Origin of the sequence: Microbacterium foliorum, from assembly GCF_003367705.1 — a bacterium.
Lineage (GTDB): Bacteria > Actinomycetota > Actinomycetes > Actinomycetales > Microbacteriaceae > Microbacterium > Microbacterium foliorum.
In genome coordinates this window covers 2,662,086-2,774,460 of the sequence record NZ_CP031425.1, presented here as the reverse complement: position 1 = coordinate 2,774,460, position 112,375 = coordinate 2,662,086, and the positions used below count along the sequence as shown (strand labels likewise).

The 112,375-nt window shown below is 69.0% G+C and carries 111 protein-coding genes, 3 tRNA genes, 1 other RNA gene and 1 pseudogene (2 of these 116 only partly in view); 91 read left to right on the top strand and 25 right to left on the bottom strand.

What is annotated here, in order from left to right:
* The 24 genes from rpsC to rplQ all read left to right on the top strand — a co-directional run.
* Positions 1-113, top strand: the end of a protein-coding gene (gene rpsC, locus DXT68_RS13200; RefSeq protein ID WP_017201587.1) for a 30S ribosomal protein S3. The gene continues 643 nt to the left of window position 1, outside the view; only the last 113 of its 756 coding nucleotides appear in the window; its start codon lies off the left edge, out of view; it ends in the stop codon at positions 111-113.
* Positions 113-532, top strand: coding sequence for a 50S ribosomal protein L16 (gene rplP / locus DXT68_RS13195; protein ID WP_045253840.1), 420 nt, complete (start codon positions 113-115; stop codon positions 530-532). Before rpsC ends, rplP begins: the two co-directional genes overlap by 1 nt.
* The gene (gene rpmC / locus DXT68_RS17330) at positions 532-876 is read left to right on the top strand and encodes a 50S ribosomal protein L29 (RefSeq protein WP_045253839.1); all 345 of its coding nucleotides are present in this window, start codon (positions 532-534) and stop codon (positions 874-876) included. The genes rplP and rpmC overlap by 1 nt, the downstream gene beginning before the upstream one ends.
* Positions 876-1,208 (top strand): 30S ribosomal protein S17, encoded by a 333-nt coding sequence (gene rpsQ / locus DXT68_RS13185; protein WP_052677685.1) that lies wholly within the window; start codon positions 876-878, stop codon positions 1,206-1,208. The genes rpmC and rpsQ overlap by 1 nt, the downstream gene beginning before the upstream one ends.
* Positions 1,205-1,573: a 50S ribosomal protein L14 gene (gene rplN / locus DXT68_RS13180; protein WP_045253838.1), complete on the top strand. Its 369-nt coding sequence runs from the start codon at positions 1,205-1,207 to the stop codon at positions 1,571-1,573. Before rpsQ ends, rplN begins: the two co-directional genes overlap by 4 nt.
* A gap of 3 nt (positions 1,574-1,576) precedes the next feature.
* Positions 1,577-1,936, top strand: a complete 360-nt coding sequence (gene rplX / locus DXT68_RS13175; protein ID WP_045253837.1) for a 50S ribosomal protein L24 — start codon at positions 1,577-1,579, stop codon at positions 1,934-1,936.
* Positions 1,936-2,526, top strand: a complete 591-nt coding sequence (rplE, locus tag DXT68_RS13170) for a 50S ribosomal protein L5 (RefSeq protein ID WP_045253836.1) — start codon at positions 1,936-1,938, stop codon at positions 2,524-2,526. Before rplX ends, rplE begins: the two co-directional genes overlap by 1 nt.
* Before the next feature lie 121 nt (positions 2,527-2,647).
* Positions 2,648-3,046 (top strand): 30S ribosomal protein S8, encoded by a 399-nt coding sequence (gene rpsH / locus DXT68_RS13165; protein ID WP_045253835.1) that lies wholly within the window; start codon positions 2,648-2,650, stop codon positions 3,044-3,046.
* 6 nt (positions 3,047-3,052) lie between these two features.
* The gene (rplF, locus tag DXT68_RS13160) at positions 3,053-3,589 is read left to right on the top strand and encodes a 50S ribosomal protein L6 (RefSeq protein ID WP_045253834.1); all 537 of its coding nucleotides are present in this window, start codon (positions 3,053-3,055) and stop codon (positions 3,587-3,589) included.
* Positions 3,590-3,591: 2 nt separating this feature from the next.
* Positions 3,592-3,951, top strand: coding sequence for a 50S ribosomal protein L18 (gene rplR, locus DXT68_RS13155; RefSeq protein WP_029260926.1), 360 nt, complete (start codon positions 3,592-3,594; stop codon positions 3,949-3,951).
* 20 nt (positions 3,952-3,971) lie between these two features.
* A complete protein-coding gene (gene rpsE, locus DXT68_RS13150; RefSeq protein WP_279625477.1) occupies positions 3,972-4,664 on the top strand; it encodes a 30S ribosomal protein S5 in 693 nt (230 codons plus the stop codon).
* A complete protein-coding gene (rpmD, locus tag DXT68_RS13145; RefSeq protein WP_042538783.1) occupies positions 4,664-4,849 on the top strand; it encodes a 50S ribosomal protein L30 in 186 nt (61 codons plus the stop codon). The genes rpsE and rpmD overlap by 1 nt, the downstream gene beginning before the upstream one ends.
* Entirely contained in the window at positions 4,849-5,475 is a 627-nt protein-coding gene (gene rplO, locus DXT68_RS13140) for a 50S ribosomal protein L15 (protein WP_082068897.1), read from the top strand. Before rpmD ends, rplO begins: the two co-directional genes overlap by 1 nt.
* 102 nt (positions 5,476-5,577) lie before the next feature.
* Positions 5,578-6,900: a preprotein translocase subunit SecY gene (secY, locus tag DXT68_RS13135; protein WP_045253832.1), complete on the top strand. Its 1,323-nt coding sequence runs from the start codon at positions 5,578-5,580 to the stop codon at positions 6,898-6,900.
* Positions 6,897-7,493: an adenylate kinase gene (locus tag DXT68_RS13130; protein WP_045253831.1), complete on the top strand. Its 597-nt coding sequence runs from the start codon at positions 6,897-6,899 to the stop codon at positions 7,491-7,493. Before secY ends, DXT68_RS13130 begins: the two co-directional genes overlap by 4 nt.
* Before the next feature lie 9 nt (positions 7,494-7,502).
* The gene (gene map, locus DXT68_RS13125) at positions 7,503-8,351 is read left to right on the top strand and encodes a type I methionyl aminopeptidase (protein WP_045253830.1); all 849 of its coding nucleotides are present in this window, start codon (positions 7,503-7,505) and stop codon (positions 8,349-8,351) included.
* Between the two features lie 157 nt (positions 8,352-8,508).
* Entirely contained in the window at positions 8,509-9,186 is a 678-nt protein-coding gene (locus tag DXT68_RS13120) for a DsbA family protein (protein ID WP_045253829.1), read from the top strand.
* Between the two features lie 160 nt (positions 9,187-9,346).
* Complete coding sequence (locus DXT68_RS13115; RefSeq protein WP_156149276.1) at positions 9,347-9,628, top strand: hypothetical protein; 282 nt, start codon at positions 9,347-9,349, stop codon at positions 9,626-9,628.
* 183 nt (positions 9,629-9,811) lie between these two features.
* Positions 9,812-10,033, top strand: coding sequence for a translation initiation factor IF-1 (infA, locus tag DXT68_RS13110; protein ID WP_017201569.1), 222 nt, complete (start codon positions 9,812-9,814; stop codon positions 10,031-10,033).
* A gap of 64 nt (positions 10,034-10,097) precedes the next feature.
* On the top strand, positions 10,098-10,214 hold the full coding sequence (gene rpmJ / locus DXT68_RS13105; protein WP_005050492.1) for a 50S ribosomal protein L36: 117 nt from the start codon (positions 10,098-10,100) through the stop codon (positions 10,212-10,214).
* A gap of 168 nt (positions 10,215-10,382) precedes the next feature.
* The gene (gene rpsM, locus DXT68_RS13100) at positions 10,383-10,757 is read left to right on the top strand and encodes a 30S ribosomal protein S13 (protein ID WP_045253827.1); all 375 of its coding nucleotides are present in this window, start codon (positions 10,383-10,385) and stop codon (positions 10,755-10,757) included.
* Between the two features lie 31 nt (positions 10,758-10,788).
* Positions 10,789-11,187, top strand: coding sequence for a 30S ribosomal protein S11 (gene rpsK, locus DXT68_RS13095; RefSeq protein ID WP_045253826.1), 399 nt, complete (start codon positions 10,789-10,791; stop codon positions 11,185-11,187).
* 134 nt (positions 11,188-11,321) lie between these two features.
* Complete coding sequence (locus tag DXT68_RS13090; RefSeq protein ID WP_017829188.1) at positions 11,322-12,311, top strand: DNA-directed RNA polymerase subunit alpha; 990 nt, start codon at positions 11,322-11,324, stop codon at positions 12,309-12,311.
* Positions 12,312-12,344: 33 nt separating this feature from the next.
* Entirely contained in the window at positions 12,345-12,917 is a 573-nt protein-coding gene (rplQ, locus tag DXT68_RS13085) for a 50S ribosomal protein L17 (protein WP_045253825.1), read from the top strand.
* A 67-nt stretch (positions 12,918-12,984) separates the two neighbouring features.
* Here the strand turns inward: rplQ and DXT68_RS13080 are convergent, their stop codons facing one another.
* A complete protein-coding gene (locus DXT68_RS13080) occupies positions 12,985-14,559 on the bottom strand; it encodes an AMP-binding protein (protein WP_045253824.1) in 1,575 nt (524 codons plus the stop codon).
* 129 nt (positions 14,560-14,688) lie between these two features.
* Here DXT68_RS13080 and DXT68_RS13075 point away from each other — a divergent pair, with 129 nt between their 5' ends.
* The 5 genes from DXT68_RS13075 to DXT68_RS13055 all read left to right on the top strand — a co-directional run bounded on the left by DXT68_RS13075 (position 14,689) and on the right by DXT68_RS13055 (position 17,991).
* The gene (locus DXT68_RS13075; protein ID WP_045253823.1) at positions 14,689-15,489 is read left to right on the top strand and encodes a sulfite exporter TauE/SafE family protein; all 801 of its coding nucleotides are present in this window, start codon (positions 14,689-14,691) and stop codon (positions 15,487-15,489) included.
* Positions 15,490-15,526: 37 nt separating this feature from the next.
* Positions 15,527-15,982, top strand: coding sequence for an FAS1-like dehydratase domain-containing protein (locus tag DXT68_RS13070; RefSeq protein ID WP_045253822.1), 456 nt, complete (start codon positions 15,527-15,529; stop codon positions 15,980-15,982).
* On the top strand, positions 15,982-16,380 hold the full coding sequence (locus DXT68_RS13065) for a MaoC/PaaZ C-terminal domain-containing protein (RefSeq protein ID WP_045253821.1): 399 nt from the start codon (positions 15,982-15,984) through the stop codon (positions 16,378-16,380). The genes DXT68_RS13070 and DXT68_RS13065 overlap by 1 nt, the downstream gene beginning before the upstream one ends.
* 14 nt (positions 16,381-16,394) lie before the next feature.
* A complete protein-coding gene (locus DXT68_RS13060) occupies positions 16,395-17,525 on the top strand; it encodes a UDP-N-acetylmuramate dehydrogenase (protein ID WP_045253918.1) in 1,131 nt (376 codons plus the stop codon).
* 64 nt (positions 17,526-17,589) lie between these two features.
* Entirely contained in the window at positions 17,590-17,991 is a 402-nt protein-coding gene (locus DXT68_RS13055) for a VOC family protein (RefSeq protein ID WP_045253820.1), read from the top strand.
* Positions 17,992-18,016: 25 nt separating this feature from the next.
* Here DXT68_RS13055 and DXT68_RS13050 read toward each other — a convergent pair whose 3' ends face one another.
* Both DXT68_RS13050 and ald read right to left on the bottom strand, forming a co-directional pair.
* On the bottom strand, positions 18,017-19,216 hold the full coding sequence (locus DXT68_RS13050; RefSeq protein WP_045253819.1) for a pyridoxal phosphate-dependent aminotransferase: 1,200 nt from the start codon (positions 19,214-19,216) through the stop codon (positions 18,017-18,019).
* A 105-nt stretch (positions 19,217-19,321) separates the two neighbouring features.
* Entirely contained in the window at positions 19,322-20,416 is a 1,095-nt protein-coding gene (ald, locus tag DXT68_RS13045) for an alanine dehydrogenase (protein WP_045253818.1), read from the bottom strand.
* Between the two features lie 110 nt (positions 20,417-20,526).
* Here ald and DXT68_RS13040 point away from each other — a divergent pair, with 110 nt between their 5' ends.
* Positions 20,527-21,036, top strand: a complete 510-nt coding sequence (locus DXT68_RS13040) for an Lrp/AsnC family transcriptional regulator (RefSeq protein WP_045253817.1) — start codon at positions 20,527-20,529, stop codon at positions 21,034-21,036.
* 38 nt (positions 21,037-21,074) lie between these two features.
* Here DXT68_RS13040 and DXT68_RS13035 read toward each other — a convergent pair whose 3' ends face one another.
* The 4 genes from DXT68_RS13035 to aceA form a co-directional block, all read right to left on the bottom strand.
* A complete protein-coding gene (locus tag DXT68_RS13035) occupies positions 21,075-21,509 on the bottom strand; it encodes a hypothetical protein (protein WP_045253816.1) in 435 nt (144 codons plus the stop codon).
* A gap of 35 nt (positions 21,510-21,544) precedes the next feature.
* Positions 21,545-21,922 carry a hypothetical protein gene (locus tag DXT68_RS13030; protein ID WP_156149275.1) on the bottom strand — a complete coding sequence of 126 codons (378 nt, stop codon included), beginning with the start codon at positions 21,920-21,922 and terminating at the stop codon, positions 21,545-21,547.
* A gap of 120 nt (positions 21,923-22,042) precedes the next feature.
* Positions 22,043-23,695, bottom strand: a complete 1,653-nt coding sequence (aceB, locus tag DXT68_RS13025) for a malate synthase A (RefSeq protein ID WP_045253814.1) — start codon at positions 23,693-23,695, stop codon at positions 22,043-22,045.
* A 238-nt stretch (positions 23,696-23,933) separates the two neighbouring features.
* On the bottom strand, positions 23,934-25,259 hold the full coding sequence (aceA, locus tag DXT68_RS13020; RefSeq protein ID WP_045254219.1) for an isocitrate lyase: 1,326 nt from the start codon (positions 25,257-25,259) through the stop codon (positions 23,934-23,936).
* A 136-nt stretch (positions 25,260-25,395) separates the two neighbouring features.
* Here aceA and DXT68_RS13015 point away from each other — a divergent pair, with 136 nt between their 5' ends.
* The 3 genes from DXT68_RS13015 to DXT68_RS13005 all read left to right on the top strand — a co-directional run bounded on the left by DXT68_RS13015 (position 25,396) and on the right by DXT68_RS13005 (position 29,205).
* Entirely contained in the window at positions 25,396-26,847 is a 1,452-nt protein-coding gene (locus DXT68_RS13015) for a helix-turn-helix domain-containing protein (RefSeq protein WP_045254220.1), read from the top strand.
* A gap of 121 nt (positions 26,848-26,968) precedes the next feature.
* Positions 26,969-28,540 carry a glucoamylase family protein gene (locus DXT68_RS13010; RefSeq protein ID WP_045254221.1) on the top strand — a complete coding sequence of 524 codons (1,572 nt, stop codon included), beginning with the start codon at positions 26,969-26,971 and terminating at the stop codon, positions 28,538-28,540.
* 38 nt (positions 28,541-28,578) lie between these two features.
* Entirely contained in the window at positions 28,579-29,205 is a 627-nt protein-coding gene (locus tag DXT68_RS13005) for a TetR/AcrR family transcriptional regulator (RefSeq protein ID WP_045254222.1), read from the top strand.
* A gap of 8 nt (positions 29,206-29,213) precedes the next feature.
* Here the strand turns inward: DXT68_RS13005 and DXT68_RS13000 are convergent, their stop codons facing one another.
* Entirely contained in the window at positions 29,214-30,722 is a 1,509-nt protein-coding gene (locus tag DXT68_RS13000; protein ID WP_045254223.1) for a PucR family transcriptional regulator, read from the bottom strand.
* A gap of 115 nt (positions 30,723-30,837) precedes the next feature.
* Between DXT68_RS13000 and gabT the strand changes: the two genes are divergently transcribed.
* The 7 genes and pseudogenes from gabT (at position 30,838) to poxB (ending at position 40,655) form a co-directional block, all read left to right on the top strand.
* Positions 30,838-32,199 carry a 4-aminobutyrate--2-oxoglutarate transaminase gene (gene gabT, locus DXT68_RS12995; RefSeq protein ID WP_045254224.1) on the top strand — a complete coding sequence of 454 codons (1,362 nt, stop codon included), beginning with the start codon at positions 30,838-30,840 and terminating at the stop codon, positions 32,197-32,199.
* A gap of 1 nt (position 32,200) precedes the next feature.
* On the top strand, positions 32,201-33,679 hold the full coding sequence (locus DXT68_RS12990; RefSeq protein ID WP_045254225.1) for an amino acid permease: 1,479 nt from the start codon (positions 32,201-32,203) through the stop codon (positions 33,677-33,679).
* Between the two features lie 78 nt (positions 33,680-33,757).
* Complete coding sequence (locus tag DXT68_RS12985; protein WP_045254226.1) at positions 33,758-35,140, top strand: flavin monoamine oxidase family protein; 1,383 nt, start codon at positions 33,758-33,760, stop codon at positions 35,138-35,140.
* Between the two features lie 269 nt (positions 35,141-35,409).
* Positions 35,410-35,634, top strand: a pseudogene (locus DXT68_RS12975) (amino acid transporter); the annotation flags it as partial.
* A gap of 33 nt (positions 35,635-35,667) precedes the next feature.
* Positions 35,668-37,134, top strand: coding sequence for an NAD-dependent succinate-semialdehyde dehydrogenase (locus tag DXT68_RS12970; RefSeq protein WP_045254228.1), 1,467 nt, complete (start codon positions 35,668-35,670; stop codon positions 37,132-37,134).
* Positions 37,135-37,161: 27 nt separating this feature from the next.
* Complete coding sequence (locus DXT68_RS12965) at positions 37,162-38,526, top strand: NAD-dependent succinate-semialdehyde dehydrogenase (protein WP_045254229.1); 1,365 nt, start codon at positions 37,162-37,164, stop codon at positions 38,524-38,526.
* Between the two features lie 404 nt (positions 38,527-38,930).
* Positions 38,931-40,655: a ubiquinone-dependent pyruvate dehydrogenase gene (gene poxB, locus DXT68_RS12960; protein WP_045254230.1), complete on the top strand. Its 1,725-nt coding sequence runs from the start codon at positions 38,931-38,933 to the stop codon at positions 40,653-40,655.
* 116 nt (positions 40,656-40,771) lie between these two features.
* On the opposite strand, the gene DXT68_RS12955 is transcribed toward poxB, so the two are convergent.
* Both DXT68_RS12955 and DXT68_RS12950 read right to left on the bottom strand, forming a co-directional pair.
* Entirely contained in the window at positions 40,772-43,570 is a 2,799-nt protein-coding gene (locus DXT68_RS12955; protein WP_045254231.1) for a hypothetical protein, read from the bottom strand.
* Positions 43,571-43,599: 29 nt separating this feature from the next.
* Positions 43,600-45,423 carry an HSP90 family protein gene (locus DXT68_RS12950; RefSeq protein WP_045254232.1) on the bottom strand — a complete coding sequence of 608 codons (1,824 nt, stop codon included), beginning with the start codon at positions 45,421-45,423 and terminating at the stop codon, positions 43,600-43,602.
* Positions 45,424-45,613: 190 nt separating this feature from the next.
* Here DXT68_RS12950 and DXT68_RS12945 point away from each other — a divergent pair.
* The 8 genes from DXT68_RS12945 to DXT68_RS12910 all read left to right on the top strand — a co-directional run bounded on the left by DXT68_RS12945 (position 45,614) and on the right by DXT68_RS12910 (position 51,292).
* A tRNA-Trp gene (locus tag DXT68_RS12945) sits at positions 45,614-45,686 on the top strand.
* A gap of 39 nt (positions 45,687-45,725) precedes the next feature.
* Positions 45,726-45,998: a preprotein translocase subunit SecE gene (secE, locus tag DXT68_RS12940; protein ID WP_045254233.1), complete on the top strand. Its 273-nt coding sequence runs from the start codon at positions 45,726-45,728 to the stop codon at positions 45,996-45,998.
* A gap of 40 nt (positions 45,999-46,038) precedes the next feature.
* Positions 46,039-47,097 carry a transcription termination/antitermination protein NusG gene (nusG, locus tag DXT68_RS12935; RefSeq protein WP_045254234.1) on the top strand — a complete coding sequence of 353 codons (1,059 nt, stop codon included), beginning with the start codon at positions 46,039-46,041 and terminating at the stop codon, positions 47,095-47,097.
* A 551-nt stretch (positions 47,098-47,648) separates the two neighbouring features.
* On the top strand, positions 47,649-48,080 hold the full coding sequence (gene rplK, locus DXT68_RS12930; RefSeq protein ID WP_045254235.1) for a 50S ribosomal protein L11: 432 nt from the start codon (positions 47,649-47,651) through the stop codon (positions 48,078-48,080).
* 11 nt (positions 48,081-48,091) lie between these two features.
* Positions 48,092-48,781 carry a 50S ribosomal protein L1 gene (gene rplA / locus DXT68_RS12925; RefSeq protein ID WP_045254236.1) on the top strand — a complete coding sequence of 230 codons (690 nt, stop codon included), beginning with the start codon at positions 48,092-48,094 and terminating at the stop codon, positions 48,779-48,781.
* Positions 48,782-48,960: 179 nt separating this feature from the next.
* Positions 48,961-49,779 carry an amino acid ABC transporter substrate-binding protein gene (locus DXT68_RS12920; RefSeq protein ID WP_045254237.1) on the top strand — a complete coding sequence of 273 codons (819 nt, stop codon included), beginning with the start codon at positions 48,961-48,963 and terminating at the stop codon, positions 49,777-49,779.
* A gap of 3 nt (positions 49,780-49,782) precedes the next feature.
* On the top strand, positions 49,783-50,448 hold the full coding sequence (locus tag DXT68_RS12915; protein WP_045254238.1) for an amino acid ABC transporter permease: 666 nt from the start codon (positions 49,783-49,785) through the stop codon (positions 50,446-50,448).
* Positions 50,435-51,292 (top strand): amino acid ABC transporter ATP-binding protein, encoded by an 858-nt coding sequence (locus DXT68_RS12910; RefSeq protein ID WP_045254239.1) that lies wholly within the window; start codon positions 50,435-50,437, stop codon positions 51,290-51,292. Before DXT68_RS12915 ends, DXT68_RS12910 begins: the two co-directional genes overlap by 14 nt.
* Before the next feature lie 15 nt (positions 51,293-51,307).
* On the opposite strand, the gene lysE is transcribed toward DXT68_RS12910, so the two are convergent.
* On the bottom strand, positions 51,308-52,015 hold the full coding sequence (lysE, locus tag DXT68_RS12905) for an L-lysine exporter (RefSeq protein WP_045254240.1): 708 nt from the start codon (positions 52,013-52,015) through the stop codon (positions 51,308-51,310).
* A gap of 26 nt (positions 52,016-52,041) precedes the next feature.
* Between lysE and DXT68_RS12900 the strand changes: the two genes are divergently transcribed.
* From DXT68_RS12900 to DXT68_RS12875, 6 genes are all read left to right on the top strand, one after another.
* Complete coding sequence (locus tag DXT68_RS12900) at positions 52,042-52,962, top strand: LysR family transcriptional regulator ArgP (protein ID WP_045254241.1); 921 nt, start codon at positions 52,042-52,044, stop codon at positions 52,960-52,962.
* A 212-nt stretch (positions 52,963-53,174) separates the two neighbouring features.
* Positions 53,175-53,798: a SipW-dependent-type signal peptide-containing protein gene (locus DXT68_RS12895; RefSeq protein ID WP_045254242.1), complete on the top strand. Its 624-nt coding sequence runs from the start codon at positions 53,175-53,177 to the stop codon at positions 53,796-53,798.
* A complete protein-coding gene (locus tag DXT68_RS12890; RefSeq protein ID WP_244268188.1) occupies positions 53,765-54,418 on the top strand; it encodes a SipW-dependent-type signal peptide-containing protein in 654 nt (217 codons plus the stop codon). Before DXT68_RS12895 ends, DXT68_RS12890 begins: the two co-directional genes overlap by 34 nt.
* Before the next feature lie 28 nt (positions 54,419-54,446).
* Positions 54,447-55,073 (top strand): signal peptidase I, encoded by a 627-nt coding sequence (locus tag DXT68_RS12885; protein WP_052677728.1) that lies wholly within the window; start codon positions 54,447-54,449, stop codon positions 55,071-55,073.
* On the top strand, positions 55,070-55,771 hold the full coding sequence (locus DXT68_RS12880) for a hypothetical protein (RefSeq protein WP_156149297.1): 702 nt from the start codon (positions 55,070-55,072) through the stop codon (positions 55,769-55,771). The genes DXT68_RS12885 and DXT68_RS12880 overlap by 4 nt, the downstream gene beginning before the upstream one ends.
* Complete coding sequence (locus DXT68_RS12875; protein ID WP_156149298.1) at positions 55,768-56,280, top strand: hypothetical protein; 513 nt, start codon at positions 55,768-55,770, stop codon at positions 56,278-56,280. The genes DXT68_RS12880 and DXT68_RS12875 overlap by 4 nt, the downstream gene beginning before the upstream one ends.
* A 46-nt stretch (positions 56,281-56,326) precedes the next feature.
* Here the strand turns inward: DXT68_RS12875 and DXT68_RS12870 are convergent, their stop codons facing one another.
* A complete protein-coding gene (locus DXT68_RS12870) occupies positions 56,327-57,019 on the bottom strand; it encodes a YqaJ viral recombinase family protein (protein ID WP_045254245.1) in 693 nt (230 codons plus the stop codon).
* Between the two features lie 68 nt (positions 57,020-57,087).
* Positions 57,088-58,452, bottom strand: a complete 1,365-nt coding sequence (locus DXT68_RS12865) for a glucose-6-phosphate dehydrogenase (RefSeq protein WP_045254246.1) — start codon at positions 58,450-58,452, stop codon at positions 57,088-57,090.
* Between the two features lie 51 nt (positions 58,453-58,503).
* Here DXT68_RS12865 and DXT68_RS12860 point away from each other — a divergent pair, with 51 nt between their 5' ends.
* The 3 genes from DXT68_RS12860 to rplL all read left to right on the top strand — a co-directional run bounded on the left by DXT68_RS12860 (position 58,504) and on the right by rplL (position 61,443).
* Positions 58,504-60,297, top strand: coding sequence for a glycoside hydrolase family 15 protein (locus DXT68_RS12860; protein WP_045254247.1), 1,794 nt, complete (start codon positions 58,504-58,506; stop codon positions 60,295-60,297).
* 231 nt (positions 60,298-60,528) lie between these two features.
* The gene (rplJ, locus tag DXT68_RS12855; RefSeq protein ID WP_045254248.1) at positions 60,529-61,017 is read left to right on the top strand and encodes a 50S ribosomal protein L10; all 489 of its coding nucleotides are present in this window, start codon (positions 60,529-60,531) and stop codon (positions 61,015-61,017) included.
* Between the two features lie 48 nt (positions 61,018-61,065).
* Positions 61,066-61,443 carry a 50S ribosomal protein L7/L12 gene (rplL, locus tag DXT68_RS12850; protein WP_045254249.1) on the top strand — a complete coding sequence of 126 codons (378 nt, stop codon included), beginning with the start codon at positions 61,066-61,068 and terminating at the stop codon, positions 61,441-61,443.
* 99 nt (positions 61,444-61,542) lie between these two features.
* Here the strand turns inward: rplL and DXT68_RS12845 are convergent, their stop codons facing one another.
* Entirely contained in the window at positions 61,543-62,553 is a 1,011-nt protein-coding gene (locus DXT68_RS12845) for a LacI family DNA-binding transcriptional regulator (RefSeq protein WP_045254250.1), read from the bottom strand.
* Between the two features lie 276 nt (positions 62,554-62,829).
* On the opposite strand from DXT68_RS12845, the gene DXT68_RS12840 reads away from it, so the two are divergent.
* The 8 genes from DXT68_RS12840 (at position 62,830) to DXT68_RS12805 (ending at position 72,199) form a co-directional block, all read left to right on the top strand.
* Entirely contained in the window at positions 62,830-64,161 is a 1,332-nt protein-coding gene (locus tag DXT68_RS12840; RefSeq protein WP_045254251.1) for an ABC transporter substrate-binding protein, read from the top strand.
* 126 nt (positions 64,162-64,287) lie between these two features.
* Complete coding sequence (locus DXT68_RS12835) at positions 64,288-65,628, top strand: carbohydrate ABC transporter permease (protein WP_045254252.1); 1,341 nt, start codon at positions 64,288-64,290, stop codon at positions 65,626-65,628.
* Positions 65,628-66,599 (top strand): carbohydrate ABC transporter permease, encoded by a 972-nt coding sequence (locus tag DXT68_RS12830; RefSeq protein WP_045254253.1) that lies wholly within the window; start codon positions 65,628-65,630, stop codon positions 66,597-66,599. Before DXT68_RS12835 ends, DXT68_RS12830 begins: the two co-directional genes overlap by 1 nt.
* 102 nt (positions 66,600-66,701) lie before the next feature.
* On the top strand, positions 66,702-68,078 hold the full coding sequence (locus DXT68_RS12825) for a cystathionine beta-synthase (protein WP_045254346.1): 1,377 nt from the start codon (positions 66,702-66,704) through the stop codon (positions 68,076-68,078).
* Positions 68,079-68,144: 66 nt separating this feature from the next.
* Entirely contained in the window at positions 68,145-69,293 is a 1,149-nt protein-coding gene (locus tag DXT68_RS12820) for a cystathionine gamma-synthase (RefSeq protein ID WP_045254254.1), read from the top strand.
* Positions 69,294-69,501: 208 nt separating this feature from the next.
* Positions 69,502-70,866 (top strand): multidrug effflux MFS transporter, encoded by a 1,365-nt coding sequence (locus DXT68_RS12815; protein WP_373372449.1) that lies wholly within the window; start codon positions 69,502-69,504, stop codon positions 70,864-70,866.
* Positions 70,867-70,930: 64 nt separating this feature from the next.
* On the top strand, positions 70,931-71,572 hold the full coding sequence (locus DXT68_RS12810) for a phosphatase PAP2 family protein (RefSeq protein ID WP_045254255.1): 642 nt from the start codon (positions 70,931-70,933) through the stop codon (positions 71,570-71,572).
* A gap of 30 nt (positions 71,573-71,602) precedes the next feature.
* Positions 71,603-72,199: a GNAT family N-acetyltransferase gene (locus DXT68_RS12805; protein ID WP_045254256.1), complete on the top strand. Its 597-nt coding sequence runs from the start codon at positions 71,603-71,605 to the stop codon at positions 72,197-72,199.
* A gap of 176 nt (positions 72,200-72,375) precedes the next feature.
* Here DXT68_RS12805 and DXT68_RS12800 read toward each other — a convergent pair.
* Positions 72,376-72,463: transfer RNA gene (locus DXT68_RS12800), tRNA-Ser, on the bottom strand.
* A 200-nt stretch (positions 72,464-72,663) separates the two neighbouring features.
* Here DXT68_RS12800 and DXT68_RS12795 point away from each other — a divergent pair.
* Both DXT68_RS12795 and trhO read left to right on the top strand, forming a co-directional pair.
* A complete protein-coding gene (locus tag DXT68_RS12795) occupies positions 72,664-73,524 on the top strand; it encodes an aminoglycoside phosphotransferase family protein (RefSeq protein ID WP_045254257.1) in 861 nt (286 codons plus the stop codon).
* A gap of 9 nt (positions 73,525-73,533) precedes the next feature.
* Positions 73,534-74,424, top strand: a complete 891-nt coding sequence (trhO, locus tag DXT68_RS12790; protein ID WP_045254258.1) for an oxygen-dependent tRNA uridine(34) hydroxylase TrhO — start codon at positions 73,534-73,536, stop codon at positions 74,422-74,424.
* 10 nt (positions 74,425-74,434) lie between these two features.
* Here the strand turns inward: trhO and DXT68_RS12785 are convergent, their stop codons facing one another.
* The 3 genes from DXT68_RS12785 to DXT68_RS12775 are packed head-to-tail and all read right to left on the bottom strand — an operon-like array spanning position 74,435 to position 78,952.
* Positions 74,435-76,693 carry a transglutaminase TgpA family protein gene (locus DXT68_RS12785; protein ID WP_052677729.1) on the bottom strand — a complete coding sequence of 753 codons (2,259 nt, stop codon included), beginning with the start codon at positions 76,691-76,693 and terminating at the stop codon, positions 74,435-74,437.
* A complete protein-coding gene (locus DXT68_RS12780) occupies positions 76,680-77,951 on the bottom strand; it encodes a DUF58 domain-containing protein (RefSeq protein WP_115760503.1) in 1,272 nt (423 codons plus the stop codon). The genes DXT68_RS12785 and DXT68_RS12780 overlap by 14 nt, the downstream gene beginning before the upstream one ends.
* An 11-nt stretch (positions 77,952-77,962) precedes the next feature.
* Positions 77,963-78,952: an AAA family ATPase gene (locus DXT68_RS12775; RefSeq protein ID WP_045254260.1), complete on the bottom strand. Its 990-nt coding sequence runs from the start codon at positions 78,950-78,952 to the stop codon at positions 77,963-77,965.
* Positions 78,953-79,140: 188 nt separating this feature from the next.
* Between DXT68_RS12775 and ffs the strand changes: the two genes are divergently transcribed.
* The 16 genes from ffs to DXT68_RS12695 all read left to right on the top strand — a co-directional run bounded on the left by ffs (position 79,141) and on the right by DXT68_RS12695 (position 98,607).
* Positions 79,141-79,237: signal recognition particle sRNA small type (gene ffs, locus DXT68_RS12770), an RNA gene on the top strand.
* 43 nt (positions 79,238-79,280) lie between these two features.
* Complete coding sequence (locus tag DXT68_RS12765) at positions 79,281-79,916, top strand: rhomboid family intramembrane serine protease (protein WP_244268189.1); 636 nt, start codon at positions 79,281-79,283, stop codon at positions 79,914-79,916.
* Between the two features lie 182 nt (positions 79,917-80,098).
* Complete coding sequence (locus DXT68_RS12760) at positions 80,099-80,665, top strand: hypothetical protein (protein WP_045254262.1); 567 nt, start codon at positions 80,099-80,101, stop codon at positions 80,663-80,665.
* Positions 80,666-80,717: 52 nt separating this feature from the next.
* Positions 80,718-82,841 carry a phosphate acetyltransferase gene (gene pta, locus DXT68_RS12755; RefSeq protein WP_045254263.1) on the top strand — a complete coding sequence of 708 codons (2,124 nt, stop codon included), beginning with the start codon at positions 80,718-80,720 and terminating at the stop codon, positions 82,839-82,841.
* Positions 82,838-84,058 (top strand): acetate/propionate family kinase, encoded by a 1,221-nt coding sequence (locus DXT68_RS12750; protein WP_045254264.1) that lies wholly within the window; start codon positions 82,838-82,840, stop codon positions 84,056-84,058. Before pta ends, DXT68_RS12750 begins: the two co-directional genes overlap by 4 nt.
* Positions 84,059-84,161: 103 nt before the next feature.
* Positions 84,162-84,956, top strand: coding sequence for an HAD-IA family hydrolase (locus tag DXT68_RS12745; RefSeq protein ID WP_045254265.1), 795 nt, complete (start codon positions 84,162-84,164; stop codon positions 84,954-84,956).
* Positions 84,953-87,454, top strand: coding sequence for a glycoside hydrolase family 65 protein (locus DXT68_RS12740; protein ID WP_045254266.1), 2,502 nt, complete (start codon positions 84,953-84,955; stop codon positions 87,452-87,454). The genes DXT68_RS12745 and DXT68_RS12740 overlap by 4 nt, the downstream gene beginning before the upstream one ends.
* A 98-nt stretch (positions 87,455-87,552) precedes the next feature.
* A complete protein-coding gene (locus tag DXT68_RS12735) occupies positions 87,553-89,976 on the top strand; it encodes a DNA polymerase III subunit gamma and tau (RefSeq protein ID WP_174233212.1) in 2,424 nt (807 codons plus the stop codon).
* Positions 89,976-90,569 (top strand): recombination mediator RecR, encoded by a 594-nt coding sequence (gene recR, locus DXT68_RS12730; protein WP_045254268.1) that lies wholly within the window; start codon positions 89,976-89,978, stop codon positions 90,567-90,569. Before DXT68_RS12735 ends, recR begins: the two co-directional genes overlap by 1 nt.
* The gene (locus DXT68_RS12725) at positions 90,566-91,519 is read left to right on the top strand and encodes a DMT family transporter (RefSeq protein ID WP_052677731.1); all 954 of its coding nucleotides are present in this window, start codon (positions 90,566-90,568) and stop codon (positions 91,517-91,519) included. The genes recR and DXT68_RS12725 overlap by 4 nt, the downstream gene beginning before the upstream one ends.
* Positions 91,520-91,625: 106 nt before the next feature.
* Positions 91,626-92,909 carry an aspartate kinase gene (locus tag DXT68_RS12720; RefSeq protein WP_045254350.1) on the top strand — a complete coding sequence of 428 codons (1,284 nt, stop codon included), beginning with the start codon at positions 91,626-91,628 and terminating at the stop codon, positions 92,907-92,909.
* 157 nt (positions 92,910-93,066) lie between these two features.
* Positions 93,067-94,137 carry an aspartate-semialdehyde dehydrogenase gene (locus tag DXT68_RS12715; protein WP_045254269.1) on the top strand — a complete coding sequence of 357 codons (1,071 nt, stop codon included), beginning with the start codon at positions 93,067-93,069 and terminating at the stop codon, positions 94,135-94,137.
* Between the two features lie 83 nt (positions 94,138-94,220).
* Positions 94,221-95,693, top strand: coding sequence for a malate:quinone oxidoreductase (locus DXT68_RS12710; RefSeq protein WP_045254351.1), 1,473 nt, complete (start codon positions 94,221-94,223; stop codon positions 95,691-95,693).
* Positions 95,694-95,700: 7 nt separating this feature from the next.
* Entirely contained in the window at positions 95,701-96,330 is a 630-nt protein-coding gene (locus DXT68_RS12705; protein WP_045254270.1) for a thymidine kinase, read from the top strand.
* Between the two features lie 247 nt (positions 96,331-96,577).
* Positions 96,578-97,336 (top strand): FadR/GntR family transcriptional regulator, encoded by a 759-nt coding sequence (locus DXT68_RS12700; RefSeq protein WP_045254271.1) that lies wholly within the window; start codon positions 96,578-96,580, stop codon positions 97,334-97,336.
* Between the two features lie 11 nt (positions 97,337-97,347).
* Complete coding sequence (locus tag DXT68_RS12695) at positions 97,348-98,607, top strand: alpha-hydroxy acid oxidase (RefSeq protein ID WP_045254272.1); 1,260 nt, start codon at positions 97,348-97,350, stop codon at positions 98,605-98,607.
* 80 nt (positions 98,608-98,687) lie between these two features.
* Here DXT68_RS12695 and DXT68_RS12690 read toward each other — a convergent pair whose 3' ends face one another.
* The 5 genes from DXT68_RS12690 to DXT68_RS12670 form a co-directional block, all read right to left on the bottom strand.
* A complete protein-coding gene (locus DXT68_RS12690; protein ID WP_045254273.1) occupies positions 98,688-99,443 on the bottom strand; it encodes an HAD-IIB family hydrolase in 756 nt (251 codons plus the stop codon).
* Positions 99,444-99,557: 114 nt separating this feature from the next.
* Positions 99,558-99,634 (bottom strand) — tRNA-Pro (locus DXT68_RS12685).
* A gap of 53 nt (positions 99,635-99,687) precedes the next feature.
* Entirely contained in the window at positions 99,688-100,209 is a 522-nt protein-coding gene (locus tag DXT68_RS12680; RefSeq protein ID WP_045254274.1) for a hypothetical protein, read from the bottom strand.
* A 128-nt stretch (positions 100,210-100,337) separates the two neighbouring features.
* Complete coding sequence (locus DXT68_RS12675) at positions 100,338-101,276, bottom strand: metallophosphoesterase (RefSeq protein WP_045254275.1); 939 nt, start codon at positions 101,274-101,276, stop codon at positions 100,338-100,340.
* On the bottom strand, positions 101,273-103,861 hold the full coding sequence (locus tag DXT68_RS12670; RefSeq protein ID WP_045254276.1) for a transglycosylase domain-containing protein: 2,589 nt from the start codon (positions 103,859-103,861) through the stop codon (positions 101,273-101,275). The genes DXT68_RS12675 and DXT68_RS12670 overlap by 4 nt, the downstream gene beginning before the upstream one ends.
* A gap of 78 nt (positions 103,862-103,939) precedes the next feature.
* Here DXT68_RS12670 and sp36 point away from each other — a divergent pair, with 78 nt between their 5' ends.
* Positions 103,940-104,164, top strand: coding sequence for a Sp36 family protein (sp36, locus tag DXT68_RS12665; RefSeq protein ID WP_045254277.1), 225 nt, complete (start codon positions 103,940-103,942; stop codon positions 104,162-104,164).
* On the top strand, positions 104,161-104,619 hold the full coding sequence (locus tag DXT68_RS12660) for a RidA family protein (RefSeq protein WP_045254278.1): 459 nt from the start codon (positions 104,161-104,163) through the stop codon (positions 104,617-104,619). The genes sp36 and DXT68_RS12660 overlap by 4 nt, the downstream gene beginning before the upstream one ends.
* Before the next feature lie 85 nt (positions 104,620-104,704).
* Here the strand turns inward: DXT68_RS12660 and acs are convergent, their stop codons facing one another.
* Positions 104,705-106,672: an acetate--CoA ligase gene (acs, locus tag DXT68_RS12655; RefSeq protein WP_045254279.1), complete on the bottom strand. Its 1,968-nt coding sequence runs from the start codon at positions 106,670-106,672 to the stop codon at positions 104,705-104,707.
* 413 nt (positions 106,673-107,085) lie between these two features.
* Between acs and DXT68_RS12650 the strand changes: the two genes are divergently transcribed.
* The 5 genes from DXT68_RS12650 to DXT68_RS12630 all read left to right on the top strand — a co-directional run bounded on the left by DXT68_RS12650 (position 107,086) and on the right by DXT68_RS12630 (position 109,985).
* The gene (locus DXT68_RS12650; RefSeq protein ID WP_082068936.1) at positions 107,086-108,099 is read left to right on the top strand and encodes a TadA family conjugal transfer-associated ATPase; all 1,014 of its coding nucleotides are present in this window, start codon (positions 107,086-107,088) and stop codon (positions 108,097-108,099) included.
* Between the two features lie 62 nt (positions 108,100-108,161).
* Positions 108,162-109,004, top strand: coding sequence for a type II secretion system F family protein (locus tag DXT68_RS12645; protein WP_244918545.1), 843 nt, complete (start codon positions 108,162-108,164; stop codon positions 109,002-109,004).
* A 51-nt stretch (positions 109,005-109,055) separates the two neighbouring features.
* Positions 109,056-109,253 (top strand): DUF4244 domain-containing protein, encoded by a 198-nt coding sequence (locus DXT68_RS12640; RefSeq protein ID WP_045254280.1) that lies wholly within the window; start codon positions 109,056-109,058, stop codon positions 109,251-109,253.
* A gap of 5 nt (positions 109,254-109,258) precedes the next feature.
* On the top strand, positions 109,259-109,627 hold the full coding sequence (locus tag DXT68_RS12635) for a TadE family type IV pilus minor pilin (RefSeq protein ID WP_045254354.1): 369 nt from the start codon (positions 109,259-109,261) through the stop codon (positions 109,625-109,627).
* Positions 109,617-109,985 (top strand): Rv3654c family TadE-like protein, encoded by a 369-nt coding sequence (locus DXT68_RS12630; RefSeq protein WP_341853357.1) that lies wholly within the window; start codon positions 109,617-109,619, stop codon positions 109,983-109,985. Before DXT68_RS12635 ends, DXT68_RS12630 begins: the two co-directional genes overlap by 11 nt.
* 156 nt (positions 109,986-110,141) lie before the next feature.
* Here DXT68_RS12630 and DXT68_RS16970 read toward each other — a convergent pair whose 3' ends face one another.
* Positions 110,142-110,675, bottom strand: coding sequence for a hypothetical protein (locus tag DXT68_RS16970; RefSeq protein WP_156149299.1), 534 nt, complete (start codon positions 110,673-110,675; stop codon positions 110,142-110,144).
* A gap of 192 nt (positions 110,676-110,867) precedes the next feature.
* On the opposite strand from DXT68_RS16970, the gene topA reads away from it, so the two are divergent.
* Positions 110,868-112,375: the 5' portion of a type I DNA topoisomerase gene (topA, locus tag DXT68_RS12625; protein ID WP_045254282.1), read on the top strand. The gene runs 1,351 nt beyond the window's last position; the window shows 1,508 of its 2,859 coding nt (coding positions 1-1,508); the start codon lies at positions 110,868-110,870; its stop codon lies off the right edge, out of view.

Here is a 112,375-nt window from a genome sequence, read left to right as displayed (position 1 = left end):
AGCTCGCTCGCGAGCAGGCCAACGCTCCCAAGGCTCGTCGTGATGACCGTGGTGGCGACCGTCGTCGTGCACCGCGCAACGAGGCACCCGTCGCAGAAGGAGCGTCTGCCTGATGCTTATTCCCCGCAAGGTCAAGTTCCGTAAGCAGCACCACCCCGGCCGCAGTGGCCAGGCGACCGGTGGCACGAAGGTCTCCTTCGGCGAGTACGGCATCCAGGCGCTCACGCCTGCCTACGTGACGAACCGTCAGATCGAGTCCGCTCGTATCGCGGTCACGCGTCACATCAAGCGTGGCGGCAAGGTGTGGATCAACATCTACCCCGACCGTCCCCTCACGAAGAAGCCTGCCGAGACCCGCATGGGTTCCGGTAAGGGTTCGCCGGAGTGGTGGGTCGCCAACGTCAAGCCGGGTCGCGTCCTCTTCGAGGTCGCCGGTGTGAGCGAGGAACTCGCTCGCGAGGCACTGACCCGTGCAATTCACAAGCTGCCGTTGAAGGCACGCATCATCAAGCGCGAGGAGGGCGACGCGTAATGGCGATCGGCACCAAGGAGCTCGCTCCGGCAGAGCTCGACACGTTCGAAGACCAGCGCCTCGTCGAGGAGCTGCGTAAGGCCAAGGAGGAGCTGTTCAACCTCCGTTTCCAGTCGGCCACCGGCCAGCTGGAGAGCCACGGCCGCATCCGCGCGGTCAAGCGCGACATCGCGCGCCTGTACACCGTGATCCGCGAACGCGAGCTGGGCATCCGTGCGACGCCCGCTCCGGTCGAGGCTCCGGCCAAGAAGGCGACCAAGTCGAAGGCGAAGAAGGCGGACTCCGCGGGCGATAAGGCCGTGGACTCTGCTGAGCCTGTCGAAGCAAAGGAAGAGGCTGAGTGATGGCCACCAAGAAGGAAGCGACTGTGGAGACGCAGGCCGCAGGGCACGAGTCGGCTGCACACGACGTGCGCGACTCCGCGGCTCGCGGTTACCGCAAGACCCGTCGCGGCTACGTCGTCAGCGACAAGATGGACAAGACCATCGTGGTCGAGGTCGAGGACCGCGTGAAGCACCCGCTTTACGGCAAGGTCATCCGCCGCACCTCGAAGGTCAAGGCGCACGATGAGGCGAACTCCGCCGGCATCGGCGACCTCGTCCTGATCAACGAGACCCGCCCGCTGAGCGCCACGAAGCGCTGGCGTCTGGTGGAGATTCTGGAGAAGGCCAAGTGATCCAGCAGGAATCGCGCCTCAAGGTCGCCGACAACACCGGCGCCAAGGAACTGCTCACGATTCGCGTGCTCGGCGGCTCGAAGCGTCGTTACGCCGGTGTCGGCGACACGATCGTCGCGACCGTCAAGGACGCGATCCCGGGCGGAAACGTCAAGAAGGGCGATGTGGTCAAGGCCGTCATCGTCCGCACGGTCAAGTCCACGCGCCGTCCCGACGGTTCATACATCAAGTTCGACGAGAACGCCGCCGTCATCCTGAAGAACGACGGGGAGCCCCGCGGCACCCGTATCTTCGGACCGGTCGGCCGCGAGCTTCGTGACAAGAAGTTCATGAAGATCGTCTCGCTGGCGCCGGAGGTTATTTAAGTCATGGCGAAGATCAAGAAGGGTGACCTGGTTCAGGTCATCACCGGAGCGACGCAGGAGCGTGGCGGAGATCGCGGCAAGCAGGGCAAGGTTCTCGAGATCCTGTCCGACAAGAACCGCGTCATCGTCGAAGGCGTGAACTACGTCACCAAGCACACGCGCGTCGGACAGACGCAGCGTGGCACCAAGACGGGCGGACTCGAGACTGTCGAGGCGTCCATCCACATCTCGAACGTCGCACTCGTCGACCCTTCGACCAAGAAGCCGACCAAGGTCGGCCACCGGGTCGAGGAGCAGACCAAGGACGGCGTCAAGCGCACCGTCCGCGTGCGGTACGCGAAGAAGTCAGGTAAGGACCTCTGATGGCAACCACCGACGCTGCGGTGGCTGGCAAGATCCAGCCCCGCCTGAAGGCGAAGTACAACTCCGAGATCAAGAAGGCCCTGCAGGAGGAGTTCGGCTACGCGAACGTCATGCAGATCCCCGGACTGGTCAAGGTCGTCGTGAACACCGGTGTCGGCGAGGCAGCTCGCGACAGCAAGGTGATCGATGGCGCGGTCGAGGATCTCACGAAGATCACCGGCCAGAAGCCGATCGTGACCAAGGCTCGCAAGTCGATCGCGCAGTTCAAGCTGCGTGAGGGACAGGCGATCGGCGCGCACGTCACCCTCCGCGGTGACCGCGCGTGGGAGTTCATCGACCGTCTCGTCTCGCTCGCTCTGCCCCGCATCCGCGACTTCCGCGGCCTCTCGGGCAAGCAGTTCGACGGAAACGGCAACTACACCTTCGGTCTCCAGGAGCAGAGCGTGTTCCACGAGATCGATCAGGACAAGATCGACCGGGTTCGCGGTTTCGACATCACTGTCGTCACCACCGCGAAGACGGACGACGAAGGTCGCGCGCTTCTGCGTCACCTCGGCTTCCCCTTCCGCACGGAAGACGCCAAGGCGTAAGCAGGTCTCGGGCGGGGCGCACAGCGCCCCGCCCGATCCCGTACAATTGAAGATTGCGTGTCATCGCAGGCCGTCTGTCGTGTAACGGCAGCCGGAACCTCATGAACAAAGGAAAACAACAATGACAATGACAGACCCGGTCGCAGATCTGCTGACCCGTCTGCGCAACGCGAACTCGGCGCACCACGATTCCGTGACCCTGCCGTCGAGCAAGCTCAAGACGCACATCGCCGAGATCCTCCAGCAGGAGGGCTACATCGCCGGATGGGAGACGACTGACGCGCGCGTCGGCTCGAACCTCACCCTCCAGCTGAAGTACGGCCCCAACCGCGAGCGGTCGATCGCGGGCATCAAGCGCGTGTCGAAGCCCGGCCTCCGCGTGTACGCGAAGTCCACCGAGCTGCCCCGTGTCCTCGGCGGCCTCGGCGTGGCCATCCTGTCCACCTCCTCCGGTCTTCTCACCGACCGTCAGGCAGAGCAGAAGGGCGTGGGCGGAGAAGTTCTCGCCTACGTGTGGTAATCGAAAATGTCGCGTATCGGACGACTTCCCATCGACGTTCCCGCGGGCGTGACCATCTCGGTCGACGGCCGCGAGGTCGCGGTGAAGGGCCCCAAGGGTGAGCTCACCCTGACGGTCGCCAAGCCCATCGAGGTCGCGGTCGAGGAGAACCAGGTTCTGGTCTCCCGTCCCGACGACGAGCGCGAGTCGCGGTCGCTTCACGGCCTGACCCGCACGCTCATCAACAACAACATCATCGGCGTGACCCAGGGCTACACCAAGGGTCTCGAGGTCGTCGGAACCGGTTACCGCGTGGCGCAGAAGGGCAGCTCGGTCGAGTTCGCCCTCGGCTTCTCGCACCCGGTCCTGATCGACCCGCCCGCCGGCATCACGCTCACGGTCGAGGGCAACAACAAGCTCACCGTCAGCGGAATCGACAAGCAGGCTGTCGGCGAGGCAGCTGCGAACATCCGCAAGATCCGCAAGCCCGAGCCGTACAAGGGCAAGGGCGTGCGCTACGCCGGCGAGATCGTGCGTCGCAAGGCCGGAAAGAGTGGTAAGTAAGCATGGCTCTCAAGTCAAAGTCTGACGCCCGCGCGCGTCGTCACGCCCGCCTTCGCAAGAAGGTCGTCGGCACCGAGGTGCGTCCGCGCCTCGTCGTCAACCGTTCGGCTCGCCACGTCTTCGTGCAGCTTGTCGACGACAGCAAGGGTCACACCGTCGCGTCGGCTTCGACGCTCGAGACCGACCTGCGCTCGCTCGAGGGTGACAAGACCGCCAAGGCCCGCAAGGTCGGCGAGCTTCTCGCCGAGCGCGCGAAGGCCGCTGGCGTTTCCGAGGCAGTGTTCGACCGTGGTGGCAACCGCTACGCCGGTCGTGTCGCCGCCATCGCCGACGGCGCCCGCGAAGGGGGTCTGGCACTGTGAGTGACAACAAGGAGAACGAAGTGACCGAAACGGCTGCTGCCGCTCCCGAGACGGCTCCCGTCGTCTCTGAGACGGCCGCCGGCACGACCCAGGCCGAGCCTGCCCGTGAGGGCCGCCGCGGTGGCGGTCGCGATCGCAACCAGGGTGGCGGTCGTGACCGCAACTCGCGCGACCGCGGCGACAACCAGTTCCTGGAGCGCGTCGTCACCATCAACCGCGTCTCGAAGGTCGTGAAGGGTGGTCGTCGCTTCAGCTTCACCGCTCTCGTGGTCGTCGGCGACGGCAACGGCCTGGTCGGCGTCGGCTACGGCAAGGCCCGCGAGGTCCCTCTGGCGATCCAGAAGGGCATCGAAGAGGCCAAGCGCAACTTCTTCCGCGTTCCGCGCGTCGGAAGCACCATCCCGCACCCCGTGCAGGGTGAGGCCGCTGCAGGCGTCGTGCTGCTCCGTCCGGCCGCTGCCGGTACCGGTGTCATCGCCGGTGGTCCGGTCCGCGCCGTGCTCGAGTGCGCCGGTATCCACGACGTGCTGTCGAAGTCGCTCGGTTCGTCGAACACGATCAACATCGTGCACGCGACGGTGACCGCCCTGAAGCAGCTCGAGGAGCCCCGTGCGGTCGCCGCACGTCGTGGCCTCGAGTTCGACCAGGTCGCACCTGCGCGTCTCGTCCGTGCGGAGGCTGACGCCATCGCCGCACAGAAGGTAGGTGCCTGATGGCTGCGCGCCTGAAGGTCACGCAGGTCAAGTCCAAGGTGAGCGAGAAGCAGAACCAGCGTGACACGCTGCGCAGCCTCGGTCTGAAGCGCATCGGTGACAGCACCGTTCGCCCCGACGACGCGCAGACGCGCGGTTATGTCAAGACCGTCGCCCACCTCGTCAAGGTTGAGGAGATCGACTAATGGCTGAGAAGAACGAAGCCGTCGAGGCCGAGAAGGCCCCGAAGAAGGCTGCCGCTCCCAAGGCCGCAGCCGAGAAGAAGCCTGCCGCCAAGAAGGCACCGGCCAAGGCGTCCGACGCCAAGGCCGACGCCGTCTCGAAGCCGGCTGCCAAGAAGGCGGCGCCGAAGAAGGATGCTCCGGCATCCCGCCCCGGCGTGCTGAAGGTCCACCACCTGCGTCCGGTCCCCGGATCCAACACCGCGAAGACCCGTGTCGGTCGCGGTGAGGGCTCCAAGGGTAAGACGGCGGGTCGCGGTACCAAGGGCACCAAGGCTCGCAACACCGTTCGCGTCGGCTTCGAGGGTGGGCAGATGCCTCTGCACATGCGCACCCCGAAGCTGCGCGGGTTCAAGAACCCGTTCCGCGTGGAGTACCAGGTCGTGAACCTGGAGAAGCTCGCGGAGCTGTACCCCTCCGGTGGCGATGTCACCGTCAGCGACCTGGTCGCCAAGGGTGCCGTTCGCAAGAACGAGAAGGTCAAGGTTCTCGGAGACGGCGACATCGCCGTCAAGCTCACCGTCGCGGTCGACAAGGTCTCGGGTTCTGCCGAGCAGAAGATCGTGGCAGCAGGCGGATCCGTCAAGTAACCACTTCATGAGAGGGGTCGGAGATTCTCCGGCCCCTCTTATGGGTTAGCCTGTTCTTTCAGCCGTCCCTCGGGGACGGCAACCTTTTCAGGAGGAACGTCCTTGTTTAGCGCCATCGCGCGGATCTTCCGCACGCCCGACCTGCGTCGGAAGATCGGTTTCACCCTCGCCATCGTCGCCATCTACCGACTTGGCTCGAATGTCCCTGCTCCGTTCGTGAACTTCCCGAACGTCGAGGAGTGCCTCGCGCAGAACTCGGGCACTGAAGGACTCCTCGGGCTGGTCAATCTCTTCTCCGGCGGGGCGCTCCTCCAGCTGTCGATCTTCGCGCTCGGCGTCATGCCGTACATCACCGCGACGATCATCACGCAGCTCCTCCGCGTCGTCATCCCTCACTTCGAGGCACTGCACAAAGAAGGCCAGGCCGGTCAGGCCCGCCTGACGCAGTACACGCGGTACCTCACCATCGCGCTCGCGCTGCTGCAGTCCACGACCCTCGTCACGGTCGCCCGCAGCGGTCAGCTGTTCGGCACCACCGACGTCGCCGCCTGCCAGAACCTGCTCACCAACGACGTGTGGTGGGCGCAGCTGCTCATCATCATGGCGATGACGGCCGGTACCGGTCTCATCATGTGGTTCGCGGAGCTCGTCACCGAGCGCGGCATCGGCAACGGCATGTCCCTGCTGATCTTCACGTCGATCGCCGCGACCTTCCCCGGAGCCATGTGGCTCATCTGGGAGAGCAAGGGCTTCGAGGTCTTCCTCCTGGTGCTCCTGGTGGGAATCATCGTGATGGGGCTCGTGGTCTTCGTCGAGCAGTCGCAGCGACGCATCCCCGTGCAGTATGCGAAGCGCATGGTCGGACGCCGGACGTACGGCGGTACCAACACGTACATCCCGATCAAGGTCAACATGGCCGGTGTGATCCCGGTGATCTTCGCCTCGTCGCTGCTGTACATCCCCGCGCTCATCGCCCAGTTCAACACCCCGCAGGACGGCTCGGAGCCGGCCGCGTGGGTCACCTGGGTCAGCACCAACTTCACGACGGGAAACCACCCGGTCTACATGGCCGCGTACTTCCTGCTGATCATCGGATTCACGTACTTCTACGTCGCGATCACCTTCAACCCGGTCGAGGTTGCCGACAACATGAAGAAGTACGGCGGGTTCATCCCCGGTATCCGTGCAGGTCGCCCGACCGCCGAGTACCTCGACTACGTGCTCACGCGCATCACGCTGCCCGGCTCGATCTACCTCGGTCTGATCGCACTGATCCCGCTCATCGCCCTGGCCACCGTCGGCGCCAACCAGAACTTCCCGTTCGGTGGCGCATCGATCCTCATCATCGTGGGTGTCGGTCTCGAGACGGTCAAGCAGATCGATGCGCAGCTGCAGCAGCGTCACTACGAAGGGCTCCTCCGATGACGGCAACCGCTCGTCTCCTCATCGTCGGCCCCCAGGGGTCCGGCAAGGGCACTCAGGGCGTGCGGATCGCCGAGTCCTACGGGATCCCGGTCGTCTCGACCGGAGACATCTTCCGCGCGAACATCAAGGAGGGCACGCCGCTCGGCCAGCAGGTCACGGCGGTCCTCGACAAGGGCGACCTGGTTCCCGACGAGCTCACCAGCGAGATCGTGCGCGATCGTCTCTCTCAGGACGACGCGGCGAACGGCTTCCTGCTCGACGGGTATCCGCGCAACAGCGCGCAGGTCGCGCACCTCGACGCGTTCCTCGCCGCGCGCGGCGAGTCGCTCGACGCGGTGATCCTGCTCGACGTCTCGCGTGACGAGAGCATCCAGCGACTCAAGCTCCGTGCGGCGGAGCAGGGCCGCTCGGACGACACCGACGAGGCGATCGCCCACCGTCTCGACATCTACGAGCACGAGACCGCGCCGATCCTCGAGGTGTACGGCCCCCGCGGCATCGTCGACCGGATCGACGGCATCGGATCTCTCGACGAGATCACCGAGCGCATCTTCGCCGCGCTGACCGCGCGCGGTCTCCGCCTCGCGGCCTGATCGCCTCCGATGTTCCGCAAGTCGATCTACAAGAACGCCGCGCAGCTGCGCGCGATGGTCGAGCCCGGCCTCATCACGGCGGCGGCACTCGATGCCGTGCGTCCGCTGATCCGCCCGGGTGTCACCACGCTCGAGCTCGACGCCGAGGCGAACCGGGTCATCCTCGCCCGCGGTGCGGAGTCGAACTTCCAGCTGGTGCGCGGCTATCGGCACACGACCTGCATCTCGGTGAACGACGAAGTCGTGCACGGCATCCCCGGCGAGCGGGTGCTGCAGGCGGGCGACATCGTCTCGATCGACTGCGGGGCTCAGTACCAGGGCTGGAACGGCGACAGTGCGATCACGGTCGTCGTCCCCGATGACAGCCGTCCCGAGCTCGTCGCTCAGCGTCTCGAGCTGTCCCGGGTGACCGAGGGGTCGATGTGGGCCGGCATCGCCGCCATGGCGTCCGCCTCGCATCTGGGCGACATCGGCGCCGCGATCCAGGGATTCATCGAGGCACAGGGCCCGTCAGCGGTCTCCGGCGAGACCTACGGCATCCTCCGTGAGTACGTCGGGCACGGAATCGGCCGCAAGATGCACGAGGCGCCGAGCGTCTTCAACTACCGCACGCCGGATCCCGGCGCAGAGGTCAAGCCGGGGCTGGTGCTCGCGATCGAGCCGATGGTCACGGCCGGAAGCGACGAGACCTTCGTCGAGGACGACGACTGGACCGTGTCGACCGTCGACGGCACCGATGGCTCGCACTGGGAGCACAGCGTCGCGCTGCATGACGGGGGCATCTGGGTGCTCACCGCCGCAGACGGGGGAGCGGCGGGACTCGCCGCCTTCGGCGTGACGCCCACTCCCATCGCCTGACACCCGGTACTGCGGCCTGAGCGATGAGCGTCGTGCAGAGCATCATCACAACGCGCGCATAGGTTTCTCCGGGCACAATGGGTGTATGGGTGCGCATGCACCCGAGGATTTCAGGCCGAGCCCGCAGCGGGCGGGCCTCGACAGAAACGGAAGATCCATGGCAGCTGCGAAGAGCAACACCAACTGGTTCGTGATCGGCGTCTCGGCGGCAGTGGTGGTCGTGCTGGCCGTCCTCGCCCTCGTCGTGGTGAACCTCAACAACCAGGCGACCGCGCCGGGGCCGACCCCCGAGGGGGCGATCGTGAATGACAAGACGGGCGCGATCAGCTTCGGAGCCGGTGACGACACGATCGACACCTACGTGGACTTCATGTGCCCCGTCTGCGGCCAGTTCGAGGATGCGTACGGCGAACAGTTGCAGACTGCGGCTGCGAACGATGACATCACTTTGAACATCCATCCGATCTCCATCCTGGATCGCGCCTCGCAGGGCACCGAATTCTCCACCAGGGCGGCGAACTCGATGTACTGCGTCGCAACGGAAGCACCGGACAACGCGCTCGACTACTTCAACCTCCTCTTCACCAACCAGCCAGAGGAGAACACGGCGGGGCTCGCTGACGAGCAGCTCGTCGAGCTCGCGAAGCAGGCCGGCGCCGCGGGGGCAGCTGACTGCATCACCGACGGCACGTACTCGCGCTTCGTCGCGGCCCGCACGGACGAGACGCCTGTCGACCCGGCGACGGGGCGTTTCGGAACCCCGACCGTCGCCATCAACGGTGACCGGATCGACAACTCGGCGATCGCGACGGAGTTCGCCAAGATCCTCGGATAGCCCTCCAAGTCCATGTCGCACGGGGTACGGTCTTGTCGAATCACTCGATTCGACAAGACCGGAGGACAGCATGGACATTACAACAATGGAAGTCACTCGCAGCGCGCCGAACACCTTGTGGGCGCGACACGCCAGAGCGTCGGAGCGCACAGCGAAGCGGGTGTCAGTGGCGGGGGTCGTCGCTGCGCTCGTGATGGGGTTGATGATCCCGATCGGGGTGGCGGCGCCCGCCCAAGCCGCTGGCAAGGCCACGTGTTCCTCTTTCGGCTGGAGCTACGGACGGATCATCGGCTCGTGTAGTAACAAGAAGTTCCAGGTCATGTATCAGTGCTGGCCCTCGAAGCAGTGGCACTACAAGTCCCTCGGTGGCCCGACCGGGCTCAGCTTCAACTTCGATGCGTGCGGGGTCTCCTGGGTGACTGACGCCCAGGCGATTATCTAGACGCCCTCTCACTTCACCAAGTAGGGAGTTCCGGTCGCCTTCCAGGTTGCCGGAACTCCCGTTGTCGGATAACATAGATCCTTGGTGCTTTGCGCCTTGATTCGGCGTGTCTGAATCGGCGCGAGAACCGCAATCCAACCACCCACCGCAGATCGACCGGTCTGCAGAAGCGTCAGCGAGGCTATGGCTAAGAAAGACGGTGTCATCGAGATCGAGGGCGTGATCTCCGAGGCTCTTCCCAACGCGATGTTCCGCGTTGAACTGAGCAACGGACACAAGGTCCTGGCAACGATCTCGGGCAAGATGCGGCAGAACTACATCCGTATCATCCCCGAGGACCGCGTGGTCGTGGAGCTCAGCCCCTACGACCTCACCCGCGGCCGTATCGTCTACCGCTACCGCTGATCGGTCGAGAAGTAACGGCCTGCCCCTCTCCGGGGCGGTACGAAGACAGCGAATAGGAAAAAACATGAAGGTCAACCCCAGCGTCAAGCCGATCTGCGATCACTGCAAGGTGATCCGTCGTCACGGCCGCGTCATGGTGATCTGCAAGAGCAACCCGCGCCACAAGCAGCGCCAGGGCTGAGCCCCGTCGGCATCGCCGACAGGGATCTTCGGATCAGACTCACAACTCAACACACACCGGCAGGATCAGATCCTTCGCCAGGCTCAGGAGCCGGCGGAGGGGACACCTCGGGGCAGAGGCCCGAGCACCGATCCTGCTCCACACCTCTAAGAAACCCAGGAGAACCGCATGGCACGTCTTGCCGGCGTTGACATCCCGCGCGACAAGCGCGTGGTGATCGCCCTTACCTACATCTACGGCGTCGGCCGTACCCGCTCGGTCGAGATCCTCAAGGCGACGGACATCGATGAGAGCATCCGCGTGAAGGACCTCAGCGACGACCAGCTGATCGCCCTCCGCGACCACATCGAAGGAACCTACAAGGTGGAGGGTGACCTGCGCCGCGAGGTCGCCGCAGACATCCGCCGCAAGGTCGAGATCGGCTCCTACGAGGGCATCCGCCACCGTCGTGGCCTCCCGGTCCGTGGTCAGCGCACCAAGACCAACGCCCGTACCCGCAAGGGCCCGAAGCGCACCGTCGCAGGCAAGAAGAAGGCCCGCTAAGCGCGGCCCCAGGGACTAGGAGAACACTTTCATGGCTGCACCCAAGGCCGCCGCGCGCAAGCCGCGCCGCAAGGAAAAGAAGAACATCGCACTGGGCCACGCCCACATCAAGTCGACGTTCAACAACACGATCGTCTCGATCACCGACCCGTCCGGAGCTGTCATCAGCTGGGCATCGTCGGGTGGCGTGGGCTTCAAGGGCTCGCGCAAGTCGACCCCCTACGCCGCAGGAATGGCCGCCGAGTCGGCCGCCCGCCAGGCGCAGGAGCACGGCGTCAAGAAGGTCGACGTCTTCGTCAAGGGACCGGGTTCGGGTCGCGAGACCGCGATCCGTTCGCTGACGGCCGCCGGCCTCGAGGTCGGTTCGATCCAGGACGTCACCCCGCAGGCGCACAACGGCTGCCGCCCGCCGAAGCGTCGCCGCGTCTGATCCGGCTCGTCGAGCCGCCCGCGCCTTCGGGCCCGGGCGGCTCGACGCCCGCCCCGCGGGCATCGACTCACACAACTCAAGACCTCACCCCACCACATGTCATATAGCGGTCATGTGATCGAAAGGAACACAGAGTGCTTATTGCACAGCGTCCGACACTCACCGAGGAAAAGATCGTCGAGAACCGGAGCCGGTTCATCATCGAGCCCCTGGAGCCCGGCTTCGGATACACGATCGGCAACGCGCTGCGTCGCAGCCTGCTGTCGTCGATCCCCGGCGCCGCGGTCACCAGCGTTCGCATCGACGGCGTGCTGCACGAGTTCAGCACCATCCCCGGCGTGAAGGAGGATGTCACCGAGATCATCCTCAACATCAAGCAGCTCGTCGTCTCCTCGGAGCGCGACGAGCCCATCACCGCGTACCTGCGCAAGACCGGTTCGGGCGAAGTCACCGCCGCCGACATCTCGGCTCCGGCCGGTGTCGAGATCCAGAACCCCGAGCTCGTCATCGCGACTCTCAACGAGACCGCGAAGTTCGAGCTCGAGCTCACGATCGAGCGTGGCCGTGGCTACGTCTCGGCGACGCAGAACCGCAACGAGTACGCCGAGGCCGGTCAGATCCCGATCGACTCGATCTACTCGCCGGTCCTGAAGGTCAGCTACCGCGTCGACGCCACCCGTGCGGGTGAGCGCACCGACTTCGACAAGCTCGTCCTCGACGTCGAGACCAAGTCCGCCATCAGCCCTCGCGACGCCGTCGCGTCGGCTGCGAAGACGCTCACCGAGCTGTTCGGTCTCGCTCGCGAGCTGAACGTCGAGGCAGAGGGAATCGAGATCGGCCCGGCACCGGTGGAGGCAGTGAACTCCAGCGAGCTGTCGATGCCGATCGAGGACCTGGACCTCTCGGTCCGCTCGTACAACTGCCTGAAGCGTGAAGGCATCAACACTGTTTCCGAGCTCGTCGCCCTCTCGGAGACGCAGCTCATGAACATCCGCAATTTCGGCCAGAAGTCGGTCGACGAGGTGCGCGACAAGCTCATCTCGCTCGGTCTGTCGCTCAAGGATTCGGTGCCCGGTTTCGACGGCGCCCACTTCTACGGCGGCAGCGAAGACGAGTCCTTCTGATACCCGACCCTTCTGACCAGGAGTTAGACGATTATGCCCAAGCCCACTAAGGGTCCCCGCCTCGGAGGCGGCCCCGCACACGAGCGCCTGCTGCTTGCCAACCTCGCGGCTGCTCTGTACACCCACAAGTCGATCAAGACGACCGAGACCAAGGCCAAGCGCCTTCGTCCGCTCGCCGAGCGCCTGATCACCTTCGCCAAGCGCGGAGACCTGCACGCTCGTCGTCGCGTTCTCTCGGTCATCGGCGACAAGAGCGTCGTGCACACTCTCTTCACCGAGATCGCACCGCTCGTCGCAGACCGTGAGGGTGGCTACACCCGCATCACGAAGGTCGGCAACCGCAAGGGCGACAACGCTCCCATGGCCGTGATCGAGCTCGTCCTCGAGCCCGTCACCCCCAAGGCGAAGTCGACCAAGAAGGCCGCCAAGGCCGAGAAGCCCGCCGAGGTCGTCGAGGAGGCTCCCGTCGAGGAGGCTCCCGCTGACGAGACTCCCGCTGACGAGACTCCCGCCGACGAGGCTCCCGCCGACGAGGCCGGCGCCGAGTCGCAGGCCGAGGGCGAGTCCGCCGAGGCCGCTGCCGAGGACGCCAAGAAGTCCGAGTAAGCATCTCGCACGAAGAAGCCCGCCGCCCCGAGAGGGACGGCGGGCTTCTTCGCGTTCGGGGTGGGTGTCAGGCCCTGGCGCGCAGGTCCTTGCGCAGGATCTTGCCGGATGCCGACTTCGGGATCGCGTCGATGAACTCCACCTGCCTGACCTTCTCGTGCGGCGCGACGTGGGCGGCGACATGGGCCATCACGGCATCCGCGTCGAGCTCCGCGCCCTGCTGCACGACGACGAACGCCTTCGGCACCTCCTGACCGTCATCGTCGACGGCACCGATCACAGCGGCGTCGGCGATGGCGGGATGCTCGAGCAGCACCGCCTCGAGCACCGCGGGCGCCACCTGGTACCCCTTGTACTTGATGAGCTCCTTCAGGCGGTCGACGATCCGGAACACGCCGTCGTGGCTGACCGTGGCCACGTCGCCGGTGTGCAGCCACCCGTCGGCATCGAGCATCTCGGCCGTCGCGTCCGGGCGGTTGAGGTAGCCCTTCATCACCTGCGGTCCGCGGATCAGGATCTCGCCGGGGGCGCTCACACCATCTGCGGGGGCGTCGATGTCGCTCCCGTCCTCCGCGAGCAGCCTGGCCTCGGTGTTGGCGAGCAGCATGCCCACCGACGACCGATCGATCTCCGGGCGGTCATACGGGATGGCATGGGTCACGGGACTCGTCTCGGTCATGCCGTACCCCTGGCAGACGACGCAGTCGAGACGCTCGGCCACCGAGGCCGCGAGCGTGCCGTCGAGAGGCGCCGCTCCCGAGAACACGACCCTGATCGCCGAGGTGTCGAACTGGTCGACCAGCGGATGCTTGGCCAGGGCGACGGCGATGGGCGGGGCGATGAACACCCAGTTCGTGCGGTGCTCCTGAACGACACGGAGGAACTCGCCCAGGTCGAACTTCGGCATCGTGACCAGTGCGGCACGCTGGCGCAGGGCGAAGTTCAGCAGCACGGTCATTCCGTAGATGTGGAAGAACGGGAGCACCGCGAGAACCCGATCGCCGTCGCCGACGGAGATCGTGGTGCGGCACTGGCTCACATTCGCGATGAGGTTGCGGTGCGTGAGCATCACACCCTTGGGCCTGCCGGTGGTGCCGGAGGAGTAGGGGAGGATCGCGAGGTGCGTGGCCGGGTCGAAGTCCACATCCGGCGCGGATCTGCCCTCTCCGAGCAGAGCGGGCAGCGAAGGGTGCCCGTCGGCCCCGTCGAGAACGATGACGTGGTCGTCGTCGAAACCCCGTGCAGCAGCGGCGGCCTTCGCGCCCGGCAGCAGGGGCGACATGGTGATCAGCCACGTCGCGCCGGCGTCCGCGAGCTGGTTGGCGATCTCGTCGGACGTGTAGAGCGAGTTGATCGTCGTCGCGGTGGCTCCCGCGCGCAGGATGCCGTGGAAGATCGTCGCGAACGCCGGGATGTTGGGGCACAGCACGCCCACCACGGTGCCCACCCCGACCTCGCGTGCGGCGAGGGCCCCTGCGAACAGGTCGATCTGCGCGATCAGCTGGCGGTAGGTCGTGATGGCTCCGCTGACGCCGTCGATGAGAGCGGTCGCGTCGAGGCGATCCTCCGCCACGTCGCCGAACAGGAACTCGTGGATCGAGACGTCGGGGATCTCGATATCGGGATAGGAACTGCGCACCATGAGATCTCCTTCGATCCGGGGAGGCGACGACGCCGTCTGGTGCGATCCAGTGTCGCACAACTCGGCACCCGGTCCCAGGGTTCGCGAAGAAGAGTCGGAGGAGGATGGTCCCGAGAGTAGGCTGATCCGGTGACTGACGCAGAGACCCGACCCAGAGGGCCTCGCGCCTATACGGCATTCATCGGGATCGGCCTGCTCGCGGGCCTCCTCTCCGGTCTGTTCGGAGTCGGCGGCGGCACCGTCATCGTCCCGCTGCTCGTGCTCTTCCTGCACTTCAACCAGCGGCTCGGCGCCGGGACCTCGCTCGCCGCGATCGTGCCGACGGCGACGGTCGGCGTCATCTCCTACGCGCTCAATGATTCGGTCGCCTGGATCCCCGCGCTGATCCTCGCCGCCGGGGCGGTGGTCGGCGCCCAGATCGGCACGCGGCTGCTGCCGCGGATCTCGCAGACCGTGCTGCGATGGTTCTTCGTCGGCTTCCTCGTGGTCGTGATCGTCAGCCTGTTCCTGGTGATCCCGTCTCGGGACGCGGAGTTCGAGCTGCACCTGCTCACCGGCATCGCCCTGGTCGTGGTCGGCGTGGGCACCGGCATCCTCGCCGGGCTCATCGGCGTCGGCGGCGGCATCGTCGTGGTGCCGATCCTCATGCTCGCGTTCGGCACGAGCGATCTCGTGGCCAAGGGGACCTCGCTGCTGATGATGATCCCGACCGCGATCTCGGGGACGATCGGCAACCTCCGCAACCGCAACGTGGATCTGAGGGCCGCGGCCATCGTCGGCGTCTCGGCCTGCACGACGACGGCGCTCGGAGCCTGGCTCGCGACGCTCATCGACCCCCTCGTCGGCAACATGCTGTTCGCGGCATACCTCGTCTTCATCGCCGTGCAGATGGCGATCAAGGCGATCAAGGGGCACCGGAAGGGCGACTGAGGGCGGCGACGTCGCACGCCCTCGGTAGGATCGGAGGGTGGCAGTGAATCAAGAACTGGTCGGTCGCGAGTTCCCTCCGACACCCCCGTACCTCGTCGGTCGTGAGAAGGTGCGCGAGTTCGCGCGCGCCGTCTTCGCCGACGCCCCGATGCACACCGATGTCGAGGCGGCCCGCGCCGCCGGATTCGCCGATGTCGTGGCCCCGCCGACCTTCGCCATGGTCATCCAGGACCTCACTCTGCAGCAGCTGCTCGGCGAGCCCGATTCCGGCATCGTCCTGGCGCGCACGATCCACGCCGAGCAGAGGTTCGCGTACACGCGACCGATCGTCGCGGGAGACGAGCTCACCGGACGACTGAGCGTCACCGGCATCCGCATGATGGGCGGCAACGCGATGATCACCAGTGCTGCCGAGATCACCGATGCCGAAGGTGGGCACGTGGTCACCGCGACCAGCGTGCTGCTGGTCGGCGCCGAAGAAGGAGCACAGTGATGCCGTTCGCCGTCGGAGACGTCGTCGCAGAGCGCACCGTCCACCTCACCCGCGAGTCCCTCGTCCGGTACGCCGGCGCGTCCGGCGACTTCAACCCGATCCACTACCGCGACGACGTCGCGGCCTCGGTCGGGCTCCCCGGTGTGCTCGCCCACGGCATGCTCACGATGGGCATCGCGTCTTCCGTCGTGGTCGCCGCGCTCGAGCCGGGAACCGAGATCCTCGACTACGGCGTGCGCTTCACCAAGCCTGTCGTCGTCGACCCGGCCGCCGGCGCCGACCTGCACGTGCTCGCCACGGTGGGCGCGGTCGATGACTCCTCGACCCGCATCGACCTCAAGGTCACATTCGACGAGACCACCGTGCTGGTCAAGGCCCAGCTGCGCGTCGCCTCCTGATGGGTGACGGCGTGGTGCACGAACGAGAGCCCCTGGCGCTCGCGACGCTGACGACCCTGCGCACCGGCGGCGCGCCGGAGCGGATGCTGGAGGCGGCGACGACCGACGAGCTCGTCGCGGCGCTGCGCGACGTGTGGGCGCGCGGCGATGAGTGGTTCGTCCTCGGCGGCGGCTCGAATCTCTTCGTCGGCGACGAGCCGTTCGAGGGCACCGTCATCCGCATCCTCACTCAGGGCATCGAGGAGCTCCCGTCGCCGCACGCCGGACGCATCCGGCTGCGCGTGCAGGCCGGGCACGGCTGGGACGCCCTGGTCGCCTACGCGGTCGAGCACGGCTATGCGGGCCTCGAGGCCATGAGCGGCATCCCCGGAACGGTGGGTGCATCGCCGGTGCAGAACATCGGCGCCTACGGGCAGGAGATCCAGGAGACGCTGGTCGAGGTCGAACTGATCGACGAGGCGACGGGCGAGATCTCCGTGGTTCCCGCGTCTGAACTCGGGCTCGGGTTCCGCACCTCCGTGCTCAAGCACCACTACGGAGGAGTCTCGCTGCGTCGCGCCGTCATCCTCTCGGTGACCGTCGATCTCGTGGTCGCCTCGGAGCGCGTCGTGCAGGGAGCGCAGCTGCGCCGGGCACTGGGACTCGATTCCGACGCGCCGGTGCCACTGACGTGGGTGCGAGAGCGCATTCTCGCCACCCGCGCATCCAAGGGGATGCTGCTCGACGACGCCGACCCCGACACGCACGGCGTCGGCTCGTTCTTCCAGAACGCGATCGTGCCCGAGGCGGTGGCGCGCGCGCTGCCCCCCGAGTGCCCTCGGTGGCCGGTGACGCCCGATCTCGACACCGTGACGGTGATCCCCCTCGCGCTCTATGACGGCTACGTTCCGCCCGTCAAGCCCGAAGCCCCCGACGTCAAGGTGAGTGCGGCGTGGCTGATCGAGCAGGCGGGCATCCGCAAGGGCTTCGCGCTGCCGAGGTCGCGGGCCTCCGTGTCGACCAAACATGCGCTCGCCCTCACCAACAGGGGTGGCGCGACCGCCGCCGAGGTGTCGGAGCTCGCGCGGTTCATCCAGAGCAGGGTGCATGCGGAGTTCGGGCTCGTCCTGCAGCCCGAGCCGGTGCTCCTCGGGGTGGAACTGTAGTCACCCGACCATCGCTCACGCGCGATCGGCGGACAACGTCGACGGTTCGCCGTACACTCGCGGCATGAGCGGATTGATCCCGTACCTGCTGTTCCCCGGCAACGCCGCTGAGGCGCTGGAGCACTACCGTGCCGTGTTCGGGGGTGAACTGCAGCTCGTCGACTATGCGCAGGCGGGCCGCCATGACGGCCCGGCAGACGCGGTCGCGCACGGGCAGCTCTCCGGCCCGGTCGAGGTGGCGGGGGCCGACGCCGGGGCCGACGACGACGCCGTGCAGATGAGCGGGATGTTCCTGTCGCTGCTCGGCACCGCCGACGCATCGACCCTCACCGGCTGGTTCGACCGGCTGTCGAACGACGGACGCGTCATCGATCCTCTGCAGAAGAGGCCATGGGGCGACTACGACGGCACGCTGATCGACCGTTACGGAATCCGCTGGCTCATCGGATTCCGCGACGAGGGCTGACCCCGGTGCCGCGCCGCCGCCGCCGTCAGGAGAACAGGCGCTGCAGGCGCTGCACACCTTCGAGCAGCTGGTCGTCGCCGAGCGCGTACGACATGCGGATGTACCCCGACGGGCCGAATGCCTCGCCCGGCACGACGGCGACCTCGGCCTGCTCGAGGATGAGGTCGGCGAGCTCCAGCGACGTGGTCGGCGTCACGCCGCCCCAGGTGCGGCCGAGAAGGCCCTGCACGTCGGGGTAGACGTAGAAGGCGCCCAGGGGGTTCGGCACGACCAGGCCCTCGATCTTCGACAGCTCCGAGACGATCAGGCGGCGACGGCGGTCGAACGCCTCGCGGAACTGCTCGGCCTCGGTCTGCGGTCCGTTGAGGGCCGCGATGGCGGCCTTCTGGGCGACGTTGTTCACGTTGCTCGTCAGGTGCGACTGCAGGTTGCCGGCGATCTTGATGGCATCGGCGGGTCCGACCATCCAGCCCACACGCCAGCCGGTCATCGCATACGTCTTCGCGACACCGTTGACCAGGATCGTCTGACCGGCGACCTCGGGCACGGCCTCGACGATCGACGTCGCCGTGACGCCCTCGTAGGTCAGGTTCTGGTAGATCTCGTCGCTGATGATCCAGATGCCGTGCTCGAGCGCCCACTCGCCGATCGCCCTGGTCTCCTCGGCGGTGTAGACCGATCCGGTGGGGTTCGACGGTGAGACGAACACCAGCGCGGTGGTGCGCGCGGTGCGCGCGGCCTCGAGCTGCTCGACGGTGACCTTGTACTCCTGGTCGGCGCCGGCGAACACCTCGACCGGGGTGCCGTCGGCGAGGCGGATCGCCTCGGGGTAGGTGGTCCAGTACGGCGCCGGCAGCAGCACCTCGTCGCCGGGGTTCACGACCGCCTGGAACGCCTGGTAGACGGACTGCTTGCCGCCGTTGGTCACGATGACCTGGCTCGGCGAGACCTCGAGGCCGGAGTCGCGCAGCGTCTTCGCGGCGATCGCCTCACGGAGCGCGGGCAGGCCGGGAGCCGGGGTGTACCGGTAGCTCGCCGGGTCGGCGAGGGCCTCGGCTGCGGCGTCGACGATGAACTGCGGGGTCGCGAAGTCGGGCTCGCCCGCGGCGTACGAGATGATCGCCTTGCCGTCGGCCTTGAGGGCCTTGGCCTTGGCATCGACCTTGAGGGTCGCCGATTCGGCGATGGCGGACAGCTTGCGGGAGAGAGGAGCGCGTTCGGTCACGACTACGAGCGTACTCGGATGAGCCGTCGCACCGCCGGGTGGGTCGTCATCAAGAATCCGTGTTCTTGCGTGCCGCGCTCGGACGCCCGCGCCCGCAGGCACCGCTCAGGCGGTCGAGAGGCCGTGGGCGCGGGCGACGGCATCCAGGGTGATGCGTCCGGCCTGCACGTTCAGCCCCTTCGCCAGCGAGGCGTCATCGGCCGCGGCCGCTTCCCAGCCCTTGGCGGCGATCGCCGAGACGTAGGGGAGCGTCGCGTTCGTGAGCGCACGAGTCGCGGTCTCGGGCACGGCGCCCGGCATGTTGGCGACGCAGTAGTAGATCGAGTCGTGCACTGCGAAGGTCGGGGCGTCGTGCGTGGTCGGCCGCGAGCCCTCGAAGCATCCGCCCTGATCGATCGCGATGTCGACGAGCACCGACCCCGGCTTCATCGCCGCCACCATGTCGTCGGTGACGAGCTTGGGCGCCGCCGCGCCGGGGATCAGTACCGAGCCGATCACGAGGTCGGCGGTCGCCAGCTCCTCGGCGATGTCGTAGCGGCTCGAGGCGCGGGTCTGCAGTGCGCCGCCGTAGCGATGCTCGAGCTCGCGGAGCCGGGGGAGGGAGATGTCGATCACGGTGACGGTGGAACCCAGGCCCAGCGCGTTCGCCGCGGCGTGCTCGCCGGCGACGCCCCCGCCGATCACGACGGTCTTGGCGCGGGGGGTGCCCGCGATGCCGCCCATCAGCACGCCGCGCCCTCCGGCGGATCGCATCAGCGAGTACGACCCCATGGTCACGGAGAGCCGGCCGGCGATCTCGCTCATGGGAACGAGCAGCGGCAGGCTGCGGTCGGGCAGCTGCACGGTCTCGTAGGCGACGGCGGTGGTGCCCGCGTCGACCAGCGCGGTGGTCAGGGCGCGGTCGGCGGCGAGGTGGAGGTAGGTGAAGAGCGTGAGGTCAGGACGCAGGAAGCCGTACTCCTGCGCGATCGGCTCCTTCACCTTGATCAGCAGGTCGGCCTCGCCCCAGGCCTCGTCCGCGGTCTCGACGATCTCGGCACCCGCGGCGCGGTAGGCCTCGTCGGAGATGCCCGACCCGATACCCGCCCCGGACTGCACCAGTACCCGGTGGCCTTCGTGCACCAGGCGGTCGGCGCCCGCGGGGGTGAGCGCGGTGCGGTTCTCGTTGTTCTTGACCTCGGTCGGTACGCCGATCTTCATCGATCCTCCAGGTGCCGTATTCGTGCACTCAGAATCGCAGAAACGTCGATCTGAAGACAGAATCCCTGAAGAAGATTCGCGTCGAGACGGAATCCTGCATAATCGTTCGCATGGAGACCTCCGCGGAGCCCGCTCGTCCGAACACTCTTCGGGCCCCTGCGCTCGACGCCGTCGATGCTCGCATCGTCACGCTCCTGAGCGCGGACGGACGGATGACGAACGCCGAACTCGCCGCGCAGCTCGGCGTCGCCCCCTCGACGGCACATTCACGGCTGCGCGCACTGGTCGATCGAGGCGTGATCACCGGCTTTCACGCCAGTGTGGACGAGCGGATGCTGGGCGCCGGCCTGCAGGCCGTGATCGGCGTCACACTGCGACCGAGCGGACGACGCGAGAGCATCGTCGAGTTCGCCGATCGGGTGCGTGTGCTGCCGCAGGTGATCCAGGTGTTCTTCCTCGGCGGGGATGACGACTTCCTGCTGCACATCGCTGTCGCCGATTCCTCCGAGATGCGCGAGTTCGTGCTCGAGCACCTCTCGGCGCAGAGCAGCGTCGCATCCACGCGCACCAGCATCGTGTTCGACTACCACCGCAACTCCGTCGCCGCCTCGTTCCGCTGAGCCGGAGCGTCGGGTTCAGGGTCGACCGACGGCCGCGGTCAGGAGCCGAACGCGGCGGGGAGGGCGCAGTAGTCGGCGAACCTGCGGGTCGGATGCTCGGGATCGGTGACATCCACCAGCGCCGAGGCGATGGTGTGCGGCTGCTCGTCGCCCACGAGCTGCCAGAGGGTGAAGTTCCACAGGCCGCGGGCCTCGGGGCTCAGCAGCGCGGCGGGTCCCGAGACGATCAGCACGGTGCCCGCGGTGTCGTTCGCGCGGAACGGCGAGATGACGACGTCACGCAGCGCGCGGGAGTCGCTGTCGTCGGTGTGCACCCGCTCGACCGACTGCCCGGCGGCCGTGAGGGCGGCGGCGAGGTCGTCGGCGGCCCGGCGGGAGCGCCCGGCATCCGCACCGGCGACGGCCAGAAGTCGGGTGCCTCGGGGGTAGAGATGCAGGAACTCCGCGGCGAGATCGGTCCAGACGTCGGTCATGTCCTCAGGCTACGCCCGCGTGAACGGATGAGGTCTCAGCCGTACATCAGGATGAAGGTGACGAAGGACAGTACGTGCAGGACGATGCCGAAGGACGCGAGGGTGCGGAGGCCGGTGCACTGCGGGATACCGATGGTCAGCAGCAGCGCGAGCACGCCCACCAGGCTCCAGATCCAGGAGGTCCAGACGAAGAGCACCGGGAGCAAGAGCGCGTAGCCGCCGCCGGCGAGGAGCGCGAGGACGACGAGCAGCAGCGCGAGGATCCAGGTCCCGAATGAGAGCCAGGCGGCCACCAATGCGCCGAAGTACCGTCCTCCCCGCGGCGGTGCGGGCGGCGCGGGCTCCGGAAGGCGCTTCGCCGGGGGTGGAGCGAACGGCGAGGAGGCGGGCCGGGACTCGGAGGCGTCGCTCATCGACACAGAGTGGCACAGCTGGCATACGGATGCCGGCATGAATCGCCCACATCCGCTCCCGTCGCGCCGTGCGTCTCGCGGCTGAACCGGTCGACGCAGAGGCACGACGGGAGGGGGGTGTCAGTCCTCGACCAGGAACCGCGAGTACGCGCCGAGGGTGAGGAACGCGGGGAAGTCCTCCTGCAGCGCGACCTCGCGGAACACCGACGCCGCGTCGTCGAAGCGGTCGCCGTCTCGGCGGTCGACCGCGTCGAGCACCTCGCCGATCAGGCCCTCCACGTACTCGGCCGTGATCGGCGTGCCGTCTTCGGTCGTGCGGTCCTGGTGGATCCACTGCCACACCTGCGAGCGGCTGATCTCGGCGGTCGCCGCGTCTTCCAGCAGGTTGTCGATGGCCACGGCGCCGAGGCCGCGCAACCACGCCTCGAGGTATCGGATCGCCACCGAGACGTTGTCGCGCACGCCCTGACCGGTGATCGGCCGTCCGATGTGCAGATCGAGCAGCTGCGCCGCCGTCACCGAGACCTCGGGTCGCGCGCGGTCGATCTGATTCGTCCCGTCGCCGAGCACGGCATCGAACTCGGCCTGAGCGGTCGGGATCAGGTCGGGGTGCGCCACCCAGGTGCCGTCGAAGCCGTCTCCGGCCTCGCGGCGCTTGTCGGCCGTGACCTTCTCGATCGCCCGCGCCGTCACCTCGGGGTCTCGGCGGTTCGGGATGAAGGCGCTCATGCCGCCGATCGCGTAGGCACCCCGCTTGTGGCAGGTCTGCACGAGCAGTTCGGTGTAGGCCCGCATGAAGGGCACCGTCATCGTGACCTCGCTGCGGTCGGGGAGCACGAAGCGGGCGCCGCGCCCGCGGTAGTTCTTGATGATCGAGAAGATGTAGTCCCAGCGACCCGCGTTCAGACCCGCGCAGTGATCGCGCAGCTCGTAGAGGATCTCGTCCATCTCGAACGCGGCGGGCAGCGTCTCGATGAGCACGGTCGCGCGGATGGTCCCGTGCGGGATCCCCACGTACTCCTCGCTGAAGGAGAACACGTCGTCCCACAGCTTCGCCTCCTCGCTCGATTCCAGCTTCGCGAGGTAGAAGTACGGCCCGCGACCGTTCGCGATCAGCTCCTGCGCGTTGTGCAGGAAGTACAGGCCGAAGTCGACGAGCGACCCGGATGCCGCGGTGCGGCGCCCCGCACGGTCGATGAACTGCAAGTGCTTCTCCGGCAGATGCCAGCCGCGGGGACGCATCACGATCGTGGGGGTGCGCTCCGCGGTGACGCGGTACTCCTTGCCCTCCGGCGACGTGAACGACAGCTCTCCGCGGATGGCGTCGCGCAGCGAGAGCTGTCCCTCGATGACGTTGCGCCAGGTGGGGCTCGTGGCGTCCTCCTGGTCGGCCAACCACACTCGCGCTCCGGAGTTCAGGGCATTGATCGTCATCTTCGGGTCGGTCGGCCCGGTGATCTCGACGCGGCGGTCCTCGAGCCCGGGGCCCGCTCCCGCCACCCGCCACGCGGCGTCGTCGCGGATGTGCCGGGTGTCGTCGCGGAACCGCGGGTCGTGCCCGGTGCCGATCTCGAAGTGCCGTCGCAGGCGGTCGGCGAGCCGGTCGTGACGCCGCGACGCGAAGCGGTGGTGCAACTCGGTGAGGAAGGCGATGGCCTCGGGGGTGAGGATCTCGTCGTAGTGCTCTCGCAGCGGACCCGTCACGGTGATCGCGGGGCCTGGCTGGGCGGTCTGGATCGGAGCGGTGGTCGGGGGAGCGGTGGGAGTGGTCATGGTCGTGGTCCTTTTCATCGGGTGGCCCTTCGTCCTATCCGGTTCCTGAGCGAGACGAAGGGCGGGGAAGGGTGGGCGCCCTTCGTCTCGTCGCTGCGCTCCTCGCTCAGGAACCGCGGAGCGAGACGAAGGGCGCGAAAGGTGCGGGAGTGGGAAGGGCGGGGAAGGGTGGGTGCCCTTCGTCTCGTCGCTGCGCTCCTCGCTCAGGAGCCGCGGAGCGAGACGACGGGCGGTGACGTCAGTGGAACTGCGCCGTCTCGGTGGAGCCGGCGAGCGCGAGGGTCGCGCTGTCGGGGTTGAGCGCGGTGGAGATGACGTCGAAGTAGCCGGTTCCCGCCTCGCGCTGGTGCTTGGTGGCGGTGTAGCCGTTCGCCTCGTCGGCGAACTCGGCTTCCTGCAGCTCGACGTAGGCGCTCATGGCGCGTTCGGCGTAGCCGCGGGCGAGGTCGAACATGGAGTGGTTCAGGGCGTGGAAGCCGGCGAGGGTGATGAACTGGAATCGGTAGCCCAGCTCTGCCAGCTCCTGCTGGAACGTCGCGATCTCGGCGTCCGACAGATGACGCTTCCAGTTGAAGCTCGGCGAGCAGTTGTAGGCGAGGAGCTTGCCCGGGTGCCTGGCGTGGATCGCCGCGGCGAACTCGCGTGCCAGCTCGATGTCGGGTTCGCCGGTCTCGACCCAGAGCAGGTCGGCGTAGGGCGCGAAGGCGAGCCCGCGGCTGATGACCGAGTCGATGCCGGGGCGGATGCGGTAGAAGCCCTCGGCGGTGCGCTCGCCGGTGGTGAACCGCTGGTCGCGTTCGTCGACGTCGCTGGTGAGCAGGTCTGCGGCGAGAGCATCCGTCCGGGCGATGATGACCGTCGGAACGCCGGCGACGTCCGCGGCGAGACGAGCCGCGTTGAGCGTGCGGATGTGCTGCTGGGTGGGCACGAGCACCTTGCCGCCCAGGTGCCCGCACTTCTTCTCGCTCGCCAGCTGGTCCTCCCAGTGGATGGCGGCGGCGCCGGCCTGGATCAGCGACTGCGCGAGTTCGTAGGCGTTGAGCGGGCCGCCGAAGCCGGCCTCGGCGTCGGCGACGATCGGCGCGAGCCAGTCCCGGGTGATCTCGCCTTCGGCGTGCTCGAGCTGGTCCTGACGGATCAGCGCGTTGTTGATGCGGCGGACCACGGCGGGCACCGAGTTCGCGGGGTAGAGCGACTGGTCGGGGTACGTCTGCCCGGCGAGGTTGCCGTCGGCGGCGACCTGCCACCCCGAGAGGTAGATCGCCTTCAGCCCCGCGCGCACCTGCTGCACGGCCTGCCCGCCCGTGTAGGCGCCGAGGGCCCGCACGTAGTCCTCGGTGTGCAGCAGGTTCCAGAGGTTCTCGGCGCCTCGGTGCGCGAGAGTGGCGTCCTCGCGGACCGAGCCGCGGACGCGGATGACGTCGTCGGCCGAGTAGGTGCGCTCGACGCCGTCCCACCGCGGGTCGGTGTCCCAGATCTCCTGCAGCTCGGCGGCTGTCTGGACCTGGTCGCCGGCTCGCAGACCCGCGGGGCGAGGGGTGTGGTTCTGCGCGGTGTTCGTCATGGTGTCTCCTCCGTGGGGTTCCCGGATCGTGAAGCCGGGTGGCGTGTCTCCACTTTGTGGGAACTTCCGGGGCCTGAATGACGGTCTGGGGGGAGAAGATCGATCGAAATTCTGTTTCTGTGACAGAATCGGCCACATGAGCACCTCCGAGGTCGAAGAAGACGCCGACGCCCTCGTCATCGGCAGACGCATCCGGCAGCTCCGCACAGCCCGCGCGATGACCCTCGACGACCTCGCCGCGGCGGTGGATCGAGCCCCGAGCCAGCTGTCGATGATCGAGACGGGCAAGCGCGAGCCGAAGCTCACCCTGCTGCAGGCGATCGCTCGCGCGCTCGGCGTCACGATCGACGCGCTGCTCGAGGGAGAGCCGCTCGACGAGCGCAGCGCGATCGAGATCGCGCTCGAGCGAGCCATGAAGGGGCAGACGTTCCGAGCGCTCGGGATCGAGCCGTTCCGCATCGCCAAGAGCGTGCCGACGGATGCCCTCAGGGCGCTGCTGGCTCTGCACGGCGAGATCGATCGGCTCAAGGACGAGCGGGCGGCCACACCCGAGGAGGCCAGGCGTGCGAACGTCGAGCTCCGTCATCTGATGCGCAGGCAGGACAATCACTTTCCCGACCTCGAGGCGAAGGCGGCGGAGCTCCTCGCCGCGGTGCGCCACCCCGGCGGTCCGCTCACCCAGCGGACCGCATCGGAGATCGCCGCGCATCTCGGCTTCACGCTGCACTATGCCCCCGACCTTCCGCAGACGACGAGGTCCGTCGCCGATCTCGCCAACGGACGGCTCTACCTCTCGAGCAGCGTGCCGGCCAAGGGTGACGCCAGGACCGCCGTGCTGCAGGCGCTCTCGAGTCGCATCCTCGGTCACTCCGAGCCGCGCAGCTACGCGGAGTTCCTGCGCCAGCGCGTCGAGACCAACTACCTCACCGGCGCGCTGCTGATCCCGGAGGGGCACGTGGTGCCGGCGTTGGGGGAGGCGAAGGCACGCAGGGCGATCTCGATCGAGGATCTGCGCGACGCGTACTCGGTCTCGTATGAGACGGCGGCGCATCGCTTCACGAACCTCGCGACCCGTCACCTCGACATCCCCGTGCACTTCCTCAAGGTGCACGAGTCCGGCACCATCACGAAGGCGTACGAGAACGACGACGTGAACTTCCCGACCGATCGGCTCGGCGCGATCGAGGGGCAGATGTGCTGTCGGCGCTGGACCAGTCGCGTGGTCTTCGACGAGGACGACCGCTTCAACCCCTACTACCAGTACACGGACACCGGCAACGGCACCTACTGGTGCACGGCCAGGGTCGAGGCATCGAGCGAGGGACTGCACTCGGTCAGCGTCGGGGTGCGCTTCGACGACACGAAGTGGTTCGTCGGCCGGGACACCCCGCATCGCGGGGTGTCGAAGCACTCTGTCGAGGTCTGCTGCCGCAGGGCTCCCGCCGAGCTCGAGGGGCGGTGGCGCGAGAACTCCTGGCCGAATGTGAAGACGCCGCGCACGCTGCTCGCCACGCTGCCCACCGGGTCGTTCCCCGGCGTCGACACCACCGACGTGTACGAGTTCCTCGAGGCGCACGCGCCCCGTTGAGGTCCGGTCAGTCGGTGAGACCGTTTCGCGCCGGGGGGGTTGATCGAACACCGAACACGTGTTAGGTTTTCGCAGATCGACGCGCTGCGATCGGCGGCGCCGTTCTCGACGAGGAGACACGATGAAGCGATGGATGAGCGCAGTGGCGACGGCCGGACTGGTCGTCTCGGGATTGGCACTCGCGGGCCCGGCAGTCGCCGGGGGCGGCCCGGCCGGCGGGGGTGGCAGACCGGGGACGCAGGAACTCGAGCGTTGGGCGACGGACACCTGGCGATCCCTCGATGCGATGACCGACGAGCAGACGGGCCTGCCGTCCGACAACGTCACCGGCGATCTGCAGACCCCGGGGGAGTACACCTCTCCGACCAACATCGGCGGATACCTGTGGTCGACCGTGACCGCGCGCGACCTGGGCATCATCGACGATGCCGAGGCGCACTCCCGTCTCTCGACGACCCTCGACACGCTCGCCGGCCTCGAGCGCAATGACGCGAGCGGCATGTTCTACAACTGGTACTCGCCCACCACGGGAGAGAAGCTGACGACGTGGCCCGACTCCGGTGACACCGTGTACCCGTTCCTCAGCACCGTCGACAACGGATGGCTCGCCGCCTCACTGCGCATCGTCCGCGAAGCGGATCCCGCCCTCGCCGCACAGGCAGACGCCCTCTACGACTCGATGGACTTCGCGTCGTTCTTCGACCCCGCCGGCGCCGCCGGTCTCCCGGCCGGCACGAATCGCGGCGGCTTCTGGGACGCGCCGCCGCCGGACTGCAGCGTCGAGGCGCCCATGTACAACGGTTCGGGGGCGACGGCGTTCTACACGTGCCATCACTACGACACCACTGTCAGCGAGAGCCGCATCGCGACGTACCTCGGCATCGCCAACGGGCAGATCCCCGCGACCGCACTGTACGGCACCCACCGCACGATGCCTCCCGGATGCGACTGGGCCTGGCAGGAACAGCTGCCGCAGGGCGAGTACCGCACCTACGACGGCGTGGAGGTCTGGGAGGGTGCCTACTCCTACGACGGGATGTCGTTCGTCCCGAGCTGGGGCGGCAGCATGTTCGAGTCGCTGATGCCGGACCTGCTCGTGCCCGAGACGAAGTGGGGGCCGAAGTCCTGGAAGCTCAACCACCCCATCACGGTCGCCGTGCAGAAGCAGCACGGGCTCGACGAGGCCGGATACGGATACTGGGGCTTCTCGCCCGCGAGCGATCCGTTCGGCGGATACGCGGAGTACGGCGTCGACATCGCCGGCATGCGGGCGGACGGCTATACCTCGGACGCCGAGAAGACCGATGTCGACGTCGACCGGCCCGGGTGCACGGAGGGCACGAATCCCGCACCCGAGTTCGGCGACGGGGTCGTGACCCCGCACGCGGCCTTCCTCGCGCTGCCCTATGACCGCAAGGGCGCGCTGCGCAACCTCGAGGGCATCGAGAAGGACCTCGGCGCCTACGGGCCCGGCGGGTTCTACGACGCCGTCGCGGTGAAGAGCGGCACCGTCGCCGAACGCTATCTGTCGCTGGACCAGTCGATGATCATGGCCGCGATCGGCAACGAGCTCACGAAAGATACACTCAAGGACTACTTCGTGGATCGCGAGATGGAGCAGCGCCTGCGGCCCGCGATGAAGCAGCAGGTGTTCGGCTCGTCCTGGGGGGCGGGGCACGGCCACCACGGCTGAGCGGGCGCCCCGGCCCGTGCCGACGACAGGAGCGGGCGATGAGCACGGATGAGCGGTCGGCGGCACCACGGAGGCCCCGTGGCCCGTACGTCACGGGGCAGGCGCGTCGCCAGGCCATCGTCGATGAAGCGCTCGCGGTGTTCTCCCGCACGGGATTCCACGGCGGATCCCTGCGGGAGATCGCGAAGCGGGTCGGAGTGACCCCGGCAGGGCTGCTGCACCACTTCGCCGACAAGGAGGAGCTGTTCGCCGAGGTGCTGCGCCAGCGCGACGAGAAGGTGCGGGCGGCGGCGGGCGACCCGGCGGAGCACACGCTGATCGAGCAGGCGAAGAGGGTCGTGGCCCATAACCGCACCTCGCGCGGGCTGACGTCGCTGTACGCCATCATCTCGGCGGAGGCGACCGACCCCGACCACCCCTCGCACGCCGACTTCGCAGCCCGCTACCGTGATCGCGCCGCCGAAGCCGAGCAGATCCTCCGCCGGGGGCAGGTCGACGGCGAGGTGCGCGACGACGTCGATCCCGCCCGTGCGGCACGACTGATCAGCGCGGTGATGGACGGCATCCAGCTGCAGTGGCTCCTCGACGACTCCGTCGACATGGTGCTGCTCTTCGACGAGTTCGTCGCGCGCTACCTGACTCCCGCCACGGCGCCGATCCGCTGAGCGGGTCGTCAGTCCCTGGCGGTCTGCAGAAGGGCCCACAGCTCGGCGCGTGCGGGGAACGACGACAGGTCGAAGCCCAGCAGCGTGCCTGCCTGGGCGATGCGCGAGCGCAGGGTGTGCCGGTGCACGCCGAGCGCCGCGGACGCGGCCTCGCTCTTCGCATCGTGCTCCAGCCAGACGCGCACCGAGGTCTCCAGTGCGCCGCCGGTCTGAAGGTCGTGGTCGCGCAGCGGCGCGAGGCGGGACTCGGCCACCAGACGTGCCTCGTCGGTCGCGAGCGCGCTGAGGATGCTCGACCCCACCGTGTCCGCGTAGGCGAAGACTCCCGGATCCTGCTGCTGGCGCAGCGCGGCGAGGGCCTGGGCGTGTGCGCGGGAGAAGGCGTCGTACGGCTCCGAGCCCGATGCTCCGATGCGCACGCCGAAGCGCGTGGCCACCTCGTCGAGCAGCGGCGCGTCCGCGGCGGAGAGGCAGAGCACGACGCCATCGGCCGACTCGGCGACGAAGCTCGCCGTTCCGTGCTCGCTGCGGCGTCGCTCCCACCAGTCCGTCAGAGGGCCGGCAGGTCCGTCTGCGGCGACGGCGACGATCACCGGCGCCGCGGGCATGCTGCCGAGCACCCGGCGGGCGAGTGCGGGGTCGTCGCCGAGCAGCGAGCCCAGCAGCTGTGAGTGCAGCCGGCGGCGGCTGCGGGCCAGCTGATCGCTCTGCTCGAGTGCGAGGCCCGCCATCGCGATCACCGAGGTGACGACAGTACGTGCCTCGGCGTCGAGAGCATCGACGGCGAGGGCGATGACGCCCCGCAGATGCCCGCCGCGTCCGACCGTGAAGAGCGTGAACGTGCGCTCGTCGATCGTGAGCGACTGCCCCGTCTCCAGCCCGCGGGCGAGCACCTCGGTGGCCCGCACGCCCAGCGGGGCGAGCGTCTCGGGCGGCAGCGCGGCGGGCGGATGCGAGAGCTGCAGTGCGCCGGAGGCGTCGTACATCCCGACCCAGACGCCGAGCCGGCGACCGAGCTCTGCCACCGTCGCGTCCAGGCCCCGGGGTCGGAGGGCCGCCAGGGCCAGCGCACGCTGCGTGTCGAGCGCCCAGGATCTGCGGGCGTACGCCTGGGCAGCGATCGCCTCGGAGTGTGCGCGGGCGACGGCGATGAACGGCGTGCGGTACGGCACCTCGAACAGGGGGATGCCCCGCCGCGCGCATTCCACGACGAGTTCGTCGGGCACACCCGCACGGTGCACGTCGGAACCGAAGCCCAGCCCGAGCACGCCGCGATCGGCGAGCCGACCGACGTACACGTCGAGGTCGGCGTCGGCATCGAACTGCGTGCCGGTGGTCAGCAGTGCCAGATCCTCGGCGAGGAACGGCGTCGGATCGGCGAGGTCGGAACTGTGCACCCAGCGCAGGGGGCGGTCCAGCGCTCCGGCCGGCAGCGTGTCTTCCCGCGGGACGAGACGCAGGCCCAGGTCGGTGCGAGCGAGAAGAGCGCGCAGCGTCGGCTGCTCGGTGGCATCCACGCCGATGTCCTCCTCGCGCTCGTCGGGCCGAGCTGTACAGCGCGGCGATGATCCTGATCAGATTGTACAGTTCGGCGAATGCACCGGCCGCTGCCGCGGTCGTACGCTCGCCCACATGGCACTCCTCGACACCGCAGCAGTTGCAGTTCCCCTCGGCGGGCCCGACCTCCCGCAGGAGCGTCGACTCGTGACCGACCTCCCCGGCCCGCGGTCGGCCGAGATCCTCGCCCGCAAGGCCGACGCGGTCGCTGCCGGTGTCGGCCACACGGTTCCCGTCGCGGCCGTCGCCGCCGGCGGAGGCGTGGTCGTCGACGCAGACGGCAACTCGCTCATCGACCTCGGCTCGGGCATCGCCGTGACCACGGTCGGAAACGCGCACCCCAAGGTCGCCGCCGCCGTCGCCGCGCAGGCCGCGCAGTTCACGCACACCTGCTTCATGATCTCGCCGTACGAGTCGTACATCGGCGTCGCCGAGGCACTCAATCGCCTCACTCCCGGCGACTTCGCCAAGAAGAGCGCCCTGTTCAACTCCGGCGCGGAAGCCGTCGAGAACGCGATCAAGATCGCCCGCAAGCACACCGGTCGCCAGGCGGTCGTCGCCTTCGACCACGGCTACCACGGCCGCACCAACCTCACGATGGCCCTGACCGCGAAGTCGATGCCGTACAAGAGCGGTTTCGGGCCGTTCGCCCCAGAGGTCTACCGCGCGCCGATGTCGTACCCGTTCCGCGACGGCCTCGAGGGCGGCGAGGCCGCCTCGCGCGTCATCCTGCAGCTCGAGAAGCAGATCGGCGCCGACAACCTGGCGGCCGTGATCATCGAGCCCATCCAGGGCGAAGGCGGATTCATCGTCCCCGCCGACGGTTTCCTGCCGGCGATCGCGTCGTGGTGTCGCGCCAACGGCGTCGTCTTCATCGCCGACGAGGTGCAGACCGGCTTCGCACGCACCGGCCACATGTTCGCGAGCGAGATCTTCGGCATCGAGCCCGACCTCATCACCACCGCCAAGGGCATCGCCGGCGGCATGCCTCTCGCCGCGGTCACCGGCCGCGCCGAGATCATGGACGCCTCGCACGCGGGCGGCCTCGGCGGCACCTACGGCGGCAACCCGATCGCCTGCGCCGCGGCGCTCGCCGCGATCGACGTCTTCGAGAACGACGGCGTGATCGAGCGGGCACGCGAGATCGGCGAGATCCTCACGCGCCGCCTCGGCGAGCTGCAGGAGGAGGATGCCCGCATCGGCGACATCCGCGGACACGGTGCGATGATCGCCGCCGAGTTCGTGGACCCCGAGACGAAGGCCCCCGACGCCGCCCTCACCGCGGCCGTCGCCAAGGCCTGCGTCGCCCAGGGCGTCATCGTCCTCACCTGCGGCACCTACGGCAACGTCATCCGCTTCCTCCCTCCGCTCGCCATCGGCGACGACCTGCTGAACGAGGGCCTCGACGTGGTGGCCGCCGCACTCGCCAAGGCCTGACATGTCGGCGGACTCGGAATCGCAGTGGGACCGGCCCGTCTCTCCCGAGACGTCGGCCGGTTTCGCCGGCGCGAACCCGCGCACGAAGAAGCTGCGGTCCCGCCACGTCACGATGATCACCCTCGGGGGGATCATCGGCGCGAGCCTCTTCGTCGGATCCGGCAACGTCATCCGCACCGTCGGCCCGGCCGCCGTGGTGTCGTACCTCATCGGCGGACTGCTCGTGTTCCTCGCGATGCGCATGCTGGGGGAGATGGCGGCATCGCGCCCGGCCATCGGCTCCTTCATGGAGTACGCCAGAGTCGGGCTCGGCAACTGGGCCGCCTACCTGGTGGGCTGGCTCTACTGGTACTTCTGGGTCGGAGTGCTCGCCTACGAGGCGGTGCTCGGCGGCGAGACCATGGCCGGCTGGTTCCCCGTCGTCCCGTCGTGGGCCTGGTCGCTGATCCTGATCGCGATCTTCGTCGGCACCAACGTCATCTCGGTCCGCACCTTCGGCGAGGTCGAGTTCTGGCTCGCCAGCATCAAGGTGCTCGCCATCGTCGTGTTCCTCGGCGCCGGTCTGCTGTTCGCCTTCGGTCTCTGGCCCGACTCCGAGATCTCGGTCTCGAACCTGTGGGAGCACGGGGGCTTCGCCCCGAACGGCTTCGGGGTCGCGTTCACCGGCGTCGCGCTGGTGATCTTCTCGTACTTCGGCACCGAGATCGCGGTGATGGCATCCGCCGAGTCCGAAGACCCCGCGAAGGGGATCCGCCAGGCGACGAGCACGATCATCTGGCGCATCCTGCTCTTCTTCGTCGGATCGGTGCTCATCATCGTCACCGTGGTGCCCTGGGACGAGCTCCCCGTGCCGACCGACGTCGCCAACGCGCCGTTCACGTACGCGCTCGAGCAGTTCGGCATCCCCGGTGCGAGCATCATCATGCAGCTCGTCATCTTCACCGCGGTGATCTCGGTGCTGAACTCGGGTCTCTACTCGGCATCCCGCATGTTCTCGGCGCTCGCCGAGCAGGGATTCGCGCCGCGCATCGTGGCGAAGAAGTCGAAGAGCGGAGTGCCGGTCATGGCCCTTCTCGCCTCGACGATCGGCGGGCTGATCGCCACGCTGGTGAACTTCTTCACGCCGGGGTCGGGGATCTTCGACTTCATCATGAACTCCGCAGGTCTCGTCGCGCTGTTCGTCTACGTCTTCATCGCGCTGACGCAGTGGCGCCTGCGGCAGCGGATGACGCCCGAGGAGGTCGAGAACCTCTCGCTCAAGATGTGGCTGCACCCGTGGCTGAACTTCCTGCTGATCGCGTGCATCGCCGCGGTGGTCGTCGTGATGCTCACGACCGAGGGTGGGCGCACGCAGGTGTGGACGAGCCTGATCGCCACGGGCGTCCTCGTTCTCTTCTGGCCGCTCGTGCGCCGGAATCTGAAGAAGCGCGCCGACGCGCCGTCCACCACGACTCCGGGAAGCGACGTCGTCGCGACCTGACCCCACGTCCGGTCGCGATCCATATCGGGGGATGTGGGATCGCGACCGGCACGACACTTTCCAACGAAGGAGAAGCAGATGGCTGAGATCACCCGCGACGTGCTGATCGTCGGAGCCGGAGCCGCAGGGCTCACGGCGGCGAACGACCTGCGCAAGGCCGGCCTGTCGGTCGCCGTGCTGGAGGCCCGCGATCGCGTGGGCGGCCGTCTGTGGACGGACGTGATCGACGGCGCCATGCTCGAGCTCGGCGGGCAGTGGGTCTCGCCGGATCAGGATGCGCTCAAGGACACGATCGACGAGCTGGGCCTCGAGACCTACAGCCGCTATCGCGAGGGTGACAGCGTCTACGTCGGCCCCGACGGACAGGTGCACCGATTCACCGGCGAGATGTTCCCGGTGTCGGCGGCGACCGAGGCGGTCATCGCCGAGATCACCGAGCGCCTGGACGCGATGGTGGCCGAGATCGACCCCGACCAGCCGTGGGCGCACCCGCGCGCCGCGGAGTGGGACTCGGTCACGTGGGACGCCTGGCTGCGCGCGCAGACCGATGACGACGAGGCCGTGCTGAATCTCGCGTTCGCCACGGGGTCGGCGATGCTCACCAAGCCGACCCACTCGTTCTCGCTGCTGCAGTCGCTGCACATGGCCGCCTCGGCCGGGTCGTACTCGAACCTCGTCGATGCCGACTTCATCCTCGACCAGCGCGTCGTCGGCGGACTGCAGAAGGTGCCGCTGCTGCTCGCCGAGCGTCTGGGCGACGACGTCCTCCTGAACCAGCCGGTGCGCTCGCTCGAGTGGAGCGATGACGGCGTCACGGCGACGACCGACGAGCTCACCGTGCGCGCCCGCTTCGCGATCCTCGCTCACGCTCCCGTGCTCTACAGCCGCATCGCCTTCGAGCCGCCGCTGCCCCGCCGCCAGCACCAGCTGCACCAGCACCTCTCTATGGGCTTCGTGATCAAGGTGCACGCGGTCTACGACCGGCCGTTCTGGCGCGAGCAGGGGCTGAGCGGCACCGCCTTCAGCCCGTACGAGCTCGCGCACGAGGCGTACGACAACACCAATCACGGCGATGAGCGCGGCACCCTGGTCGGCTTCGTCAGCGATCAGAACGCCGACGACCTCTTCGCGCTGTCGGCCGAGGAGCGCAAGGAGCGGATCCTCGCCTCGCTGTCGCACTACTACGGCCCCGAGGCCACGGATCCGGTCGTCTACTACGAGAGCGACTGGGGCACCGAGGAGTGGACGCGCGGTGCCTACGCCGCCAGCTTCGACATGGGCGGGCTGCACCGCTACGGAGCGGACCTGCGCACCGCCGTCGGGCCGATCCACTTCGCCTGCAGCGACATGGCGGGCGCCGGATTCCAGCACGTCGACGGCGCCATCCGCATGGGGCACCTCGTCGCGTCGACCATCGTCGAGTCCCGCCGGGCAGCCGGCGACCAGGCTGAGGTCGGCTGATGCCCGGCGCGGTCGTCGTCGGGTACACGGCGACGGATGCCGGCGCGGATGCCGCGGCTCTCGGCGCGCGACTCGCCCGCAGTCTCGGGGCTGTCCTGCATCTCGTGATCGTGCTGCCCTCTGAAGGCACCCGCAGTGCGGCGGTCCCTCCGGAGCGCGCGTACGAGGACCACATCCGACGCCAGGCGAAGGAGTGGCTCGAGGACGCGGTCGTGCGCCTGCCGCAGGAGCTGACCCGCACGGGGCACGTGCGGTTCGGGGAATCCTTCGGTGCGATCCTCGCGGTGCTGTTCGTGACGACCCTCATCGACTCGATGGATCCGGCCTACGGAAGCGGATCCAACATCGGCGGCCTCGGGCTCGTCTTCGTGCTCGGCGTCGGGATCATCGTGATCGGCATCGTGGTCATGATCTGGCAGTCCATCCGTCGCCCCGCGTTCTTCCGCGGCGAGACGCTCGGCGTCGACGCGCCGCCGAGCGCTCGCCGCCGCTGACCCGTCCTCCCGTTCTCACAGAAAGAGATTCCCATGAGCACTCAGACAGAGCAGGCGCTGCTCGACAGCATCCCCACCGGCCTCTTCATCGGCGGCGAGTGGGTCGAGGGCAGCACCGGCAAGACCTTCGACGTGCAGGACCCGGCCACCGGTGCGGTCATCCGCACGATCGCCGACGCGACGCCCGAAGACGGCATCCGCGCGCTGGATGCGGCCGTCGCCGCGCAGGACTCGTGGGCGGCCACGGCGCCGCGCACCCGCAGCGAGATCCTGCGCAGGGCATTCGACCTCGTGCAGGAGCACAAGGAGGACCTCGCGCTGCTGATGACCCTCGAGATGGGCAAGCCGCTCGCCGAGGCCCGCGGCGAGGTCGGATACGGCGGCGAGTTCCTCCGGTGGTTCAGTGAGGAGGCGGTGCGCATCAGCGGCCGCTACGGCATCAATCCCGAGGGCACCGGACACATGGTGGTCTCGCAGCGCCCCGTCGGCCCGTCGTTCTTCGTCACGCCGTGGAACTTCCCGTTCGCGATGGCGACGCGCAAGATCGCCCCGGCCCTCGCCGCCGGCTGCACGGTCGTGATCAAGCCCCCGGCACTCACCCCGCTGACCACCATCTTCTTCACCTCGCTGCTCGAGAAGGCGGGACTCCCGAAGGGTGTCGTCAACGTCGTGCAGACCTCGAAGTCCTCGGCGCTGTCGGCCCCGATCATCGCCGACCCGCGGCTGCGCAAGCTCTCGTTCACCGGCTCGACCGAGGTGGGGCGCAAGCTCATCGCCCAGGCCGCCGAGGGTGTGCTGCGCGTGTCGATGGAGCTCGGCGGCAACGCCCCGTTCGTGGTGTTCGACGACGCGGACCTCGACAAGGCCGTCGACGGAGCGCTCGCCGCGAAGTTCCGCAACATCGGTCAGGCCTGCACCGCAGCCAACCGCTTCATCGTGCACCAGGACGTCGCCGACGAGTTCGCGCGCAAGGTCACCGAGCGCGTGAACGCCATGAAGATCGGCCGCGGCACGGAAGAGGGCGTCGCGATCGGACCGCTCATCGACGCGGATGCCGTCGCGAAGGCCGGCGAGCTCGTCGATGACGCGGTCGACCGCGGCGCGACGCTGCTGGCCGGCGGCAAGGCCGTCGAGGGCACCGGCACCTTCTACGAGCCCACCGTGCTCACCGATGTGGTCCCCGGATCCGCGATCCTCCGCGAGGAGATCTTCGGTCCGGTGCTCGCGATCGCGACCTTCGAGACCGAGGACGACGCGGTGCGCCTGGCGAACGACACCGAGTACGGTCTCGTCTCGTACGTGTTCACCGAGAACCTGCAGCGCGGTCAGCGGATGATCGACCGGCTCGAGACCGGCATGATGGGTCTCAACGTGGGTGTGGTCTCGAACGCCGCGGCTCCGTTCGGCGGTGTCAAGCAGTCCGGCGTCGGCCGCGAGGGCGGCCTCGAGGGCATCCACGAGTACCTGTCCACCAAGTACACGCTGATCCCGGTCTCCTGACCGCTCGGCCCAGAGGAGGATGAACACATGACCGACTACACCGTCATCAACCCCGCCACCGGAGAGACGCTGGCGTCCTTCGACACGTTCACGGACGCGCAGATCGAGGAGGCGGTCGCCGCCGCCGACGAGGCGCACCGCGACTGGTCCCGGTCCTCGACCGTCGCCGAGCGCGCCGAGCTGCTGCGCCGCGCGGCCGCCCTGCACCGCGAGCGTCGCGAGGAGCTCGCCGACGTCTTCGTGCGCGAGATGGGCAAGCCCCGTGAGGCCGCGCTCGGAGAGGTCGACTTCGCGGCCGACATCGCCGAGTACTACGCCGACCAGGCCGAGGCCATCATGGCCGATCAGCCGATCGCGATCCTCGGCGAGGGTTCGGCGATCGTGCGCCGCTCGTCGCTCGGGCCGCTCGTGGGCATCATGCCGTGGAACTTCCCGGCGTACCAGATCGTGCGCTTCGCGGCGCCGAACCTGATCGTGGGCAACACGATCCTGCTCAAGCCCGCGCCGCAGTGCCCCGAGTCGTCGACCGCCATCGAAGCGATCTATCACGATGCCGGATTCCCGAAGGGGGCGTACCAGAACGTCCTCGCGACGAACGACCAGATCGCCGACATGATCGCCGACCCGCGCGTGCAGGGCGTCTCGCTCACGGGCTCGGAGCGTGCCGGTGCCGCCGTCGCCGAGATCGCCGGACGCAACCTGAAGAAGGTCGCGCTGGAGCTCGGCGGATCCGACCCGTTCATCGTGCTCTCCACCGACGACCTCGACGCCACGGTGCAGGCGGGAGTCGACGCCCGTCTCGACAACAACGGCCAGGCGTGCAACGGCGCCAAGCGGTTCATCATCGTCGACGACCTCTACGACTCGTTCGTCGAGAAGTTCACGGCGGCGATGGCATCGGTCACGGCGACCGACCCCACGCTCGACGACACGGTGCTCGGACCCGTCTCGTCCGAGGCGGCTGCCGAGAACCTGCAGAAGCAGATCGATCAGGCCGTGGAGCAGGGCGCGACGCTGCTGACCGGCGGCACCAGAGACGGCGCGTTCTTCGCGCCGACCGTGCTCGCCGATGTCACGCCCGAGATGAACGTCTATCGCGAGGAGCTCTTCGGCCCCGCGGCAGTCGTGTATCGGGTCGCCGACGAGGACGCGGCGGTCGCCCTGGCGAACGACACGACCTTCGGTCTCGGCTCGTACGTCTTCACGACGGATGCCGAGCAGGCCGAGCGCGTCGCCGACAGCATCGAGGCGGGCATGGTCTACGTGAACCTCGTGCTCGCCGACAGCCCGGAGCTGCCCTTCGGCGGCATCAAGCGCAGCGGCACCTCGCGGGAGCTCGGTCACCTCGCCGCCGACGAGTTCGTCAACAAGAAGCTCATCCGGATCGGCTGAGCACCGGCCCTTCGTCTCGCTCCGCGCTTCCTGAGCGCCCTTCGTCTCGCTTCGCTCGCTCAGGAACCGGAGCGCAGCGACGGCCTTTCGCGCTTCCTGAGCGCCCTTCGTCTCGCTTCGCTCGCTCAGGAACCGGAGCGCAGCGACGGCCTTTCCCGCCCCCTGAGCGCCCTTCGTCTCGCTTCGCTCGCTCAGGGGGCGGGGTGCCCTTCGTCTCGCTTCGCTCGCTCAGGGGGCGGGGTGTGGCGGGGCGACGGCCTTTCCTGGTTCCTGAGCGCCCTTCGTCTCGCTCCGCTCGCTCAGGAACCGGAGCGCAGCGACGAGACGAAGGGCGGCGTGTGTGGTCGCGTCGAGCTTCGACGGGTGCCGGAACCTGGTCGCCCGCGCGGGCGTAGGTTGGAATCATGGCAACCGTCGCAACGAACATCGTCAAGACCCTCCGCGCCAACGGGATCGACCGTGTCTACGGCCTTCCGGGTGATTCCCTCAACGGGTTCACCGACGCCCTCCGCAAGGACGGCGGGATCCGATGGGTGCACGTCCGCCACGAGGAGTCCGCGGCATTCGCGGCGGCGGCGGATGCGTCGCTCACCGGCGACCTCGCGGTGGTGGCAGGCTCCTGCGGGCCGGGCAACCTGCACCTGATCAACGGTCTCTTCGACGCCAACCGCTCGCGGGTCCCGGTGCTGGCGATCGCGGCCCACATCCCGACGTCCGAGATCGGCACCGGGTACTTCCAGGAGACGCACCCGCAGGAGCTCTTCCGCGAGTGCAGCGTCTACGTCGAGTACGTCGCCGATCCGTCGCAGATGCCGCGACTGCTCGAGATCGCGATGCGCGCAGCGATCGAGCAGCGAGGGGTCGCGGTGCTGGTGATCCCCGGCGATGTCGCCCTCTCCGAGATCGCCGATGACCGTGCGGTCGTCATCGAGCGCACGCATCCGGTCGTCGTGCCCCGCGCCGACGAGCTCGAGCGAGCGGCGACTCTGCTGAACGCGTCGAAGAAGACCACGATCCTCGCGGGCGCCGGTGTCGAGGGCGCGCACGACGAGGTCGTCGCGTTGGCCGACCGCCTGGGCGCGCCGATCGTGCACGCGCTCCGCGGCAAGGAGTTCATCGAGTACGACAATCCCTTCGATGTCGGGATGACGGGACTGCTCGGTTTCGCCTCCGGCTATCGCGCGATGGAGGCCGCCGACACGCTGCTGGTGCTGGGCAGCGACTTCCCTTACGAGCAGTTCTACCCCGAGCACGCCACGACGATCCAGGTCGACATCCGCGGATCGCAGCTGGGCAAGCGGCATCCGCTCGATCTCGGCCTGGTCGGCGACGTCGGCGCGACCGTCTCGGCGCTGCTGCCTCGACTCGCCGAGAAGAGCGATCGCGGCCATCTCGACGACGCGACGGCGCACTACCGCAAGACCAGGGCGAAGCTCGACGACCTCGCCACGCCGACGAAGGCGGGGCGCCCGATCCACCCGCAGTACCTCGCCCGGCTGCTCGACGAGCAGGCCGCGGATGACGCGATCTTCACGGCCGATGTCGGCTCGCCCACCGTGTGGGCGGCGCGCTACCTGTCGATGACCGAGAACCGTCGACTGATCGGTTCGTTCACGCACGGCTCGATGGCGAACGCGCTGCTGCACGGGATCGGTGCTCAGGTGTCGCACCCCGACCGTCAGGTGGTCGCTCTCGCCGGCGACGGCGGACTGGCGATGATGCTGGGCGAGCTGCTCACCCTCACGCAGAACCGACTTCCGGTGAAGACCATCGTGGTGAACAATTCGTCGCTGAACTTCGTCGAGCTCGAGATGAAGGCGGCCGGGTTCGTGACCTACGGCACCGATCTCACCAACCCGAGCTTCGCGGCGATCGCCGAGGCCATGGGCATCTTCGCCCGTCGCGTCGAGAACAGCGAGGACCTGCCCCAGGCTGTGCGCGAGGTGCTCGCACACGACGGACCCGCACTGCTCGACGTCGTGACCGAGCGACAGGAATTGTCCATGCCGCCGGCGATCGAGGCCGAGCAGGTGAAGGGATTCGCCCTGTATGCCATCCGCACGGTCATGTCCGGCCGGGGCGACGAGCTGCTCGACCTCGCCAGGGCGAACTGGCGGCAGTTCCTCTGAGCTCGGTCGGCCCGCGTCGGCCGGCCCGCGTCGGCCGGCCCGCGTCGGCCGGGACGAGTCGGCCGACCCGCGTCGGCCGGCCCGCGTCGGCCGGGACGAGCACGGGCCCGTGTGAGTCAGCTCTCGAGCAGCCCACGCACCTCTTCGGCCTCGGCGTGGCGTCCGAGCGCCTCGAGGGCAGTGCCCAGCTCCAGGGCGCAGACCTCCCGCAGCGCGGGCTGGCCGTCGGCGTGCTCGATCGCGCTGCGGTAGATCGGCACGGCATCACCGGGGCGCTCGTTCGCTGCGAGCAGGCGGGCCGCGAACAGCTCCGATCCGCCTGCCGCGCCGAGGTCCCCGACGGCGGCGAACGCGTCGGCCGCGGTGAGCGCGGCGGCGACGGCCTCGTCCGTGCGTCCGAACTGCGCGAGCACGCGCCCGCGGGAGTCGGTGACGTCGGCGAGCAGCCATTCCGCGTCGTGCTCCCGGGCGAGGGCCGCGACCTCGTCGAGCAGTGAGAAGGCCCGCTCGTCCTGACGGGCCCCGTACGCCTGGCCGAGGTTGTGCAGCACGTCGGCGAGGGTGCCGACCGCCTCAGGGGCGCGTCGGGCGAGTGCGGATGCCGTCTCGAGCGCCTCGATCGCCTCGTCGTGCTCGTCGAAGCGGGCGAGGATCTTCGCGCGCTCGGTCAGAGCCACGGCCTGCTCGGCATGCTCGTCGTCCTGTCCGAACAGCTCGGCGGCGTAGCCGAAGGCGCCGACGGCCTGCCCGTACTCTCCCGACGCCGTCAGCGCGCGGGCGAGCAGGGATGCCGTCATCGCCCGTGACGCGGCCGGCACCCCGGCCTGCTCCTCGCGCTCCAGCACCTGTGCGAACAGCTCCGCGGCGACCGCCGAGTCACCGGCCGAGAGCATGGCGCGTGCGAGGCGGAAGTCGGCGCCGGCCTGATCGCCGCCCTCCTGCGCCACGAGCCGCGAGGTCACGCGGTAGCGGGTGACGGCCTTCTCGGCATCGCCGGCGTCCTCCCACAGCGCGCCGGCGAGCAGATGCGCCGCGGCCAGGGCCGTGGTCGCGCCGAGCCCGGCGAGCAGCCGGCAGGCCTCGTCGGCATCCGCGGCACCCTCGACGAAGGCGTCGCTGCCGCCGCGCACCCTGGCGCGTGTCTGCAGGGCCTGCGCCCGGTGACCGGTGCTGAGGTCGTCCTGTGCGAGAAAGCGGTCGAGCACGGCCGAGGCGCTCTCGATGTCTCCCGAGTGCAGCATCGCCGCGATGGCGACGAGCGTCGTGGTGTTCGCCAGCCGCACGTCGCCCGCTTCGACGAAGGCCCTGGCGGCGATCTCCGCCATGTCGAGAGCGGCCGCCGGCTCCTCGGACTGCAGGTGCAGCGAGGCCCGACTGATGGCGAGGTCTCCGCGCGACCATGCGGGCAGGGACGACGCGTCGGCGAGCGCGTCTTCGAGGGCGGATGCGGCGTCGGCGGTGTTCACGCCGAACGTGGCGAGGCCGAGCCGCTGTTCGAGGTCGGCCTGTTCGTCGAGTCCGGCCGCCCGCAGAGCATCGATGCGCGCGGGGAGCAGTTCGGCAGCCTCCTCCTCGCGGTCGAGGGCGATGAGGATCCCGAGCCGCATCGACAGCAGCTGCGCGATCTTGCCGGGGTCCTCGACGCCCATCGCGTGCGGGAGCGCCTGGAGCGTCTCGTGCTCGGCGCCGAACTGGGCGAGCTGCATGGCGCGGTCGAACCACGCATCCGGATCCGCGGGAGCGGCCGCCTCAGGGACGGTGGAGAAGGCGTCGGAGCGGATCGGCACGTCGTAGTGCTCGCTCGAGAGGGTGCGGGTCCTGGCGAGGCTGCGGGCGTGGCCGTCGGTGCCGTCGCGGCGATCGAACTCGGCGCCGATGCGCTCCGCCGCCGCCCACGACGCCGCAGCGAGCTCGGCGGCGTGCCAGGCTCCCTCGTGCGCGCCGAAGAACTCGGTGAGCGCGGGGGAGTCCGCGCCCCGCACCGGGGTGTCGCCGTGTCCGGCCGCGGTCACCCTATCGAGCGCGAAGGCGAAGGCCGCGAGTGCGGCGGCGTGCGCGTCGACGTTGAGGCCGTCGTGGCCGAGCCACGAGATGTGGCGCTCGACCTGGGCGAGCGCGCGGGCCTCGTTGCCGGTGAGAGCGGAGAACACGATGTTGTTGGCCACGATGCGCAGGTTGTCGGGATTGTCCTTGGCGAGGCGGTAGCTGCGCAGATGGGCACTCCTCGCCTCATCCAGCCTGCCTGCGCGCAGGTACGGCACGAGCACGCGGGAGAGGGCGTGCTCGGGCTCCTCGCCGCACGAGAATCCGCCCTCGAGCATCTCCTCGACGAGACGGATGGCCTGCTCCTCACGGTCCGTCTCGGCGAAGAAACCGGCGAACTGACTGCGTCCGCAGGCGTCGCAGTGGCTGTGATCGTCTCGGGGCGTGGCCTCCAGCTGCACACGCAGGGTCTCGGCGTCGTCGAGGCGGCCGGCATCCCACGCGTCCTCGAAGCGCGCGGTCAGCACGCCGCTGAGCCCGAGCCCGCCCGCCCGGTAGTGCGCCTCCATGTCGTCGAGCACTGCGGCGATCTGCTCGGACGAGAACGCCGGCGACGACCGCAGCGACGAGGCCATCCATTTGAACTGCCACATCAGGTCGGCGCCGCCGTATTCGAGGTCGGCGGGGAAGCGCTGCGGGTCCGCATCGTGCCGGGCCAGGCACCACGCGAACGAGTTCAGCATCACGTCGGTCGCGCCGTTCATGTTGGCCGACGCGGTCTGCCGCATCCGTGCCTCGTACTCGAGCCGCTCGTCGCCGATCTCGACCGCGAGCGCCACCGCTTCGGCGACGAGCGCCTGCTCGGCGGGGCCCCAGGGGGTGCGATCGATCTCCTCGACAAGCTGCGTGAAGCGCGTGCGCGAGCGTTCCATGGTGAGTCCTTCGGGCTGTGGTGGGCGGATCAGAACGCGTCGTCGAACGGCAGCGAGTCCTCTTCGAGGCCGGCCGACAGTGCGACCAGGTCGGTGAGGGCCGTCGTCATGAGGGCGCGGTCGGAGTCGGAGAGCGGGTGGTGTCCGGCAAGCAGGGCCTGGATGTAGAGCAGCTGCACGGTGCGGGCGAACACCGCGTCGTCGGCGACGCGCACCAGCGCTCTGATCACGCGGTTCGACCAGTTCAGGCACAGGCGTGCGCGGAGATCCTCGGCTCCGCCCGCCGCGGTCGTCGCGTCGATGCGATCGAGCACCCCGCCCCACAGCGATCCGGTGATCCCTCGCGTGCGACCGCGATCGATGCGGCGCAGCACCTCGGGGTCGGCGACGTAGAGCGCGGCGAGCTCGGGCTGGTCGACGGAGCGCACCGTGACCGAGCAGTCGGAGGCGCTCAGCACCGCGCTCGCCCTCGCCTCGAGGGCGAGCGCGGCGTCGCGGTCGTCCAGGGGAGGGGGATCGAGGCGGTCGAGTTCCCCGGTCACGTCGACGACCTCGACGGTGACGTGGGGATAGAGATCGGGCAGCATGCGCACGATGTCGGAGTCGTAGAGGTAGCCGCCGTTGACAAGGACCTCGGATGCCGGTGAGATGCCCGCCACCTGACGGAACTCGTCGACCGACGGGGCGACGCGCACGTGCGGATACCGCTCGACCAGATCGCCGATGCGCATCGTGCCGTGCGTGGTCTCGAGGGTCAGCCACCGGGTGATGAACCGCGCGAGCTCCTCATCGTGGCGGACGAGCGACTTCAGCCCCACCTCGTGGATCGCCACGAACTGCGCGAGCCGGTGGGGTTCGCGCAGCCCGAGCTCGAGCACCCAGCGACGGATGCCGGCGCCGAGGTGCTCCCGCACCCGCTCGAGGGCCGCGTCGTCGACGAGCGACTCGCGACTCGCGGTCGGCGACAGGCCGGTGGAGTCGACGACCGCGCGGACGAAGAACGCCCATTCCGGCAGCACGTCGTCGACGCGCTCGCCGAGCAGCATCCGCCCCAGATACATACGCGTCGCCTGGCGTGCGCCCGGCGGCGGGGCGTACGGCAGCACGTAGGCGAGTCCGCGCGTGCCGGTCGCCGGCTCGTGCAGCTCGATCGCGTCGAAGGGGGCGGCGCCGAGGAGGTCGCGCCCGTACCGCACGGCCTGCTCGATGTCGTCCGCGGCATCGAGGAACGGCGCGGGGCGGGTGATGTCGATGTCGCCGGTCGGTGAGTCCACCGTGACGCGCACGGGCAGAAACTCGGCGAACGTCGTCGCCAGCTCGCGCACCGCGGCGGGGCGCAGCAGGTCGTCGGCGTCGAACCGCGCCGACAGGTGCACGCTGGTGCCGATGGGCAGATCGTCGTCGATCTCGACGACGCGGAAGGTGCCGTCCGCGTTGCCGGTCCATTCGACCGCCGAGCCTCCGCGTGCGCTGCGCGAGCGGATCACGATGGTGTCGGCGACCATGAAGCAGCTGAGCAGCCCGATGCCGAACTGGCCGAGATAGTCGCTGCGCGGGAGGTCGAAGATGTCGCGTTTCGAGCTGCGCCCCACGGTGGCCAGCAGATCCGCGACCTCGTCGATGGTCAGGCCGATCCCGTCGTCGCGCAGCACGAACTCGCCGGAGGCGTCGGTGAGCGGGGTGATCCGGATGTGTCCGCCCGCACCGTCGACCTCGCGGCGCGCCGTGACGGCATCCCGCGCGTTCTGCAGAAGCTCGCGCAGATAGACGCGGGGGCTCGAGTAGATGTGCCGGCTCAGAAGGTCGACGACCCCGCGCAGGTCCACCTGGAACTGCTGCACGTCAGCACTCACCGCATCGCCTCCTGTCGCGTCCGCCCGCCGAGCCTAACAACAACGGCACCTCGGGGTCCGGTTCGGCCGCGGCCGGAGGATGCCGTATGCTTGACGAGCAGTTGTTGTCTGCATTCTTTCGCCGTGCCCGGTCCTCCGGTCCGGTCCGGATGGCAGGATGAAGACGACACCCCGAGACCATCCGGTCTCTAGGGCGGTAGCTCAATTGGCAGAGCAGCGGTCTCCAAAACCGCAGGTTGCAGGTTCGATTCCTGTCCGCCCTGCGCGTCAGCACACGCTGACACACGAAAGGTACATTCAGGATGGATCAGGACGAACCGCGCGGCGATGTCGTCGCGTCCGGCGCCACCCGCGAGAAGAAGCGCGGACTCGTGGGCTTCTTCGCGGGCATCGCCCTGTTCTTCCGTCAGGTCATCGCCGAACTGCGCAAGGTCGTCACCCCGACCCGCAAGGAACTGGTCAAGTTCACCGCAGTGGTGCTCGTCTTCGTCCTGATCGTCATGGGCATCGTCTACGGACTCGACACCCTGTTCGCCTGGGTGACGCACGTGGTGTTCGGGGTTCCGGGCGCCTGACGCCCTCGCGGCCTGGCCGCAGTGATTGGAAAGAAACAACGTGGCTGAACGATATTCCGACGACGCCGACTGGGCGACCGCTGCCGAGCAGTCCAGCGAGGAGGACGAGGCCCAGGAGGGCAACGTCCTCGCCGCTGAGGAGAACTCGGTCACCCCGGCCGAGCACGTCGCGCTGCACGTCGAGGACGTCGACGCCGAGCCCGACACGCAGGACGACACCGACATCGAAATCGACGACCCGGAGGCGGATGCGATCGTGAACGACGCTCTCAACCTGGACGAGGCGGCAGAGGCTGAGGCCGCCGCCGAGGTCCTCAACGAATCCGTGGCGGACGAGACCGCCGAGCTCGAGGCTGCCGGGGCCGACGAGGTCACCCCTTACGACGGCCCCGACGTGAACGGCGAAGACGACCGTCCCGCGGCGGACGCCGACGAGGACGACGCCGAGGGCGACGAGGATGCCGACGACGCCGAGGAGGACCCGTACGAGGCGTTCCGCCTCGACCTGCGGATGCTGCCCGGCAAGTGGTACGTCATCCACTCGTACGCCGGATTCGAGCGCAAGGTCAAGGCGAACATCGAGCAGCGCAAGTCGACGCTCGAGGTCGAGGACGAGATCTACCAGATCGAGGTCCCGATGGAGGACGTCGTCGAGATCAAGAACGGCCAGCGCAAGATGGTCACCCGCGTGCGCATCCCGGGCTACGTGCTCGTGCGCATGGAGCTCACCGAAGACACCTGGTCCGTCGTCCGTCACACGCCTGGCGTCACCGGCTTCGTGGGCAACGCTCACAACCCGACTCCGCTGCGTTTCGAAGAGGCCTTCAACATGCTGAAGTCCCTCGTCGAGGTCAAGGACGTCCCCACGGCCAAGAACATCGCGTCGAAGGGCGGCGTCGCCGTCGCTCGTCCGCTGCCGGCCGAGGTCGACTTCGAGGTCGGCGAGACCATCACGATCAAGGAGGGCTCGTTCGCGGGTCTGCCCGGTTCGATCAGCGAGATCAAGCCCGAGAGCGGAAAGCTCACGGTGCTCGTGTCGCTCTTCGAGCGTGAGACCCCGGTCGAGCTGTCGTTCGACCAGGTCACGAAGATGATCTGACACACACGTCTCACGAGAACGGCCGTCCCGCTTCGGGGCGGCCGTTCTCGCATCCGGGGTCCGTTGTCGCATCCGTGATTCGGTGCGGGGCCACTTCCGCATCCGAAACGGGTGTCGAGACCGTGCGGGGTCAGTTCCGCATCCGTGATTCCGTGCGGGGTCAGTTCCGCATCCGAAACGGGCTGTTCCGCTGCGTTATCGACCCCGCTCGGCGTCCGGCACGTCGACGTGGCGGCGATCCCGCGGGGAGTCCCGTGCGGGGTCACTTCCGCATCCCGAACGGGCGGCGAGTCCCGTGCGGGGTCAGTTCCGCATCCGGAAGACCGTGCGGGGTCAGTTCCGCATCCCGAACGGGCTGTTCCCCTGCGTTATCGACCCCGCTCGGCATCCGGTGCTCGAACGGCGTGCGTAGTCCGCGGGTCTCCGGATCGGGTAGACTTACGTGGTTTGCGTGCCGCTTCGGCGTGCGCGCGAATCCCACCGCTGTCCGGAACCGCCGGATCGCGGGAGAAACGGATGCCGAGGCATCCGATTCGATGAAAGGAAAGAGAATGGCACCGAAGAAGAAGGTGACCGGCCTGATCAAGCTTCAGATCAAGGCTGGCGCTGCCAACCCGGCGCCGCCGATCGGCCCCGCGCTCGGTCAGCATGGCGTCAACATCATGGAGTTCTGCAAGGCGTACAACGCCGCGACCGAGTCGCAGCGCGGCAACGTCATCCCCGTCGAGATCACCGTCTACGAGGACCGCAGCTTCACGTTCATCCTGAAGACCCCGCCGGCGGCGGAGCTCATCAAGAAGGCCGCAGGCATCCCCAAGGGCTCCGCGACTCCGCACACCGTCAAGGTCGCGAAGATCACCAAGGAGCAGGTCCGCGAGATCGCAGAGACCAAGCAGGCCGATCTGAACGCGAACGACATCGAGGCTGCCTCGAAGATCATCGCCGGCACCGCCCGTTCCATGGGCATCACGGTCGAGGGCTGAGGAGAATAATCATGGCTACCAAGTCCAAGGCTTACAAGGCTGCCGCCGAGAAGATCGAGGCAGACCGTTTCTACACCCCCTCCGAGGCCGTCGCTCTGGCCAAGGAGACCGGCTCGTCGAAGTTCGACTCGACCGTCGAGGTCGCGCTGAAGCTCTCGGTCGACCCCCGCAAGGCAGACCAGATGGTGCGCGGCACCGTCATCCTGCCGCACGGAACCGGTAAGACCGCCCGCGTCATCGTCTTCGCCACCGGCCCCGCGGCCGAGGCGGCGATCGCCGCAGGCGCCGATGAGGTCGGCGGCGCCGAGCTCATCGAGAAGGTCGCCGGCGGATGGACCGCGTTCGATGCGGCCGTCTCCACCCCTGAGCTCATGGGCCAGGTCGGTCGTCTCGGAAAGGTGCTGGGCCCGCGCGGTCTGATGCCGAACCCGAAGACCGGCACCGTGACCCCCAACGCTGCCAAGGCAGTCGAGGAGATCAAGGGCGGAAAGATCGAGTTCCGCGTCGACAAGCACGCCAACGTGCACTTCGTCGTCGGCAAGTCCTCGTTCACCGCTGAGCAGCTCGATGAGAACATCGGTGCAGCGCTCGAGGAGATCGTGCGTCTGAAGCCGTCGAGCTCGAAGGGCCGCTATATCCAGAAGGGCGCCGTGTCGACCACGTTCGGCCCCGGCATCCCGCTGGACGTCAACGCCATCTGAGTGTGACACTCTGAAACGCCCCCGGGTTCTCCCGGGGGCGTTTCTGCGTTCTCCCGGAACGACATCCGACGACATCCGATACGGGATGCGACCCGGATGCCGCGTACTGTGGGGGAGTTCCGCGCCACAGCACCGTGTTTCATCGCCTGCGTCACATCGCACACCCCAGGAGGGTTCCCATGTCCCGTCGCCTCATCGCCGTCACGGCTCTGGTCGTCGTCGCCGCCGCACTCACCGCGTGCAGCGGCAGCACCTCGCCGGAGAGCACCTCATCGTCCGAGCCGGGCGCGGGGTCCGACTTCGGTCTCGTCACCGACGGCACCCTCACCGTCGCGACCGAGGGCACGTATCGCCCCTTCAGCTTCCACGGCGACGGCGGCACCGGAGATCTCACCGGATTCGACGTCGAGATCATCCAGGCCGTGGCCGACAAGCTCGGGCTCGAGGTGGAGTTCCAAGAGACCCAGTGGGACGCGATCTTCGCCGGCCTCGACGCGGGGCGCTTCGACGTGATCGCGAATCAGGTGAGCATCAGCGACCAGCGCGAGGAGAAGTATCTCTTCAGCACCCCGTACACCGTCTCGCCCGGAGTCATCGTCGTCGCGGATGATGACGACTCGATCTCCTCGTTCGCCGACCTCGCGGGCAAGACCACCGCGCAGTCGCTCACCAGCAACTGGAACGACCTGGCCACCGAGTCCGGTGCCAAGGTCGAGGGTGTCGAAGGCTGGGCGCAGGCCGTCGAGCTGCTGCGCCAGGGGCGCGTGGATGCGACCATCAACGACAAGCTCACGTTCCTGGACTACGAGAAGACCACCAGCGACTCCGGGCTGAAGATCGCCGCCGAGACCGACGATGCGGGAAAGCAGGCGTTCGTGTTCACGAAGGACAAGACCGCGCTCGTCGACGCGATCGACACCGCCCTCGACGAGCTGCGTGCAGACGGCACGCTGGCCGAGATCAGCGACAAGTACTTCGGCGAAGACGTCACCCAGTAACCCATGGAGAACCCCTGGCAGCTGTTCCTCGATTCGCTCGGGCCCATCGCCCTGGCGGGTGTGACGGTCACGGTGCCGCTCGCGTTGATCTCCTTCGCGGTCGGTCTCGTGATCGCGGTCGGCATCGCCCTGATGAGGATCTCAGTCAACCCGCTTCTCTCCGCCGTCGCGAGGTTCTACATCTCGGTCATCCGCGGGACGCCGATGATCGTCCAGCTGTTCGTGATCTTCTACGGTCTCGGATCGATCGGACTGAAGATCGACCCGTGGCCGAGCGCCATCATCGCGCTGTCCCTCAACGTGGGCGGTTACGGTGCGGAGGTCGTCCGCGCGGCCATCCTCTCGGTGCCCAAGGGCCAGTGGGAGGCCGCCTACACGGTGGGGATGAACCGCACGCGCACACTGACCCGCGTCATCCTGCCGCAGGCCGCTCGGGTCTCGGTGCCGCCGCTGTCGAACACGTTCATCTCGCTGGTCAAGGACACCTCTCTGGCATCCCTGATCCTGGTGACCGAGTTGTTCAAGGTGGCCCAGCAGATCGCCTCGGCGACCCTGGAGTTCATGGTGCTCTACCTGGCTGCGGCCCTGGTGTACTGGGTGCTCTGTCTGATCCTCTCGTTCGGGCAGAGCGCACTGGAGAGGAGACTCGACCGCAATGTCGCTCACTGACCCGGCGAGCTCGCCCGATCCGACGCCCGCCGATGTCCCGTCCCCGACACCGGGCTCGCCGGCCGACGCGCTGTTGACGGCCCGTGGCTTGCGCAAGAGCTTCGGTGACAATGAGGTGCTGCGCGGCATCGATCTGACCCTGCACCGCGGCGAGGTCGTGGTGCTGATCGGCCCGAGCGGGTCGGGCAAGACGACCGTGCTGCGTGCGCTGAACGGGCTGGAAACCCCGGATTCCGGCACGATCGTGGTCGCTGGGGGTCCTGATATCGACTTCGCGCCCACAGACGCCGTCGCACCGCGGGTGCGGGCGCGCCAGCGGCTCGCGCTGCGCGATCGGTCGGCGATGGTGTTCCAGCACCACAACCTGTTCCCTCATCTGACGGTGCTCGAGAACGTCATCGAGGGGCCGTGGCGGGTGCAGCGCCGGCCGAAGGCCGAGGCGATAGCCGATGCGCGGGCGCTGCTGGCCAGGGTGGGGCTCGCCGACAAGGAGGACGCGCACCCGCACCAGCTGTCGGGTGGGCAGCAGCAGCGCGTCGGCATCGTGCGCGCGCTCGCCCTGCGGCCAGACCTGCTTCTCTTCGACGAGCCCACCAGCGCGCTCGATCCCGAGCTCGTCGGCGAGGTGCTCCTCGTGATCAAGGAGCTCGCGGACGAAGGGTGGAGCATGGTCGTGGTGACCCACGAGTTGAGCTTCGCGCGCGAAGCCGCGGACCGCGTTCTCTTCATGGATGCCGGCGCAGTGGTGGAGTCGGGAACCCCGGCGGAGATCTTCGGCGCACCGCAGCACGAGCGCACTCAGCGCTTCCTCGCACGCCTCCTGCGGCCCCTCGACGGCGCGTGAGGGCGAGGCCGTCGATCAGACTCCGATCACGGGCAGTGCGAGGCTGACCGCGAGTGCGATCATGACGACGGCGATCAGCGCGTCGAGGATCCGCCACGATCGTTCGGTGCGCAACCAGCGACCGAGGTAGCGCGCACCGAAGCCGAGGGCGGTGAACCACAGCACGCTCGCCGTGATCGCCCCGGCGGCGAACAGCCACCGCTGCTCGCCGTGCGTCGCCGCGATGGATCCGAGCATCAGGACCGTGTCGAGATAGACGTGCGGGTTGAGCCAGGTGAGTGCGAGCACGGTGAGGATGACGGGTGCGAGTCCCGTGCGCGTGCCGGTGCCCGTGGCCTCGCGGGTGCGGGTGCCTGTGCCCGTGCTCGCGGGCCCGGCCGCGCGGGCATCCGCGTACCCGGGGCGCGCGTCGCCTTCGGCGGTGTCCACGCGCAGCCCCTCGCCGCCCTGCCAGGCGCGTCGAGCGGCGAGCAGGCCGTATGTCAGCAGGAACAGCGCTCCCGCCCATCGGACGACGGCGACGAGCCACGGCGCCGCCGAGATGACGAAGCCGAGTCCGGCGACCCCGGCGGCGATCAGCAGGGCATCGGAGACCGCACAGATGACGACCACGGCCACGACGTGCTCACGGCGGATGCCCTGTCGCAGCACGAAGACGTTCTGGGCGCCGATGGCGATGATCAGGGACAGGCCGAGGCCGAGACCCGAGAAGACGGAGAGCATGCCTCCACGCTAGGGAGCAGCCCCACATGAGCACCAGCGAGGATTTCTACCGAACCATTAGCATCACTGATGTGAAGATAGACCCCGAACTCGCCGCCACCGTGGCCGCCGTCGCCGACGAGGGCACGCTCGATGCGGCCTCCCGCGTCCTCCGGATCACCCCTTCTGCGGTGAGCCAGCGCCTGAAGACCATCGAGGAGCAGCTGGGCAGGGTGCTCCTCGTGCGCACCAAGCCGGCCCGCCTCACCGAGGCGGGCGAGGCCGTGGTCCGGCTCGCGCGTCAGATGGCGCTTCTCGAGCACGATGCGCTCGCCGGTCTGGGTCTGCAGAGCGAGGATGCGCCTCGCGCCCGCATCCCGCTCGCCGTGAACGCCGATTCGCTGTCGACGTGGTTCCTGCCGCCACTCGCTCGGCTGTCGGCTGTGCACGATCTCGACTTCGACCTGCACCGCGACGATCAGAACTTCACGGCGCGACTGCTCGAGTCGGGCACGGTGATGGCCGCCGTCACGAGTGAGGCGACCCCGGTCGCCGGCTGTTCGGTCTCGCCTCTGGGGGTGCTCGAGTATCACGCGATGGGGGAACCTGCTTTCGTGCGGCGCTGGTTCCCTGACGGCGTGAACGCGCAGGCTCTGGCCGCCGCGCCGTTCGTCGATTTCGATCGCCGCGACGCGCTGCAGCACGAGTGGCTCGCGGCGAAGGGGGTCGACCAGCAGGGGGTGCCGCGGCACTATGTGCCGGCATCGCACGACTACGCACTCGCGGTGCGATTGGGGCTCGGCTGGGGAATGGTGCCGGTACTGCAGCAGGACGACGGCCTCATCCCCCTCGGTGGCCCGGCGTTGCGCGTGGAGCTGTTCTGGCAGCAGTGGAATCTGCGCTCGTCCCTGCTCGACACGATCGCTGCCGATGTCGCAGCGGAGGCGCAGCGCGTGCTGTCGCGCTGAGGCGCATTGGGAGCGACTAACCGCAACCATCCGACCGGTCGCGAAGACAGGTAGACGTTTTTCTCTCAGAATCCCCCATTCTTGTACAGCTATGCGCGCTCAGGGGTTGTGTTCCGGCATTCTGTGGACAAAACTGATCCATACCGAACCGCGGATGCGCCCCAGTCGGGCGTCCCCAGGCATCCGCGGTTCTCGGTTCCTGAGGGGGAGACATGGTTCAGAAGGACACGACACGGAAAGTGCTGGCCGTTCTGGCCGGCGGGTTGGTGCTCGGCGTGGGAATCGGGGTGACCCTCGCCGCGTGGAACGATTCGGAGTTCGCATCGGGGACGTTCACCGCCGGATCCTTCAATCTCGAGGGCTCGACGGCGAGCGCCACGACCGCGTACGTCAATCACAATGTGGACAACGGCGACACGGCGGTCTCGCTGGTGTTCCAGCTCCCGGCCGTCGCGTCTTCGATGGCACCGGGTGACGTGGTCTACGCACCGTTCTGGGTACGTCTCGACAGCACGACGACCAACAACGCGACGCTCCTGCCCACGGGTGTCACCGCCGGATCGGGCGGCAACGCCGCGAACCTCTCCTACACCGTGACGGCGATCGCACCGGGTGCGACCTGCGGGGCCGCGGCGACGGGCACACTGCTCGCCTCCGGCGCCACCCTCGCGACACAGACCGGTGCCACCTCGGTGCCGCTGACCAAGGGGGCGACGGCGGGTACCGCGGGGACTCCGGTGCAGCTGTGCTTCGCCGTCACGGCCGGATCCGGTCTCACCCAGGGCGCCGCGGCGACCGCGACATGGAAGTTCACGGCGACCTCGACCGCCAACTGATCATGGCCGGCACCCGCAGATCCATGCGGGAGGGAAGGCGATCGCGCTCCCGCCGGATCCGGGCCGTCCTCGCGGGCGGGCTGGTGTTCGGCGTCGGCGCCACGATGACCCTCGCGGCATGGAACGACTCCGAGTACAGCAGCGCGACCTTCACCGCCGGTCGCTTCGACATCGTCGGTGCCGTCGACGGCGCGACGTTCAGCAGCCATCCGGTCGGCTCTCCGGCCGCACTCACGTTCAGCGCCCCCTTCGGTGCGATGGTGCCAGGCACCACGGTCTATTCGCTGTTCAGCGTGAAGACCGCGAACCCGTCGGTGGCGGGTTCGCTGCAGCTGAGCGTGGCGTCGACGGCGGGCACGGGCCTCGGCCCCTACCTGCGCTACGGGGTGCGCACCATCACGGGCACCACGTGCAACGCCACCACCTACCCGGCCGGTACCGCCGTGGTGGCCGACAACTCGACGATGTCCACCGGGGGCACCGGGTCGCAGGCCGTGGGTGCGAACGGCGGATCCACGGTCAACTACTGCATCTCCGTGACCCTCCCCTCGACCGCCGACAACGGAGCGCAGGGGCTGACGGCGATCCAGACGTGGCAGATCCTCGGGACGGCGTCCTGAGCGGGCGCCGCAGACGCGGAGGGATGTCATGAGCGCACCGGCCACCAGACGGGAGCTCCGCGAGCGGCGGGCAGAGCGCTTCACGGCGCCGAACGCGGCGGCACGCGACAGCGCGGCCCCCGAGTCGCAGCGTCGCGAGGTGTCGTCTCGAGCCGGACGTCTGCTCGTCGATGCACTGCTCTGGGTGGCCGCGATCGCCGGGACGATCTGCATGGTGCTGGTCGTCCTCGCGCTCACCGCGCAGATCACGCTGATCATGTTCCGCACGGGGTCGATGTCGCCGACGATCCCTGCGGGTTCCGTGGCCGTCGTGCAGCAGGTCGCAGCGTCCGAGATCGCCGTGGGCGACGTCGTGACGGTCTCTCGCCCGGGTGATCTCCCCGTCACCCACCGGGTCACATCCATCGCCCCTGGTGAGAGCGGTGAGCAGCGTGTCCTCACGATGCGCGGTGATGCGAATGCGGCTGACGACCCGTACCTCTACACCGTGGAGTCGGTGCGTGTGGTGCTGTTCTCCGTGCCGGGCATCGCGACCGTGATCGTGGCGCTCGGCGATCCGCTGGTGCTCGGCGGGCTCACGATCGGGGCGACGGCGCTCGTGGTGTGGGCGTTCTGGCCGCGCCGCGCACGAGCGGCCACGGGGGCCGGGTCATGATCCGCAGGTCGGGAGTCAGGGCGGCGGCCATCGCAAGCGCGGTCGCCGCCGGCATGGCGCTCATCGCGCCGACCGCCGCGTGGGCCGTGCCCTCGACCCAGATCGTGCAGGGGGAGGTGCTCACGCTCGTGTCGGTCGCCGACTGGGACGCCGCATCGAGCCTCCGCCCTGGACAGCCCGTCCGGTGGGACGTCACCGTCAGCGCGGATGCTCCCGAGCCCGGCACCGTGCGAGTCGGCGTCAGCGCCACCGGCGATGCTGATCTCGTCGTCGACGCCGCCCTGTGCACGCAGGCCTGGACAGCGGGCGGATGCCCCGGCGGCGAGACGGTCGTGCGGGCGGCGTGGTCGATCCCCCGTGACGGCGCCGAGGTCTCGCTCGTCGAGATGTCCGACGACGATGCGGCGCATCTGCGCCTCTCGATCGCCCTCGCCGATGCGCAGCTCGGCAGCACCCTCGCCGATGCGCAGCTCGGCAGCACCCTCGCCGATGCGCAGCTCGGCAGCACCGAGGTGCGCGTCCACGCGCAGGGCTCGGGGGAGTCGGCGACCGTGGGGCCGGGCGGTGGCCTGGCGACCACCGGGCCGTCGCCGGTGGCTCCCTGGGCGGTGGGCGGCGCCCTCCTGCTTCTCGCCGCCGGGTGGGCGCTCGCCGCAGCGGCGCGCGCCCGTGCGGCCGCGAAGGACGGCGGATCGTGAGTGCGCGTGGGCGGCGACGGATGCTCGGCGGCGTCGCCGGGACCCTGCTGCTGGTCGGCATCTGCCTCGCTCCCGCCGCGCAGGTGACCGACGCGGCGTTCACCGACCGCGAGTACTCCACCGCGACGTTCCGGGCGTTCACCGTGCCGGCGCCGACGATCACCTCGTGCACCGCGGTGAACAACGGCCTCGGGATCTTCCAGAGTGTGACGCTCGTGTGGACGTCGACCTACCCGGCCACGGGCGTGAGCCTGACCCTGACTCAGGGCTCGACGACCGCCACGGTCCCCGCCGCGAACATCACGAGCACCGGTCCGGCGACCGGCGGTGTGTACACCCACACGGCGGTGCTCACCCAGGGCCTGCTGGCGAGCCTGCTGACGAATCTGCTGGGCAGCACCACCACGATGACGGCGCGCAACCTACTCGCCGGCACGGCCTGGGTCTCGACCGGGGTGAGTCGACAGCTCGCGGTCGGTGCGCTGGGCATCGGCTCCAGTTGCACCTGAGCCGCACGAAGATGCTCGTGCGCGAGGGCGCTCGCGCCGAAGGAGGTCAGTCGGCGAGTGCCAGCGCGCGGAAAGCGTCGCGCTCGCGCAGGTGCTCACGGCGGCTGGCTGCGGCGGCTGCGGCGGCGTCGGCGATGCGGGTCGGCACCTGCATGCCGGTGGTCCGTCGGTAGAGCTCGTCGATGAGATCGGTGGCAAGCCCCACGAGCTTCGCGATCTCACGGTCGTCGCGGTCGATCCACACGCAGCGCGGTTCGTCGTGGATCGGGGCGAAGTCGACGTGCTCCTCCCAGACGAAGAGCGTGCGCTCGGCGCCGAGCACGTGCTGCTGCCACCAGATCTGGCGCAGGTAGGTGCGCGGGATGCCGCGGAAGGCCTTGTTGGTGGTCTTGATCTCGGCGAGCTTGACGCGGCCGTCCGCATCGACGGCGATGCCGTCGGGAGTCGCGAGATGGCGGTGCTCGACCTCGGCGCGGAAGAGGGCGGACGAGGGCAGGATGCCGTGAGTGGCCGCCACCCAGGCGGCGATCTCGGGCTCTCGGCGTCGGCCGTGATCGGTGTAGGCGTTGCCGCCGAACCGGGGGCCGCCGCCGAGCTTCGAGTCGGCGGCGCGGATGATCGACCGTTCGCTGGTGAGTCCTGCGACATCCGTCGCGGTGATGCCGCGCGAGCGGGCTCGCATCCACGCCACGCGGTCACGGGAATCCGCGACGATGCGTGCGCGGAGTTCGGGAGTCACCCTTCGACCCTAACCCCGCCCGGGGACTCTGCGTCCCTTCACACGCCGCTGCGCCGCAGGCGCGGTGATCAGGCGTGGGTGGGCCAGCCCGCCGGGCCGGATGACCCCGCGGGGTACTCGTCGAGCGGCACCTCGTCGCGGCGCCATGCGTCGAGGATCGGGGCGACGATCCGCCAGCACTCCTCTGCGGCGTCGCCGCGGACGGAGAGCAGCGGGTCGCCGTCGAGGACGCCAGACAGCACCTCGGCGTAGGCCTTGAGCGCGCCCTCGCCGAGATCGGCCGACAGGGCGGCGCGCTCGAGCTCGAACGGGTCGTCGGCGGCGTTGAGGTTCAGCTCGAGGGAGATCCGATCCGGGCCGAGCGAGAAGCGCAGCACGGCTCCGTCGGACGAACCGGTGAGACCCGTCGGCAGGTGCCGGACCGGGCGGAAGCGCACGACGATCTCGGTCGCCGGCGTGCCGAGGGCCTTGCCCGACCGCAGTCGGAACGGTGTTCCCGCCCAGCGGGCGTTGCGCACCTCGAAGGTGGCCTCCGCCAGCGTCTCCGTCCGGCGATCGGGGTCAACGCCCGGTTCGTCGACGTACGAGGGCTTCTCCGCACCGCCGACCGAGCCCGCGGTGTACCGGGCTCGGCGGGAGGACGTCGCGGGGTCGTCGGCCCACACCGCGGTCGCACGGAGGACGGCGCTCGTCGCGGCGCGGAAGTCGACCTCGTCGAGCGTGGCGGGCTCCTCCATCGCCAGCACCGCGAGAACCTGCAGCAGGTGGCTCTGGATCATGTCCACCAGCGCGCCGGCCGCATCGTAGTAGCCGGCGCGGCCTTCGAGCGCGAGCGCCTCGTCGTACACGATGTCGACGGATTCGATGCTCTCGGCCGACCACAGCGGCTCCAGGATGCGGTTCGCGAAGCGCGCACCGAGCAGGTTGAGCGTGGTCGAGCGGCCGAGGAAGTGGTCGACCCGGTAGATCTGATGCTCCGGCACCAGGGCGGTGAGAGTGCGGTTGAGGGCACGGGCGCTCGCCTCATCGGTGCCGAAGGGCTTCTCCATGACGAGCATCGTCCCCGCCGGCAGCATCTCGGGAGTGAGGGCCTCGATCGCGGCCTCGGCCACAGACGGCGGCACCGCGAAGTAGAGGGCCACCTGTCCGGTGCAGCCCTGCAGCAGAGTGCGCAGGTCTTCGGCGTCGGTGATGTCGGCGCGCACGAACGTCACGTCGACACGAGAGGCAGCCTCTTCGGCGTCCATCGAGGCGAAGGCCTTCGTCACGACCGCCTCGAGGTCGGCGTCGGTCCAGTCCTCGCGGTCGGCGCCGACGATGCGCACCGCGCGGGACGGCTCTCGTGTCAGCAGCTGTCCCAGGGCGGGAAGGAGCAGCCGGGAGGCGAGGTCGCCCCCGGCGCCGAAGATCACGAGCGTCGTCGCAGCGGTCATGGTCCCACCGTAACCGCTCCGACGCACAGGGTGTCGTGCCAGAATCGGGCGATGCCCGCTCCCATCGAGGACTATGCCCTGCTCAGCGACTGCCGCACCGGCGCGCTCGTCTCGCGCGAGGGCAGCATCGACTGGCTCTGTCTGCCGCGGTTCGATGCGCCGTCGCTGTTCGGGGCGCTGCTGGGAGATCCGCGCAACGGATGCTGGAGCCTACGCCCCACCGAGGCCGCGGCCACCGCTCGGAGGCACTACGTCTCGGACACGTTCCTGCTCGTGACCCGGTGGGAGACGGCCGACGGCGTCGCGGAGGTGCAGGAGTTCCTGCCGTTGCATCCGACGCGCAGTGACGTGGTGCGCCGGATCGTCGGCATCTCAGGGCGGGTGGAGTTCGCCACGGAGCTGCGCCTGCATTTCGACTACTCCCGTCGGCTGCCCTGGGTGCGACAGGTGGGCTCGGCCGAGGAGCCCGCACTCCACGCGACCGCCGGCCCCGAGGCCGTGATCGTCCGCGGGGTGCGGCTCGTCGCCCAGGACCATGTGCACCGCGCGACGTTCACGGTGGCGGCCGACCAGGTCGTCGACCTCACGCTCAGCTGGTTCCCCTCGCACGAGCATGCGCCGACGCCGATCGACGTCGACGAGGCGATCGCCGCCACGCGGTCCTGGTGGCAGGGGTGGGCGAGCGGCATCGAGCACGAGGGTCCGTATCGCGCCGAGGTCGTCCGCTCGCTGCTCGTGCTGCGGGCGCTGACGAACAAGGACACCGGCGGCATCGTCGCCGCGGCCACCACCTCGCTTCCCGAGCAGTTCGGCGGCGCGCGCAACTGGGACTACCGCTTCGTCTGGCTGCGGGATGCCGCACTGACGCTCGAGGCTCTCATCGCACACGGCTTCCTCACCGAGGCCCATCACTGGCGGCGATGGCTGCTGCGAGCGGTCGCGGGGGAGCCGAGCGAGGTGCAGATCATGTACGGCATCGCCGGGGAGCGGGATCTGGTCGAGCGCGAGCTGTCGAGCCTGCCCGGGTACGACGGCGCGGCGCCGGTGCGCATCGGCAACGGCGCCGTCGACCAGTATCAGGGCGACGTGATCGGGGAGGTGCTGGTCGCCCTCGAGTGCGCGAGGATCGCGGGTCTCGAGGAGGGCGACTTCTCGTGGCCGCTGCAGCGGGCCCTCATCGAGCAGGTCATCGCCTCGATCGCGCGTCCCGACAACGGCATCTGGGAGATCCGCGGCGAACCGCAGTGGTTCACCCATTCCCGGGTCATGATGTGGGCGGCTCTCGACCGCGGCGTCCGCGCGGTGCAGGAGCAGGGCCTCACCGGCGATGCCGGACGGTGGGCGGAGGTGCGCGACGAACTGCGTCGCGAGATCGACGAGCGCGGGGTCGATGCCGAGCACGGATACTTCATTCAGCACTACGGGTCGACGGAGGTCGATGCGTCGCTGCTCGTGCTCCCGCAGGTCGGGTACTGCACGGCGGATGACCCGCGGATGCTGCGCACCGTGGAGCAGATCGAGAGCACACTGCTCACCGACGGGTTCGTCCGGCGCTATCGCACCGAGTCGGGTGTCGACGGCCTGGAAGGCGGAGAGCATCCGTTCATCGCCTGCAGCTTCTGGCTGGTCGAGCAGTACGCGACGAGCGATCGCCTCGACGACGCCCGAGATCTCATGGACCGGCTGATCGCGATGACGAACGATCTGGGTCTGCTGTCGGAGGAGTACGACGTCGCGAACGCTCGGCATGCGGGCAACACGCCGCAGGCGCTCTCGCACCTGAGCCTCATCCGCGCGGCAGACGCCCTCGCCGGACACGGGGGGCGTGCCGCGCATCGACGGTGATCCCCCTGATTTGGGGAGGCGGCGGGGGTGGGGTACAGTGGGATCAACCGAAGACCGCTGGTCATCGTCGAGCGTGCGAACGCGAGTCGATCGAAGCTCTGCTCAGCAGGGGCCCGCGCAGGACACGAACTTTCAAAGCTCCGTGCGCTTGCGCCGGAGCTTTTCTGTTGCATGCGGTCGGAGTCGGCGCCCCACCACCGTGCGGCGCCTCGTACACACCAAGGAGTGACCATGGCGCAGAAGGATGCATCGGTCGCCGAGCTCACGAAGTCATTCGAGAACTCGTCCGCCGTTCTGCTGACCGAGTACCGCGGTCTGACGGTTGCCCAGCTCAAGGAGCTGCGCAACAGCATCCGTCAGGACGCTGAGTACGCCGTGGTGAAGAACACGCTGACCAAGATCGCCGCCAACAAGGCTGGCATCACCGCGCTGGACGACGACCTCAAGGGTCCGTCGGCCGTCGCGTTCGTGCACGGCGACTTCGTCGCCACTGCCAAGGCTCTTCGTGACTTCGCCAAGGCCAACCCGCTTCTCGTGATCAAGGCCGGCATCTTCGAGGGCAACGCCCTCTCTGCCGACGAGGTCAACAAGTACGCCGCGCTCGAGAGCCGTGAGGCTCTGCTGGCGAAGGCTGCGGGCATGATGAAGGCGACGATGGGCAAGGCTGCCGCGACCATCGACGCGCTTCGCGAAAAGCTGGAGACCGCAGAGGCCGCGTGAGCGACCTCCGATCTCGTCTACAAACCCCATCTATCTAGGAGATACATCATGGCTAAGCTCACCACTGAGGAGCTGCTCGAGCAGTTCGCCGGCCTGACCCTCGTCGAGCTCAACGACTTCGTGAAGGCGTTCGAGGAGAAGTTCGAGGTCACCGCTGCTGCACCCGTCGCCGTTGCCGGCGCTGGTGGAGGAGCCGCGGAAGAGGTCGAGGAGAAGGATTCCTTCGACGTCATCCTCGAGTCCGCAGGTGACAAGAAGATCCAGGTCATCAAGACCGTCCGCGAGCTCACCTCGCTCGGTCTCGGCGAGGCCAAGGCCGTCGTCGACGGTGCTCCCAAGGCCGTGCTCGAGGGCGCGAACAAGGAAGCAGCCGACAAGGCCAAGGAGGCCCTCGAGGCCGCTGGCGCCACCGTCACCCTCAAGTAATCCGCTCCGGGTCGCGGCCTCTGCGCCGCGACCCGGATGGACGACTTCACGAAAGCCCCGGGGTCTCCTCGGGGCTTTCGTGCGTCCGGAGCGTGCGGGTCAGCGTCGTCTGGCGGTGGAGCTGCGCACCACGAGGGCGGATGCCGTCACCGAGCGTTCGCGCGGTGCGTCCGGCTGGTCGATCTGCCGCTGCAGCAGCCGCACGGCCTCGTGTCCCTGCTCGCGGGGTGACTGCTTGATGGTGGTGAGCGCGAACATCTCGGCGTGCTGGTGGTCGTCGATGCCGACGATGCTGATCTCCGTCGGCACGGCGATGCCCAGGCGTCGCGCCGCGATCATGGCCCCGATCGCGGTCTCATCGCACACCCCCACGATCGCGGTCGGGCGTCCTCGGCGGTCGGCGAGCAGCTCGACGGCGGCCGCGTACCCGCCGGGCATCGTCGGAGGCGAGTCGGCGATCCGCGCGATGGACTCGAGGCCGGCGGCCGCCAGGGCCTCGAGATAGCCCTCGACGCGCTGGGCGTCCCCGAAGCTGAGGTCGTCGGCGTCGGCGTCGCCGGCGCCGCCGACGAAGGCGATGTCGGCGTGTCCCAGCCCGATCAGGTGCTCGGTGGCGATGCGCGCCGCCCCCACGTCGTCGATCGACACGGCGCTGGACCCCTCGCTGTAGGGGCCGACGCTGACGAGCGGGCGGTCGGATCGGCGCAGGCGTTCGAGCTCATGCGCGCTCGGCTGGATGCCGACGGCGATGATCCCGTCGAAGCGGCGCCCGGGCAGCACGGAGTCGAAGAGCCGGTCCCTGGTCGCGGTGCCCTCCTGCATGCCGTAGAGGGCGAGCTCGTAGTCGAGCGCGAACAGGGATTCCTGGATGCCGGCGAGCAGCTCGGAGAAGAACCAGCGGTCGACGGGCGGCATGACCACGCCGACCGTGTGCGTGCGCCCTGTCGCCAGGCTGGTCGCGGAGGAGTGGGCGACGTACGAGAGCTCCTGCGCCGCTCCAGCCACGCGCTGACGGGTCTCCTCCGAGACATAGCCGCGTCCGCTGAGCGCGCGACTGGCCGTGGCCTTCGATACTCCGGCGAGGGCGGCGACGTCGGAGATCTTGCTCATCGGTCCTCCCTGACCAGGTGCGCGAGCGCCACGTCCTTCGTGTGCCGATCACAGCGTAGTCGGCGGATCCTCCAAAGGGAACCGGTTCCACACCTGATTCACGGGAGCGCTCCCACGAAGCGGCCCGCGGTGTCGGCAAAGGTTGCGAGCTTGTGACCTTCGCTTGTTGTGTGGGACGCCGAGAGGCCAGTAGGTTTGCCTGGAATCGGTTCCCCAATGGATGCGGCGATTGCTCCTCTGGGCGAACGGATGATCTACCTAAGAGGAGAAACACACATGGCATTGTCACAGCGATACCGCCTTCTCGCCCCGATCGCTCTGGTCGGAGTCGCGACGCTCGCTCTCGCGGGTTGCACTGAGGGAGGCTCGGGCGACGGCGGAGACGGCGGCGAGGCCAAGACGACCGTCCGCATCTCGGGAGGCATCACCGGCGTCGAGGCCGAAGACCTGAACTCGAGCTTCGACGCCTTCACCGAAGAGACCGGCATCAAGGTCGAGTACACCGGCGACAAGGGCTTCGAGGGCAACATCGTCACCAAGGTGACCGGTGGAGACGCCCCCGACATCGCCATCGTGCCGCAGCCCGGCCTGCTCAAGAGCCTCGTCGACACCGGCAAGGTCATGGCAGCGCCCGAGGGCGTCGAGTCCGCGGTCGACGAGAACTGGTCTGAGGACTGGAAGAAGTACGGCACGTTCGACGACACGTTCTACGCGGCTCCGATGCTCGCGAACGTCAAGGGCTACGTCTGGTACTCGCCCGCGAGCTTCGCGGAGTGGGGCGTCGAGGTCCCCAAGACCTGGGACGAGATGATCGCTCTCACCGACACGATCGTCGAGAAGACCGGCCAGCCCGCCTGGTGCGCCGGTTTCGCCTCCGAGGCGGCCTCCGGCTGGCCCGGCACCGACTGGATCGAGGACCTCGTCCTGCGCCAGTCCGGCCCCGAGGTCTACGACAAGTGGGTCGCGGGAGACGTCAAGTTCACCGACCCCGAGATCAAGGACGCGTTCGACGCCGTCGGCGAGATCCTGCTCAACCCCGAGTACGTGAACGCGGGCTACGGCGACGTCAAGAGCATCAACGCCACCGCCTTCGGTGACGTCGCGGCCAAGGTCGCCGACAAGAGCTGCGCACTGACCCACCAGGCCTCGTTCCTCTCGGCCAACTTCCTCGACGTGCAGACCGCCGAGGGCGAGGTGCCCACCGTCGGTCCCGACGGCGACGTCTACGCATTCGTGATGCCGGGTGAGACCGAGGGCGAGCTCCAGATCGAGGGCGGTGGCGAGTTCGTCGCCGCGTTCTCCGACGACGAGTCGACCGTCAAGGTGCTCGAGTTCATGGCCTCTCCGGAGTTCGCCGATGCTCGCGTCAAGCTGGGTGGAGTCATCTCCGCCAACAAGAACGCCGACCCGAGCCTCGCATCGAGCGAGTTCCTGCAGGAAGCCATGAAGATCATGCAGGACGAGACGACCGTCTTCCGCTTCGATGCATCCGACCTGATGCCTGCCACAGTCGGCAACGGTTCGTTCTGGAAGGGAATGGTCGACTGGATCGACGGCAAGGACACCGACACGGTGCTCTCCGACATCCAGGCCGGTTACGCCAACTGATCGGCTCGCCAGGCCCGGCGTGAGCTGAGCCGAGCTGCATCGAACGGGGTCGGGCTTCATGCCCGGCCCCGTTTCCCTCCCGCACTTACCACTCCGGCACGCAGCTGTGTCCAGAAGGGGAACTCCATGTCGCAAGTGACCGTCGAACCGCCTGTCAAGGCCGACGCTCCTCCCGTGACGACCCACGGCGCCGATCCGAAGGGACGGACGATCACTCGGACGGTCGTCGTCGTCGGGTTCGTGCTGCTCGTCGCGCTGGCGCTCCTGCTCGTCTTCACCACACCCACCGAAGAATCCGCTCGCGTCACCATCGGGTTCTCGCTCAACAGCTTCTTCCTCTTCCTCGGCGGGTTGCACCCGCTGATGCAGATACCCCTCATCCTTCTCGTCTTCGGCGCGGTCGTGGGGATCATCCTGGTCCTCATCGAGTACGCCCCGCGCCCGGGCCGCGGGTACTTCATCCTGCGTCTGGCCGCCTGCCTGGTCATCCCGGTGCTCGCGTTCCTGCTGCTGCGCCCCTACGCGAACGCGGTGCTCTACGTCGTCGCGATCGCGCTGCTCGTCGGCGCTCTGCTGTTCTTCGCCGACTACCGGTCCCGCCAGGGCGCCGGCTATCTGTTCCAGCTCGCCCTGTTCATGGCACCGGCCTCGATCATGCTGATCCTCGGCCTGATCTACCCGGCGATCTCGACGATCTTCAAGTCCTTCTTCGACAAGACCGGCGCCGAGTTCGTCGGACTCGAGAACTACTACTGGGTCTTCACGAACCCGGTCGGCACCTCGTCGGTCATCAACACGATCCTCTGGGCGCTCCTCGCCCCGACGATCTCCGTGGTGATCGGACTCGCCTACGCGGTCTTCATCGACCGGGCCCGAGGAGAGAAGTTCCTCAAGGTGCTGGTGTTCATGCCCGTCGCGATCTCCTTCGTCGGCGCGGGCATCATCTGGAAGTTCATGTACGACGCACGTCAGGGCGACCAGGTGGGTCTGCTCAACGCGATCCTCACGTCGTTCGGCGCCGATCCCGTGCAGTGGCTCGCGATCAAGCCGATCGTGAACACCCTGATGCTGCTGGTCGTCTTCATCTGGACGCAGACCGGTTTCGCGATGGTGATCCTCTCCGCCGCGATCAAGGCCGTGCCGATCGAGCAGATGGAGGCCGCCGAACTCGACGGCACGAACGCGTGGCAGCGCTTCCGCAACGTCACGGTGCCCGGCATCCGGTCATCCCTGATCGTCGTCCTGACCACGATCACCATCGCCTCCCTGAAGGTCTACGACATCGTCGCCGTCATGACCGGTGGCCGCGACGAGACGAGCGTGCTCGGCTTCGAGATGGTCAACCAGCAGCAGCGGTTCCAGAGTTACGGACACTCCTCAGCGCTCGCCGTGGTGCTGTTCCTGTTCGTGCTGCCACTTATCGTCTACAACGCCCGCGCGATGGCCAAGCAGAGGGAGATCCGCTGATGAGCGCCACACAGATGGTCGTCACACCCGACAACCGCACGAAGCGACAGGTCGAGCGCGACACCCGCCGCAACGAGGCGATCGCCCACAAGAAGCTGACCTCGAAGGGGGCGACGATCGCGGCCGCGATCATCGCCGTCTTCTGGACGATCCCGACCTTCGGTCTCTTCGTGACCTCGTTCCGTCCCGGTGCCGACACGCAGTCGTCCGGATGGTGGACCGCCTTCACGGATCCGGAGTTCACGCTCGACAACTACGTGCAGGCTTTGAACTCCGGCGGCACCTCGACCACCCTCGCGGCGGCGTTCGTGAACTCGCTCGCCATCACGATCCCCGCCACGGTCTTCCCGATCGTGCTCGCGGCGCTCGCGGCGTACGCGTTCGCGTGGATCGACTTCAAGGGCCGCAGCATGCTGTTCGTGTTCGTCTTCGCCCTGCAGATCGTCCCGCTGCAGATGGCCCTCGTACCCCTGCTGAGCCTGTTCTCCGACGGCCTGGTCATCAACGATGTCCCGATCTTCCCCGGTTTCGGGCTGAACGACGTGCAGTACAGCTTCGCCCGCGTCTGGATCGCACACGCGATCTTCGCGCTGCCGCTCGCGACGTTCATGCTCCACAACTTCATCTCCGAGATCCCGGGGGACATCATCGAGGCGGCACGCGTCGACGGTGCGGGCCACGGGCAGGTGTTCTTCCGGATCATCCTGCCGCTGGCCATGCCGGCCATCGCCTCGTTCGGCATCTTCCAGTTCCTGTGGGTCTGGAACGATCTGCTGGTGGCGACGATCTTCGCGTCTCCGGGTGCTCTTCCGATCACACAGGCGCTGAACTCGTTGTCCGGCACGTGGGGGAACAAGTGGTTCCTGCAATCGGCGGGTACCTTCATCTCGATCATCGTCCCGCTGATCGTGTTCTTCGCCCTCCAGCGCTTCTTCGTGCGCGGCCTCCTGGCAGGTGCGACGAAGGGCTGATCCTTCGACAGCGACCCTTCGACAGGGTCGGGACCGAGAACGGCGGATGCCGCGGTGCGCAACACTCCGGCGCCGCGGCATCCGCCGTTCTACGCTGTGAACATGAAGTACGCAGATTCGATCGTCGACCTCGTCGGCGACACCCCGCTCGTGAAGCTGCAGCACGTCACAGAGGGAATCGCGTGCACGGTGCTCGTGAAGCTCGAGTACCTGAATCCGGGTGGCTCGGCGAAGGACCGCATCGCCTCGCGGATCATCGACGCGGCCGAGGCCTCGGGCGAGCTGAAGCCCGGCGGCACGATCGTCGAGCCGACGAGCGGAAACACCGGCGTGGGCCTCGCCCTCGTGGCGCAGCAGCGCGGCTACACCTGCGTGTTCGTGCTGCCCGACAAGGTCGGCGACGACAAGATCGATGTCCTGCGCGCCTACGGTGCGCAGGTCGTCGTCACCCCCACGTCGGTCGCCGCCGACAGCCCCGAGTCCTACTACAGCGTGAGCGATCGACTCGCCCGCGAGATCCCCGGTGCCTTCAAGCCCAACCAGTACGAGAACCCGAACGGCCCCCGCAGCCACTACGAGACCACGGGTCCCGAGATCTGGCGCGACACCGACGGGCGGATCACCCACTTCGTCGCCGGCGTCGGCACCGGAGGCACCATCACCGGCACCGGCCGCTACCTGCGCGAGGTGTCGGACGACCGCGTGCGCATCGTCGGCATCGACCCCGAGGGCAGCGTGTACAGCGGAGGGACGGGCCGTCCGTACCTGGTCGAGGGCGTGGGGGAGGACATCTGGCCGGGCGCCTATGACCCGCGCGTGCCGCATGAGATCGTCGCGGTCGGCGACGCCGAGTCGTTCGCGATGACCCGGCGACTCGCCCGCGAAGAGGGCATCCTCGTCGGAGGATCCAGCGGCATGGCCGTCGTCGGGGCGCTGCGTATCGCGCGCGAGCTGCCCGCCGACGCGATCATGGTGGTGCTGCTGCCCGACGGCGGGCGCGGCTACCTCGGCAAGATCTTCAACGACGGCTGGATGCGGTCCTACGGCTTCAGCGAGGTGGAGGAGGGCGAGACCGTCGCCGACGTGCTGGCGACCCGTTCGTCGCGGCACGGTGCAGGGATCCCCGATCTCGTGCACGCGCACCCCACCGACACCGTGCTCGAGGCGATCGGGATGATGACCGAGTACGACGTGTCACAGCTCGTCGTGCTGAGCGCCGAGCCTCCGGTGATGATGGGCGAGGTCGTCGGCACGGTCGATGAGAAGGGGCTGCTCGACCTGCTGTTCCGCGGAGACGCGAAACCGGCCGACGCGGTGGGGCAGCACGCGGGGGAGAGACTGCCGCTCATCGGCATCCACGCACCGCTCGCGCAGGCGCGTGCCGCGCTCGCCGACGTCGACGCCCTGCTGGTCACGGCCGACGGCAAGCCGCACACGGTGCTCACCCGCCAGGATCTGCTCGCCTACATCTCGCGGTGAGCGGCGGGCGACCCCGGGCGTAACAGGGACGGATGCCGTCGCCTGGCCGGACGTAGGGTGGAGGGCATGTCAGAGCATGCCTTCGCCACCCGAGCCATCCACGCAGGTCAGGCGCCCGATCCCACCACGGGGTCGATCATCCCGCCCATCTACCAGGCCTCCACCCATGTTCAGGACGGCATCGGCGGGTTCCGAGACGGCTACGAGTACAACCGCGCGGGCAACCCCACGCGCTCGTCGCTGGAGACGCAGCTCGCAGCCCTCGAAGGCGGATCGGCCGCGCTGTCGTTCGCATCCGGGCTCTCGGCCGAAGACGCGCTGCTGCGCGGCATCCTGAAGCCGGGGGATCACGTCGTTCTCGGCAACGACGTCTACGGCGGCACGTACCGCCTGTTCGCGCGGGTGTTCGCGAGCTGGGGCGTCGAGACGACGACGGTGGAGATGTCCGACGCCGATCAGCTGCGTGCGGCCATCCGCCCGGAGACGAGGATCGTCTGGGTCGAGACCCCGAGCAACCCGCTGCTCAAGATCGTCGACATCGCGGCGGTCGCCGAGATCGTGCACGCGGCAGGAGCGATCGTCGTCGTCGACAACACCTTCGCCTCGCCGGCGCTGCAGCAGCCGCTCTCGCTGGGGGCGGACCTCGTCGTGCACTCCACGACGAAGTACCTCGGCGGACACTCGGACGTCCTCGGCGGCGCGGTGGTGTTCGGCGACGACCGCTTCATCGAGCAGGTCAAGTTCCAGCAGTTCGCCGTCGGCGCGGTGTCTGCGCCCTTCGACGCCTGGCTCACGACGCGCGGCATCAAGACGCTCGCGGTGCGCGTGCGACAGCACTCCGAGAACGCGCAGGCGATCGCCGAATGGGCGGCAGGGCGCCCCGAGTTCGCCACCGTCTACTACCCGGGGCTCGCCTCGCACCCCGGCCACGACATCGCCGCAGCGCAGATGAGCGGGTTCGGCGGGATGCTCTCACTCGGCCTCTCGGCCGGGGCCGGCGCGGCGAGGGCGTTCGCCGAGTCGACCGAGCTCTTCCAGCTCGCGGAGTCGCTCGGCGGGGTCGAATCGCTGATCGGCTACCCGCCGGACATGACGCACGCCTCGGTGCGCGGCACGGCCCTCGCCGTGCCCGAGAACGTCGTCCGGCTGTCGGTGGGGATCGAGGGCGTCGACGACCTCATCGCCGACCTCGAACAGGGGCTCGCCCGACTCTGAGATCGGACGCACGGCCCGCCTGTCCCGAGGACGGATGCGGGGGTGAGGACCGCGGTTCTCACCCCGCATCCGTCCTCTCCGCATGCGGGTGGGCGCGAGCGGGGAGGTAGCATGGAGGCTCGCCCGGATCGAATCGTTTCGAGATTCCTCGACGATCCGACCGTCCCGCGACTCGATCCCCTCCCCTCCAGATCCCGGAAGGACCGTCGTGCCCGACGCTCCACGCACAGACTCCATTCCCACGACGCCCGACACCGAGCGGACGGCGACCGGCAGCATCCGCGTCCCCTCCGCCACCGGTGCGATCCGCACGCTCGGCTCCAACCCCGCCACCGCGCCGATCATGCTGCACCCCGGCGACTCCCTCTCGAACGGTCGCCGCGCGCTGTACATCGTTCTGCTCGGAGCACTCACCGCGCTCGGCCCGTTCACGATCGACCTGTATCTGCCGGCGTTCCCGGTGCTCGAGCAGGACTTCGAGACGACCGCGGCGGCGATCCAGCTCACCCTCACCGGGACGATGATCGGCTTCGCACTCGGACAGCTCGTGGTCGGACCGCTGAGCGACAAGGTCGGGCGGCGGGTACCGCTGATCGCCGTGACGGCGCTGCACGTGCTCGCGAGCGCCGCAGCCGCCTACGCCCCCACTCTTCCGCTGCTCAGCGGCGCCCGCGTGCTGATGGGCGTGGGGGCGGCGGCCGGCGGCGTCGTCGCCATGGCGATCGTGCGCGACCTGTTCGGCGGGCGTCGTCTGGTCGTGATGCTCTCGCGGCTCGCCCTCGTCTCGGGGGTCGCCCCGGTCGCCGCGCCGCTGATCGGCTCGTGGCTGCTCACACTCATGCCCTGGCGCGGGATCTTCGTCGTGCTCGCGCTCTACGGTGTGGTGATGCTCGTCTCGACGGCGCTGTTCGTGCCCGAGACCCTTCCGGCCGCCCGGCGTCAGGAGAAGGGCGGCGCCACGGTGCTGCAGCGCTACCGCTCGGTCTTCTCCGACCGCGTCTTCATCGGCGTGCTGATCATCGGCGGGATGACCTTCTCCGGCCTGTTCTCGTATCTGTCCGCGTCGCCGTTCCTGTTCCAGCAGACGCACGGTCTCGATGCGCAGCAGTACGGGCTCCTGTTCGCGGTGAACTCGCTGGGCGTCGTCGCCGGTGTGCAGACCGCGTCGCGGCTCGCCGCGAGGTTCGGTCCGCAGTGGGTGATGGCGTACTCGACCGCCGTGCTGTTGCTCGCGGGCGCCGCGATCATCGTCACCGACCAGCTCGGACTCGGGCTCTGGGGCACCGTCATCCCTCTCTTCATCTTCATGACGGCCTGCGGGTTCACCTTCCCGAACGTCCAGGTGCTGGCCCTCGACCGGCACGGCAAGGCGGCGGGCACCGCGGCCTCGGTGATCGGGGCCACCAACTTCGGCGTCGCGGGACTCATCTCCCCGATCGTGGGGTGGATCTCGCAGGGGGCGGCGATCACCGCCACCACGATGGCCTCGGTCATGGTCGGCTGCGCGGCGATCGGCGTGCTGTCGCTGTGGCTGATCGTGCGTCCGCGCACCGTGGGGATGCTCGCCCCCTGACGACGCGGGGATCCCGGGATCCCGGGATCCCGAACGCCCAGCCTCCGACCGGCAGAATGGTCGGATGAGAACACGTGCGCTGCTGTGGTGGGGAATCGGGATGCTCGTCGCGGCGACGCTCCTCGGGGCGGCCATCGTCTTCGGATACACCGAGCCGCCGGGGTTCGACACCTGGTGGAACCGCGAGGTCGTCGAGAACCGCGCCGACTGGATGCTGTCGTTCGCCCTGACCCTCGATCACATCGGCGGCGGCTGGGTGGCGATCCTCGTCGTGCCGCTGCTCGTGATCCTCGCGCTGCTCATCGCGCGGCGATGGCAGGCGGCCGTCTTCGCCGCCATCGCCTTCCTGGCGAGCGCGGGTGCCGTGCAGCTGCTCAAGCAGCTCTTCGGTCGCGCGCGCCCGGAGGACATGATCGTGGCGAGCGACTTCGGGTCCTTCCCATCGGGGCACACCGCGAACGCGGCGACGATCGCCGTGGTGCTCTGGCTGGTGTTCCCGCGTCTCTGGACGGCGATCCTCGGCATCGCCTGGATCGTGCTGATGGCGATCTCGCGCACGCTGCTGTCGGTGCACTGGGCGACCGACACGCTGGGCGGAGCGCTGCTCGGCGCCGGTGTCGTCCTGGTGCTGGGCGCCCTGCTCCTCCCATGGGTGCGGAAGGGGAAGGGCTCGCCCCGGAACCCCGAGCCCGCGCCGATAGGCTGAGCGCACACCCCATCTCATCGAGGAGCCGTCGTGTCCCGCATCCGTCCGTACCGTTCGTCCGACCGTGCCGCACTGTACGACATCTGCACGAGGACCGCGGATGCCGGCGCCGATGCCACGGGCATCTTCTCGGATGATGCGCTGTGGGGTGACCTCTTCGCCGTGCCGTACGCGCAGCGGCATCCCGATCTCGCGTGGGTGGTCGAGGCCGACGACGGCCGGGCGATCGGGTACATCGTCGCGACCGACGACACCGAGGCGTTCGCGACCTGGTTCCGCGACGAGTGGTGGCCGACCCTGCAGACGCGGTACCCGCGCGCCGAGACGCCGACGACGCGCGAAGAGCGCATGGTCGAGCACGGCTACACGCAGGCTCCCGGACGCGACCCGCACTCCGCGGAGTACCCCGCCCACCTGCACATCGACCTGCTGCCCGAGACGCAGGGTCAGGGACTCGGTCGACAGCTGATCCAGACCCTGTTCGACGAGCTCACCCGTCGCGGAGTGCGCGGACTGCACCTGGGCATGGACCCGAAAAACACCGGCGCGGCGGCGTTCTACGAGCGCCTCGGCATGACACCGCTGCCCGCGGAGCCCGGCGGTCAGAGCTACGGCGTGCGCTTCTGACCCGACGTCGTCCACCCGCGGAGGTCGCGGGGGGATGGTGGTGGCGGCGGGATGGTGAAGCGGGGGTGGCGGTGACGGCGGGACTCCGATCCTCGCTGGCGCTCGGTTCTCCCCGAATCCCAGCGCTCGATAAAAAGATCAAGGGCCCCCGCTGGCGCGGAGACCCTTGATCTTTTTGGCGGTGACGGCGGGATTCGAACCCGCGGTTGCTTGCACAACACACGCTTTCCAAGCGTGCTCCTTCGGCCGCTCGGACACGTCACCAGGAACAACCTGAACAGTCTATCCGATCGGGCGGACTGCGCGTGACCAGGCGCGGAGGGGCGGGCGCCTGCACGCGGGCCGCGACTCGGATGTACCGGAATGCGATCGTGCGAGCCGTTGCACCCGGAGCCCGCGGTTCCTATCCTCGAATGAGGACGTTATGCTGTCAAGCGAACGTGTCCGCTCGTGGAAGGATCTCGATGACGACCGTCGATTCGGCACCCCTGATCAGCACCTCTGTGCGCACCGCCATGCGGGCGGCGCATGCGCGAGCCCTCGCAGAGATGGGGGCGCGCGGCCTCGGTCGCGTCAGATTCGGGTGGCGGGACCGCTCCATCGGGTCGGTCGTCGAGCACGCCGGGGCGCAGGTGTGGCTGCGCGTGGTCCGCTCCCGTCGCGCTCAGGCGGGCGGCGACTGGTGGACGGGCAATCTCGACGCGTCGACGCTCGTCGGCATCCCCAAGCCCCGGGTGCTCGACGTGCGCGCCTGGGAAGACACCTCCCTCGTCTACCGGGCAGAGCTCATGAGCCTGCTGCCGGGCCGGGCCTGCGCCTCGTCGGCCGTACTCGAACGGGTGCCCAGACTGGGCGACTCCTGGTGGGATGCTCTCGTCCAGAGCCTCGGCACGGTGTCGCGGGCGACGACGGAGCGCAGGGTGCTCGACCCCGAGACCGTGCAGCGCCGCATCTCGGTGTTCTTCGGCATCGATCTCGACGTGGACCCGAGCGCATGGGTGCCAGGCCACGGAGACCTGCACTGGAACAACCTGCACTGCGATCCGTTCGCCATCGCCGACTGGGAGGCGTGGGGGCTCGCACCTCGGGGGTACGACGCGGCGTTCCTGCTGGGCCATTCGCTCGGTGTGCCGCGCATCGCCGAACGGATCTCCCGCCTCTTCCGCGCCGACCTCGAGTCCGACGGCGGTGTCGTCTCGCAGCTGTACGTGATGACCAGGTTGCTCGCCCGTGCAGACGCGGGCGAGAACGTCGCACTGGTGCCGGCCGTGCACCGCCATGTCGGCAGGCTGCTCGGTGCCAGGGCTCCGCTGCGCACGACGTAGGATCTCTGGGTGGCAACCCCCAAGATCGTGCTCTTCTACGTCTTCACCCCGATCGCCGACCCCGAGGCGATCCGGGTGTGGCAGCGAGACCTCGGAGAGGCACTGGGCCTGCGCGGGCGGCTGCTGATATCGAAGGACGGGGTCAACGGCACCCTCGGCGGTGATGTGCGCGTGCTCAAGCGCTGGGCGCGGTCGTTCCGCTCGTATGCGCCGTTCGCCGACACCGACATCAAGTGGAGCGACGGCACCGGGGTCGACGCCGACGGGCGCAGCATCGACTTCCCGAAGCTCAGCGTCAAGGTGCGCGACGAGATCGTCTCGTTCGGCGCGCCGGGCGAGCTGCGGGTCGACGAGCACGGCGTCGTGGGCGGCGGTGCACGCCTCAGCCCGGAGGCCCTGCACGAGCTGGTCGAGCGCCGCGGAGACGACGTCGTCTTCTTCGACGGACGCAACGCGCTGGAGGCGCAGATCGGACGCTTCCGCGGGGCCGTGGTGCCTGACACCGAGACCACCCGCGACTTCGTCCAGCTGCTCGACTCGGGTGCGTACGACGACCTCAAGGGCAAGCCGGTCGTCACCTACTGCACGGGCGGCATCCGCTGCGAGGTGCTCTCGAGTCTGATGACCGCGCGAGGCTTCGGAGAGGTGTACCAGCTCGAGGGCGGCATCGTCCGCTACGGGGAGCAGTACGGCGACGACGGACTGTGGGACGGCTCGCTCTACGTCTTCGACAAACGCGGGTCGGTGGACTTCTCGCCGCACGCCGCCGTCATCGGCGAGTGCGTCGGATGCGGGACCGCCACCAAGCGCACGGCCAACTGCCCCGACCCGTCGTGCCGCACCCAGTTCGTCGTCTGCGAGGACTGCGACTCCGTGCGCTGCGAACGCCACGCCGCCTGATCGGACCCGGTCAGGGCGTCAGCAGCGCCGGGTCGACACGGCCGCCGACGAACAGAGACCTCGGCACCAGGAAGGCGCGCACGCGAGCGGTACGGTCCACGCTGTGCCGCAGGCCCGCCAGCACTGCGCCGAGGGAGGCGTCGAGATCCGCCGCCGTCCGCGAGGACGCACGGGCATAGTTCGCCCGCTCGACCGCGGCGACGATCGTGCGCATCGCCTCGGCATCCACCCGGTCATCCCCGATCAGGTCATCGCCGCGCATTCGCGGAGTCTCCGCATCCGACAGCGGCAGGTGCAGATCCTGCAGGGTGGCGCGCAGCTCCGCCCACGCGGCCGCCGCATCGCCGCGTCGAGCACGCCCGCGGCGCGAGGCGCGGACGGCGAGGCGGATCAGCGCGGGAAGCAGCAGAGCCACCAGCACGCCGAGCGCCGTGAGCAGCACCGGGGCGGGGTCCAGCGTGCGCAGCTGCGAGGTCGCGCCCGAATTGTCCCCGGCATCCTGACGCTCGATGTCCGGTCCCGAGCTGGCCGGCGCTGTCGGCGCGGTCGTCGGAGCAGGGGTCGAGGGCTCCGCAGAACCGCCGCCCGTCGTGGCCGCCGCCGTGAACGCCGTCGGCACACCCAGCGACGCGGTCGGCTCGAACGGCACCCATCCGACGCCGGGGAACCGCACTTCGGGCCAGGAGTGCAGCTGATCGCTCGACACCGAATAGACCGACTCCTCGCCGCGCGTGGTGTCGGTGAGCGCGCCGGGCAGATACCCCACGACGATGCGCACGTCCATGTCGAGGCTCTCGGCCATCAGAGCGAACGCCCCGGCGAAGTGAATGCAGTACCCGGACTTCACGTCGAGGAACCGCTCGACCGCATCCGCGCCCGTCCCGTCGAAACCCTCGTCGACGGGCGTCTCGAGGGAATAGGTGAACTCGCTGCGGAACCACGACTGCAGATCGATCAGGCGGTCGTAGTCGTTGGTCGCGCCGGCGGTCACCTCGGCGGCGGTCTCGCTGACGACCTCGGGAATCTCGAACGGATCGTCATCGGGGTCCGCCACCGCGTCGGCGGCGGGGATCGCTCGGATCTGCTCGAGCGACGGAGAGACCTCGACCGAGCGCACCGTGTAGTCGCTGCCGACGGCATCCGCGGTGCGGGAGGCCAGAGTGCGGTTGTCCGGACTCACCCTCCACGAGGCGGGCAGGCCCTGCACGTCGGTGGCAGGGTAGGGGACCGGCAGCCAGGCGCTCGACATGCGGATGACCCTGATCGAGGTGGCCCTGTCGGTGGTCTCGATGTCGTCGGTCCACTCCGCAGGCCCGAACCCCTCGTCCTGGGACTGCAGGCCGCCCCGGTCCGGCTCCCACACGCGTCCGTCGAACTCGGACAGCGTCGTGAGCCGGAGATAGGGCGCGGTGTCGGCCGTGGTCGCGACCGTGAGCACCTCGACCGGATTCGGCTGGCGCAGATCGTCGCCGAGGCGCAGCGAGGCATCGACGGTGACGCCGGCGCCGGTGCCCGCCAGGCTCGCGGACACCGGGAGCAGGGGTGCCACCGCGACGGTCGCGACGAGCGCCGCGACACCCACGCCCATCGCGACCGCCACCGACGAGCGCCGGGGGGATTCCCGGTCCTGGGCGCCCGAATAGCGCAAGAGCGCGAGGACCACGATGGCCAGGGCGATGAACCACACGATGTCGACGCCGCCGAGGGTGACGATCATCGGCACCGATCCGATGACGGCGGTCAGAAGCCCGGCGAGCACGGCTCCGCGCTGTGCGACGAGCTGGTCGAGCAGCACGGCGACGACGGCGAAGCCGGCACCCATCATGGCCTCGAGGCCGGGCGATGCCGCGATCGGGGCTGCGCCGTAGACGATCTCCTCCCAGGCGGCGGAGGCGAGCGTCTGGAACACGAACACCGTCGACTCCGTGGGGATGACCCCGAGAACGGCGGTGTCGCCGGCGACCACCAGCACGATGAGCCCGGCGGCGACCGCCACCTGCACGCCGATCGCGGTGAGATCGCGCGCCCAGGAGGGACGTCGGCGCATCGAGGTGCGCACGATCATCCCCGTGAGGGCGATCGCGACGATGACCAGGAGGACCGTGGACGACCAGGGCCCCGGCTGGATGACCGCGGTGAACGGCCACATGGCGACGAGCCCGGCCGCCGCCGCGAGCACGGACGGCAGCACGGTGCCCGCAGGGAGCTCGTGCTCGCGGTGCCACGACAGCCGGGTCGAGCGCCGCGATCGGCGTTCAGTCCGTGACATCGGCGGCCCTCGGGGCGGTGCGGCTGGGGTCGATGCGGCTGGGGGCGGTGCGGCTGGGGGCGGTGCGGCTGGGGTCGATGCGGCTGGGGGAGGTGCGCTCGGGAAGGGCATCCGCCCATGCCTCGGCGATGTCGTCGGAGAGCTCGGCGAACAGCCAGCCGTGCCGTGTGGCGGCCTCTGCCGTGCCGGGGAGCGCGCCCGTGGCGAACAGCAGGGGGGCGGCAGCGCCGGAGGGGCGGAGGAGCGCGGCATCCTCCTCATCCAGCTCTCCGGTGATGTAGACGAGAGGTCCAGGAGGCGTGCCGCCGACGAGCGTCGCGAGATCGCGGGCGTCTCCGCGTGGAGCCAGCATCGCGAGGGAGACGAGAAGGCCGTCGCGGTCGTCCTCATGGCCGCGCAGGATGCCGAGAAGCACGCCGGTGCTGTCGATCACGTCGACGCCGTATCCCTCCTGCTCCAGATGCACGGCGACCGACGCGCACATCGACACCGCTGCTTCGAAGGCCGGGTCGGCCGCAGCCCCCGGCCGTGCCCACCGCGCTGCGCTGCGGTCGAGGACGACGAGCGCGTCAGGGCTCGATTCCTCCTCCTCCTGCCGCACCATCAGCTGCCCGCGATGTGCGGTGGCGCGCCAGTGGATGCGGCGCATCGAGTCCCCGGGGATGTACCGGCGCGGCGAGAGGTTGTCGCTCCCCTGTCCCAGCCTGCTCGACGAGGTCTGCGCCGTGCCGCCGGCAGCGCCCACCTTGACCGCGAGCGGGGCGAGAGCGAACACCTCCGGGACGACCGTCACGCTGCGGGTCTCGCCGAAGGCCTGCTCGCGCTGGGCGAGTCCGAAAGGATCCACGGTCCGCAGCACGAAGGGGCCGACCGGCCACACGCCTCGGCGGATGCCCGTGATCGCATAGCTGAGCTGACCGGTCTCGGGCGGGTACTCGCCCGCGGCGTCGCCTGTCACCGCATCCGGCAGGACGTCGCGCCACAGGCCTCGCGGCACACGCGGCGCACGCAGCGCGATGCGCACCGTGACGCGGGAGGTCTCGGAGACGGTCAGCAGGTCGGTCGAGACCTGCCGGGTCACCGAGCCGGAGCGACGCGGCAGCCGCACCGCGAGCACCGCGAACGCCGTCACGGCGAGGAACAGCACGCCGACGTGCAGGAGGATCGCCGCGCCGACCAGGTTGGCGGCGATCAGGCATCCGAGACCGGCGAGGAGCGCGGCCGTGCCCCGCAGCGTGAGCGTTCGACGACGAGGCATGGCGGCGGTGTTCAGGAGCGGGCGGCCACGGGCACGCGCACCCGCTCGACGATCTGACGCAGCGCCGCCTCGACGGGCTGGGCGCCGGCGCGCTGGGCCCCGCGGGCCGGGAGCAGACGGTGGGCGAACACCGGGAGCAGGAGTGCGGTGACATCGTCGGGGATCACGAAGTCGCGTCCGTCGAGGGCCGCCCACACCTTCGCGGCCCTGATCAGCTGCAGCGTCGCTCGCGGGCTCGCCCCCAGATGCAGGTTCGGGTCGGACCGCGTCGCCTGAGCGAGGGCCACCGTGTACTCCTCGAGCGCCGGCGCGACGTGCACCGACCGCGCCCACGCGATCAGACCCGAGATCGACGCGGCGTCGGCGACGGGGGTGATCGACGCGAGGGGGTTCACGACGTCGCGCTGGCGGAGCATCAGCGCCTCGGCGGCGGCATCCGGATAACCCATCGAGATGCGCATCATGAAACGGTCGCGCTGCGCTTCGGGGAGCGCGTACGTGCCCTCCATCTCGAGCGGGTTCTGGGTCGCCACGACGAGGAACGGATCGGGCAGCATGTGGGTCGATCCGTCGACCGTCACCTGTCCCTCCTCCATCGCCTCGAGCAGTGCGGACTGGGTCTTGGGGGAGGAGCGGTTGATCTCGTCGGCGATCACGATGTGCGCGAACACCGCACCGCGCTTGAACTCGAACTCGCGATCGACGGGGTTGTAGACGCTGACCCCCGTCACATCTCCCGGCAGCAGGTCGGGGGTGAACTGGATGCGGCGCACGGTCGCATCGACGCTCGCCGCCAGAGCGCGCGCCAGCATGGTCTTGCCGACACCGGGGACGTCTTCGATCAGCAGATGACCCTGGGCGAGCAGGCAGACGAGGGCGCTCCGCACGGCGTCGGGCTTGCCGTCGATCACCCGACCCACCGAACCGAGGATCGCCGTCGTCTGCGCGGCGAACTGCTCGGCGTCGGCGACGGCCGGGGTCAGGGGCGGATTCTCTGGCATGCGTTCCCTCTCGCGTGGGCGCTGCGGTGCGCGTGAACCGATCGTAACCCGGCTCCCTCGCGATGGGGTCACAACGGGCGCCCCATCCGGTCCGCTCCGGGCGCTCGCCGCAGCCCCGCCGCCCGGATGCGTGCGCATGATCCGGTCGGCCTGTCGAAGAGGAGGTGCGCGCATCGGCTAGACTCGTCTACGGCTCTCCGCGTGGCGGCATCCAGGCCAATTCCCCCAGGGCGGAAACGCAGCAAGGGTAACCGGGCTCTGCTGGGTGCGCGGAGGGCCGCTTTCTTTTTGTCAGCGTCCTCCGGGGCAGTCCTGCCAGGATCGTGACGTGACAGGGCCAGACGTGATCAGAACCGCCGACTCTCCGCGCTCCCGCGCATTCGGCCGTTTCGCGTCGCCCCTCCTGCTGGTCGCGGTGATGTGGATCATCCAGGCCGCCGATGCCGTGCTCCCCGGATCCTTCACCGGTTTCGGCCTGCGCTCGTGGGATCCGGCCGGGCTCGGCGGCATCGTCGTCGGACCTCTCCTGCACGCCGATTGGGCGCACCTGATCGGCAACACCGTGCCGCTGCTGGTGCTCGGCTGTCTCGTGGCCGTCGAGGGCGCGCGCAGATTCTGGGCGGTGACCGCGTTCGCCGCGGTGATCGGCGGCCTCGGCACCTGGGTCGTGAACACGCCGGGGGCTCTCACCGTCGGCGCCTCGGGCCTCGTCTTCGGTTACTTCGGGTACACGATCATGCGGGTGTTCGCGCCGGGGCGGATCTCGCACCGGGTGCTCTATGCGGTGATCGCGATCATCGTGATCGGCCTCTACGGAGGATCGATGCTCGCCGGCGTCGTGGGCGTGCGCGAGGGCGTCTCCTGGCAGGCCCACCTGTTCGGCGCGATCGGCGGCGCGCTCGCCGCTCTCATCGGACGGCGACCGGTCGCGAGGGCACGCGCGGGCGGAGTCCTGGACGCATGAGCGCCACCGGGGGAGGGCGCCGTCCGGCGCCGCGGCGGCGCACAGCATCACGGTCAGGCGGAGCATCACGGGCCGGCGCGACGACGCGCCGCGCGCCGTCTCGACGCACCCCCTCTCGACGCATCCGCTCGCGACGCGGACGGATGTCGCCGCGCCGCCGTGCGCAGCGGAGGATCCGGCGGATGCGGCTGCTGCGGCGCATCGCCTGGTCGTCCGTCGTCGTCGTCGCGGTGGCGCTCGCCGCGGTGCTGATCCCCCTGGGGCTCGCCCACGAGAAGCCCGGCGCGGTCTGCGTCGATGATCCGCGCACGTTCCCCGCCGCGGGGATCGAGGGCTGGCAGGGCGAGCAGCTCGAGAACGCCGCGACGATCATGCAGACGGCCACCGCGCTCGGATTCGGCCGCGACGGGCAGATCCTCGGGGTGATGACGGCCATGGGCGAGAGCAGCCTGCACAACATCGACTACGGCGATTGGGAGACACGGGGCTTCACGAACCCCGACGGCAGCCGCACGACGAGCATCGGACTGTTCCAGCAGCAGGAATGGTGGGGACCGCCCGAAGCGCGGATGGACCCGGCGACCGCCGCCACGCTGTTCTACGAGCGACTGGCACGGGTCGCGGACTGGCCCTCGATGCCCCGTTCGCATGCCATCCACCGGGTCCAGATCAACACCGACCGCGACTACTACTCCCGCTACGAGTCCGACGCGGTGTCGGTGGTCGAGGCCCTCTCCGGACACTGCTGAGCCGCGCCGTCGACCCAGCCCGGCCATAGCAGTGTGCGCCTAAGGTGGGACTGTGGCGCAGAGCATCTACATCACCTCCGCTGAAGGTCATACCGGCAAGTCCACCATCGCCCTCGGCGTGCTCGATGCGCTCATGCGCGTCACACCGCGGGTCGGGGTCTTCCGCCCGATCGCTCGTTCCGTGACGGAACGCGACGACGTGCTGGAGCTCCTGCTCGCGCACGACGGCGTGCAGCTCGACTACGAGGACTGCATCGGCGTCACCTACGACGACGTCCGCGATGATCCGGATCGTGCGCTGTCGAGCATCGTCGCCCGCTTCAAGGCGGTCGAGGCCCAGTGCGATGCGGTCGTGATCATCGGCAGTGACTACACCGACGTGGCCAGCCCCGCCGAGCTCGGATACAACGCCAGGATCGCCGCGAACCTCGCGGCCCCCGTCCTGCTCGTGCTGAGCGGTCGCGACCAGCGGCGTCAGGCCGAGCAGCTCGGGACAACGACCGCCCGCACCCCGGCGGCGGTGGGGCAGATCGCCGCGCTCGCGCTCTCCGAGCTCGATGTCGAGCGCGCCGAGCTCTTCGCGGTCGCCGTGAATCGGGCCGACCCCGACGCTCTCGAGGCGATCGAGCAGGCCGTCGCGGCGGTGCGGCCCGAGAAGACCACCCCTGTCTGGGCGATCCCGGAGGACCGCGCGCTCGTGGCGCCGTCGATCGACGGCATCCTGACGGCCGTCGACGGTCGTCTCATCAAGGGCGACCCCGACCGGCTGGCTCGCGAGGCGCTGACGATCGTCGTCGCGGGGATGTCGATGGTCAACGTGCTTCCGCGGCTGACCGAGGAGTCCGTCGTCGTGATCCCGGCCGATCGCACCGAGGTGCTGCTGGCGACGCTGCTCGCCGACGCCTCGGGGACGTTCCCGCGCGTCGCCGGAATCATCCTGAACGGACCGTTCCCGCTGCCCGAGCCGATCGTGCAGCTGCTCGACGGCTTCACCTCGACCGTGCCGATCATCGCGACCGACCTGGGCACCTACGACACCGCGGTGCGGGTGATGGGAGCGCGGGGGCGGATCTCACCCGAGTCGCGTGGCCGCTACGACCGCGCTCTCGGGCTCTTCCAGACGCACGTCGACATCACCGAGCTCACCACGCAGCTCGGGCTCGCGGAGTCTCGGGTCGTGACGCCGCTGATGTTCGAGTACGGCCTCATCGAGCGGGCGAGGGCCGACAGACGGCGGATCGTGCTGCCCGAGGGCGACGACGATCGGATCCTCCGCGCCGCGGCGACGCTGCTGGCACGCGAGGTGGCCGACCTCACGATCCTCGGCGAGGAGTCGGCCGTGCGGGCTCGCGCGATCGAGCTCGGAGTCGACATCTCGGGTGCGCAGGTGATCAGCCCCACCGACCCCGAGCTCGTGGAGCGGTTCGCGACCGAGTACGCCAGGCTCCGTGCGCACAAGGGCACCACCCTGGCGCAGGCCGCCGACACGGTCACCGACGTGTCGTACTTCGGCACGATGATGGTGCACCTCGGTCTCGCCGACGGCATGGTCTCGGGTGCGGCGCACACCACGGCGCACACGATCCGGCCGTCGTTCGAGATCATCAAGACGAAGCCGGGCGTCACCGTCGTCTCGAGCGTCTTCCTCATGGCGCTCGCCGACCGCGTGCTCGTCTACGGCGACTGCGCCGTCATCCCCGATCCGACCAGCGAGCAGCTCGCCGACATCGCGATCTCGTCGGCGGCCACCGCGCAGCAGTTCGGGATCGAGCCGCGCATCGCGATGCTGTCGTACTCGACGGGCGAGTCGGGCTCCGGTGCCGACGTCGACAAGGTGCGCGCCGCCACGGCGCTCGTGCACGAGCGCGCTCCCGAGCTGCTCGTCGAGGGCCCCATCCAGTACGACGCGGCCGCGGACGCCGCCGTCGCGAAGGCGAAGCTGCCGGACTCCGCCGTCGCCGGCCGCGCCACCGTCTTCGTGTTCCCCGACCTCAACACGGGCAACAACACCTACAAGGCCGTGCAGCGCTCGGCCGGCGCCGTGGCCATCGGGCCGGTGCTGCAGGGACTCAACAAGCCCATCAACGACCTCTCGCGGGGCGCGCTGGTCGACGACATCGTGAACACCGTGGCGATCACGGCGATCCAGGCGCAGGCCGAAGGAGCGACGGCATGAGCGCCATCCTGGTGATCAACAGCGGCTCCTCGTCGTTGAAGTACAGCCTCATCGACATCGACGACGAGAGCGAGCTCGCGGCCGGTCTGATCGAGCGCATCGGTCAGGAGGCCAGTGCGATCCGGCACACCGTGCGACCCGCCGCCGGTGCAGGGGCCGCGACGACGATGCTCGACGCGACGTACGACTCCGAGCAGCAGCTCGCCGATCACGATGCCGCCTTCGCGGTGATGCTGGAGCAGTTCGCCGCGCACGGCCCGCTGCTCGACGAGCATCCGCCGGTCGCCGTCGGCCACCGCGTCGTGCACGGCGGCGCGAGGTTCTACGCGCCCACCCTCGTCACCCCGAACATCGAGGAGCAGATCGAAGAGCTCGCGGTCCTCGCCCCGCTGCACAACCCGGCGAACCTGGCCGGGATCGTCGCGGCGAAGGCCGTGTTCTCCGACGTGCCGCACGTCGCGGTCTTCGACACCGCGTTCCACCAGACGCTCCCGCCGCCCGCGTACACCTATGCGATCGACGCGGAGCTCGCCGCCGCGCATCGGGTGCGACGCTACGGATTCCATGGGACCAGCCACCAGTTCGTGAGCGAATCGGCCGCCGCCTTCCTCGGCCGTGACCTCGGCACGCTCCGCCAGCTCGTCTTCCACCTCGGGAACGGCGCCTCGGTCACGGCGATCGACGGCGGGCGGTCGGTCGAGACGTCGATGGGGCTGACCCCGCTCGAGGGCCTGGTCATGGGCACGCGCTCGGGCGACCTCGACCCCGCGGCTCTCGTGCACCTCTCTCGTCGCGCCGGGTATTCGATCGACGACCTCGATGCGCTGCTCAACAAGCGCAGCGGTCTGCAGGGGCTCGCGGGGCGCAGCGACATGCGCGACATCCTCGCCGGCCGCGAGAGCGGCGACCCCGCGGCGACGCTGGCGTTCGACGTCTACATCCACCGCCTGCGCGCCTACGCCGGCGCCTACATCGCCCAGCTCGGCGGCGTCGACGTGATCTCGTTCACGGCGGGCGTCGGCGAGAACGCCGCGGCCGTCCGCGCCGAGGCGATGGCCACCCTCGGATTCGCGGGGGTCGTGATCGACGCCGGCCGCAACGCGGCGCGTGAGCGCGGCATCCGTCGGATCTCCGCCGACACCTCCGAGGTGGCGGTGCTGGTCGTTCCGACGAACGAGGAGCTGGAGATCGCCAGGCAGACCTCGCGCCTGCTCTGATCCATCCGACCCCGGGGGTGTGCGGCGGTGCTGCGCCGCACTACGCTTGCACAGTGGCACGGAGAGGTGCCGGTACCCCCTCATCCGCCCCCCGGAGGCTCCTGTGCCTGAAGCCCTGCCCGATCTGCTCCGCGCCGACGGCGTCCTGTTCGACCTCGACGGAGTGCTGACTCCCACCGCCGAGGTGCACATGCGCGCCTGGAAGGCGGTGTTCGACGACGTTTTCGAGCGCTGGTCGCTGACGCCCGCGTACTCCGACGCCGACTACTTCGACTATGTCGACGGCAAGAAGCGCTATGACGGGGTGGCGAGCCTGATGCGCAGCCGCAACGTCGAGATCCCCTGGGGTGCGGTCGACGACCCGCCCGAGGCCGAGACCATCTGCGGCATCGGCAACCGCAAGAACGCGGCCTTCGCCGCGTCACTGCGCGCCGAGGGCATCGCTCCGTTCCCCGGTTCGCTCGCGCTCGTCGAGAAGCTCGCCGCCGCAGGCGTGCCGCTGGGCGTCGTCTCGAGCTCGAAGAACGCCGAGGAGGTACTGGCCGCTGCCGGCATCCGCTCGTTCTTCCGCATCGTCGTCGACGGCGTCGTGGCCGAACGCGACGACCTCGCCTCCAAGCCCGCCGCCGACATGTTCCGCGCCGGCGCGGTCGCGCTGGGCGTCGATCCGGCGCGCAGCATCGCCGTCGAGGACGCGACCTCGGGCGCGGCGTCCGCCGCTGCCGCCGGGTTCGCCGACGTCGTGGGCGTCGACCGCGGCGCAGGGGCCGAGGCTCTGCGCGCCGCAGGGGCGACCGTCGTGGTCGAGGACCTCGACGCGTTCCTCGTCGATCCCCCGCACGAACCCGCACAGACCGCACACCAGGCTGACACTTCCGGCACTGAGGAGACCGCATGATCGCCCGCGACCGCTTCCCCGTCGACCCCTGGCGGCTCATCGAGACGCGTTACTCCGAAGACGGTGTGGGCGAGACCCTCTTCGGCGTCGGGAACGGCTACCTCGGGCTCCGCGGCAACCACATCGAAGGACGCGGAGCGCACGAGCACGGAACCTTCATCAACGGTCTCCACGAGACCTGGCCGATCCGCCACGCCGAGCAGGCCTACGGCTTCGCCGAGGTCGGCCAGACGATCGTCAACGCGCCGGATGCCAAGGTCATGCGCGTCTACGTCGACGATGAGCCGATCTCGTTCGACGAGGCGGACGTGCGCGAGTACCGGCGCACGCTCGACATGCGCACCGGCGTGCTCGAGCGCGTCGTGGTCTGGGAGACGCCCTCCGGAAAGCGCGTGCGGATGCGCGACGAGCGCATCGTCAGCTTCGAGGAGCGCCACCTGGCGGTGCTGCGCCTCGAGGTCGTCGTCGAGAACGCCGACGCGCCGGTCACCGTCAGCTGCCAGATGATCAACCGTCAGGATGGGGCCGGCGTGTACGCGGGCACCCCGAACGAGGCGAAGAGCGGGTTCGACCCGCGCAAGTCCGAGAAGATCGCCGAGCGCGTGCTCGAGCCGTCGGAGTACTGGCAGGACGGCCTGCGCTCGGCGCTGTCGTACTCGGTGGCAGCCTCGGGGATGACCGTCGCGGTCGTCGCCGACCACATCATCGAGACCGAGAACGACTACACCTCGCGCGCCCTCATCGAGGCGGACATCTCGAAGAACGTGTTCCGCGTGCAGGCCAAGGCCGGCGTGCCGATCACGGTCACCAAGCTCGTGAGCTATCACACGTCCCGCGGCGTCCCCCCGCGCGAGCTCGTCGACCGGTGCCGTCGATCGCTCGACCGGGTCGCGTTCGAGGGCGTGCAGGCGCAGTTCGACCGACAGGCCGAATGGCTGGCGGCCTTCTGGGAGCGAAGCGACGTGCAGATCGGCGGGCACGACGACATCCAGCAGGCGACCCGGTGGTGCCTGCTGCAGCTCGCGCAGGCTTCCGCGCGCGCCGACGGCACCGGTGTGCCGGCCAAGGGCGTCTCGGGGTCGGGGTACAGCGGGCACTACTTCTGGGACACCGAGATCTACGTCCTCCCGTTCCTCACATACACGTCGCCGCAATGGGCCAGGAACGCCCTGCGCGCCAGGGCGCTCATGCTCCCGGCCGCGCGCCGCAGGGCCTCGCAGCTGAACGAGGCCGGCGCGCTGTTCCCCTGGCGCACCATCAACGGCGAAGAGGCGTCGGCCTACTATGCCGCGGGCACCGCGCAGTACCACATCAACGCCGATGTCAGCTTCGCGCTGGGCAAGTACGTCCGCGCCACCGGCGACGAGGACTTCCTGCGCCGCGAGGGCATCGACATCGCGATCGAGACCGCGCGACTGTGGGCGACGCTCGGCTTCTGGCGCACGTCGCGCCTCGTGGCCGACACGAGCGAAGACAGCGTCGAGACCTTCCACATCCACGGTGTCACGGGTCCCGACGAGTACACGACCGTCGTGAACGACAACCTCTACACGAACGTCATGGCCCGCTACAACCTGCGCTACGCGGCGCGGGTCGTGCGGGAGGCGCGCGAGGCGAACGGCGAGGAGTTCGCCAGGGTCGTCGAGCGCACCGGCCTGGCCGAGGGCGAGGCGGAGGGATGGGAGCGCGCCGCGGATGCGATGTTCATCCCGTTCAGCGAGACGCTCGGCATCCACCCGCAGGACTCGCTCTTCCTCGAGCGCGAGGTCTGGGATCTCGCGCACACGCCGCCGGAGCAGCGGCCTCTGCTGCTGCACTTCCACCCCCTGGTCATCTACCGGTTCCAGGTGCTGAAGCAGGCGGATGTCGTGCTGGCGCTCTTCCTGCAGGGCAATCACTTCACGCCCGAGGAGAAGAAGGCGGACTTCGACTACTACGACCCGCTGACCACGGGCGACTCGACGCTGTCGGCGGTCGTGCAGTCGATCCTCGCCGCGGAGGTCGGCTACCAGGACCTCGCTCTGCAGTACTTCCGGCAGTCTCTCTTCGTCGACCTGCACGACCTGCACCACAACGCGGCGGACGGCGTGCATGTCGCCTCCGCAGGAGGCGTGTGGACGGCGCTCGTGTGCGGCTTCGGCGGCATGCGCGACTACGCGGGCGAACTCAGCTTCGATCCGCGCCTTCCCGCCGACTGGCCGTCGCTGTCGTATCCGCTGCAGTGGCAGGGCTCGACGCTGCAGATCACTCTGACCACGGACGAGCTGCGCGTGCACGTGGGCTCCGGGGGACCGGTCTCGTTCACGGTGCGCGAGGTCGCCTACACCGCGACCTCCGACGAGGACGTCGTCGTGCCGCTGGCCGACCAGGGGCCGCGCATCGAGGGACGCCCGTCGCTGCGTCAGTTCGCGGACGCGATGCGCGACGACGGCACCCTGATCTCGGCATCCGTGCCGGTGATCACGACCGTCATCCCGGTGATCGAGCCGATCGACTGACCTCGCCGATCGGGGGTCGCGGTGACGTCGGTCGCGCCGCGGCCCCGATCGGCGGGCGGGCCTGCCTGAACGTCCGTGGCACGCCGTAGGCTGGTGTGGTGACCACAGCCCTCTACCGCCGCTACCGCCCCGAGTCGTTCGGCGAGATGATCGGGCAGTCCCAGGTGACCGAACCGCTGATGACCGCCCTGCGAGGCGACAGGGTCGGCCACGCGTATCTGTTCTCCGGGCCGCGCGGATGCGGCAAGACGACCTCCGCTCGCATCCTCGCCCGCTGCCTGAACTGCGCCGAAGGCCCCACCGACACCCCCTGCGGCACCTGCCCGAGCTGCGTCGAGCTGTCGCGCGCGGGCGGAGGGTCGCTCGACGTGGTCGAGATCGACGCGGCCAGCCACAACGGTGTCGACGACGCCCGTGATCTGCGCGAGCGGGCGACCTTCGCCCCCAGCCGCGATCGCTACAAGATCTTCATCCTCGACGAGGCGCACATGGTGACGCCGCAGGGATTCAACGCGCTGCTGAAGCTCGTCGAAGAGCCGCCTGAGCACGTCAAGTTCATCTTCGCGACCACCGAGCCCGAGAAGGTGCTCGGCACGATCCGCTCGCGCACGCACCACTACCCCTTCCGGCTGGTGCCCCCGGCGGCGATGCTCGAGTACGTCGAGAAGCTCTGCACCGAAGAAGGCGTCGTCGCCGAGCGCGGCGTGCTGCCGCTGGTGGTCCGCGCCGGAGGAGGGTCTCCGCGAGACACTCTGTCTCTGCTCGACCAGCTGATCGCCGGCTCCGATTCCCCTGCCGGTTCCGAGACCGTCACCGTGGCGTACGAGCGGGCTGTCGCACTGCTCGGATACACCCACGCGGCGCTGCTCGACGAGATCGTCGACGCTCTGGCCGCCGCCGACGCCGCTGCCGCCTTCCCGGCGATCGACCGCGTCGTGCAGACGGGGCAGGACCCGCGTCGCTTCGTCGATGATCTGCTCGAGCGACTCCGCGACCTCATCGTGATCGCGGCGGTCGGGGCCGGCGCTTCCTCGGTGCTGCGCGGCCTCGCCGAAGACGAACTCACGCGCATGCGTGCGCAGTCCGAGTCCTTCGGCTCCGCACGGCTGTCGCGCACCGCCGACGTGGTCAGCGCGGCTCTCGACGACATGTCCGGCGCGACGTCACCCCGACTCCACCTCGAACTGATGGTCGCGCGCGTGCTCGCTGCGGGCGCGGCCGCAGCCGTCGCGGCGCCGACAGCCCCGACCTCGGGGGTCTCGAGCGCACCGGCACGACAGATGCCGTCCGTGGCGGAACAGGCGAAGCCCTCCGTGACCGAGCAGGCGGAGCCCTCCGTGGCCGAGCAGGCGGAGCCCTCCGTGGCCGAGCAGGCGGAGCCCTCCGTGGCCGAACCGGCGAAACCCGCTGCGGAGATGGCTGCCGTGGCCGAGAAGCCGGCGCCCGTGGTCGCCTCCTCTGCAGGAACAGAGCCGGCACGCGCCACCACTCCAGAGCCCGCCGCGACCGACGCCGGCGTCGCACTAGCGTCCGCTCCCGCTGCGTCCGTCCCCGCCGAGACCACTGCGGCACCGGCCGGTCCGGTGAGCTTCGAGGACCTCACCGCGGCCTGGCCCGCGATCCTCAAGCGGCTCGAAGACGTCAGCCGCACCTCGTGGCTCCTGGCCACCGCCGTGCAGCCGCTGGCCTTCGTCGCCGAGACCGAAGTGCTCACGCTCGGCTTCGCCAGTCAGCACGATGTCGCCAAGTTCAAGGGCACGACACCGGGATCCGGGCCCTCCGACCACCTGCGGAGCGCGATCGAACAGCAGCTCGGGGTGCGCGTCAAGTATCTGCCTGCGCCGATGCCCGCCAGCGGTGCCCCCCGTCAGTCCGCGACTCCCGCCGCCGGCCGCCCGAGTGCCGACGCTCCTGCATCGGAGCCTGCGTCAGCGCGCCCACCGCGCGCTCAGACATCGGCCGCCTCGACGGGCCCTGTGACGGAGTGGGCGGTGGCCGCCATTCCGGCATCCGTCGATGCTGTTCCTGCCGCGCCCGCCGCGCGGACATCGGCGGCGGTGGCCGCTCCGGCCACGCCCGCAGATGAGGCTGCGCCCGCAGATCACATCCCGTCCGACGCACCGGCCGCTCCGGCGGCACCCGCGGCGGACGCCGCGGCCCCCACGATCGGCGATTCGAGGCCGGGCGACGAACCGCCCTACCCGGTCGACGATGAGCCGCCGTACTTCGACGATGAGCCGCCGTACGATCCGTCGTACGAGCCCGCGCCAGGCGCGCCGTCCCCGGCGCGGGCGCAGGACTCCGCGCCGGCATCTCCGCGGTCGGCGACCACATCCGACGCTCCCGTGCAGGTCGCGGGGTCGCCGGTGCGCACGGTCGCGGCGGCCGCACCAGCCCCGGTCATCACCGAACGCGCTCCCGGCGGGGGAGTCCAGCGCTACGGTGAGGCCGTGATCCGCCAGGTGCTCGGCGCGACATTCGTGCGCGAAGAGCCCTACGAGCCCCCGACGAGGTTTTCCTGATGTATGACGGAATCGTTCAGGAACTGATCGACGAGTTCGGCCGGCTCCCCGGAATCGGCCCCAAGTCGGCGCAGCGCATCGCCTTCCATATCCTGCAGACGCCGACCTTCGACGTCGCGCGACTCTCCGAGCTGCTGGTCGAGATCCGTGTGCGCGTCCGCTTCTGTGAGATCTGCGGCAACGTCGCGGAGCAGGAGCGGTGCACGATCTGTCGCGATCCTCGTCGCAACCCGACACTGATCTGCGTCGTCGAAGACGCGAAGGACGTCGCCGCCATCGAGCGCACGCGCGAGTTCCGCGGTCTGTACCACGTGCTCGGCGGCGCGATCAGTCCGATCGCGGGCATCGGCCCCGACGATCTGCGTATCGCACAGCTCATGACGCGTCTCGCCGACGGCACGGTGCAGGAGGTCATCCTGGCCACGAACCCCAACCTCGAGGGCGAGGCGACGGCCAGCTACCTCAGCCGTCTGCTCACCACGATGGAGATCACCGTGTCGCGCCTCGCCTCCGGACTCCCCGTCGGAGGCGACCTCGAGTACGCCGACGAGGTCACCCTCGGTCGTGCGTTCGAGGGACGGCGCGTGCTGTGACCCCGCAGGGCGGGTTCACCCGCCGCGGCTGGCTGCTCTTCGCAGCGATGTCCCTGCTGTGGGGAGTGCCCTACCTCTTCATCAGCATCGCGGTCGAGTCGCTCTCACCCCCGGCGATCGTCGCGGGGCGTACACTCCTCGCCGCGCTGATCCTGCTGCCGTTCGCGCTGCGCGGGGGCGCCTTGCGCGCGGCGCTCAGGCGCTGGCCGTGGGTCCTCCTGTTCGGTGCCGTCGAGATGGCCGGGCCGTTCGTGCTGCTGGGCCACGCCGAGATGACCCTGCCCTCGGGGATGACCGGGCTGCTCGTGGCCACGGTGCCGCTGTTCGCCGCCCTCATCGCTCTCGGCGGGGGAGATCGCGGTGTGCTCCGGCCTTCCCGCGCGATCGGCCTGCTCGTGGGCTTCGTCGGCGTGGCGGTCGTCGTCGCAGGGCCCGGGCTCTTCGGCGGACGCGTCAGCCTGCTCGCCGCCGGTGAGGTGCTTCTCGTGGCGGTGCTCTACGCCATCGCGCCGTTCATCATCGCGCGCAAGCTCGATGACGTACCCTCCCTCGGCACCATCACCCTGTCGCTGCTCATGATCGGGGTGATCTACCTGCCGATCGGAATCCTCACCCAGCATCGGATCCCGACACTGCCCTCGCTCGCGGCGCTCGTCGCGCTGGCCGTCGTCTGCACGGCTGTCGCCTTCCTGGCCTTCTTCGCGCTCATCCGCGAGGTGGGTCCCGTGCGGGCCCCGCTGTTCACCTACGTCAACCCGGTGGTCGCGATCCTGCTGGGGGCGCTCGTGCTGGCCGAACCGCTGACGCCAGGACTGCTGGTCGGGTTCCCCCTCATCATCGCCGGATGCTGGCTCGCGGCGACCGGCGGTCGCCTGCGTGCATCGAAAGCGGTGCCGCCGGTATCCGTCGCTCCCGGTCTCACCCCCGCTCCGCTCCCGCCCGCTCCCTGATCCGACGGCTCCCGATTCGGTCGCGCCCGTCACATGCGCGGTGGGGCATGCACGCCGATCGTAGAATGGGCGTGGGCGGATCCGCCCGACATCCCCGGGAGTGAACGTGGCCCTCATCGTGCAGAAGTACGGCGGCTCATCCGTCGCCGACGCAGAGAGCATCAAGCGCGTCGCCAAGCGCATCGTCGACACGCGTCGTGCAGGGCACGACGTCGTCGTCGCGGTGAGCGCGATGGGCGACACCACCGACGAGCTTCTCGACCTCGCGAACGAGGTGGCCCCGATCCCGGCGCCGCGCGAACTCGACATGCTGCTCTCCAGCGGTGAGCGGATCTCGATGGCGCTGCTGGCGATGGCGATCCACTCCATGGGCTTCGAAGCGCGCTCCTTCACGGGCAGCCAGGCGGGCATGATCACCGACTCGCAGCACGGGGCGGCCCGCATCGTCGACGTCACCCCGGTGCGACTGCGCGAAGCGCTCGACGAAGGCGCGATCGTGATCGTCGCGGGCTTCCAGGGATTCAACCGCGACACGCGGGACATCACCACGCTCGGCCGCGGCGGCTCCGACACGACCGCCGTCGCTCTCGCCGCGGCGCTCTCCGCCGACGTCTGCGAGATCTACAGCGATGTCGACGGCATCTTCACGGCCGACCCCCGGGTCATCCCGAAGGCGCAGAAGCTCGACCACATCGGCAGCGAGGAGATGCTCGAGCTCGCGGCCAACGGCGCCAAGGTGCTCTACATCCGCGCCGTCGAGTACGCACGCCGTCACGGCGTCCTGATCCACGCCCGGTCGACGTTCTCGTCGTCCGAGGGCACATACGTTCTGGGCGAGGGCATGAAGAACCCTCGCGAAGCCGAGGGAGCAGCACCCATGGAAGAACCGATCGTCGCCGGCGTCGCCACCGATTTCGGCCAGGCCAAGATCACCGTCTCGGGTGTGCCCGACGTTCCGGGCAAGGCGGCCGAGATCTTCAAGATCGTGGCCAAGTCGGGCGCCAACGTCGACATGATCGTGCAGAACGTGTCGGCCACCGGACGCACGGACATCTCCTTCACGGTGCCGAAGGCGGATTCGGCGGGGGCGCTCAAGGCTCTCGCCGGAGAGCAGACCGAGGTCGGATTCCAGAACCTCGTGCACGACGACCAGATCGGCAAGCTGTCGGTCGTCGGTGCGGGCATGCGCACGCACTCGGGTGTCTCGGCTGTCCTGTTCGAGGCGCTTTCCGCGGGCGGCATCAACATCGAGATGATCTCGACGTCGGAGATCCGCATCTCGGTGGTGCTGCGCGACACCGATCTCGCCGAGGCGGCGCGCACCGTGCACACCGCGTACGGACTCGACGGCGACTCCGAGGCGACCGTCCACGCCGGCACCGGCCGCTGACCCGCGCCGGCGCCGATCGCTGACCCGCCCGGTCGTCGACCATCGGGCGGCGCGGTAGACTCACCGAAACCCTGACATCGGCGCCAGGCGCGGCATCCGCACCCCGACGTCGCGCCGGAAGCCTCGACTGCTGCACTGCACGACGCCAAGGAACATCATGACCCGCATCTCCGACTCAGGACTCTCCGTCGCCATCGTGGGCGCCACCGGCCAGGTGGGCACCGTGATGCGCGAGATTCTCGCCGAGCGGTCCTTCCCGATCCGCGAGCTGCGTCTGTTCTCCTCGTCACGCTCCGCGGGCACCGCCATCGAGTTCGGCGGCGCGACGATCATCGTCGAAGACGTCGAGACCGCCGATGCCGCGGGCATCGACATCGCCCTCTTCTCGGCGGGTGCGACCGCCAGCCGCGCGTACGCCCCGCGGTTCGCCGAGGCCGGAGCTGTCGTCGTCGACAACTCCAGCGCCTGGCGCAACGACCCCGAGGTGCCGCTGGTGGTCAGCGAGGTCAACCCGCACGCGATCGACGAGCGCCCGCGCGGCATCATCGCCAACCCGAACTGCACGACCATGGCCGCGATGCCCGTGCTCAAGGCCCTGCACGCCGAGGCCGGTCTCGAGCGGCTCATCGTCTCGACGTATCAGGCGGTCTCCGGATCGGGCCTCGCCGGAGCCCAGGAGCTGCTCGGACAGGTCGAGGGCGTGCTCGCCCAGGGCGACACTCTGCGCCTCGTGCACGACGGGTCGTCGATCGACTTCCCCGAGCCCGAGAAGTACGTCGCCCCGATCGCCTTCGACGTGATCCCCTTCGCGGGCAACCTCGTCGACGACGGTCAGAACGAGACGGATGAGGAGAAGAAGCTCCGCAACGAGAGCCGCAAGATCCTCGAGCTCCCTGACCTCCGTGTCGCGGGCACCTGTGTGCGCGTCCCGGTCTTCACCGGGCATTCGCTGTCGATCAACGTCGAGTTCGCCCGCGACATCACGCCGCAGCGCGCCGCCGAGGTGCTCTCCGCCGCTCCCGGCGTCGTCGTCGACGAGGTGCCGACGCCTCTGCAGGCCGCGGGCAAGGACCCGAGCTTCGTCGGACGCATCCGTGCCGATCAGTCGGCCCCCGAGAACAAGGGGCTCGTGCTGTTCATCAGCAACGACAACCTGCGCAAGGGCGCGGCGCTCAACGCTGTGCAGATCGCCGAGATCCTCGCCGAGCGCCTGACGGTCATAGCCTGACGGCATCTCCGCCATGCGGATCCGGTCTCATCGGACCGGTCCGTATGGTCTGCCGTGCCTCGACCTCGAACTAGACTGTCGTGGTGACCGAAACCGTCGATGTCGTCTTGATCGGTGGTGGCATCATGAGCGCCACCCTGGGTACCCTCCTGCACGAGCTGCAGCCTGAGTGGAAGATCGTCGCGTTCGAGCGACTCTCCGACGTGGCGCAGGAGTCGTCCAATCCCTGGAACAACGCGGGCACGGGGCATGCGGCCCTGTGCGAGCTGAACTACATGCCCCAGCAGAAGGGCGCGCCGCTCGACCCGGCGAAGGCCGTCTCGATCAACGAGCAGTTCCAGCAGAGTCGCCAGTTCTGGTCGTCGCTCGTCGAGCGAGGCGTGCTCGATGAGCCGTCGACGTTCATCAATGCGACCCCGCACATGACGTTCGTGCGCGGTGAGAAGGACGTCAAGTACCTCAAGGACCGCTACGAGGTTCTGAAGAAGCAGCCGCTGTTCGAGGGCATCGAATACAGCGAGGACTCCCGCGTCATCAACAAGTGGGCTCCGCTGCTCATGCAGAAGCGTCGCAAGGGCGAGCCCTTCGCCGCGACGCGCGTGCCCGCCGGCACCGATGTCGACTTCGGCGCGCTGACGCATCAGCTCTTCGATCACCTCACGCACTCCGGTGTGGCCCTGCGGACCAATCACGAGGTCAAGAGCCTGAAGAAGCAGAAGGACGGCACCTGGCTCATCAACTACCGCACGACCATCGGACGCACGCCGAATCAGATCAAGGCGCGGTTCGTGTTCGTGGGTGCGGGCGGCTGGGCGCTCAAGCTCCTGCAGCGCTCGGGCATCCCCGAGATCAAGGGCTACGGCGTCTTCCCGATCGGTGGCCAGTTCCTCAAGACCTCGAACCCGAAGGTCGTGGCCCAGCACAAGGCGAAGGTCTACTCGCAGGCATCTGTCGGCGCACCGCCCATGTCGGTGCCGCACCTGGACACCCGCGTGGTCGACGGCGAAGCGTCGCTGATGTTCGGGCCGTTCGCCACGTTCAGCCCCAAGTTCCTGAAGAACGGGTCGATGCTCGACATCGTGTCGCAGGTGCGCCCGCACAATCTCATCCCGATGCTGCAGGTCGCGGTCAAGAATCCGGACCTCATCACGTATCTGGTCGGCGAGCTGCTGAAGAACCACTCCAAGAAGGTCGACAGCCTCCGCACGTTCATGCCGACGGCAGAAGACGAGGACTGGACCCTCATCGATGCAGGGCAGCGCGCGCAGGTCATGAAGAAGGATCCCAAGAAGGGCGGGATCCTGCAGTTCGGCACCGAGGTCGTGGCTGCGGCCGACGGGTCGATCGCCGGCCTGCTCGGTGCGTCTCCCGGGGCATCCACCGCCGTGCCGATCATGCTCGACCTGCTCAAGAGGTGCTTCCCCGAGGAGTACCCCGGATGGGAATCCGAGCTGCGCGCACTCATCCCCACCTTCGGCGAGCAGCTGAACAAGGATGCGGCGCTGGCCGAGAAGTCCATCGCCACCACGGCGGCCACGCTCGGCATCAACGAGTAGCGCGCCGGTGGCGAAGCTCTACTTCCGCTACGGGGCGATGAACTCGGGCAAGTCCACTTCGCTGCTCCAGGCCGCGTACAACTACGAGGAGCGCGGACAGCACGTGCTGCTCGCGAAACCCGCGGTCGACACGAAGGGTGCCTCCGAGATCGCGAGCCGCCTGGGCGTGACTCGTGAGGTCGACTACCTGATCGCCCCCGATGCCGACGTCCGCGTGCTCTTCGACGCCCACCGCGAGCGGGTGCGGGAGGAATCGGGGGCCGACGTCGCGTGTCTGCTCATCGACGAGGCGCAGTTCCTCACGGGCGAGCAGGTCGACGATCTGTTCCGCATCGCGATCGAGGAGCGCATCCCGGTCATCGCCTACGGCATCCGCAACGACTTCCTCACGCACGCGTTCCCCGGATCCGCGCGGTTGCTCGCGATCGCGCACTCTCTGGAGGAGCTGAAGACGATCTGCCGCTGCGGCCGCAAGGCCGTGTTCAACGGTCGCGTCATCGGCGGACGCTTCGTGTTCGACGGCGATCAGGTCGCGATAGACGAGGGTGCCGGCGGATCTGCCGCCCCCGAAGTGACCACATACGAGTCGCTGTGCGGGGCCTGCTACCTCGAGGAGTCCGGCGGGCGCCTGGGCTGAGCCTGCCCGCGTGGCTGAGCTCTGGGCTCCGCCGCGCCTGCCTGAGTTTCCGGCAGCGTCGATGGCTGTTCGCTTTTCAGTATGAATCGTGGTCGAGCCGTGTACGCGGCGGCGTTGAACGCGTGCACGAAGGCCGTGCTGAGTTGCGAACCGTGATTGCGTGGTCTGACCACACGCGCTACTGTGGTCAGACCACACTGAGAGCGCCGACGAACGGCGCCGCGGATGCGAACGACGAGGAGAGCGGATGCCGGAGCAGCCCGCCCGCGCCTGGCGCGTCGTGCTCGAGCACGTGGAGCGTGACCTGCTCGACGGCCGTCTCGGCCCCGGTGACCGACTCGCGTCCGAGCGCGACCTCTCCGCCGACCTCGGTGTCGGGCGCTCCAGCGTGCGCGAAGCCCTGCGTGTGCTCGAGGTCATGGGCCTCATCCGCACCTCGACCGGCTCCGGCCCGCAGTCGGGAGCCATCGTCATCGCGACCCCGACGGGTGGCATGTCCACGCTGCTGCGCCTCCAGGTCGCCGCTCAGGGGTTCCCGCTCGTCGATGTCGTGCAGACCCGTCTGGTGCTCGAGAGCGCCGTCGTCGCCGCACTGTCCGAGCAGGACGCTCCCGACCTCGACGCCGCGCATCGCGTGCTCGACGCGATGGATGCCGAGGAACTGACCCCCGCAGAGTTCCTGGCGCTCGATGCGCAGTTGCACCTCGCCCTCGCGGAGTCGAGCGGCAACACCGTCGTCGCCGCGATCATGGCGGGGCTGCGCACCGCGATCGAGTCGTACGTGCAGCAGGGGGCGGCCGCCATCGTCGACTGGGAGGCGATGGCCGCTGTGCTCCGTGCCGAGCATCGCGCGATCATCGACGCCATCACCGTGGGCGATGCGCTGGCTGCGCAGTCGAGGGTACGCGCGCATATCACCGGCTACTACACCGCAGCGGGCCTCACCCGCACCACCGACACCGCTCACACCACTCACACCACTCACACCACCGACACCACCGACTGAGAGAAGCCGACATGGTCCAGCGCCAGGTTCCCAACCCCGCGGAGCTCCTCGATCTGATGAAGTTCAAGAAGCCCGAGTTCAACGGCAAGAAGCGCCGACTGGACTCCGCTCTCACGATCGACGATCTGCGGACCATCGCGAAGAGGCGCACGCCGAAGGCCGCATTCGACTACACCGACGGCGCCGCCGAGGGTGAGGTGTCGCTCACGCGCGCGCGTCAGGCCTTCCAGGATGTCGAGTTCCACCCGGGCATCCTCCGCCCGGCGCCGACGGTCGACACGAGCGTCGGGATCCTCGGCGGCCCGTCCGCACTGCCGTTCGGCATCGCGCCCACCGGATTCACGCGTCTCATGCAGACCGAGGGCGAGGTCGCGGGAGCCGGAGCGGCCGCTGCGGCCGGCATCCCGTTCACGCTGTCCACGCTGGGTACGACCTCGATCGAGGGGGTCAAGCAGGCCAACCCGCACGGACGCAACTGGTTCCAGCTGTACGTCATGCGCGACAGGGAGATCTCGTACGAGCTCGCCCGTCGCGCGGCGGCCGCCGGGTTCGACACGCTGCAGTTCACCGTCGACACCCCTGTCGCGGGTGCGCGGCTGCGCGACAAGCGCAACGGCTTCAGCATCCCGCCGCAGCTGACCCTGGGGACGATCGTGAACGCGATCCCGCGTCCGTGGTGGTGGTACGACTTCCTCACGACGCCCAAGCTCGAGTTCGCGTCGCTGAGCACCACCGGCGGCACCGTCGGCGAGCTGCTCGATGCCGCCATGGACCCGACGATCAGCTACGACGATCTCGCCGTGATCCGGGACATCTGGCCCGGCAAGATCGTCATCAAGGGCGTGCAGAACGTCGAGGACTCGGTGCGACTGCGCGATGAGGGCGTCGACGGGATCGTGCTCTCCAACCATGGAGGGCGCCAGCTCGATCGTGCGCCCATCCCGTTCCATCTGCTGCCCGAGGTGCGCAGGGCCGTCGGGGACGACTTCACGGTCATGGTCGACACCGGCATCATGAACGGCGCGGACATCGTCGCCGCCGTCGCGCTCGGTGCGGACTTCACGCTCATCGGCCGGGCGTACCTCTACGGGCTGATGGCCGGGGGCCGCGCCGGCGTCGACCGGACGATCCAGATCCTGCGTACCGAGATCGAGCGCACCATGCGCCTGCTCGGCGTCGCCTCGCTCGCCGAGCTCGAGCCCGCGCATGTCACCCAGCTCACGCGCCTCGTGCCGGTCAGCCGTGCGGCGTCCGCCGTCGAGGTGCGCTGACGCCGAGGTGCGCTGACGCCGAGGATCAGGCACAGGATGCCGTGCTCACGACGCCACGTCGGGAGCACGGCATCGGTGTCTCAGAGGGTCGTGAGCAGCTCGTCGAGTCTGTCGGCCGTGTCTTCCCAGCCGTGCACGGCGACCGAGGGCACACCGATCGCGAGCACCGGGTAGTCGTTGCCGCCCTCGTCGAGGCGGTCGCCGTAGAACAGCATCGACGCGAGCGGGATGCTGGTGTGTGCAGCCAGCTGTCGCATTCCGAAGGCCTTGTCGATGCCGGCCAGGGTGACGTCGATCGACGTCGAGCCTCCCGAGCGCACCTCGAGGTCGGGCAGGCGCACGGCGACGGCGTCGCGCAGCGCAGCACGCTTGGCTCCGGACGGATCCCAGTCGCGCTTCGCCTCGTGCGGGGCCTTCTGTCCGAGCGCCGAGAACGTGATCTGCGAGCCCCGGTCTTCGAGGATGTCCCCCCACGGCTCGGCCTCCCAGAGCCCGAGCCGCTCGGCCTCCTCGCGCAGCGCGGCGAGGGCGGTGGACTTCTGCTCCGCGCTCAGATCGTGCGCGTAGACGGGGGAGAAGTCCGCACCGTCGAAGCGCAGATAGCGCGTACCGCAGGTCGGCAGCAGGTGCAGCCGATCCGCCGCCGCCGGATCCAGATCGCCGAGGCGGGCGATGATCTGGGAGCGGAACTGCGCCTCGTTGCCGCCCGAGATGACGGCGACCTCGACCTTCTCGAGCAGGGAGCGAAGCAGCGAGGCGATGCGTGGATCGATCGGTCCCTTGGACGGGGCGAGGGTGTCGTCGAGATCGAAGGCCACGAGAGCAGGCGAGGTCATGATGCTTCCAGACTAAAGGGTGAAATGAGGGTTCTGTCGGCGGCACGGTACGCGCCGGGCTCCGTGCTCCGGATACGCGGAAGGCCGCCCCTGAGGGCGGCCTTCCGGTGTTGATGGTCGGGGTGACAGGATTTGAACCTGCGACCTCTTCGTCCCGAACGAAGCGCGCTACCAAGCTGCGCCACACCCCGTTTTGCAACCCTCCGAGTCTACAGCGAAATGCCCGCTGCGCCGAATCGAGGGCTCAGACCGTGACTTTCGCGATCGAGAGCAGAAGCGCCGTCACGCCGAGCAGTGCATTAGCGCACAGCACGATCGTCCGCGTGGATCGGTTCGGGAGCGTCATCGCCAGCGCGGACAGAGTGGCGGGCCACACGCTGACCGTCGCGCAGATCAGCGCGGCGGCGAAGCCGCCCACAGAGGTCAGCAGCTCGATCCTCCCGCCGCTCGCCCCGAGGGTGAACGACCATCCGACGAACGCAATCCACGAGATCGAGAGCGCAGACATCGAGACGGCGAGAGCGAACACGGCCCTGCGCGGCACGAGGCGCGAGAAAACGGGCACTGCGCCCACGACAGGCAGGAAAAGGCTCAGCGCGAACACCGCGGCAAGGGGGAGTGGCGCATCGGGGTGCACCCCCACGGGCGACGTCGTCCACGCCAACACCGGCGTGATGAGCGCGAGACTGATGATGACCGGGATGCCGACGTACGACACTCCGAGAACAGCCCGCCCGCTCCGGCCGGCGGTCGCATTCGTGGTCATGAGGCTTCACCTTCTCGCAAGGTCGAATGCATCGTTCGAATTCGGTCGAGCAATGCCGAGGCGAACGCGCGCCCGACCGCAGCTGCTTCCGCAATCGGCCTAATGCGCGTCACCTCGCATGAGCGGTCTCAGTCGCGACGAGCCGTCAGGGTCAGCAGCGTCGCCTCGGGGCGGCATGCGAAGCGCACGGGCGCATAGATCGAATGGCCGCAGCCGGCGCTCACATTGAGCGGCACGGTGCGTCCGCCCTGCGTCCAGGTGCTCAGTCCCTTGGCCTGCTTGAGCGGGATGTCGCAGTTCGCGACGAGGGCACCGAAGCCGGGCAGACACACCTGCCCGCCGTGCGTGTGACCGCCGAAGATCGCGTCGGCGCCGAGCTCGACGAAGCGGTTCATCACGCGCTGGTAGGGCGCATGGGTGACCCCGAGCATCGAGGTGCCGTCTTCGCGCGGGCCCAGGTCGGCGATCGCCGCCGGAAGGTCCTCGAGTCGGTCCCACTGGCGGTGCGCGTCGCTCACCCCGAAGAAGTCGATCCTGTCATCGGCGACGGTCAGCCGTACGGCCGTGTTGTTGAGATCCGTCCAGCCCAGGTCGTCGGTGAAGAACGCGTCCATGGCGTCGGTGTCGAGGAACGTCGGCTCGTGGTGGCGCTGCGAGGGGCCAGCGAAGTAGCGCAACGGGTTGCGCGGCGACGGCCCGTTCACGTCGTTGGAGCCGTGCACGAACACGCCGGGGATGCCCGCGAACGGCTCGAACGCCCGACGGATGCCGTCGAGGCCGTCTCGGTGGCCCAGGTTGTCTCCGGTGTTGACGATGAGGTCGGGCTCGAGCTGCGCGAGCGATGCGAGCCAGTCCTGCTTGCGGTGCTGCCACGGGGCCATGTGCGCATCCGAGATGTGCAGCACGCGCAGCGGAGCCGAGCCGGGCGCCAGAGCGGATGCCGTCGACTCCCGCACCGTGAACAGGTAGCGCTCGATCCCGATGCCCCAGACGGCGGCCGCAGCACCAGCGGCCCCCACCGCGCCGAGCGCGATGAGGGCCGGGTGTGCCGTGCGACGAGGGGTCACCGGCAGGTGACCGAGATCGCCGTGGACCTGTTGGCCGAGGTGTTCGCCGCGGGATCCGTGCTCGAGACGACGGAGTTCGGGGGATTGCAGGAACTGTCGAACGAGATCGACGAGAACCCTGCGCCGAAGAGCGCGCTCTGCGCGGCGGACTTGGACTGCCCGGTGATGTCGGGCACAGTGACGCCCTGTCCGTTGCTCGGAGAGATCGTGATCGTCGCACCGCTCGGCGCCTGGCCGGACGGGTCCTGGGCGACGACGACATCACCGGCGGGGCCGTCGACGGGGTCACCGACGGCGACCGAGAATCCGGCGGCCTCGATGATCGACGTCGCCTCGCCCACGGACTTGCCGACGACGTTGGGCACGTCGGTCAGCACCTGACGGACCAGCTTGTCGTCGGGGCGCGGGAAGGGATCGGCGGGGTAGACGGCGTCGGCCGCGCCCTGGATCGCTCGGGCGAGACCGTAGCGGATGTCACCGAGCCGTGTGCCTTCATTGTTGCGGAAGCTGTTCAGCGGCTCGCGACCGTCGATGTTGCCCACCCAGACGGCGGTCGTCACCTTCGTGCTCGACTCGACGAGCATGGTGTGCTCCTTCTCGGCGGTACCGGTCTTGCCGATCAGCTGGGTCCCGTCGCCGGGGTTCGCCCGGCTGCCGGTGCCGTTGCCCTCCATCACGCCGCGCAGCGCGTACGCTGCGGTGGCCGCGACCTCGGGGGTGAGCTGCTGTGAGCACTTCTCCTGCGGGGGCGGGATCTCGTCGCCGTTCGCGCCGACGACGCGATCGATCACCCGCGGCTCGCAGAAGACGCCGTTGTTGGCGACGGTCGCGTAGGCTCCCGCGACCTGCAGCGGTGCCACGCTCTTCGAGCCGAGCACGGTGGGGAAGGGGTCATTCGGCGCGAGGTTGACGTTCGTGCCGCCCGTGGTGATGTCGTCGCCGTTGCCGTAGTGCACGCCGAGTCGCTTCGCGACCTCGTTGATCTTGCAGAGGTCGAGCTGCTGGGCCATGGCCAGGAAGCCGGTGTTCAGCGACTGCGCGGTGAACTGGCGGACGCTCCCCACCGATCCACCGGAGTTGCCGAAGTTGTTGATCTTCGCGGTATTCGTCACCCGGTCACCGCACTTGGTGAAGGGGCTGAACGTCTTGAGGCGCCCGTCGAGCACCTGGTTGACCGAATGTCCGGACTCCAACCACGCCAGAAGCGTGAACAGCTTGTAGGTCGACCCGGTCTCGAAGCCGTAGGTCGAGCCGCCGTGCTGCTTGTCGGCGGCGAACACCTGAGAGGTCTCACCGGCCGCGAGATTCGCCTCGCCGGTCTCGTTGAACACCGTGTTCTGCGCCATGGCGAGCACGCGGCCGGTGGTCGCCTCGATCGAGACGCCGGTGCCGCCCACCAGGATGCCGGGCATGGCCTGGGGGACCTGGGCCTTCACGGCGTCGATCGCGGTCTGCTGCACGCGGAGGTCGAGAGAGGTGTAGATCTGCATGCCACCGCGGCGCAGGTTCGCCTTGCGCTCCGACTCGGTGTCTCCGAAGGCGGGATCGTTCTCGATGACCGCCTTGACGTACTGGCAGAAGTAGGCGTTATCGCCGGCCGCCCCGCATCCCTGCTGCGGCTCGCTCAGCGCCGGAGTGACGGGAGTGGCCACGGCCTCGTCGTGAGCGGCCTGAGTGATCTTCTTGTCGGCGAGCAGTCGGTTCAGGACGTAGTCCCTGCGCTCCTTGGTCTCCTTGTAGCCGTCGGCTTCGCCGTTGTGGGCGACGCCCGCGTCATCCGTCCAGATGCCTTCGGGGCGATCGATGCGGAACCGGTTCGGCTCCTGCACCATGCCGGCGATGGTGGCAGCCTGCACGAGGGTGAGGTTGGCCGCGCTCGTCGAGAAGTAGCGGTTCGCGGCGGCCTCGATGCCGTAGATGGTGCCGCCGAAGTTCGCGATGTTGAGGTAGCCGAGAAGAATCGCGTTCTTCGAGTACTCCTTCTCGATCTGCAGTGCGAAGCGCATCTCCTGCAGCTTGCGCTCGACACCCTCGCCGCCCTTGGCGACAGCGGCGTCGAGGAAGCACTGCTCGACCTGCGCGGAGTAGTCCTCGGCCGCGGTGTCGACGTTCTGCTCGCACTCCTGCACCTGGACGTTCTTGACGTACTGCTGCGTGATCGTCGACGCGCCTCGATCGGTGGTTCCGGCGACGTTCCCGACGGCGGCCTTCACGGTCGCACCGAGATTGATGCCGCCGTGGGTGTAGAAGTTCTTGTCCTCGCTCGAGAGGATCGCGTCGTACATCACCGGCGCGATCTGGTCGTATGCGACGGGAACGCGCTTCTGCTCGTAGAAGGACGCGAGAGCGACGGGATTGCCGTCGAGGCCCGTCGCGTAGATCGTCGACTGCTGCATCGGCGCATCGACCTGGAGGTTCTCGGGCAGGTCCTCGAAGATGTTGAGCGCCTCCGACCCGGCGATGCCGGTCATGGCGAGAACAGGGGTGACGCTGGCCGCCACGAGGAGGCCGGCCACGGCGCTGAGCCCGACGAGTCCGAGGACTCCTCCGAGCGCACCTTTCACCGTGCGATTCTTTTGAGGCATACGCTTGATCGTAGGGGAGTTCCCTGAATACCGCCTTTGACGCATCCGCGCGCGCGGATGCCGCCAGACAGGAGTGCCATGACCACCTGGGAGTACCTGACCACCCCGCTGCTGATCCACAACACGGCGGCGATCCTCAACAACTGGGGCAAGCAGGGCTGGGAGCTCGTCCAGGTGATCCAGGGCCCCGAAGGCGGCCTCGTCGCCTACTTCAAGCGCCCGGTCACCGCGGAGGGTTCCGGCAACACCGGCCTCGCGGCCGCCGCCGAGGCATCGCGCCAGTTCGACGGGGGTGCGGCGTGAGCGTCTCCGCCCGTCTCGCCGAGCTCGGCATCGAGCTGCCGCTCGTCGCTGCGCCCGTCGCGGCGTACGTCCCCGCTGTGGTGCACGAGGGACTGGTGTACACCTCCGGCCAGCTGCCGTTCTCGGACGGGGCTCTCCCGGCGACGGGCAAGGTCGGTGCCGAGGTCGGCGCGGACGAGGCCAACGCCTACGCGCGCACCTGCGCGCTCAACGCCCTCGCGGCGGCGGCGGATGCAGCGGGCGGCGTCGACCGGATCGCAGGCGTGCTCCGTCTCGGCGGCTTCGTGGCCTCCACCCCCGAGTTCACCGGCCAGCCCGGCGTGATCAACGGCGCGAGCCTCGTGCTCGGTGAGATCTTCGGCGATGCCGGCCGCCATGCCCGCGCGGCCGTCGGCGTTCCCGTGCTCCCGCTGGACAGTCCCGTCGAGGTCGAGGTCACCTTCATCCTCGCCTGAGCGGCTCACAGCAGAACGCCCCCTTCCGAGACCGGGAGGGGGCGTTCTGCGTGTGGGTTCTCGACGGCCGTCGACCCGTCGCGGTCTACTTGACCTGCGCCGAGATGATGCTCATCACCGCGGTGTCGGCGAGCGTCGTCGTGTCGCCGACCTCGCGGCCCTCGGCGACATCGCGCAGCAGGCGTCGCATGATCTTGCCCGAGCGGGTCTTGGGCAGCTCGCCGACGATGTAGACATCGCGCGGGCGGGCGATGGCCCCGATCTGCTCGCCCACCCACACGCGCAGCTGCTGGGCGAGCCCGGCCGGATCGTGTGCGGAGAGGTAGCTCTCCTTGATGATCACGAACGCCACGACCGCCTGTCCCGTCGTCTCGTCGGAGGCACCCACCACCGCGGCCTCGGCGGTGGCCTCATGCGCCACGAGCGACGACTCGATCTCGGCGGTCGAGAGACGGTGGCCCGAGACGTTCATCACATCGTCGACGCGGCCGAGGAGCCACAGGTCGCCGTCGGCGTCGAGTCGGGCGCCATCGCCGGCGAAGTAGAAGCCCTGCTTCTCGAACTTCTCCCAGTACGTCTCGCGGTAGCGCTCGGGATCCCCCCAGATGCCTCGCAGCATGCTGGGCCACGGCTCGGTCACCACGAGCAGCCCGCCGTTGCCGGTGCCCACCTCGACACCCGATTCGTCGACCACGTCGATCGAGATGCCCGGCAGTGGGACCTGCGCGGAGCCCGGCTTCGTGGACGTGACGCCGGGAAGGGCCGAGACCATGATCGCTCCGGTCTCGGTCTGCCACCACGTGTCGACGATGGGCGTCGTGCCCGCACCGATCACGTCGCGGTACCAGATCCAGGCCTCGGGGTTGATCGGCTCGCCCACCGAGCCGAGCAGGCGCAGCGACGACAGGTCGAACCCGGCCGGCACGCTCCGGCCGATCTTCATGAACGAGCGGATGGCCGTCGGTGCCGTGTAGAAGATCGAGACCCGGTACTTCTCGATGATCTCCCACCACCGGCCGGGGTGCGGCGCGTCGGGTGTGCCCTCGTAGATCACCTGGGTGGCGCCGTTGGCGAGCGGTCCGTAGGTGACGTAGCTGTGTCCGGTGATCCAGCCGATGTCGGCGGTGCACCAGTACACATCCGTCTCGGGGTGCAGATCGAAGACGTATTTGTGCGAGTAGGCGGCCTGGGTGAGGTAGCCGCCCGAGGTGTGCAGGATCCCCTTGGGCTTGCCGGTCGTGCCGGACGTGTAGAGGATGAACAGCGGGTTCTCGGCGGGGAAGGCCAGCGCGGTGTGCTCGGCGGATGCGGCCGGCACCACGTCGTGCCACCAGAGGTCGCGACCCTCGTGCCACTCGACCTCGTTCTCTCCTCGGCGCACGACGAGGACGTGCTCGACCGTCTGCTGCTCGCCCTCGCCGCGGTCGGCCAGCGCCTGATCGACCGCGGGCTTCAGCGCGGACACGCGTCCCTTGCGGTATCCGCCATCTGCGGTGATCACGAGCTTCGCCCCGGCGTCGTCGATGCGCGAGCGGAGGCTGTCGGCGCTGAAGCCGCCGAAGACGACCGAGTGGATGGCGCCGACCCTGGCGACCGCGAGCATCGAGGCGACGGCCTCGGGGATCATCGGCAGGTAGATCGCGACGCGGTCGCCGTGACCGACGCCGAGGCCCTCGAGCACATTCGCGACCCGCTTGACCTCCTCGGTCAGCTCGGCGTACGTGATCGAGCGCGAGTCACCGGGCTCGCCCTCCCAGTGCAGGGCGACGCGGTCGCCGTTGCCTGCCTCGACGTGGCGGTCGAGGCAGTTGTAGGCCACGTTCAGCTCGCCGTCGTCGAACCACTTCGCGAACGGGGGAGTGGACCAGTCGAGCACCTGTGTGAACGGCCTGTGCCAATCGAGGAGGTCCCGCGACTGCTCGCCCCAGAACGCCTCGCGGTCGTTCGCGGCGCTCTCGTAGAGGGCGGGGGACGAGACGGACTGCGCGACGAACTCGTCGGACGGAGGGAATCGGCGGGTCTCGTCGAGTAGGTGGTCGATCTGACTGCTCATCGGCAGGCGCTCCTTTGCGGCACGGCAGGTCTTGCAGGCGAGATCGCAGAGAGCGCGATCAGGTCACGGTGAATCTAGTCCCGGCCACGGACACCCAATACTGCCGAAAGTCGGTACTCCGCCCGGTTTTGTGAGGACGGTGGCCTTGCGTACACTCGACCGCAGCCGAATTCTCATTCCGGCCTTGGCGCGCCCGACCCCCCTCAGGGGTGCGCCCTGGGCGACACCTCATTCCCCCCGTGAGGTGTCGCCCATCTCGTTCCTGGGAGCGCTTCCATCCCGAGTCCGCGGCGGACGTCCGCGGGCCCTGTGCCTCTCTGCACGGATGCGCGCGCCGAGCGGTTCCGCACAGGCTCTGTGCCTTGCAGGCTCTTCGGCGCTCGGGCGTCATGGGCGCGGCCTAGTTTCGGGACATGTCCGCTCCCTTCGTTCTCCGGCCACGTGTCGTGGCACCCTCCGACGACACGGTGTCCGCGCGGTTCCGCTCCTCGGTCGAGGTCGACCCGGTCTTCGGGGCGCTCGCTCCGTTCTGCGTCGACGACGAGGTCACCGACATCTTCGTGAACGGCTCGTCCGGGCTGTTCGTCGACCGCGGGCGCGGCACCGAGGCGGTGGAGGGGTGGAGCATGTCCGAGCGCGAGGTGCGCGATCTCGCCGTCGCCCTCGTCGCCAGCGGGGGACGCCATATCGACGACCAGGCGCCCTGCGTCGACGTGCGACTGCGATCGGGCATCCGAGTGCATGCGGTGCTGGCTCCCGTCTCGACGTCGGGCACGGCACTGTCGATCCGTGTGCCCCGCGTGCGCGCCGCCGATCTCGAGGCGCTGTCCGCGCTCGGGACGTTCGCCGACGGTCAGCTCGACTGGTTGCGGCGATTGGTCGCCGCGCGGGCGAACATCCTGATCACCGGAGGCACCGGCACCGGCAAGACGACGCTCTTGGCGGCACTGCTGGCCGCGGCGCCGACCGACGAGCGCATCGTGACGATCGAAGACGTGGCAGAACTGCGGCTGACGCATCCGCATCATGTGGCCCTCGAGGCGCGGCAGCCGAACCTCGAGGGCGCGGGCGGCATCAGCCTGGCCCGCCTCGTGCGGGAGTCGCTGCGGATGCGGCCCGATCGGCTGGTCGTCGGCGAGTGCCGAGGCGAAGAGGTGCGGGAGCTGCTGACGGCCCTCAACACGGGGCATGACGGCGGAGCGGGCACGCTGCATGCCAGCGGCCTGCACGACGTACCCGCCCGGCTCGAGGCGCTCGGCGCCCTCGCGGCGATGGACACCACCGCCCTGGCGCGTCAGGTGGTGAGCGCATTCACCGTCGTGCTGCATCTCGAACGGTCGCCCGCGGGGCAGCGCCGCATCGCCCAGGCGGGTACGTTCTCCCTGGTCGGGGAGCGCCTGGGCATTGATGAGGTGCACCCGTGGTGACCCTGCGGCGTCGACCGGCAGTCGACAGAGCAGCCGACAGAGAAGCCGACGCGGCGACATCCGTGCAGACCCTCGCCGTACTGCTGCAGGCGGGCGCCATGCCCGCCGCTGCCTGGCGGCACCTCGCGTCGATCGGCGATCCGCACGCCGCGGCCGTGGCGGCTCGGATGGACGACGGTGTCGCTCTCATCCCCGCCATCGAGGCGGAGGGAGGCCCCTGGCGCGACCTCGCCGCCGCGTGGGAGATCGCCACGACCGTCGGGGCGCCGCTCGCCGAGGTGCTGCGCATGATCGCCGAGACGCTCAGAGACGCCTCCTCCGCAGCCGACGATGTGCGCATCGCGCTCGCAGAACCGGCGGGCACGGCGCGGCTGCTGCTGTGGCTGCCGTTCGCCGGACTGCTCCTGGGATTCGCGCTCGGTTTCGACACGGTCGGGGTGATCTTCGGCACTCCGGCCGGCGCCGTCTGCGTCATCGCCGGGCTCCTGCTCGTGCTCGCGGCACGCTCCTGGACGCGGCGCCTGCTGCGCCGGGCTCGGCCGCAGTCCGGAACGCCTGGCATGCAGGCGGAACTCGTCGCGGTCGCGCTCGCCGGAGGCGCGTCGATCCCGAGGGCGCTGCGCCTCGTCGCCGACAGCCCCGTCTCGCGACGCGACGGCGGGGAGGCGCGGATCGGCTCGGTGCTCGAGCTCTCGCAGACCGCGGGAGTACCTGCGGGCGAGCTGCTGCGTGCGGCCGCGGCCCAGGAACGCCACGCCTCGCGGATCGAGGGACGCCTGCGTGCGGCCGCACTCTCGACGAAACTCCTGATCCCGCTCGGCGTCTGCACCCTGCCGGCGTTCCTGCTGCTCGGCGTCGCTCCGCTGCTGCTGAGCGTGCTCTCCTCGACCCCGCTGCCGCTGTGACGGCCGCGTCCACGGATGCCTCCTGCATCCACCCAGAGAAAGAAGGAACCCATGAACACCCTCCCTCCGCTGACCCGCACCCGTGCCACGACGCTCTTCGGCGACGACACGGGCGCGGCCACCGCCGAGTACGCGATCACGACCATGGCCGCGGTCGCCTTCGCCGGACTGCTCGTGGTCATCATGAGATCCGACGAGGTGCGCGGCATCCTCACCGATCTCATCCGCCGGGCTCTCACGGTCTCGTGAAGGAGGTGACTCCCGCGCGCGGGAGCCGGCGCCGGTGCGGGAACGAGGGAGATCGCGGGTCCGTCGCGGCCGAGCTCGCTCTCGCGCTGCCCGCGGTCGTGCTCGTTCTCGTGCTCGGCGTCGGGGCGCTGGGAGCGGCGGCGCACCAGGTCGCCCTCCAAGACGCTGCCGCCGATGCGGCACGTCTGCTCGGACGCGGGGAGGACGAGGGGGCGGCGGTGCGCGTGGTGGCAGCGGCGGTGCCCGGGGCTGCGATGTCGACCACGGCCTCCGGCGATCTCGTGTGCGTGACGACGCGGATCGAGGTCGGCATCGGCGGCTTCCTCCGGTGGGGTCTGCGCGCGCACAGCTGTGCTCTCGGCGGTGGACGATGAACGGCTGCATCCCCGGGAGACCACGCTGATGGCGGGCTCGACTCTCGCCGCCGGCGTGCTGGCGGTGGCCGCGGCCCTCTCGCTGGGGCTGGCCGCGGTCGGGGGAGCGGCGGTCACGGCGCAGCGCGCGGCGGGAGCGGCCGATGCCGCCGCCCTCGCCGCCGCAGACGCGGTGAGCGGAGCGATCACCGCATCCGAGGCTCCCTGCGATCTCGCGAGCAGGGTCGCGACGGCGGCCGGAGCGACCCTCACGGACTGCTCGGTGGCCGGGTACGTGGCGACTGTGCAGGTGAAGGCGGCGTACGCTGGACTCGCTGCCGTCTCCCGAGCCCGAGCCGGGCCTCCCGACGGAACCTGACGGCCGCACGAAGCACTTTCCCGCGCGAACGCAGGCGACCACTGGGACCAACCCATCACGGTGGTGTGTATGGTGTGCTTCGAATATAGAGTGCACACATAACCCATCACCGGGGCCGCGGAGTGTGACGAGCCATAGTGGCTGACAGACGTACGGCTACTCGCGAGGCGAAGACTCGAACACCAGTGTCGATTCTGCTCGTGAACGGTTTGAGAGCACTATCGCCACGACGCCAAGGCCCAGCGTGGTTGCCAGAAAACCGAGGGTCCCAAGTGCAGGGATGACGGTACCCATTTCCGCGAAGGTCGCTGGCGCGGTGACGTTGATCAACTGCGGGACAACCCATGCAACGGTTTGAACTCCGAGCGCCCAGAGAGGGGCCAAGTTCCACGGAGCGGGCACTACTCGAGTGCGCGCCACCTGTACCGCGGTGAGCACCCCAAACATGAACGGAACGAGGATGGACAGGTACGTCCAGAGCTGCCAGGGCGAAGCCTGCCCTGGGTTCTGGGCGGTGATGCCGAGAGAAACCAGTGTGGTGGTCAGTGGCCACACCGCTACGACAGCGGATGCCGTTACTCCCAGCGGCTTGCGTGCGACGACGCTACCCTCGCGGCTCAGGCCGATAGACAAGATGAGGATGGCGCTCGCCCACAACACGTCACCAAGAAGTGTCAGGGTGTTGTTCACAGCCGGAGCGCCGAGTATGGAGCCGCGAACTATGCCAGAAACACTGCACGCAACCAGTCCGATTCCGCCCAACAGCCATGAGAATCTGCGTCCATGCATGAGTACACGCTAGCGCGGGGCGAATCCTCCCTGCCTGGGAAGACCTCACTGGGAACTAGGGTTATGTGAGTTCTATGAAGAAAGGATGCTCCCTTGGCTGAAGGCAAGAAGCTCGTCATCGTCGAGTCCCCGACGAAGATGCGGTCGATTCAGGGGTACCTCGGCGACGGCTACGAGGTCCTCAGCTCGGTCGGGCACATCCGCGACCTCGCAGACAAGAAGGACATCCCCGCCTCGGACAAGCAGGCGTACGGGAAGTACTCGATCGACGTCGACAACGACTTCGATCCGTACTACGTGGTCTCCGACCGCAAGACCAAGACCGTCGCCGAACTCAAGCGTGCGCTCAAGACCGCCGACGAGCTCCTGCTCGCCACTGATGAGGACCGCGAAGGTGAGGCGATCGCCTGGCACCTGCTCGAGACGCTCAAGCCCAAGGTGCCCGTCAAGCGCATGGTCTTCCACGAGATCACCAAAGACGCCATCCAGGCGGCCATCGGCAACACCCGCGAACTCGACACCGACCTCGTCGATGCCCAGGAGACCCGCCGCATCCTCGACCGGCTCTACGGGTGGGACGTCTCGCCCGTGCTCTGGTACAAGGTCAAGACCGGACTGTCGGCCGGACGAGTGCAGTCCGCCGCCACCAGGATGATCGTCGAGCGAGAGCGCGAACGCATGGCGTTCGTCTCGGCCGAGTACTGGGACGTCGAGGCCGTCGCGACCTCGAGCGCCGGTTTCACGGTGCGTCTCGTCCGCGTCGACGGCGGCCAGCTCGCCCGTGGCACCGACTTCGACGACACCGGTGCGCTGAAGAAGGCCGTCGTCATCCTCGACGAGAAGAAGGCGGCAGCGCTCGCACTCGCCGTCGACTCGGCCGGGTCCGGCACGGTCACCAAGGTCGAGGCGAAGCCCGGAACCCGCAGCCCTTACGCGCCGTTCACCACCTCCACGATGCAGCAGGAGGCGGGGCGAAAGCTCTCGATGAGCGCCAAGCAGGCGATGAGCGTCGCCCAGCGGCTCTACGAAAAGGGCTACATCACCTATATGCGAACCGACTCGGTGGCGCTGAGCACGCAGGCGGTGCAGGCTGCGCGCAGCCAGGCCGTCGCGCTGTACGGCGACACGGCCGTGCCGCTCAAGCCGCGCGTGTACAAGTCGAAGAGCAAGAACGCGCAGGAGGCGCACGAGGCGATCCGTCCCTCGGGCGAGAACTTCCGCACGCCCAAGTCCGTCGCCTCCGAGCTGGACCGTGAAGAGCACCGTCTCTACGACCTCATCTGGAAGCGGACCGTCGCGAGCCAGATGGCCGATGCGAAGTACGAGACGACCACGGTCACCATCGCCGTGGATGCGGCCGGACAGAAGGCCGAGTTCACGGCATCCGGAACCGTCTACACGTTCCGTGGCTTCCTGGACGCCTACGAGGAGGGGCGCGATGAGAAGCGCAACTCCCAGGACCGCTCCGACGACCAGTCGCTCCCCGCGGTCGCCGTCGGCGATGAGCTCGCGATGTCGGATGCCGAGGCCAAGGGGCACCGCACCACGCCCAAGCCGCGATTCACCGAGGCCTCGCTGGTCAAGGCTCTCGAAGAGCACGG

Bases quoted from the DNA above. Each gene is read 5' to 3' on its own strand.
- DXT68_RS12835 (WP_045254252.1), top strand. From the start codon at position 64,288: ATGTCGCAAGTGACCGTCGAACCGCCTGTCAAGGCCGACGCTCCTCCC.
- rplQ (WP_045253825.1), top strand. From the start codon at position 12,345: ATGCCCAAGCCCACTAAGGGTCCCCGCCTCGGAGGCGGCCCCGCACAC.
- rplA (WP_045254236.1), top strand. From the start codon at position 48,092: ATGGCTACCAAGTCCAAGGCTTACAAGGCTGCCGCCGAGAAGATCGAG.
- DXT68_RS12775 (WP_045254260.1), bottom strand. From the start codon at position 78,952: ATGCCAGAGAATCCGCCCCTGACCCCGGCCGTCGCCGACGCCGAGCAG.
- DXT68_RS12865 (WP_045254246.1), bottom strand. From the start codon at position 58,452: ATGACCGCTGCGACGACGCTCGTGATCTTCGGCGCCGGGGGCGACCTC.
- DXT68_RS12965 (WP_045254229.1), top strand. From the start codon at position 37,162: ATGACCGACTACACCGTCATCAACCCCGCCACCGGAGAGACGCTGGCG.
- DXT68_RS12670 (WP_045254276.1), bottom strand. From the start codon at position 103,861: ATGCCTCAAAAGAATCGCACGGTGAAAGGTGCGCTCGGAGGAGTCCTC.
- rplE (WP_045253836.1), top strand. From the start codon at position 1,936: ATGGCAACCACCGACGCTGCGGTGGCTGGCAAGATCCAGCCCCGCCTG.
- acs (WP_045254279.1), bottom strand. From the start codon at position 106,672: ATGAGCAGTCAGATCGACCACCTACTCGACGAGACCCGCCGATTCCCT.
- rpsH (WP_045253835.1), top strand. From the start codon at position 2,648: ATGACAATGACAGACCCGGTCGCAGATCTGCTGACCCGTCTGCGCAAC.
- DXT68_RS12780 (WP_115760503.1), bottom strand. From the start codon at position 77,951: ATGCCTCGTCGTCGAACGCTCACGCTGCGGGGCACGGCCGCGCTCCTC.
- sp36 (WP_045254277.1), top strand. From the start codon at position 103,940: ATGACCACCTGGGAGTACCTGACCACCCCGCTGCTGATCCACAACACG.
- DXT68_RS12820 (WP_045254254.1), top strand. From the start codon at position 68,145: ATGTCAGAGCATGCCTTCGCCACCCGAGCCATCCACGCAGGTCAGGCG.
- rpmC (WP_045253839.1), top strand. From the start codon at position 532: ATGGCGATCGGCACCAAGGAGCTCGCTCCGGCAGAGCTCGACACGTTC.
- DXT68_RS12885 (WP_052677728.1), top strand. From the start codon at position 54,447: ATGAGCGCACCGGCCACCAGACGGGAGCTCCGCGAGCGGCGGGCAGAG.
- DXT68_RS13120 (WP_045253829.1), top strand. From the start codon at position 8,509: ATGGCAGCTGCGAAGAGCAACACCAACTGGTTCGTGATCGGCGTCTCG.
- DXT68_RS12810 (WP_045254255.1), top strand. From the start codon at position 70,931: ATGAGAACACGTGCGCTGCTGTGGTGGGGAATCGGGATGCTCGTCGCG.
- DXT68_RS12715 (WP_045254269.1), top strand. From the start codon at position 93,067: ATGACCCGCATCTCCGACTCAGGACTCTCCGTCGCCATCGTGGGCGCC.
- recR (WP_045254268.1), top strand. From the start codon at position 89,976: ATGTATGACGGAATCGTTCAGGAACTGATCGACGAGTTCGGCCGGCTC.
- DXT68_RS13035 (WP_045253816.1), bottom strand. From the start codon at position 21,509: ATGACCGACGTCTGGACCGATCTCGCCGCGGAGTTCCTGCATCTCTAC.
- DXT68_RS12680 (WP_045254274.1), bottom strand. From the start codon at position 100,209: ATGACCACGAATGCGACCGCCGGCCGGAGCGGGCGGGCTGTTCTCGGA.
- DXT68_RS12915 (WP_045254238.1), top strand. From the start codon at position 49,783: ATGGAGAACCCCTGGCAGCTGTTCCTCGATTCGCTCGGGCCCATCGCC.
- rpsM (WP_045253827.1), top strand. From the start codon at position 10,383: ATGGCACGTCTTGCCGGCGTTGACATCCCGCGCGACAAGCGCGTGGTG.
- rpsK (WP_045253826.1), top strand. From the start codon at position 10,789: ATGGCTGCACCCAAGGCCGCCGCGCGCAAGCCGCGCCGCAAGGAAAAG.
- DXT68_RS13040 (WP_045253817.1), top strand. From the start codon at position 20,527: ATGGAGACCTCCGCGGAGCCCGCTCGTCCGAACACTCTTCGGGCCCCT.
- rplF (WP_045253834.1), top strand. From the start codon at position 3,053: ATGTCGCGTATCGGACGACTTCCCATCGACGTTCCCGCGGGCGTGACC.
- rplJ (WP_045254248.1), top strand. From the start codon at position 60,529: ATGGCGCAGAAGGATGCATCGGTCGCCGAGCTCACGAAGTCATTCGAG.
- lysE (WP_045254240.1), bottom strand. From the start codon at position 52,015: ATGCTCTCCGTCTTCTCGGGTCTCGGCCTCGGCCTGTCCCTGATCATC.
- DXT68_RS13015 (WP_045254220.1), top strand. From the start codon at position 25,396: ATGAGCACCTCCGAGGTCGAAGAAGACGCCGACGCCCTCGTCATCGGC.
- secE (WP_045254233.1), top strand. From the start codon at position 45,726: ATGGATCAGGACGAACCGCGCGGCGATGTCGTCGCGTCCGGCGCCACC.
- rpsQ (WP_052677685.1), top strand. From the start codon at position 876: ATGGCCACCAAGAAGGAAGCGACTGTGGAGACGCAGGCCGCAGGGCAC.
- DXT68_RS12895 (WP_045254242.1), top strand. From the start codon at position 53,175: ATGGTTCAGAAGGACACGACACGGAAAGTGCTGGCCGTTCTGGCCGGC.
- poxB (WP_045254230.1), top strand. From the start codon at position 38,931: ATGGCAACCGTCGCAACGAACATCGTCAAGACCCTCCGCGCCAACGGG.
- DXT68_RS12740 (WP_045254266.1), top strand. From the start codon at position 84,953: ATGATCGCCCGCGACCGCTTCCCCGTCGACCCCTGGCGGCTCATCGAG.
- DXT68_RS13065 (WP_045253821.1), top strand. From the start codon at position 15,982: ATGCCGTTCGCCGTCGGAGACGTCGTCGCAGAGCGCACCGTCCACCTC.
- DXT68_RS12695 (WP_045254272.1), top strand. From the start codon at position 97,348: ATGGTCCAGCGCCAGGTTCCCAACCCCGCGGAGCTCCTCGATCTGATG.
- infA (WP_017201569.1), top strand. From the start codon at position 9,812: ATGGCTAAGAAAGACGGTGTCATCGAGATCGAGGGCGTGATCTCCGAG.
- DXT68_RS12640 (WP_045254280.1), top strand. From the start codon at position 109,056: ATGAACACCCTCCCTCCGCTGACCCGCACCCGTGCCACGACGCTCTTC.
- DXT68_RS12890 (WP_244268188.1), top strand. From the start codon at position 53,765: ATGGAAGTTCACGGCGACCTCGACCGCCAACTGATCATGGCCGGCACC.
- DXT68_RS12860 (WP_045254247.1), top strand. From the start codon at position 58,504: ATGCCCGCTCCCATCGAGGACTATGCCCTGCTCAGCGACTGCCGCACC.
- rplX (WP_045253837.1), top strand. From the start codon at position 1,577: ATGGCGAAGATCAAGAAGGGTGACCTGGTTCAGGTCATCACCGGAGCG.
- DXT68_RS13055 (WP_045253820.1), top strand. From the start codon at position 17,590: ATGAGCGGATTGATCCCGTACCTGCTGTTCCCCGGCAACGCCGCTGAG.
- DXT68_RS12990 (WP_045254225.1), top strand. From the start codon at position 32,201: ATGTCGGCGGACTCGGAATCGCAGTGGGACCGGCCCGTCTCTCCCGAG.
- DXT68_RS12970 (WP_045254228.1), top strand. From the start codon at position 35,668: ATGAGCACTCAGACAGAGCAGGCGCTGCTCGACAGCATCCCCACCGGC.
- DXT68_RS12700 (WP_045254271.1), top strand. From the start codon at position 96,578: ATGCCGGAGCAGCCCGCCCGCGCCTGGCGCGTCGTGCTCGAGCACGTG.
- DXT68_RS12910 (WP_045254239.1), top strand. From the start codon at position 50,435: ATGTCGCTCACTGACCCGGCGAGCTCGCCCGATCCGACGCCCGCCGAT.
- gabT (WP_045254224.1), top strand. From the start codon at position 30,838: ATGGCACTCCTCGACACCGCAGCAGTTGCAGTTCCCCTCGGCGGGCCC.
- DXT68_RS12840 (WP_045254251.1), top strand. From the start codon at position 62,830: ATGGCATTGTCACAGCGATACCGCCTTCTCGCCCCGATCGCTCTGGTC.
- DXT68_RS12760 (WP_045254262.1), top strand. From the start codon at position 80,099: ATGCGGCTGCTGCGGCGCATCGCCTGGTCGTCCGTCGTCGTCGTCGCG.
- rplK (WP_045254235.1), top strand. From the start codon at position 47,649: ATGGCACCGAAGAAGAAGGTGACCGGCCTGATCAAGCTTCAGATCAAG.
- DXT68_RS12900 (WP_045254241.1), top strand. From the start codon at position 52,042: ATGAGCACCAGCGAGGATTTCTACCGAACCATTAGCATCACTGATGTG.
- DXT68_RS13080 (WP_045253824.1), bottom strand. From the start codon at position 14,559: ATGGTGCGCAGTTCCTATCCCGATATCGAGATCCCCGACGTCTCGATC.
- DXT68_RS13010 (WP_045254221.1), top strand. From the start codon at position 26,969: ATGAAGCGATGGATGAGCGCAGTGGCGACGGCCGGACTGGTCGTCTCG.
- DXT68_RS13005 (WP_045254222.1), top strand. From the start codon at position 28,579: ATGAGCACGGATGAGCGGTCGGCGGCACCACGGAGGCCCCGTGGCCCG.
- rplL (WP_045254249.1), top strand. From the start codon at position 61,066: ATGGCTAAGCTCACCACTGAGGAGCTGCTCGAGCAGTTCGCCGGCCTG.
- DXT68_RS12830 (WP_045254253.1), top strand. From the start codon at position 65,628: ATGAGCGCCACACAGATGGTCGTCACACCCGACAACCGCACGAAGCGA.
- DXT68_RS13030 (WP_156149275.1), bottom strand. From the start codon at position 21,922: ATGAGCGACGCCTCCGAGTCCCGGCCCGCCTCCTCGCCGTTCGCTCCA.
- DXT68_RS12795 (WP_045254257.1), top strand. From the start codon at position 72,664: ATGACGACCGTCGATTCGGCACCCCTGATCAGCACCTCTGTGCGCACC.
- DXT68_RS12825 (WP_045254346.1), top strand. From the start codon at position 66,702: ATGAAGTACGCAGATTCGATCGTCGACCTCGTCGGCGACACCCCGCTC.
- map (WP_045253830.1), top strand. From the start codon at position 7,503: ATGTTCCGCAAGTCGATCTACAAGAACGCCGCGCAGCTGCGCGCGATG.
- DXT68_RS12880 (WP_156149297.1), top strand. From the start codon at position 55,070: ATGATCCGCAGGTCGGGAGTCAGGGCGGCGGCCATCGCAAGCGCGGTC.
- DXT68_RS12650 (WP_082068936.1), top strand. From the start codon at position 107,086: ATGTCCGCTCCCTTCGTTCTCCGGCCACGTGTCGTGGCACCCTCCGAC.
- DXT68_RS12955 (WP_045254231.1), bottom strand. From the start codon at position 43,570: ATGGAACGCTCGCGCACGCGCTTCACGCAGCTTGTCGAGGAGATCGAT.
- rplP (WP_045253840.1), top strand. From the start codon at position 113: ATGCTTATTCCCCGCAAGGTCAAGTTCCGTAAGCAGCACCACCCCGGC.
- aceB (WP_045253814.1), bottom strand. From the start codon at position 23,695: ATGACCACTCCCACCGCTCCCCCGACCACCGCTCCGATCCAGACCGCC.
- DXT68_RS12920 (WP_045254237.1), top strand. From the start codon at position 48,961: ATGTCCCGTCGCCTCATCGCCGTCACGGCTCTGGTCGTCGTCGCCGCC.
- rplO (WP_082068897.1), top strand. From the start codon at position 4,849: ATGGCTGAGAAGAACGAAGCCGTCGAGGCCGAGAAGGCCCCGAAGAAG.
- rplR (WP_029260926.1), top strand. From the start codon at position 3,592: ATGGCTCTCAAGTCAAAGTCTGACGCCCGCGCGCGTCGTCACGCCCGC.
- DXT68_RS13130 (WP_045253831.1), top strand. From the start codon at position 6,897: ATGACGGCAACCGCTCGTCTCCTCATCGTCGGCCCCCAGGGGTCCGGC.
- ald (WP_045253818.1), bottom strand. From the start codon at position 20,416: ATGAAGATCGGCGTACCGACCGAGGTCAAGAACAACGAGAACCGCACC.
- rpmD (WP_042538783.1), top strand. From the start codon at position 4,664: ATGGCTGCGCGCCTGAAGGTCACGCAGGTCAAGTCCAAGGTGAGCGAG.
- aceA (WP_045254219.1), bottom strand. From the start codon at position 25,259: ATGACGAACACCGCGCAGAACCACACCCCTCGCCCCGCGGGTCTGCGA.
- DXT68_RS12690 (WP_045254273.1), bottom strand. From the start codon at position 99,443: ATGACCTCGCCTGCTCTCGTGGCCTTCGATCTCGACGACACCCTCGCC.
- DXT68_RS12985 (WP_045254226.1), top strand. From the start codon at position 33,758: ATGGCTGAGATCACCCGCGACGTGCTGATCGTCGGAGCCGGAGCCGCA.
- rpmJ (WP_005050492.1), top strand. From the start codon at position 10,098: ATGAAGGTCAACCCCAGCGTCAAGCCGATCTGCGATCACTGCAAGGTG.
- DXT68_RS12785 (WP_052677729.1), bottom strand. From the start codon at position 76,693: ATGTCACGGACTGAACGCCGATCGCGGCGCTCGACCCGGCTGTCGTGG.
- DXT68_RS12750 (WP_045254264.1), top strand. From the start codon at position 82,838: ATGAGCGCCATCCTGGTGATCAACAGCGGCTCCTCGTCGTTGAAGTAC.
- DXT68_RS12845 (WP_045254250.1), bottom strand. From the start codon at position 62,553: ATGAGCAAGATCTCCGACGTCGCCGCCCTCGCCGGAGTATCGAAGGCC.